The organism is Pseudarthrobacter raffinosi (assembly GCF_023913735.1).
Classification (GTDB): Bacteria; Actinomycetota; Actinomycetes; order Actinomycetales; family Micrococcaceae; genus Arthrobacter; species Arthrobacter raffinosi.
In genome coordinates, this window is the sequence record NZ_JAMXBH010000015.1 from 1 (window position 1) to 111485 (window position 111485).

Below are 111485 nucleotides of genomic sequence, written 5' to 3' on the forward strand. Positions count from 1 at the left end.
GGGCGATTTTTCCGTTAAGGAAGAACGGTCTTTCAGTGGTGATTCCAAGGGTGTTGCAACTCCCGGTTTTCAGGGGGTGTTGCATCGATCACTGGAACTCGCCTCTTCGGGGAAAATTGGACTTGTTGAGAGTCAAAATCCCGCGAAAATCGGAGCACCTCGTAGATGAAAGTTTTCCATACCCGGGCGTCGGTTCCAGCGCGTTCGATGATCCGAATCTCGTGTCGTCGGCCGGGCTGGTCCCGGTCATGGGCCTGGCCGCAGATACCGGGCTCGGCGACCTGATCGACGAGCACGTGAAGGTGCCGGAGTATTGTCTCGGCCCTGGTCGCCGGGGTGTCCGCCGGCGCGGACTGCATCGACGACATGGGCATCCTGCGCCACGGCGCAACGGCGCAAACTGTTCAAAGGCACCTACACGCCCTCGACGCTGGGCTCGTTCCTGCGCAGGGTTCACCTTCGGACACGTCCGCCAGCTCGAGGCGCCCGCGGCCCGCTGGCTGATCAATCTCACAGGGCCACCCCGCTGGCCGCCGGGATCGATGATCTGGCTCTGGTCGATATCGACGACACGATCAAGGAGGTCTACGGCTATGAGAAACAGGGTTCCGGCTACGGCTACTCCGGCGTCCGCGGGATCAACGCCCTGATCGGCACCGTCACCACCAAAAAAGACGGCCCCGTTCATCGCCGCCGCGAGACTGCGCAAGGGCGCGGCAAACTCCGCCCGCGGTGCCGGTAAGTTCACCTCCGACCTGCTGGCCACCGTGGCCCGGCTGCGCTCCGCCGGTGCGACGGGCATGGTCCTGATGCGCTCCGATTCGGCGTTCTACGCCCATGCGGTGGCCGCTGCCGCCGCCCGGACCGGGCCGGGCCGGGGCGAAGATCCCCGGGACCGCGTGGGAGAAGATCGAATACTCCAACGCCATCTTCGACGAAGACAGCGGTAAATGGATCTCCGACGGCGAAGTCGCCGCAATCGGTTCACCGCGTTCACCTCGAAGAAGAAGGCCGAGCAGATCACCGGCCGCCCTCGTCGTCCGGCGGATCCCGGAACTGAACGCCAAGGCCGCCACCGGGCAGGACACCCCTGTTCGAGGCGCACCGGTTCCACGCGTTCTTCACCACCGTCGACCCATCCGTGCTGGACACGGTGGCCGCGGACAAGACCCACCGCGCGCACGCCGTAATTGAACAGGTCCACGCCGATCTGAAGAATTCCGCTTTGGGTTCGATGCCCTCGGGGAAATTCAACGCGAACGCCGCCTGGCTCGTCGCCGCGGTCATGGCGTTCAACCTCACCCGCGCCGCGGGGACCCTCGCCGGCGGGCGCTTCAGCAAAGCCGAAACCGCGACCATCCGGGACAAGCTCATCAACGTGCCCGCCCGCGTGGCGTCCTCGGCCCGGCGCGTGAGGCTCCACCTGCCCGAAGCCTGGCCCTGGCAAACACCATGGCAGCGACTTTTCGACCACGTCTACCCGCCGTCCCAAACCGCCTGAAACCCGTCAACCCAGCCGACACGGCGCAACCAGGACCAGCAGTGGAACTCCGAAGGGCAGAAAGGCCCGGCACCCAGCCCTGCCCTGCCCGCGTGCAGCAAAACCCGCCGAAACCGTTCAGGCTACCCGCCCCTGCGGGCCGGTGGATTCAGGCTAAGCTGTAGTCTCAGCCGGTGGGTCACCGGGCTCGATAAAAGTGCCGTTAATGCCGAACCAACGTCAGGCATGAGCGTTGGCTTGAACCTTCCATCGACCGCTACTACTCGGTAGCGTTTACCATGGCTGACCTCAGCGCGAAAGGCCGCGTCTGCGCAGCCGCAGACCAGATCAGTGCCAAGCAGAGCCCCACCGCCTCCACGGTGCGCGAGCTGGCCGGTAAGTAAGCTCCCGTTCACGTGCCTATCTGGCAGGCCCGGCGCGGCGACCTGCTGGTCTGGGGCTCGGCCCCGGGCCTCTATCACGTGGCCATCTACCTGGGCAACGGCCAGGTAGTGCAGGCGCTGAACCCGGACGAGGGCATCGGCTTGACCCAGTTGAGCCGGATGGCCGGGATGCAGCTCCACCCTTACGCTGCCCGCTACTGACCGGCCCTAGGCACCCGGCCCACGGGTCCACGGGTCCACGGGTTCAGGCTCAGGACAGAACGTCCTTGGTGACGAACCGGCCATAGGCGAGCGCCCCGAACACGGCGATGTAGCCCGCCTGCAGCAGCGCGTTGCTGGTAAAAGAGTCCCACAGCACCGGTTGGCGCAGGACGTCCGCGAAGCCGAACCAGTAATGCGTAAACAGCCAAGGGTGCAGCCATTCCAACTGCGGCAATTGGTCCAGGACCTGCGAGACCACTGACAGCACCACAGTGGCGGCCATGGCGCCCACCGGGACCACCGTCAAGGTGGACAGGAACAGGCCGATCGCCGAGAGTCCTGCCAGGGACACCGCAAGGTAGGCAGCAATCAGGACCAGCCGCAGCGCGGCCTCAGGGGGCTGGACGACGTCGCCGGACAGGAGCGTCACCGGCCCAACAGGGAACAGCGAAGCTCCGATCGCTGCCCCGGCCAGCGCAACGGTGACGGGAGCGGCCAGGCAGAACGCCAGCGCTCCCGCGTACTTCACCAGCAGCAGGCGCACGCGCCCGGCGGGCGCCACCAACAGGTACCGCAGCGTGCCCAGGCTGGCCTCGCCGGCGATGGTATCGCCCGCCACGACGCCAATGGTCAAGGGCAGGAACAGCGGCACCGAGACCAGCATCGCCGCGACCGCGACAAAAAGCCCGTTCTGGCTGATCCGGTCCAAGAAGGCAGGTCCCCTTCCGGGAGGAACGGATGACGAGAGCCGGACGGCGACGGCGATCAGCACCGGTATCGCGGCAAGCGCCAGCAGCATGGCCGCGGTCCGGCGACGCCGGAACAGCGTCTTCAGCTCAGACGCCAGCAGGGACAGGCTCGACGGCGCACCTGGAGCGCTCCTGAGCCCAGAACCACTGCTGGTTTCGGAACCAGTACTGGCATCAGGAACGCTGCTGGCTGAAGGGAAACTACCGGCGTCGGAAGCACTATTGGGCAATGTCGAACCCCTCCCCCGTCAGCGCCACAAAGCGCTCCTCCAGGCTTTCCCGCTCAACGGAAAAGCCCCGCACGCGCACCCCGGCCGCCACGAGCTCCGCCACAATGTCCTCCGGGGCCGCCAGCCGGGACGCAGCCGCGGCGGCGGTCAGCACGTCCCCGTCCGGTTCAGGTGTTCCGGCCTCAAGGCTTCTCTCCGGGGACATGCCCAACCGCAGCAGGACCTCACTGGCCGTCCCGGCGTCGGGCGTTAACAGGCGGATCCGGGTCTCACCGGCCTGGCGGAGCTCCGTCAGCGGGCCCTGGGCCACCAGCCGCCCGGCGCTCATGATGGCCGCGTGCGTGCAGATCTGTTCCACTTCTGCCAGGAGGTGGCTGGAGACGAAGACGGTGGCGCCGTCGGCGGCCAGCGACCGGACCAGGCTCCGCACTTCCCGCGTTCCCTGCGGGTCCAGCCCGTTGGTGGGCTCATCGAGCACCAGCAGTTCCCGCGGCGACAGCAGCGCGTTGGCGATCCCCAGCCGCTGCTTCATACCCAGGGAGTAGGCGTGGACCCGCTTGCCGGCGGCGTGCGAGAGGCCCACCCGCTCAAGCGCGGCAGCAACGCGGGCGGTCCGGGTTGCGGGCGCCGCATGCCGGCTGGCAGCATCCAGGCGGTGCAGGTTGGCGGTGCCGGAAAGGAACGGATAAAACGCCGGCCCCTCCACCAGCGCACCGACGCGCGGCAGGACGTCGTGCAGGCGCTGCGGCATCTGCAGGCCCAGGACGCTGACGGTTCCGGCCGACGCCGCGGCAAGGCCCAACAGCATCCTGATGGTGGTGGTTTTGCCGGAACCGTTGGGGCCCAGGAACCCGAACACGGCGCCGTGGGGAACGGCGAGGTCCACGTTGTCGACCGCCAGTTGGTGGCCGAAACGCTTGGTCAGGCCTTGGGTCTCGATGGTCAGCCCGGCCGTCCCATTGCCTGCGGAAGTAGTCCTAGCTGCGGCTATCCCGGGGCCCGCTGTCCCCCCGGCCGCAGTCACGCCGCGCCGGCGGCGGCCTGCAGCCGCTCCGCCGGGACCATCCCCACAAAGATCCTGCCGTCGTCCGTCAGGAGGACGTTGACCAGTGCCGTGGACAGGAGCCGTCCGCCAGGAACGACGACGGCGGCCTGGGACAGGAGCGGATCGTTCAGCAAGGATTCAGTCCAGGCAGCCCCTTGCCCGCCGGGTGCCGCGGGGAACCAGATCACGGTTTCCCAGCCCTTGCCGGTCACTGTTGGCCGGGGTGCGTCACGGTGCCGCACGCTGTCGTCGCTGCCGGGAACCTTGTCCGGGACGGGGAGCTGTTCCGGCACGGCGGTGGGCTGGTCCAGCGGAACCGCGTCCGGAGGAACCTGGTCCGGCGCAGTGGGCTGGTCCGGCGCGGTGGGCTGGTCCGGCGCGGTGGGCTGGTCCGGGCCGCTGTCCGGAACCACGCCGGGCGGAATCCCACCGGGACTGGGCGGGAGGGCTGGCCGGCCGGGCATATACGGGACCGGCGGCACTGGCAGCTCTTTGACCGTCGCGCCCGGCGGGGCAACAAACGTAAACACGGAGTCGTCCGGGGCCGCCAGGGACAGGCTGGTGAAGCCGGCCTCAAAAGCCGGTTCCGCCTGGCCGCGTGCCATCACAGTTACGCGCAGCGGCATTCCTGTCTCGCCGTCGACGGCGATGGCAACTTTCTCAAGCAGTGTTCCCTGCGTCCTTGGCGCCAGTGCCAGGCTGTAGGCGGACCGGCCGGCGACTTCGACGTCCGGACCCACCGTCACCTCGGTGGAACTGTCCACGACGGCGAGGAACTTCCGGGCCAGATCCTCGGGCGTCGGCATTACGGGCGGGCCGGGCACGAACTCGCCGGGCAGGATGGGCAAGGGCAGGTCGGGCTTCGGAAGGTCCGGACCCGGCAGGTCGCCGGGCGGTGCGGGAGGTCCAGGCAGGGCGGGAACTCCGGGCGCAGGCAGCGGCAGGTCGCTGGCGAACGCCGGCAGGGCCAGGTGGGCGGCGCTGTTGTCCTTGGAGTTGTAGAACCACACGTCGTTGTCGCGCCGGATGACGTCGCGTTCAGCGAGCCGGTCCATCACTTGGACCCGCATCTTGGTTGGCCCGTCCATAAAGATCCGGGCGGTGTGTTCGCCGGTCAGGAACTCCAGGACCGACGCGGCCCCGCCGGCCGACACCGGTCCGGAGCTCGGACCGGCGGCCGGCAGTTCGGGCAGGCCCAGCTCGGCGGACTGCTGGACTGTTCCGGAGAATGACTTGGTGTTGTGCTGGCCCAGGAGGGTCAGGACCTCAGCCGGAGTCTTTTGTGGCAGCGGATCGCCGGCCCGCGCCGGAATGGATCCCACCAGCACACCGGCGGCGATCACTGCAGGTACAGCTGCGGCAGGCACCCAGCGCAGCCATGCGCGGTTCATGCCAGCCCCGCTTCATCCTTGGAGCCCATACTTCAGGTTACGCCTGGGGACCACCACCGCACACGTCCCCTTCTGGAAGTCATGCCGAAGGGCACTCCGGCTACGACGGCACCACGGTTCCGGCGCCGCCGTCGACCGTTATTTCCTGCCCGGTGAAGAGCCGGAGCGTGGCGTCCGGGACGCCCACCACCGCCGGGATGCCGTACTCCCGCGCCACCACGGCCCCGTGCGAATTTGGTCCGCCCATCTCCATCACCAGTCCGCCCGCGGTGAGGAACAACGGCGTCCAGCCGGGGTCCGTGGACGGCGCCACCAGGATTTCTCCCGGTTCCAGATGCGCACCCACCGGGTCGAGGATCACGCGGGCGGCCGCTGTGACAACACCGGCCGACGCCGGGCTCCCGCTCAGTGCCCCCGGCACCTTGGATGCCGTCACAGCGTCGCCGGATGGAATGGCTTCCGGCTCCGTGCCGTCCGACAGCAGGACCCGGGGTATGTGGCGCCGTTCAAGTTCCACGGCGTAGTCCGCGCGCCGCTGCGCCACCAGGTCCCGGAGGTCAGCAGCTCCCGAATCGAGGCCGGTCCGGGCTTCATCCAGGTCCAGGAAGAAGACGTCATCCGCGTCGGCTACCACCCCTGCCGCAGCCAGCGCCGCGCCGGCCAAGGCCAGTTGCTTCCGAACTTCGGCGAGGCCCACCACCAGCTGGTACTTGGGCAGCTCGCGCAGTCCGGCGAAAAGCCTAACCCGACGCAGTGCCGCCCGGACCACCGTCCCGCGCAGCCGGCCGCGGCTCCGCGCCTCCGCGACGAGGCGGTCAACGCAGGCGTCCGCTTCCTCAGCAGCGTTGCTGAACTGGACATCCGGCGCCAGCCCTGAATCCTCGAGCCGGAGATAGTTGGCCAGGACACCCAGGATGTGGGTGGGGTCATCAGACCAGCGCGGCATCCCGACATCGATCTCGGCCACCGCCCGGTGACCGTACTGGCCCATAAACCGCGCCAGCCCGGACTGCAGCACCGCGGGCAGCCGGCCCGCGCGGAAGTCTTCGGCCAGATCGGCGGGTTTTCGGTCCGTCACGGCGGCGCGGGAACCGCCGTCGTTCTTAATCACCTGGGCGAGGCGCCACAGCTCCAGGTCCATTTCCGTGGTGACGTTGTTGGGCAGCCCGCGGAGCACAACCTGCAGGTCATCCCACCGGCCGCCGCCCAGCAGTTTTCCGGCGAGCGCGAGGGCAGCGAACCCGAGAGCCGGAAGCGGCAGGATGGACGGCACTACCGAGAAGATGCGCGTGCCGAGTACGTGTTCGGCGTGGTCCAGGCGCTGCAGCGGGGTGAGGCCGGCGGGCGGTTCGAGGGAGTCGGCGAACTCGCGCGCCCGCCGGTTGGTCCTGCGGAGGGCCGCGTCCGGGCGGAAAACGGCCCGGAGCAGCGTCTCCGGCACCCTGGCATGCACCGCCGCCGGGACCACGTGCCGCAGCAAGCCCAGCGGCGTCCTGCGAGTCACGGAAAACCGTGGGTCCTCGAAAACCCTGCGCAGCACCGTGGCCGAGCGAGCTTCCATCACGTCAAAGACGCGGGGAACGATCCGTCGGCCGGTGGTGCTGCGGGCTACGGCGGTCAGATCAAAGTAGATCCGTTGGGCCGCCACTGCGTAAGGGGACGGACCCCTGCGCGGCTCGGGCACATCGAACTGCGCCGCGCGGGCCACCGAGGAGGCAATAAGCCGGAAGGCTGCCAGACCCATGGGCGTGATGGGGCGGGTCAGGCCCTGCGCCAGGCTGAAGCAAAGGTAAACGCGCGTGCCCGCCCCGCCGGCGGCCCGCTGCGGTACCGGGAACAGCGTGGTGATGGGCCGCGACTGGGTCAGCCAGAAATGACCATCGCCGGCAATGGCCCATTCAATGTCCTGCGGCGAGCCAAAGTGACCCTCCACCCGGTGGCCTAAGGCTGCAAGTTCGGCGGCCTGCTTGTCCGTCAGGCACGCCGCCGCCCCGCCGTTGCTGATAGCCAGGGTCCGTGTGCCGCCGCCGGGGATGGGCCGGACCGCGATGCGTTTGTCCCCAAGCCGGCGTTCCAGGACCCGCCCGGTGAGCGGGTCAACGACGAAATGGTCCGGGTTCACGGCCCCGGACACCACCGCTTCCCCCAAGCCCGGGCTGGCATCGATCACGGCCTGCCTCCGGCGGCCCGTCAGCGGGTTCGCGGTGAAAAGCACACCGGCGGCGGTGGCGTCCACCATCCGCTGGACCACCACGGCCAGCGCCACCGCGGCCGGGTCTATCCCCCTGCTTGCCCGGTAGCTGACCGCCCGGTCCGTCCAGAGCGAGGCCCAACAGTTGCGCACGGCTTCCACGACGGCGGCAGCGCCCACCACGTTCAGATAAGTGTCCTGCTGGCCGGCGAAACTCGCCGACGGAAGGTCCTCCGCAGTGGCTGAGGACCGGACGGCCACCGGAACGTTGTCCCCCAGGGCTGCATAGGCCTGTTCGACGGCGGCGGCCACCTCGGTGGGGACCGGGGCGTTTTGGATAATACCCCGGGCCCGGGACGCCAGCACAGCCAGGGCGGGGAGGTCGCCGTCGGGCGTTGCCTGAAGAGCAGTGTGGACGGCGGCGAGCAGGCCGTCCGTTCGATGCGCGTGGCCCGCGGCCGCCTCGCGGTAGGCCTCCGTGGTGAGGCAGAATCCGTCAGGCACGGGCAGCCCGGCGGCGAGCAGCTCCCCCAGGTTGGCCGCTTTGCCACCCACCAGGGGAATCATTGCTGCGGTGACCGCCTCCAATCCGAGGATGGGAGACGAACTGCCGGTGTCAGGCATTTTCATGCCTCCTGCTGCGAAGGTGATGGGTCAGGCTGCGCCGGGGATCGGTCCGAACTGCGCCCGGTCCGCCAGCCGCGGATCGTCGCGGTCCGGAACCACCAGGACCGGGCTCTTGGCGTGGTGGAGCACACCGCCGGACGTGGAGCCCAGGAGCATGCCGGTGAACCCGCCACGGCCCCGGGTGCCCACAACCACCAGTTCTACGTGCCGGCTGGCCTCAACGAGAACATCCACGGCCGAACCGTCCAGCAGTTCCGACTCCACGGAAAGGTTGGGGTAGTGGCTTTTTAGCCAGGCCATCCCGGCGTTAAGTTGGACCCGGATGTCATCGAAGAGGGCTTTGCGGTCCATGGGGGCCGGAACCCAGGCCAGGGAGCCGCTGAACTGCGGCACCGCACAGATCACGCGCAGGGTTGCCCCGAGCCGTTCAGCCTGGTCCGCAGCCTCCAGCACGGCGATGCGTGCCTGTTCGGACCCGTCCACGCCCACCACCACAACGTTCTCGACCTGCTTGTGTCCTGGCTTGGCCTGCTCGGCCCTGATGCGCTTGTCTTCGGTGGTTTCGCCCAGCCGGTCCGAACACACCAGCGGCACCGTGACCGTGGGGCACTTGGCGTGAGCCGGCAGGGCGCTGCTCACCGAGCCCAGCAGGCGTCCCACAAATCCGCCACGGCCGCGGGTGCCGAACACCAGCAGATCGGCTGTCTCGGACATTTCCAGGAGCACACCCGAGGCGTCGCCGTTCTCCACGGAGCCGTCAACTTCGATGTTGTAGCCGGAAACCTTGTCCAGCGCCTGTTTGACGATCGCTTCAGCGCCCTCGCGGATCACGGAATCATCCACGGTGGCGTACCCGCCGTCCAGCCCGGACGCCGCAAAGATCGGCACTGAATACGCGGTGACAATATGCAACGGCCGACGGCGGCGCTCGGCTTCCCGGGCAGCCCACACCAAAGCGCACTGGCCGTGGTCGGATCCATCCACCCCCACAACAATTCCCACCGGAGCAGCCGAATTTCCGGCCCGGTCCTGTTCCGGATCCGGATGCATCTCTTGTGCGCCCATCGGGCCGCCTCCTCGCGATACTGCCTTATGTTGCGGCTATTCTGCCAGAAGCGGCGCCCTCCGCCCGCACCGGCCGCGATGTGGGCCCCGACGGGCTGGAGAACCCTGCTTCCGCTTCTCACTATTCTCGGTCCGCAGACACTTAGCAAGCGGCTGCGGACCGCTGGATGGCGGGTTATTCACAGCCCATGGCAAACGGAGTGGCAACCGTATTCAACGATAAGAAGAATGTTTGTGTTTGGGCTATCCACGGCCCTGAATGTTCTGTAGTCTTCGAGGCACTGCCGGTCCGCCGACGCCCAATTCAGGTGCGTCCCGGGCCGGTGCTGCGGCCGAACTTTGGGGGTAACGGAACGCATGCGGGGCAACGCTGCCTGCATCCGAAAGCCTTTGAAGGAGGAAAACTGTAGTGTCAAGCATGCCTCTGAATGGCGGGACCGAACGGACCACCACGGTGATCATCGGCACGGGGCTCTCAGGCCTGGCTGTCGGCGCAGAATTGCGCCGCCGCGGTGTGGACGCGATTGTGGTGGACGGGCTCGACATCCTCGGCGCCGGACAACCGGCCAACACCGCTTCACTGCAACGCTGCGACGCAGCCGACTCCGACTCCCTCCGGGAGCGCAACGAGATCCTCCGCCACCTGCGCAACTACGCCGCCAGCCACCACATGGATGTCCGCAACACCACCCGGGCGGTTCAGCTGACCATGGTGGGCGGCGCACCAGGCGGAAATACTGCGGGAACAGCCGCGGGCTCCCCGTCCGGCAAGTGGGAAGTCCATACGCCCAACGGAATCCTGCTGGCTGACAACATTGTGCTGACCCGGTGCGCGCACAGCCAGCTGCGGCGCATGCTCAGCGACTTCGGCATCACGGTTGGCCGCAACCTGGTGGCAGCCATGCGGCAGATCGGCATCTACCTCGTGGGAGTGGGCGAGCTCATCACGCCCTCACCAAAGGAAGTCCTGCGTCAGGCGAAGACCGTGGGCCAGGCCATTTCAGCAACGGTCCAGGCCACGGTCCACCCGGAAAGCGCCGCCGCCGTCTAAGCTTGTTCGGTTTCGTCGTCGCTGCCTGCGTCGAGGCGGCGCTTCGCGAGGATACCGATGGCCACCAGCAGCCCGACGGCCACTGCGGCAAAGAGCACCAGGCTCCAGGGGAACGGTTCGGACGCGTCCTCGGCCGGGGCCGGAGCTGCCACGGTTCCCGGCTGCGCGGTTCCCATCGTGGGAACAGCGGCCGACGGCGCGGCTCCCGCCGACGATGTTCCCGAGGGCGCGGCTCCCGCCGCCGCGGCGGTCGCCGTGAAGCCGAATGTCCCCTCAATCGGGTGGGAATCCGAGCTGACCACCCGCCAGGCCACCGTGTACGCCCCCGCCGGAGCGCCGGCCTTGAGCTTTTGGGTGGCAGTGCTGTCCACGATCTCAACAGCGCCGTCCGCCCACTCAGCCCCGGCGGAATCCTTGACGGAGAACTGTGCGCCGATGCCCAGCGGGTTCTTGTTGAAGGTGACGGAGACGTGTTCCGGCGTTGTGGCCACCGTGGCGCCCTGTGCGGGGCTGCTTGACTCGGCCGCATCATGTGCCGTCGCCGGGGCGGAAAACCCCAGCAGCGCGGCGGCAAGAACGAAGGTCCCGAGCACAACGCTCAGCAACTGGCGGCGGATGGATCGCATGGGTGTACTGCTCCCTAGGGTTGGCGTCCTTCAAGCCTAGGCGAACTTCCCTTGGCAGCGGCAGCACACGCTTCCCGGGTACGTTTCCCGGGCACTCTTCCCGGGCACCGGCATTCAGCCGGCGACGTAAGCCGCGAGGTGCTTGCCGGTGAGCGTGGGCTTGGCGGCCACAAGCTCTGCAGGCGTGCCCTCGAAAACGACCTTGCCGCCGTCGTGCCCTGCGCCGGGACCGAGGTCGATGATCCAGTCGGCGTGCGCCATGACCGCCTGGTGGTGCTCGATGACGATGACCGATTTGCCGGACTCAACAAGCCGGTCAAGGAGGCCCAGCAGGTTCTCGACATCGGCGAGGTGGAGGCCGGTGGTCGGTTCGTCGAGGACGTAGACGTCGCCCTTCTCGGCCATCTGCGTGGCCAGCTTGACGCGCTGCCGCTCGCCGCCGGACAGGGTGGTGAGCGGCTGGCCGAGCGTCAGGTAACCGAGCCCGACGTCGACGAGCCGGTCCAGGATCTTGTGGGCGGCGGGCGTGCGGGCCTCCCCCTCGCTGAAAAACACTTCAGCCTCTGTCATGGACATGGCCAGCACTTCGGAGATGTTGCGGCCGCCCAGCGTGTATTCCAGCACCGACGCCTGGAACCGCCGGCCCTCGCAGTCCTCGCACGTGGACTCGACGGTGGCCATCACGCCGAGCTCGGTGAAGATGACGCCCGCGCCGTTGCAGGTGGGGCAGGCACCTTCGGAGTTGGAGCTGAACAGTGCCGGCTTCACGCCGTTGGCCTTCGCGAACGCCTTGCGGATCGGCTCGAGCAGGCCCGTGTACGTGGCGGGGTTGCTGCGGCGGGAGCCCTTGATGGCGCCCTGGTCGATCACCACAACGCCGTCACGTCCTGCCACGGAACCGTGGATCAGCGAGCTTTTGCCGGAACCGGCCACACCCGTCACCACGCAGAGCACGCCGAGCGGAACATCCACGTCCACGTTCTGCAGGTTGTGCGTGGAGGCGCCACGCACCTCAAGGACGCCGGACGGTTTGCGGACTGATTCCCTGACCTTGGCCCGGTCATCGAGATGGCGGCCGGTGATGGTGTCGCTCCCCCGCAGCCCCTCCACGCTGCCCTCGAAGCAAACGTTGCCACCCGCGGTGCCGGCGCCGGGACCGAGATCGACCACGTGGTCGGCGATGGCGATGGTCTCGGGCTTGTGCTCGACGACGAGCACGGTGTTGCCCTTGTCCCGCAGCTGAAGCAGCAACTGGTTCATCCGCTCGATGTCGTGCGGGTGCAGGCCGATGGTGGGTTCGTCGAAGACGTAGGTGACGTCCGTGAGGGACGACCCCAGGTGCCGGATCATCTTGGTGCGCTGGGCCTCTCCTCCGGAGAGGGTGCCGGCCGGGCGGTCGAGGGAGAGGTAACCCAGCCCGATCTCGGCGAACGAGTCAAGGAGGTGCCGCAGGCCTTTGAGGAGCGGCGCAACCGACGGCTCGTCGAATTCGCGGACCCACTCGGCCAGGTCGCTGATCTGCATCTCGCAGAGGTCGGCGATGTTCTTGCCCTGGATCCTTGAGGACCTGGCCTCGGGGCTGAGCCGCGTGCCCTCGCACTCGGGGCAGGCCTGGAAAGTGATGGCGCTCTCCACGAAGCGCCGCACGTGCGGCTGCATCGCCTCGACGTCCTTGGACAGCATGGACTTCTGGATCTTCGGGATGATGCCCTCGAACGTGAGGTTGATGCCCTCAACCTTGATCTTGGTGGGCTCGGAGTACAGCATCGTCTCAAGCTGCTTCTTCGTGAACGTGGCAATCGGTTTGTCCATCGGGAGTCCCATGCCCTCGAACAGCCGGCCGTACCAGCCGTCCATGCTGTAGCCGGGGACGGTCAGTGCACCGTCGCCGAGCGACTTGCTGTCGTCGTACAAGGCCGTGAGGTCGAAGTCGGAGACCGAGCCCATGCCCTCGCAGCGCGCACACATGCCGCCCAGATAGACAACGTTCTGCACCACGGCCTTCTCCACCCGGCCTCCGGCCTTCTCGGTGCTCATCACACCGCTGGCCTTCCGCGTCGGGACGTTGAAGGAGAATGCCGTGGGCGGCCCGACGTACGGCGTGCCCAGCCGACTGAAGAGAATCCGGAGCATGGCGTTGGCGTCCGTGGCAGTGCCCACCGTGGAGCGGGGGTTCGCGCCCATCCGCTCCTGGTCAACGATGATCGCCGTGGTCAGCCCGTCGAGGTGGTCCACGTCGGGCCGCGCCAAGTTAGGCATGAACCCCTGCACAAAGGCGCTGTAGGTCTCGTTGATCATGCGCTGGGACTCCGCGGCGATCGTCGCGAACACCAGTGAGCTCTTGCCCGATCCGGACACCCCGGTGAACACCGTCAGGCGCCGCTTGGGGATCTCGATGCTGATGTCCTTGAGATTGTTCTCCCGGGCGCCCTGCACACTGATCAGATCGTGGCTGTCGGCAACGTGGATCGCGGGGAGCTGCCGGACTGTCGACGTGTCAGTAGTCATGGTGTCTCCAACATTGCTCGGCATTGTGAGGTTCCTGACAGACATTCTAGGCACGCACACTAGGCGCGGTCCCCGCCCTCTAGGATCGAGTAACCCCAACAACACATCCCGGAGGACTAATGCTTAAGCAGGGCTCTGCCTTGGACCGGTACTTCAAGATATCCGAGCGGGGGTCCAACCTCTCCCGCGAGATCCGCGGCGGCTTTGCCACGTTCTTCGCCATGAGCTACATCGTGGTGCTTAACCCCCTGATCCTCTCCGGCCCGGATTCCAGCGGCAACACACTTGGTTTTGCCGCCGTGGCTGCTGTGACGGCGTTTGTGGCGGGCATCCTCACCATCCTGATGGGCGCCTGGGGCAGGCACCCCTTCGCGCTGGCCGCGGGGCTGGGCGTGAACGCCTTTGTGGCCGTCACCGTGGCCACTAACCCGGGCCTGACGTGGCCGGACATGATGGGCCTGGTGGTCCTGTCCGGCGTGACCATGATGATCCTGGTCCTCACCGGCTTCCGGACCGCCGTCTTCAAGGCCGTCCCGGACGGGCTCAAGACCGCCATTGTGGTGGGCATCGGACTGTTCATCGCCCTGATCGGGCTGGTGAACGCCGGCTTTGTCCGCCGCATCCCCGACGCTGCCGGTACCACTGTTCCGGTGGGCCTAGGCTTCGACGGCAAGCTGCTGGGCTGGCCCACGGCCGTCTTTGTGTTCGGCCTGATCCTCACCATCGCCCTGGTGGTCCGCAAGGTCAAGGGCGCCATCCTGATCGGCATCATCGCCTCCACCATCATTTCCGTGATCCTGGAAATGACCCTCCACATCGGCCCCAGCTTTGACGGCACTACCGCCAACCCGCAGGGCTGGTCCCTCGTGGCACCGTCCTTTACGGGGTGGAGCGCCCCGGACCTGTCGCTGATCGGCAAGGCCAACCCGTTCGGCGCTTTTGAACACCTGGGCTTCGTGGCCGCCACCCTGCTGGCATTCGTGATCCTGCTCAGCATCTTCTTCGATGCCATGGGCACCATGGTGGGCCTGGCCAACGAGGCCGGCACGGTGGACAAGGACGGCAACATCCCGGACGTGGACCGTGTGCTCCAGGTGGACGCGCTCGGCGCGATCGTGGGTGGCGGCGCCTCCGTCTCCTCGAACCAGATCTATGTTGAGGCCGGCGCCGGGATCGGCGAGGGTGCTCGGACGGGCGTGGCGTCCATCGTCACCGGCCTGCTGTTCCTGGTGGCTATGTTCTTCACCCCGCTGATCAACCTCGTTCCGTTCGAGGCGGTGGCCCCGGCCCTGGTGGTGGTGGGCTTCATGATGGTCTCCCAGGTGGGCAAGATCGACTGGCAGGACTGGGGAATCGCCATCCCGGCTTTCCTGACCATGACCCTGATGCCGTTCACGTACTCCATCGCCAACGGTCTCGGCGCAGGCTTCATCGCCTATGTCCTGATCCGGTCGTTCCAGGGCCGCATCAAGGACGTCCACCCGCTGATGTGGGCGGTGGCCGGCGCGTTCCTGCTGTTCTTCGCCGTCGGTCCCATCGAGGCCGCACTGGGCATGCCCTAGCCCTTCAGCACATACCGCCGCTCGGGCCTGCCCACGCCGTACTTAAGCCGGACCTCCAGCACGCCTTCGTCGTGGAGGTACTCCAGATACCGGCGCGCACTGACCCTGGACGTGCCCAACTGGACCGCCACTTCGGCGGCGGAGAGGTCGCCGTCGGCCTCCTTCAGGGCAGCTTCCACGAGCTTCAGCGTTTCGATGCTGCAGCCCTTCGGCAGCGGCCGATCGGTCCGGTCCAGCCCGAACACCCGGTTCACGTCCGACTGCTCCGCCACATCCTTGGCCGAGTCGAGGCCCTGGTAGGCGCTGCGGTAGTGCTCCAGCCGTTCCTGCAGGTCAGTCTGCGAGAAGGGCTTGATGAGGTAGTGCACAATCCCGCCGCGGAGGGCCTTGCGCACCGTGTCCACTTCACGGGCGGCGCTGATCACCAGGACATCCAGTTCCGGGGCCACTTCGCGCAGTTTGTGCATCAGGTCCAGGCCGTTGATGTCCGGCAGGTGGATATCGAGCAGCACCAGGTCCGGTTGCAGCCGCCCCGTTTCGATGACCGCCTGGGCGCCGGTATGGGCCACCCCGACGACGGCGAACCCGGGAGTGCGCTGAATGAACCCTGCGTGGACCTTGGCCACCATAAAGTCGTCATCGACGATCAGGACTTTGATCATTGCTGCATTCTCCGTGTTCGTTCCAGCCGGGCGGTGAAGACCGCCCCGTTGTTGTTGGTTACCGTGAGGTCGCCGCCGCTGCGCCGGCAGACCACCCGGGACAGCGCCAGGCCGAAGCCCCTGCTGCCGCCGGGGCCCGGGTCCTTGGTGGTGAAACCCTGCTGGAAGATCTCCCCCGGATCCCCGGCGACGCCGGGGCCGGAATCGCGGACGGTGACCGTCACGCCGTCGGCTGTGTCCTCCACGAGCACCCTGACCTCTGCCTCCGGAAGCCCGGTGACGGCGTCGAACGCGTTGTCCACCAGGTTCCCGACGACCGTGGTCAGGTCGCGGGACAGCTCATCATCAACGCGCTTCAGCCCGGATTCCGGGTCTAGCTGCAAGCTAACCCCGCGTTCGGTGGCGAGGCTCGACTTGGCGATCAGGAGCGCGGCGAGCGCCGGGTCCTGGATGCGGCTGGTGACCTCGTCGTTGAGCCGGGTCCTGTCCAGCGTGGCACCGTTGACGAACTGGACCACGGAATCGTATTCCCCGATCTGGATGAGGCCGGAAATCACGTGCAGCTGGTTGGCGAATTCGTGGGCCTGCGCGCGCAACGTGTCAGTGGCCGTCCGGGTGGCGCCCAGTTCACGTTCCAAGGAAGACATCTCAGTTCGGTCGCGCAAGGTGGTGACCGCGCCAATATCCCGGCCCCGGGACTGGATCGGCACACGGTTAAGCACCACAAGCCGCTCCCCCACCAGCACCAGCCGGTCCGGGTCCACCTGCTCCTGGGTGAGAACGTCCTTCAGCGCCGGGTCCACCGCGAGCGCCGCCAGGTCCTTGCCCACACAGTCAGCGGGCAGCCCGAGCAGTTCGCGGGCGCTGTCATTAGCCACAGTTACGCGTTGGTACGGATCGAGGGCAACCACGCCTTCCTTTAACCCACGAAGCATGGCCTCCCGGTTTTCCACCAGCCCGGTGATTTCGCTGGGCTCCATGCCGAGCGTCTGCCGCTTGACCCGGCGGGCCAGCAGCAGCGAGCCGGCTACTCCCAGCACGCTGGCGATACCCAGGTAGGTCAGCAGGTTGGGGGCAGCGTCGCCGAGCCTCTCCAAAACGGACGGATAGTGCCGGCTGATGGAGGCGATCCCGATCATCGTGCCGCTGTCATCAAGGACCGGAACGTGCGCTGAGAGCGACTGCGAACCGGATCCGCCCACCGCGCCGGTCCACGAGCGGCCTTCCATGACCCGGCTGTCACCCAGTTCCAACGGTTGGCCCAACAGACTTGGATCTGAGGAGGCCACCACCGTGCGGTCAATCTTGGCAATAGCCACGTGCGAGGACCCAGAGACCGTCCGCACTGACTCGGCCACCGTGGGGAGGGCTGACCCGGCCCTGGGTTCGGCGGCCGGAAGGAGCGCCCGCACTGTAGGGTTGGCGCCCAGCGCTTCGGCGGCGGAGAGTGCCCGGCGGCCCTCAATCCGTTCAAAGGTCGCGGCCGACTGCGTCAGCGAGATCGCAGCCACGGCCACCAGCACGGCGAGGACGATCAGCAACTGCAGCACCAGGTACTGCCCAGCGAGGGACATTCCTCTACGTCGAGACACTGTGGTTCTTTCCTCTGGGCGGCGGGGGGACCCGCGGGGTCCCGGAACTATACCCCCACCGTACGCGGATCAACGGGGCCGGTGGGCTGCCGGAAACGTGAACGCAATGAACTTAACGTTCTCTGCGTACACAAGAGTGATGCCCATCACTTACCGGCCTAGCATCGGAACTACAAGTCAGCCCTGCTGATCAATTTTGATTGAAAGAGGAACACCATGCGCCAAATCCGCGCAATGCGAATCGCCGCCGTCGCCGCCGGCATCGCCCTGATGGCCACCGGCTGCGGTGCCACCGGAACCAGCTCCACCAGCACTGCCACCTCCGGCGCTGCTGCCGGCCCGGTGACGGGACTCCAGATCATGGTACCCAACACCCCGGGCGGCGGCTACGACACAACTGCCCGTGCCGCAGCGAAAGTCCTCGACGACGAGAAGGTCGCCACCAATACCGAGGTCTTTAACCTTGCCGGAGCCGGCGGAACCGTGGGCCTGGCCCGCATTGTCAACGAAAAGGGCAATGGGGACCTGACCATGCTCATGGGACTCGGGGTGGTGGGCGCCAGCTACACCAACAAGTCCGAGTCCAAACTGACAGCCACAACCCCGCTGGCTAAGCTCATTGAAGAGCCTGGTGCCATCATGGTCAGCAAGGATTCACCCTACAAGACCATCGACGATCTGGTGAAGGCCTGGAAGGCTGACCCGGGCTCTATCGCCGTAGGCGGCGGTTCCTCCCCCGGCGGCCCGGACCACCTGCTGCCCATGCAGCTCGCGGGTGCGGTTGGCATCGACGCCACCAAGGTCAACTTCGTGTCCTACGACGGCGGCGGGGACCTCCTCCCAGCCATCCTGGGCAACAAGGTGGGCTTCGCAGCTTCGGGCGCCGGCGAGTACCTCCAGCAGATCCAGTCCGGCGAGGTCCGCGTCCTGGCGACTAGCGGTGCCGAACGGCTCAAAGCCGTCGACGCTCCCACCCTAAAGGAATCTGGCATCGACCTGGTATTCACCAACTGGCGCGGCATCGTGGCCCCTCCGGGAATCTCCGAGGATGACAAAGCCAAGCTGATTGCCGCCCTCGAAAAGATGCACGGCACCGCTGCCTGGAAGGAAACCCTTGTGAAGCACAGCTGGACGGACGCCTTCATCACCGGGGACGAATTCAAAACCTTCCTGACCGAGCAGGACAAGCGGGTGGCGGACGTCCTCACGAAGCTTGGCCTGGCGTGAGTTCGTCACAAACTTTGACTTCCAGGCTCAAAGGCCGCTCCGAGCTGGGGGTTGCCCTCCTGCTCGGAGTGGCGGGCGTCCTCGTCCTGGTGGATGCATTAGCCCTGGTAACTCCGTATTCTCAATCGGATCCCGTGGGACCAAAGACGCTGCCGTACATAGTGGCCGGCCTGCTCTTCGTCTGCGCGATCATGCTGGCAGTCAACGTGCTGCGCGGCGGACAGGGCGAAGCCGAAGGCGGTGAGGATGTGGATCTCTCACACCCCGCGGACTGGAAGACCGTCCTGCCGCTGGTGGGAGCCTTTGTCGCCAACATCCTGTTGATCGACTGGGCAGGCTGGGTCATCTCCGGGACCGTGCTGTTCTGGGGCAGTGCGTGGGCCTTGGGCAGCCGGCACTACGCACGTGACGGCATCATCGCGGTACTCCTGTCCGTGCTCACCTTTTACGGTTTCTACTTGGGCCTCGGCATACCGCTGCCCGCCGGCCTCCTGGAAGGGATTCTCTGATGGATGTCTTCTCCTCCCTCATGGACGGCTTTGCCACAGCACTGACCCCCATGAATTTCCTTTACGCTGTCATCGGTGTGCTCCTGGGCACTGCCGTCGGAGTGCTCCCAGGCCTGGGCCCGGCTATGACCGTTGCTTTGCTGCTCCCGGTTACGTATGTCCTGGAACCCACCAGCGCCTTCATTATGTTCGCTGGCATCTACTACGGCGGCATGTACGGCGGATCCACTACCTCCATCCTGCTCAACACCCCGGGTGAATCGTCGTCTGTGGTGACGGCCATTGAAGGCAACAAGATGGCCAAAGCCGGCAGGGCCGCCCAAGCCCTGGCGACGGCGGCTATCGGCTCGTTTGTGGCGGGCACTATAGGCACCGCTTTGCTGGCTGTCTGCGCACCGATTGTGGTGGAGTTCGCCGTCAGCCTTGGAGCCCCAAGCTACTTTGCCATCATGGTCCTGGCGCTCCTGGCAGTAACCGCCGTCCTTGGCTCATCCCGCCTGCGGGGCTTTGCCTCTCTGGGCCTCGGCCTGGCGATCGGTCTGATTGGCATGGATTCAGTCACCGGCCAGCGCCGTCTCACCTTCGGCCAGCCCTTGCTGGCTGACGGCCTGGACATCGTGGTGGTGGCAGTGGCCATCTTCGCCGTGGGCGAGGCACTGTGGGTTGCCGCACACTTGCGGCGCAACCCGCTGCAAATCATCCCCGTAGGACGTCCGTGGATGGGCAAGGAGGACTGGAAGCGCTCCTGGAAGCCCTGGCTCCGTGGAACGGCGTACGGTTTCCCGTTTGGTGCACTTCCGGCCGGCGGGGCCGAGATCCCCACGTTCCTGTCCTATGTCACCGAGAAACGCCTCAGCAAGCACCCCGAGGAGTTCGGCAAGGGCGCCATCGAGGGGGTTGCCGGGCCGGAAGCAGCCAACAATGCGGCCGCCGCCGGCACCATGACCCCCCTGCTGGCCCTGGGCCTGCCCACCAACGCGACCGCAGCCGTGATGCTGGCAGCCTTTGCTTCATACGGCATCCAGCCGGGACCCCTGCTGTTCGCCAACGAAGGACCGCTGGTCTGGGCGCTGATCGCGAGCCTCTTCATTGGCAACTTCCTGCTCCTGGTCATCAACCTGCCCCTGGCTCCCATGTGGGCAAAAATCCTACAGTTACCGCGGCCATATCTGTATGCGGGGATCCTGTTCTTCGCCACGCTGGGCGCCTATTCGGTGAACCTGCAGGTGTTCGATCTGGTGCTCCTGCTGGCCCTCGGTGCGCTCGGATTCATGATGCGCCGCTTCGGACTCCCTGTACTGCCGCTCATCCTCGGCGTGATCCTGGGGCCGCGGATCGAAGGGCAGCTTCGCAGGACGCTGCAGCTCAGCGCGGGCGACCCCGCCGGACTCTTTGGTGAACCGATTGCCATCGGCGTTTATGTCATCATTGCGATCATCCTCATATGGCCGCTGCTGTTCAAGCTGTGGCGCCGCAACCGTCCGGCCACCAGCCTCCCGTCCCCAAACGCCACTCGCGGATCCGAACCGACAGACGTGGCCCGCGGCTCCGTCAGCCATGGCAGCCACCGGGCCGACGGAAATTCCGACGGCGACGGCTAGTAAGTCCACGCCTTCCCCTCCACCGCCGGCGGCAGAAAACCACAAAGTACAGACCAGACCGCAGACCACAAGGAGCAACCATGACGATCGTGGTGGGATACGTCCCCACACCAGAGGGCGAAGCGGCGCTGACTCAGGCCATCGCCGAAGCCCGGAAGAACAACACCACCCTGTTGGTGATCAACTCCTCCAAGGGCGATGCCCTGGTGGACAACCGGTACGCCCAGGAGCCCGAAGTGCAGAGCATCGAGGCGCGCCTGGCCACCCACGGGATCGACCACGTGATCAAGCAGCCGGTCCGTGGCCATGACGCGGCAGCGGAGGTCCTCGATGCCGCGGAGGAGCACAACGCCGACCTCATCGTGATCGGGATTCGCCGCCGCACCCCGGTGGGCAAACTGATCATGGGCAGCACCTCGCAGCGGATCCTGCTCGAGGCTGATTGTCCAGTTCTGGCCGTCAAAGCGGGCATGGCGGGCTGAGCGGGCGTTACCTTCGATCCGAAGCTTGTTCGTGAGACCACACCTTAACGGTGCGGTTCAGCGAACAAGCTTCGGATTTTCGGCGTCTGGGCGTTCGAGATAGCAGTCATCTGACATCTAGGTTCATCACCGGTATACTTGAAGCTATGACTATAGCTACATTGGAACGCCCCCTGGCCGCCGTTACGGCCGACGAGGCCTCAGATGCCCGGTCCATCGACCTGCAGTTTTCCACTGCCGACGAGATGCATGAAGGCCTGGACAACGCCGTTGCCACGCTGATCGAGCCGGCAAAAGACGCGGCCTGCGGCATCCTTGTGACGCGCCTGCGCCCGGGACGCTTCACCGTGGCCCTGGACGAGTCGGTCCCCTTTGGTGAAACGTACGAAAGCATTGCAGCCTGAGCTGATTCGGCCCTGGATCCGGGCTTCGATCGATGCTTCGATCCCGCCCGCGATCCACGCAAAGAGTCCCCGACTTCCGTTACCGGAAGTCGGGGACTCTTTGCTATTTGGTCTTGTGTTCCTAACTCCTGCGGACCTCTACACCGTCGGATTTAAGGAAAAGTTCTTTTTCTGACGGAGTGGCCGGCACGAGCCACAGCACGTTCCCGCTCTGCGATACTTCTTCCACTTCGCCCGCCGCAATGACGTGCGCCTGTTTGATGATTTCCACCCGGTCCCCGGCTTTGAGCGTTCCCCACTCCGAGATGGTGGCCGAGTGGACATTGCGCCTCGACAGGACAGCCCCACGTGCTTTCATTTGAACTACTACCCCTTTGTATACGTCCTGCGCCACAGCCTCTTTGATGTGACTTTTACTACACCTTCAGTTCTACTACACTTCCCGGCGTCGAATTGTTCGTGTTGCACCATATTTCGACATTGGACGAATTTCTCGGCAGGACCGAAGGATATTCCCGCTCAGGCAAGAATTCCGACGGCGGATTCGGCGGCTGCCCGGACTCTTCCTGAGGCAACCAGACGGTCAGCTGCCTCCAGCTCCGGTGACAGGAACCGGTCGGTTCCCGGGCCTTCGACGACGGACCGCAGCACCCCGATCACTGCAGCGCCTGCCGGGCCGGGGAGGAGCTCGCCGTCGGACAGCTGCGTCCGCATGTCGATGGCGCGGGCACTCGTCACCAGTTCGATGGCCAGGACGCGGCGAAGGTTCTCCACGGCCTTGCGGAGCTTTCGGGCCGCGTGCCAGCCCATGGACACGTGGTCCTCCTGCATGGCGGAGCTGGGAATGGAATCCACCGACGCCGGGACGGCCAGGCGCTTGTTCTCCGAGACCAGCCCGGCCTGCGTGTACTGGGCGATCATCAGGCCCGAGTCGACACCCGGATCCGCGGCCAGGAACGCCGGCAGCCCGTGCGAACGCGCCGGGTCCAGCATCCGGTCCGTCCGGCGCTCAGCGATGGAGCTGAGGTCCGCAACGGCAATGGCCAGGAAGTCCAGGACGTAGGCCACTGGTGCGCCGTGGAAGTTGCCGTTGGAGCTGACGCGCCCGTCCGGCAGGACCACCGGGTTGTCGATGGCCGCGGCGAGCTCGCGGGATGCCACCATGGCGGCGTAGTCCACCGTGTCCCGCGCGGCCCCGGCCACCTGGGGCGCGCAGCGCAGCGAGTAGGCGTCCTGGACTTTGGAATCCCCCACCCGGTGCGAGGCCACGATCGGCGAGTTCGACAACACACGCAGCATGTTGTCCGCGCTGGCGGCCTGGCCGGGGTGCGGACGCAAGGCCGCATGCAGCTCCGGCACAAAGACCTGGTCCGTACCCAGCAGCGCCTCGACACTGAGCGCGGCGGTGATGTCCGCCGTCGTCAGCAGTTGGCGAAGGTCCGCGATGGCCATCAGGAGCATGCCCAGCATTCCCTCGGTGCCGTTTACCAGCGCCAGGCCTTCCTTCTCGGCGAGGGTGACCGGTTCGATACCGTGCCCGGCGAGCAGCTCGGCGACAGGCGCCTCACCCCGCCCGCCGTACGTCACGCCGTCGGGCCCTTCCGCTTCACCCTCTCCCATCAGCACCAGGGCGCAGTGGGACAGCGGGGCGAGGTCGCCAGAGCAGCCAAGCGAGCCGAATTCGCGGACCACCGGTGTGATGCCGGCGTTGAGCACGTCCACCATGGTCTGCAGGACGACGGGGCGGACGCCGGTGCGGCCGGATGCGAGGGTTTTGGCGCGCAGGAACATAATGCCGCGGACCACCTCGCGTTCCACGGCCGGGCCCATGCCGGCGGCGTGGCTGCGGATCAGCGATTTCTGCAGCTGGGTGCGCAGCTCGCTGGGGATGTGCCGGTTGGCCAGCGCGCCGAAGCCGGTGGAAATGCCATAGGCGGGGGTCTCGCTGTGCGCGAGTTCGTCGATGTGCGCGCGGACCTTCGCCACCGTGTCCAGCGCCTCCTGGGCGATGGTCACCTGGGCGTTGTGACGGGCGACGGCGACAAGGTCCTCGGGCGTGACGCCGCTGGAGCCGAGGGTGACGGTGAGCGGTGAGTGGGTGGTGACGGTCACTTTGTGATTCCTTCTTGCATCGGGATGCGGACGCCGCGCTCTTTGGCGACGTCGAGTGCGCGGTCGTAGCCGGCGTCGGCGTGGCGGATGACGCCCATGCCGGGGTCGTTGGTGAGGAGGCGTTCGAGTTTCTGGGCGGCGAGGTCGGTGCCGTCGGCGACGGAGACCTGGCCGGCGTGGATGGAGCGGCCGATGCCGACGCCGCCGCCGTGGTGGATCGAGACCCAGGTGGCGCCGGAGGCGGTGTTGAGCAGGGCGTTGAGCAGCGGCCAGTCCGCGATGGCGTCGGAGCCGTCGGCCATGGCCTCGGTCTCCCGGTACGGGGAGGCGACGGAGCCGGAGTCGAGGTGGTCGCGGCCGATCACGATGGGCGCCTTGACCTTGCCTTCCTTGACGAGCTGGTTGAACAGCAGGCCGGCCTTGGCGCGGTCGCCGTAGCCGAGCCAGCAGATCCGGGCCGGCAGGCCCTCGAACTCGACCCGTTCCTGGGCCGCGTCGATCCAGCGGCGCAGGTGCTTGTTCTCGGGGAAGAGTTCCTTGATGGCCTCATCCGTGACCGCGATGTCCTCGGGGTCACCGGAGAGCGCCACCCAGCGGAACGGGCCCAGACCCTCGCAGAAGAGCGGGCGGATGTAGGCCGGGACGAAGCCGGGGAATTCGAAGGCACGGGTGTAGCCGCCCTTGCGGGCCTCGTCGCGGATGGAGTTGCCGTAGTCGAAGACCTCGGCACCGGCGTCCTGGAACTCGACCATGGCCTGGACGTGCTTGGCCATGGAGGCCTGGGCCTTCTTGGTGAAGCCTTCGGGATCGGCGGCGGCCTCGGTATGCCATTCCTGGACCGTGATGCCTTCGGGCAGGTAGGACAGCGGGTCGTGGGCGGAGGTCTGGTCCGTGACGATGTCGACCGTGAGTTCGCCCGCACGGTGGCGGCGCAGGATCTCGGGGAAGACCTCGGCGGCGTTCCCGACATAGCCCACGGACCAGCCGCGGCGCTCCTCCTTGGCCGCCAGGACCTTGGCGATGGCGGTGTCGAGGTCGGTTTCGACCTCGTCGAGGTAGCGTTTGCCGGCGCGGCGGCGGAGGTGGCTTTCGTCGACGTCGACGATCAGGCAGGCGCCCTCGTTCAGGGTGACGGCGAGCGGCTGGGCACCGCCCATGCCGCCGCAGCCGCCGGTGAGGGTCAGGGTCCCGGCGAGGGTGCCGTCCTCGTCTCCGGTGAGTTTGCGGGCGATCGCGGCGAAGGTCTCGAAGGTGCCCTGCAGGATGCCCTGGGTGCCGATGTAGATCCAGGACCCGGCGGTCATCTGGCCGTACATCATCAGGCCCTCGGCCTCGAGCCGGCGGAACTCGGGCCAGGTGGCCCAGTCGCCCACGAGGTTGGAGTTCGCCAGGAGTACCCGCGGCGCCCATTCGTTGGTCCGGAACACACCGACCGGCTTGCCGGACTGGACCAGCAGCGTCTCGTCGTTCTCCATGGTTTCGAGGGTGCGGGTGATCGCATCGAACGCCGCCCAGGACCGGACGGCACGGCCGGTCCCGCCGTAAACCACCAGATCATCCGGGCGCTCCGCGACCTCAGGGTCCAGGTTGTTCATCAGCATCCGCAGCGGGGCTTCGGTCTGCCAGCTCTTGGCGGTGAGCTCGGTGCCGCGGGCAGCTTTGATCGGGCGGGCACCGGTAGTGAAATCGGCGGGTGCCATGAGGGGCTCCTTTGTGTTCTGGGCGAGTACGAGGTTCGCGGTGTTGGGTAGAGGTTCTGTATCAACTAAAGCCGTTCCGGGCCGGGCCGGACAGGGCTTTCGAAGGGGTGGTGTCCGGGATTCCAGACTGCTGCGGGGTTTCTGTCGGACCGTCGGCGAGGCAGAGCCAGCCGACGGGGGGCAGCACTACTTGGCAGGGCGGCCGTGGATGCGGACGGAGAGTTCGTCCGCTACTTTCTGGACCCGCGCGGCGAGCGCCGGCCATTGGTCCGCCGGCAATTTGTCCTCGAGGAACGTGACGGCGACTGCCGCCGTCGGCCATCCCACGTGGTCCGTGACAGCGGCGGCGATCGAGCCGAAGCCGGGCGTCACCTCGCCATGTTCGGTGGCGTAGCCGCGCTGCCTCACTTGGTCCAGGTGCGAGGACAGCGCGGAGTACTTCATGATGGCGCCCTCCACCTCATGCCGGGCGGTGAAGGCCTCGGCATTCGGGTAAAGCGCCCGGACCTGCGACTTGGGCAGTGCGGCGAGAATGGCGCGGCCGCTGGCGGTGAGGTGGCTGGGAAGCCGGACGCCGACGTCGGTCACCAGGGACGGGCGGTTCTTGGCCCGTTCCTCCACGATGTACAGCACGTCGCGGCCGTGGAGCACCGCCAGGTGTGCGCTCTCACCGATGACGTCCACCAGCGACGCCAGCAGCGGCCGGCCCAGGCGGGACAGCGGTTCCTGCCGCGAATACGCCGAACTCAGCTCGAAGGCACTGATGCCCAGCCCGTAGCGCTGCTCCTCGTGCAGATGGAGGACAAAGCCGTTCGCCTCCATCACGCCCAGGAGGTGGTAGACGCTGGAGCGCGGCAATCCCAAGGACGTGGCAATGCTCGACGCCGCCACCGGCCCCCGCTTGGAGGCCAGCAGCTTGAGGATACGCAGGGTGTTCTCGGCGGCGGGGACTTTGGACGTCGCCCTTGGTTCACTGCCCGCCTCTGGCCTGGCTTCCGTGCTCGACACCACTGCACTCGACTCCACTGTGCCCTCCGTCATTTCTCGCGGGGCTTCCGGCCATGTCCGGGATCCCGTACTTAACCTTGCGCCCACGACCGGTCCCCTCATGGCCATCAAAACACGGCCGGTGTCCGGGATGCCAGACATAGCCAGTCGTGCGCCCCCTTCCCGCCTACTGGGCCTGGGTTGTCCTCCCGGCCCCGCTCGGGTCCGCTCGGGTCTGGTCGTAGGCTGAAGCGTATGGCCTCAACCACCGATGTCCTCGCCGCGTACGATTCCCAGCTCCGCCGGCTGGTTCCCCCAGCCGTTCCGGCAGGCCACGAATATCAGCTGCTGGGACCCCTGCTACGCGTGACCGAACAGCGGCGGGGCTTCATCGAATCGGCTCGTGACCTCGGTGTGGAGGGAGGGATGCTCGACAGGATGATCGTCGAACAGCGTGAGTACTTTGCCGGCCGGGGGGAGGCCATCGAATGGAAGACCCGGGCGCATGACTTCCCAGCTGATCTTGAGTCCCGCCTCCGCGCAGCAGGCTTCGTGCCGGAAGACCGCGAGACCGTCCTGGTGGGTGAGACGGCCGCGATGGCCGGTGAACCTGTGGTCCCGGAGGGTATCCAGGTGAGGCTTGCCCGCGAACTCCCTGACCTGGAGCGCATCGCGGCGATGAAGTCTGAAGTGTGGGCCGCCGATTACAGCTGGGTGGCCGCGGACCTGTCTGAGCGGCTGGCCTCGGACCCGGAAAACCTGGTGGTCTTCCTGGCCGAGGCCTCGGGGGAAGTGGTTTCGGCGGCCTGGCTCGAGATCAATCCGGGGACGGACTTCGCTGGCTTATGGGGCGGCTCAACGTTGCCTGCATGGCGCGGGCGGGGGATCTACAAGGCTCTGGTTTTCGCACGCGCCCAGGTGGCGGCCGCCCGGGGAGTGAAGTACCTGCAGGTGGACGCGTCCGCTGACAGTGAGCCGATCCTGAGAAGGTTGGGGTTCAGGGCAGTCACCACCACCACGCCGTTTGTGTGGACTCCTCCTGCGAGGGGCGATAGCACTGGAGCAGCTGGATAGAGCCCGCCCCCGCGAGGACGAAATGTGATGCTGCACCACCAACTGCGCTCCCGTGACTCAAACCAGCGCCCAATCTGGGAACGTAGCTTCTTTCAGTGATGGTCCTGCAGCTGGCCATTGGGCAGGGATGAGTGGTCGGGCAGATCCTGAGAAACCGCGCCAACGTGTTGAAGTCTGAGCTCTTCGAGAAGCTCCGGCGGCCAGGTCGGTGGTTCCCAGTCGGGGTGTTCGCTTTGGTAGTGCCGTCCGGTGGGTGAGGTCCAGCCGGGTGGTTCATTCTTGGTGGCGGTGGTGGGTTTCCAACCGGTGATGTGTCTGAGTCTGTGGTGTTTGTGGCAGGGTTGGCCGAGATTTGGGATGCCGGTGGTGCCGCCGTGGGCCCAGGCGAGGAGGTGGTCCGCTTCGTTGTCGAGGGACTGGTTGCTGCAGCCTGGGAACGGGCATTTTCCGTCCCGTAGTCGTAGCCATTGGCGTTGGGCTTTGGTGAGCCGGTAGCTGGTCCGGCCGATTTCCAGGGGTGCGCCGTCGCGGGGATCGATCAGGACGCGGTGGAAGGATTCGGCACCGTCGGCGATCAGGTGGCGGGCCATGGATGGCGGGATCGGCCCGTATCCGTCGAGCATGGCGGGTTCGTCGGTCTGGCCCAGCAGCGCCATGACCGGGACCGTGATCAACACCTGCGCCCGCGGGGATGGAACACCGCCGCTTACGGCGATGCCCCCGGTCTCTTCGTGGCTCGTTTCGCCGGTCGCGCCGCCGCTCTTTTCCCTACCTTCATCACCGGTTCCGCTGCCTGCACTGTTGTTGGTCAGAAGCCAGGTGGCGGCGATGTCTGCTCGGAGCTGGCTGAGGTTCCGGTCCTCATGAGGCCCCTGCAACGCCCTGGCCACTGTGGTGGTGCGGTTCCAGATCCCGGCGGCGGTGTCCGCAGGGAGGTAGGCGGAGAGCCAGGCCATGCCGTCGCGGTCCGGGGCATATTCCAGGCGTCGGTCGGCTGCGCTCTTGATATGGCGTTTTTCGATGCTGACCGGGTGGTGGCGTTCCCGCCAGGTGCGGGCCTTGTGCCGGAACCTTCCGGGGATGAGCTCACCGGCGCGGCCACGTGCCGGATTCACCACGTGAGGGTCCAGGAAATGTGCCTCCAACGCCGCCGCGCCCGGCCTGTCGAGGTTGGTGGTTTCGTCGACCATGATCCGGGCGTGCTGCCACGAGATCGTCCCTGCCTGCAGCGCGGAGAATGTCAGCGGCAGGGCCGTGGTCAGGGCGTGGGCTTCGGCGAGGAGGGCCCCGGCAGTGCGTTCACTGACCGTCAGGGCACACGCGACCTCCGCGACGACGGCCATCTCCTGCCCGGTATGGTCCTCGGGCGACGTTGCAGGGCCCGCCAAAGCCTCGGCGGCGGCGGTGTAACCGGCAGCCAGCCAGGCCTTCAGTGCGGCACTTTTCGCGTCCAGCCGTGAGATCTCGGCCAGCCCGTCCAGGAATTCATCTGCCCGCCGACGCATAGGATCAGCGTCCCCGGAACTGTTGGAATCAGTCCCGTCCCGGAGCGCCACAGCCAGCTCAGCGAAGGACACCGCAAGGGACTCCGCCGTCGCCACAGCTGCTCTGCTATCCATACCCAAATCATCCCGCGCGGGTCTGACAATAACGGCGAGGCTGAACGGCTATGTGCATAACCCTGCTGACGTCATTGTCGAAGTGTCGGCGGAGCTGGGCGGGGCTTAAGTGTCCCTTCGCGCTGGGCGCTTATGTGTCCCCTCGCGCCGGGGAGCTCCAGTGTCCCTTCGCGCGGGGGGCTCAAGTGCCCCTCGCACGGGGGCCTCAACTGTCCCCTCGCGCCTGGTAATTGGGGACGGTGAGGAGCGTCAGATGCTGACAACAACCTTGCCGCGGACGCGCCCTTCGTGCATGTATTCGACGGCGGCCGGCGCCTCAACGAGCGCGTAGACCTTGTCCACGGCAGGCTTCACACTGCCGGCTTCAATGAGCATGGTCAGCGCCTCGAGATCGCGATAGTTTTCCGTCGAAACAAGCCCCTTGAATTTCTGCCCGGAGAACAGTGACACCAGCGGCGCACCCATCGAACGCTCAAACCCGCCGGTCAGGTTCCCACCGCCCTCGCCGCCGACGATCACCAGCGTGCCCCGCGGGGTCAGCACGCGCCGCAGGACTGCGAGCGGCCGGTTGCCGGCGGTATCCAGGATGACGTCGTAACGCATTCCGGTGCGGGAAAAATCGTCCCGGGTGTAGTCGATGACGTGATCAGCGCCGAGGGACCGGACCAGCTCCACTTTTCCGGTGCTGCAGACTCCTGTGACCTCTGCCCCGAACGCTTTCGCCACCTGCACCGCAAAGGACCCTACTCCCCCACCAGCACCGATGATCAGCACCTTCCGGCCAGTCGTCACCTGTCCGGCATCGCGGACAGCCTGCAACGCGGTTACACCCGAAATGGGTGCCACCGCAGCTTCCTCGAACGTTAGGTTCGCGGGCTTCGTGGCCACACAATCCTCCCTGGCGCAGACAAATTCCGCGAAGGACCCCTCACACGTACCGAACACTTCGTCGCCAAGCTGGAAGCGTGTGACGCCAGCATCCACGGCCTCCACGACGCCGGCAACCTCACGGCCGCGGACCGGAATCTTGGGCTTCTTCAGCCCGAAGCCGAAGAGGCGGAGCAGGTACGGCCGCCCGGTCATAAGGTGCCACACACCCTGGTCGACGCCGGCCGCGCGGACCCTGATCAGTACTTCCCCATCACCCGGCAGAGGCAGCGGGATATCCCTTAGTTGGAGCACGTCGGCATTCCCGTAAACGTCCTGCACGATAGCTTTCATGATGCGTCTCCTTGATGATTCGGGTACTGGAACACGTCCTCGAGCGGCACGCTGAGCACATGGGCGATCTGGAACGCCATCTCCAGGGACGGCGAGTACCGGCCCTGTTCTATGGCGATGACGGTCTGGCGGGTGACGCCCACACGTTCGGCGAGTTCGGCCTGCGTCATCTCGCCCCGTTCGAACCGCAGGCGGCGGATTGAATTGGTCACCCGCGTTGGCTTCACCACGGCTGGAACCCCCGGCGGTAGGCGACGATCTTGGCTACGGAGCCCAGGATCGCGGACAACACAAACGTCAGGTAGATGACGTTTGCGATCCAGAAGTGGCCCACCGCGGCCATCGCCAGGAGCAGTGCCGCGACGCCGCCGATGACCACAAACGACTGCCCGATGTACTCGCCGAAACGGTAGATCTCCCTGTCGCGCTGGTCCTTCTTCCCGGCCTCCTTCGGCGAAAAAATGCCCAAGAGTATGTGCAGGGCGATGGACGCAGCAATGGATGCCCCGATGGTCCACAGCAGTGGAGCCACGTACGGAACCTCGGCAACGGGCATTGTGCCGGCCATGCCCAGGACGATGGCCAGATACACGCCATAAGAGCCCGTGGCCACCACCCCCATGATCCAGGCGCTCTTCTCTTCGAAGGACATTTCCGCTCCCGCCATTCCCATCGGATGTAAAACAAAGCTGACATCTCAAAAGTAAAGAAAACCAGACATTATGTCAATAGTTTTGGACTAGACGCCATAGGAAGTTCAAATGCCGGCCCCAAGTCTGAGATGGAAGACACGAACCGCCCGTGAGTCTCATCACGTAAGGCGCCAAAGTGATCTGCTGGTTGGCGATCCCCCTCCCAATGACGAGAAGGTATTTGTATGCAGCACGCCGCCACCAGGCAAGACACAGCCGCCCAAGACGCAAGCCCGGCCGAAAAGCCCAGTCCGGGATCCGGCGTCGCGCAGGTCCTGAACCGGGGACTGAACGTCCGGCACATCCGCTTCATGGCCCTCGGTTCGGCGATCGGAACCGGCCTGTTCTACGGCTCGGCCTCCGCCATCCAGAAGGCGGGCCCGGCCGTCCTGCTCGCCTACATCATCGGCGGCGCGGCGGTGTTTATGGTCATGCGGGCCCTCGGCGAGATGGCCGTCCGCCACCCTGTCTCAGGCTCGTTCGGCCAGTACGCCAGCCGCTACCTCGGGCCGCTGGCAGGGTTTGTGACCGGCTGGACGTATGTCTTTGAGATGGCGATTGTGGCCATCGCGGACGTCACCGCATTCAGCATTTACATGGGCTTCTGGTTTCCGCAGGTGGACCGCTGGATCTGGATCCTGGCCATCATCTGCTTCCTGGCCGCACTGAACCTGCTCAGCGTAAAGGTCTTTGGCGAGCTCGAGTTCTGGTTCTCGCTGATCAAGGTGGTGGCGATCATCGCCATGATCGTCGGCGGCGCCGCCATTATCGCGTTCGGTTTCCAGGCCGGCGGGTCCACCGTGGCGCCGGGACTCGGGAACCTCGTGGAGCACGGCGGGCTGTTCCCGAACGGCTTCGAGGGGCTCCTGGCCTCGTTCGCCGTCGTGATGTTCGCGTTCGGCGGGATCGAGACGCTTGGCATCACCGCCGGCGAGGCCGCGGACCCCAAGAAGGTCATTCCCAAGGCGGTGAACACGGTGCCGGTCCGCGTCCTGCTGTTTTACGTCCTGACCCTCGGCGTGCTGATGAGCCTCTTCCCGTGGAACGAAATCGGCAGCAACGGCAGCCCGTTCGTCCAGATCTTCAGCGGCCTGGGCGTCCCGGCCGCACCGCACATCCTCAACGCCGTGGTGATCACCGCCGCACTCTCCGCCATCAACAGCGACATCTTCGGCGCCGGCCGCATCCTGTTCGGGCTGTCCGGGCAAGGCCACGCGCCGGCAGTTTTCGGTAAGGTCTCGCGCCATGGCGTGCCGTGGATGACGGTAGTGATGATGGCCGGCATCCTCCTGGTGGGCGTGGTTCTGAACGCGGTCATTCCCGAGGACGTCTTTATCCTGATCGCCTCGATTGCCACGTTCGCCACCGTCTGGGTGTGGGTCATGATCCTGGCTTCCCATGTCGCGATGAAGCGGGAGATCGCGCGGAAGGGTCTGCCGGCGTCGGAATTCCCCTCCCCGTGGTGGCCCGCGGCCTCCATCCTGACCATCGCGTTTATGGCGCTGGTCATCGCCGTCCTGGGCGCCTTCGAGGACACCCGCGTGGCGCTGTACGTGGGCGCGGCGTGGCTGGGGTTGCTGGTCCTCGCCTACCGCCTGTGGGTCAGAGGTAACGGACGACGCCGGGCCGAGCTTGTGGACGAAACCTCACCGCTCCCGGTGGTCGCCTCAGCCCGCCGGAGCTAAGATCAGGCATGGTTCCGCTCTCAAACCTGCTGGCGTTTGCGCTGGCGTCCGTGGTGCTGATCGCCGTCCCCGGACCCAGCGTGCTGTTTGTGATCGGCCGTTCCCTGGCGGTCGGCCGGAAGGGCGGTGTCCTGACGGTACTGGGCAACGCGACCGGGCAACTGGTGCAGGTGGCTGCCGTCGCGCTCGGCCTGGGCATTATTGTGGCGCAGTCCGTGGTCCTCTTCAGCGTGGTGAAGCTGGCCGGCGCCGCCTACCTGGTCTATCTGGGCATCAAGGCCATCCGGAACCGTCGGCACAACTCCTTCAGCGATCGTCAGCCAGCGGCCTCCTCGCCACGGCGGCTGGTGGCGGAAGGCCTCGTGGTGGGTGTCACCAACCCGAAATCAGTGGTGTTCTCGTAGCAGTGCTGCCGCAGTTTGTTGACTATCCTTCCGGGGCCATTCCGTTCCAGCTGGCGCTGCTGGGGGCGGTGTTCCTGCTGATCGCCGTAGTTTCAGATAGCCTCTGGGCCGTCGCCGCAGGTTCAGCCCGCCAATGGTTTGCCCGTTCGCCCAGCCGGGTTTCAACGGTGGAGGCAACAGGCGGGGCTTTGATGATCGGTCTCGGTGGGACGTTGGCCCTAACAGGCAGCAAGTCCTAGGGACCCCCCACGCTCTCTCACTTTTGGGCGATTTGGCGCAACGCTCTCTCGTATGAGGTGAGAGAGCGTTTGCCCAAAACGTGCATTAAGTGAGAGAGCGTCCGGGAGTTGCGCTCGTGCTCAGACGGCGGCGAGCGCCGAGCGCCGAGCGGACTGCAACCGGCATCGGCGTTGTGGGCCGGCCGATCAGGGTGCGGAGGTCCGAGCCGCTGACCAGGAGGTCGCCGCGGGCAATGCCGAGGTCCGAGTCCGCCAGGATGTCGGCGAAGAGCTCCGGCACGCCGAATCCGGCGAGGAGTCCTGCGTAGTCGCTGGCTGGAAGGTCCTGGTACACCACGGGCTTGTTGGCCGCGGCGCTGATTTCCTGGGCCAGTTCGGTGAGCGTGAACGCGTGATCTCCGCCGAGCTCGTAGATCTTGCCGGCCTGGTTTTCGGCAACCAGCACGGCTGCCGCTGCCTCGGCGTAGTCCACCCGGGCCGCGGCACTGACCTTGCCTTCACCGGCGCTGCCGGCAAGCGCGCCCTGGGCAAGGGTGCCCTGCAGCTGGTCGGTGTAGTTCTCGAGGTACCAGCCGTTGCGGAGAATGGCGAATGGAGCCCCTGAGTCCTTCAGGATGGTCTCGGTTGCCTGGTGCTCAGCGGCCAGCTTCATGCCAGTGGTGTCAGCGTTGGCCACACTTGTGTAGGCCAGCAGCTCCACGCCTTCAGACCTGGCTGCCTCAATCACCGTGCGGTGCTGGTCCACGCGCTGGCCAACCTCGCTGCCGGAAATCAGGAGAACCTTGCTGGCGCCCTGCAGGGCCAGCGCCACGGACGTGGCGTCTGTGTAGTCCATTGCCCTGACCTGGACGCCGCGCGCTGCGAAGTCGGCAAGCTTTTCAATGGACCGGCCGGCGGCCACAATCTCTGCCGCCGGAACGTTGCGCTCCAGGAGGGCCTCGACGACGTGGCGGCCAAGCTGTCCGGTTGCTCCGGTGATGACGATGCTCATGGGTTGGTTCCTTTCACCATTTCTTGGGGGGGTCACCTTCCACAACCAGCCGCACCGCCAATTACTTCCTGAAATACAGTACGCACTTTTAGGTAAGGTACTCACCTTTTGGTAAGTTATGGGTATGGAAGCGACTGCATGGCCCACCAACCTGCCGGAAGATCTCCGGGCACACCTGCCGGAAGGATTGGCCGACGGCGTGTTCCCGGCTGGGTGCCCCAGCCGCACCGTCCTGGACCACATCACCAGCAAATGGGGAGTGCTGATCCTCCTGGCGCTCTCCGAAGGTGAGCAGCGCTGGAGCGAACTCCGGCGCCGGGCCGAGGGAATCAGCGAAAAAATGCTGGCGCAGACCCTCAAGACCCTGGAGCGCGACGGCCTGGTCCTGCGGAAGGCGCAGCCGGTCATCCCGCCCCGCGTGGACTACAGCCTGACCGAACGCGGCTATGAGCTGTCCGGCCTGCTCGTCCCGCTCGTCACCTGGGCCTACAACAACGCTGACGACATCCTCAACGGCCAGCGCTGATTCCGGCCAGCGCCGACCCCTGAATCCCCTAAGTAGTACTCGTCCGCGAAGTCGAGTACATGTTACTGGTGTGACTGGTGTGAATAGCGCATAGCGTAAATGTAAGGTGCCAGCCAGGAATTGGAGGACCATCCTCTGCTGGGAGCGTTCCGGCAACCGCGCCGACAGTGAGCGGCGGACGAGCGCCGCGCTGAAGGAGTTTTTCCGATGGTCAACGCTGCCCGCAATCCGTCCCAACACGAACCTCAACATGACCGCCATGACCGCCTCCGCAGAGACGAATCCGACGCGAGACAACCGCGCCTCATGGCAAGGGCCTGGAACCGCGTCCGCGCGGTGCCAGGCCCAGCAAGCCCCTACAAAGTCGGGGACGCCGTGGTGGGTGACGATCCCTTCAACGGCCGGCACGAGGGTGTGGTGGTCTCACGGAACACCGGCTCTGTCGGCATCGGAGCCGCAGAGGGCGTTGTCTACTACGATCCCCGCCAGGTCAGACGGCAGGAGTAGGCAACCGGCCCCGGCTACCGCGCCGACCAGCCGCCGTCCATTGCGTAGCTGGCCCCGGTGACCATGCCGGCGTGATCGGACGCCAGCCAGGCCACCAGGGAGGCAACTTCCTCCGGTTCCACCAGGCGTTTCACGGCGGACTCGGTGAGCATCACCTTGGCCAGGACCTCGGACGCGGGGATACCGTGCACCTTGGCCTGGTCCGCGATCTGCTTCTCGACCAGCGGGGTCCGGACGTAGCCAGGGTTGATGCAGTTGGACGTGACTCCGTGCCCCCCGCCCTCAAGTGCCGTCACCTTGCTCAGCCCTTCCAGGCCGTGCTTGGCGGAAACGTACGCGCTTTTGAACGGGGAGGCCCGGATTCCGTGCACGGATGACACGTTGATGACGCGGCCGAAGCCGTTGGCATACATGTGCGGCAGCGCGGCCCGGATCAGCAGGAACGGGGCCTCGAGCATCAGCGCGATGATCCGGCGGAAGTCCGCCGGATCGAACGCTTCGATGGGGCTGATGCTCTGGATCCCGGCGTTGTTCACCAGGATGTCGCAGTCCAGGCTCAGGGTGGCGAGCGCGTCAACGTCCAGCAGGTCAACGGCCCAGGCGGTGCCGCCCACTTCGTCGGCGAGGGCGGCAGCGCCGGCGGAGTCGACGTCGGCCACCACCACTTTCGCCCCGCGGGCGGCCAGTTCCCGGACACAGGCAGCCCCGATCCCGCTGGCGCCGCCGGTCACCACGGCCTTGCTGCCGTTCAGTGTGTTTTCCATTGCAGATCTGTTTCCCATCGTGTGCGCTCAATTTCCCTGCGGTGAACTGCTCAGGCAGTTCAGCGTGCGTCCGCCGGGAGCAGTCCCTCGCGGGCGGCGTCGGCCTTGTCCACGTCCTCCAGCGCGATACCCTTGGTTTCCTTCAGGCTCAGCACCGCCACGGTAGTGATCGCGCAGGCAACCACGAGGTAGATGGCCGTGGGCAGCCAGGAACCGGTGTCCTTGAGCCACTGGGTGGCCAGCAGCGGGGCCAGCGAACCGGCGAAGATCGAGGTGACCTGCGAGCCCAGCGAAACGCCCGAGTAGCGCATCCGGGTGGGGAAGAGCTCGGCCATGATGGCGGGCTGGCCGGCATACATAAACGCGTGCAGGCAGAGGCCGATGGTCACGGCCAGGACAATCACCACGGCGTTGCGGGTATCGAACATGGGGAAGGCGAAGAACGGCCAGGCCGCACCGGAGATGGACCCGATCAGGTAGACGGGCTTGCGTCCCAGCTTGTCCACGAGCCGTCCCACCTGCGGGATGACCAGGAAGTGGATGACGTGGGCGATCAGGAGTGCGAGCAGGAGCGAGGACGTGTCGTACTTGTGCACGCTCTTGAGGTAGACAATGGCGAAGCTGACCACCAGGTAGTACATGATGTTCTCCGCGAAGCGCAGTCCCATTGCCTGCAGGATGCCCTTGGGGTACTTGCGCACTACCTCGAAGACGCCGTAGCTGACTGCCTGTTCCTTCTCCACGAGGGCCTTGGCCTCCAGGAAGATGGGCGCCTCGGTGACGTGGGTGCGGATGTAGTAGCCAACGAAGACGATCACGGCGGAGAGCCAGAAGGCCACGCGCCAGCCCCAGCTCAGGAAGGCCTCGGGGCTCAGGGTGGTGGACATGACGAACAGCACCAGCGTGGCGAGGAGGTTGCCCACCGGCACGGCTGCCTGCGGCCAGCTGGACCAGAAGCCGCGGGCGTTGTTGGGGCTGTGCTCGGCAACCAGCAGCACGGCGCCGCCCCATTCGCCGCCGAGCGCGAAGCCCTGGATGAAGCGCAGTGCCACCAGAAGTGTCGGTGCCAGGTAGCCGATTTCGGCGAAGCCCGGGAGGCAGCCCATCAGGAACGTGGCCACGCCGACGATCACGATGGTCAGCTGCAGGGTGGGCTTGCGGCCCAGCTTGTCGCCGATCTGGCCGAAGACGATGCCGCCGAGGGGGCGGGCCACAAAGCCCACCGCGTAGGTGATGAACGCCTGGATAATGCCGTCCAGCTCATTGCCGCTGGCGGGGAAGAAGTACTTCCCAAAGACCAGGGTGGCTGCTGTGGCGTAGAGGAAGAACTCGTACCATTCCACTACCGTGCCCACCATCGAGGCGGCCACAATCTTCTTAAGCCCGGATCCCTTGGGTGCGGATCCGGCGGCATTGTCTGCCGAGCGCTGCTCTACGCTCATGAGTTTCTCCTTAGTGTCCACTTTGACACGCACTGTGATCCACAGCACTAATGGCTCCACTGAGTATTACTGCACAAACTTGTGCCTTCAATGCCCAATCCAGCACCTGCTGTGTGCACAATTGCAGATATGAAGGCGAATCCCGATGACCTCTTGGTCTTGCTTGCGGTGTCCCGCTCAGCAAAATTTACGACGGCGGCGCAAGTGTTGGGGCTGAACCACACCACCGTCTCACGCCGGATAGCCGCCCTGGAGAAGGCGCTCGGCGGCCGCGTCCTGGCCCGGGCGGCCGGCGGCTGGGAACTGACCGAGCTAGGCACGGAGGCCGTCCGCGTCGCCGAACAGGTGGAGGCAGCCGTGAGTGCGCTGGGACCGGCAGGCCAGGCACCGGACCCGATTACCGGCGTCGTGCGCATGACGGCGACAGACGGCTTCAGCGCCTACATCGCCGCGCCCGCCGTGGCACGGCTGCGCCGGAAACACCCGGGACTGAGCGTGGAAGTGGTGACGATGACCCGGCGAGCGCTGCAGCAACGCTCCGGGCTGGACATCGAAGTGGTGGTGGGCGAACCACAGGTCCACCGGGCCGAAGCCGTCCAACTGGGCGAGTACATGCTGGGGATGTACGCCTCGCGTGCCTACCTCGCCGAGAACGGGACGCCGGCGAGCGTTGCTGAGCTGACGGAGCACCCGCTGGTGTACTTTGTGGATTCGATGCTGCAGGTGGACGACCTGGACGCCCCCCGGCGGCTGGTGCCGGCCATGCGCGAAGGGCTGACGTCCACGAACGTGTTTGTCCATGTGGAGGCCACCCGCGCCGGCGCCGGCATCGGATTCCTGCCGTGCTTCATGGGCAATCTGCACAGCGACCTGGTCCGGCTGCTCCCCGACGACTTCGCCGAATTGCTCCCTTACTGGATGGTGCTGCGACCCGATTCGATGCGCCGCCCTGCCGTGGCCGCTGTGGTGCAGGCATTGCGCGACCAGACGGCGGCGCACCGGGATGCCCTGCTGGGCCGAGGCAGGAACTCCGGTGGTTGAGCTTGTCGAAACCCCGGATTTCGACAAGCTCAACCACCGGAGGCGTTCACTGCCGGGTCGTGACGCACCGGGGAGTTCGCGGCGAAGGCCCGCACTTGGGCGTCGTTCCAGATGTGGGCCGGGACGGCTCCGCCCAGGAGCCGGCGGGCCAGCTGCGGATCTCCGTCCAGCGGGGTGTCGCTGCCGGCCATCACCATGTTGCCGTAGCGGCGGCCCTTCAGCATGGAGGGGTCGGCGATGATGACGGTGTGTGCGAACGCGGCCGCGATGGCGGCGGCGTCTTCCCTCGCATTCCTTAGATCCGGGGCGTCGCCTGAGTTCACCACATAGATGCCGCCCGGCGACAGGACCCGCTTGATGTGGTCATTGAACTCGGCGGTGGTGAGCGGCCGCGGCGTGAGTGAACCGGCAAACACGTCACGGATGATGAAGTCGCGACTGTCCGGCGTGAGCGTCTCGGTGACCTCGCGGGCCTCCCCCACGCGCAGCCGCAGGAGCGGCGCCTTGGGCAGGTCGAACCAGCCGCGGACGTACTCGGCCAGCTTGCCGTCGAGCTCCACCACCACCTGCCGGGCGTCCGGATAGGCGGTGTGGAAGTACCGGGCCAGGGAACAGGCCCCGCCGCCCAGGTGCAGCCCGCGCAGCCGCTCGGTCCCGCCCGCGGCGGGCGCGCCGGACTTGGCGCCGCCCTTTCCGGACCTAGGCGGCCAACGTGACTCAATCAGCGCCGCCATCCAGCGCATGTACTCAAAATCGAGGAAGAGCGGATCGGCGAGGTCGATGTGGGAGCTCATAACACCGTTGATCTTCAGGAGCCACCCGTTGGAGTTGTCCTGGTCCGCAACGAGCTCGCAGTCGCCGGTATCGATGTAGTAGACGCCCTCAACGGGGCCATCAGGACGGGTGCCCTTGGGCACCTCGATGACACCCGTCGTCGGACGCTGGCTGTTCCGGCCGGCTGACTTGCCGCGCTTTGCCATTACCCGTGTGCCGCTTCAGTCATGGATCAACCCTAATTGACTGCCCTGCGCCGGCCGTCCGGAACGGTCGCGGTCCCGGCGGCGGGAACACGGCCGGTTTGCGGGAACAGGGCTAGGTTGAGAGCGGCCGGTCCCGGTCGGTCCTCTCAGCCCGGTCTGCCCGGTCCCGGACACGCCGCAGTTCCTCCGCCCGCGTGGCGTCGGTGCCCGTGGCGTCGGTACGCGTGGCGTCGTCCGGATGCGCGTCGGGGTCCGACCCAAGCGTCTCCGTGCGGGTGGCGTCGGTGCGGGTGGAGTCGGTGCGCATCGTGTCGGTACGCGCGTCCCCGTCCTGATTTATGTCGGGGTCCAACGCGTCCGCCTTCTGCGTGCGCTCGGCCACGTCCTCCCGGAGCGACCTGGCGCTGTCGGTCTTCTGCTCAGCCTCCTGCTTCAGCCTCGCCGCGTCCACCTGCGCTTGCTCTGCGTCGGCGCGGGCGCGGGTGGCCCGGGCTTCGTTCTCACGCGCATCGAGCTCGATGTCCTCGGCTTTCCGGCGCATTTCGGCAGCCTTTTCGCGGTGCGATTCGTCCCGCTTCAGCTCCATGGCCCGACGGCGACGCCCGGTCACCAGCCACAGCACGATCAGGACCAGCACGACGACGGCAACAATCACCCAAACCCACGATGTTGTATCCACGACTACGCACCCTTTCCACTTCGTTGTGACGGGGTCCCTGCGATGCCGGGTCGGCAGGCGATACGGACCCCTTTTGAAATTCAGGTAGGAAGGGTACTTACCTTCCGTTAGTAACCATGCTTACTATTTTACGGCCAGTATCGCTGGTTCTTAATCAACAACCGGCCTTCTTTGGAAAGAGAGAGCGAAGATGACAGAGAACCAAAGGCCCGAGGACTCGGCTTACCCGGCTCCACAGGCCACCCCCGGAACCACAGGAGAACGCGCCCCCAGTACGTTCCCCGCAGCAGCGCCACAGACGCGCGACACCTTCGGGACGTCCCGCAAGGATGCTGTCAAGGAAGAGGCCGGGGACGTCGCGCGGACAGCGGCGGATTCCGCGCAAAGCGTCGCTGAAACCGCCAAGACGGAAGCGGGCAACGTCGCGTCAGAGGCGAAGGCGAATGCCAAGGATCTCCTCCACCAGGCCCGCTCCGATCTCACGGAGCAGGCAGGCGCCCAGCAGCAGAAGGTAGCCAATGGCCTCCGGTCAGTCTCGGACGAACTGCACGCCATGGCGCGTGCATCGGACCAGCCCGGAGTGGCCACGGACCTGGTCCGCCAGGCCGCGGAGCGTTCCTCGTCGGTAGCCTCCTGGCTGGACGGGCGGGACCCGGGCTCGCTCTTGGATGAAGTCAAGAGCTTCGCCCGGCAGCGCCCCGGGACGTTCCTGCTTCTCGCGGCCGGGGCTGGCGTCCTCGCTGGCCGGCTCGGCCGCAGCCTGAGCGCCGGCGCACCGGAGTCCGCAACGCACTACGCTGGCGCCCGCGGCCAGTACGGCGGTGGCCAGTACGGCGCCGGCGGTCAATACGACAGCGGCTACACGCCGTCGGCCGGTGGGACTGTCCCGCCCCCGCCGGTACAGCTGCCCGGCCCGGCCACCACCACGGCAGGGTACGACGGCGGCACGCCGGGGAGCAGTTACGGCGACCCTTCGCGTCCCGCCAGTCCTCTCGACAGCCCCCAACTCGCGGAACAGCCCTTCTCGACCAACCGCATTGCCGACGACCCGTTGGCCGACCGGGAGCTCGCCGACGATCCTATGGCCAACGACCCCCTGACCCGCGACCGCTCAGCGGACGGCCAGGCTGGCAGGCTGTGATGAGCAGCCAGATACCTGAACCTCCTCCGTCGGCGGCGCACGCGAAGGCGGACAACACCTCGTTGGGTGACCTGCTCGGTGAGGTGACCCGCGACCTGTCCACGTTGATGCGCCAGGAAGTGGAGCTTGCCAAAGCCGAACTCAAGGAATCCGCCAGCAAGGCAGGCAAGGGAGGTGGCATGCTGGCCGGCGCCGGCGTAGCTGGCCACTTCGTGCTGCTGTTCCTGTCGATCGCCCTCTGGATCGCGTTAGGCGAGCTGATGGGACTCGGCTGGTCCGCCGTCGTCGTCGCAGTCATCTGGGGCGTCATCGCCGCCGTCCTGGCCTCCATCGGCCGGAAGGAACTCAAGACTGTGAGGGGCATGCCCCAAACCGCTGAAACACTCCAGGAAATTCCCCCAACCCTAAAACCCGGTGAGGTAAGACGATGAGCGACAACCCGGACGATATCCGTTCAGATATTGAGGCAACGCGCGCCCGCCTGGGCACGAACGTGGACGCGGTGGCGGACAAAGTGACGCCGTCTAACATCGTCCACCGCCAGACAGACAAGGTGAAAGACGCCGTCTTCGGAGTGAAGGAGAGAGTCATGGGAACAGCCGACGACGTCACCAACCGCGTGCACAGCGGAGTCCACGCCCGGACTGACAGTGCAGGCGATGCACTCAGCGATGCAGGCGCCGCCATTGGTGACGCTCCGCACCAGGTGAAGGCCAAAACACAGGGCAATCCGATGGCTGCAGGCCTGATCGCGTTCGGGGCCGGCCTGCTCCTGTCCTCACTGATCCCTGCCAGCGAGAAGGAACGCGAAGCAGCGGATGCCCTCAAGTCCGCCGCCGAACCGTTGACCACCCAGCTGACCGAGGCCGCGAAGGACATGGCCGAAGGCCTGAAGGAACCGGCACGGGAAGCGATGGAAAACGTCAAAGCAACGGCAGCCGACGCCGCCGAGCATGTTAAGGCCGAAGGTCAGGTTGCGGCAGCGGACGTCAAGGACCGCACTGTCGACGCCAGGGATCACGTCCAGAACACGTAACGGCACCAGCACCGCCAGCAGCACAGACAGGCCGGTTCCGCCTCCCCCGGCGGAACCGGCCTTTCCCTTTCCAACCCCGAGAGGACACACCATGGCCGCTCACGATGCACCCGAAACCAGCACCGCCAAGGCGGGCAGCGCTCCCGCACCCGACGACTCCCGGAAACCGGACAGCCCCACCGACGTCACCAAACCGTCGTGGAAGTACATCGCCAAAAAGACGCTTCGGGAGTTTAACAAGGACCAGTGCCCGGACCTCGCGGCATCCCTGACCTACTACGCCGTGCTGTCCTTGTTTCCTGCAATGCTCGCGCTCGTTTCCCTGATCGGCCTCTTTGGGGACCCCGAAAAAACAACCACGGCCCTGCTCGAAATCGTGCGGGGCTTCGCCCCTGCTGAGACGGTGAATACCGTTAGCGGCCCGGTTGAGGAATTGGCGAACGCGCCGGCGGCAGGATTGACTCTGGTCATTGGCCTGGGAACAGCGCTGTGGTCCGCTTCGGGCTACGTTGGCGCCTTCGGTAGGGCGATGAACCGGATCTATGAAGTGGACGAGGGCCGTCCATTCGTCAAGCTGCGCGGAACCATGCTGGCTGTTACGCTCCTCGCCGTAGTCATCGTGGCACTCCTGGCAGGCATGCTGGTGCTCAGCGGACCTGTGGCAGAGGCAGTCGGCGACCTGATCGGGCTCGGTGGCGCGTTCCTCACTGTCTGGAACATCGCGAAATGGCCGGTAATGGTGGCACTCATCATTGTCATCATCGCGGTGCTCTACTACGCCACTCCCAACGTCAAGCAACCCAAGTTCAGATGGATGAGCCTTGGCTCCGGCATAGCCCTGTTTATTTTCCTGCTGGCCTCGCTCGGCTTCGCCTTCTATGTGGCCACCTTTGGCAATTACAACAAGACCTACGGCGCACTTGGCGGTGTGATCGTTATGCTGCTCTGGTTGTGGATCCTGAACATGTCTCTTTTGTTCGGGGCAGAATTTGACGCCGAGATGGAGCGGGGACGGCAACTCCAGGCGGGAATCGAGGCCGAAGAAACCATTCAGCTCCCGCCGCGGGACACCAAGAAGAGCGAGAAGATGCAGGAGCAGGAAGAGGACGACATCCGGCGCGGCCGCGAGCTGCGTGAGCGCCACGGGAACGGCCCGGATCAGGCTGGATCGGACGCCAGTACGGGACGAAACGGCGTCAAGCGGGTCTAGGCAGGGCCCGCCACTTGGAGGAAGATCAATATCAGCAGATTCCTTCAGTTTTCCCGGGCCTTTGACGTCCCGGGTGTCTGGCGGGGTCGGCGGCGAGGTGGCCTCTTCTGAGACCGAGGCCAGTCCCCCCAGTCGTCGTCGGCCCCCTCATTTTGTCCGTTTCTCAGCGTTCGAACGCCACGGCGGACTCCATACCAAGGGCCAGCAGATATGCGCCGAAGCCCTGCGGCGCCCGGGCCTCGGTCCGCCCTGAGGTCAGGACCCGCACCGTGTCCGTGGACGTTATACGGAACCCGTGGCGGCGCAGCCGTGCGGCCAGCGCCCGGTCCTCGTGCGAGCGCTGACGGGGAAAGCCACCAGCGCGAATGTAGGCCGAGGCCCGCACACCGAAGTTCGCACCATGCACATGGGGGTGTTCCTCCCTCAACGGATGCCGGGCGTGCCAGCGCCTCAGGAGTTCGCCGTCCATGCCCTCCGGATCCGGTTCCACCGTTCCCAAGACTGCATCGGCGCCGCCGTCAGCCAGTTCCACCTGGCGCAGGAGCCAGTTTTCCGGAACGCAGGAATCGGCGTCGGTATTTGCCAGCCATACCCGTCCGGCGGTCTGTGGTCGGTCCGCCCCCGCACTGTCCGGCAGGCGCCCTGTGAGGAGCAGGTTGATCCCTGCCCGCCGGCTCCTCCCCACGCTGCGGAACGCGACCGGCAGCAGGGTGATGCGGCGATCCGCCGCCGCAATATGCGCCGCCACGGCGCCCGAGCTGTCCGTGCAGGCGTCCAAGACCACCACGATGGCGACGTCTGTATCCGGCTGACTGTGCTGCAGGGCATCAGCTGCGGCACTGACCGCTGCCAGGGCACGTGCCAGGTGGGGTTCCTCGTTATGGACCGGAATAACCACGGCAACCTGCGCGATCCTGTCCATGTCAGGACACCGGAGGTCCGGGATCGCCGGCATCGCCGGCATCGCCGGGAGCCACGAGCGTTTCCAGCACAAAATCGCGTTCCTGGTACAGACCGCCGGTGGGCCACCGCAGCCGGTTCCGGGCCAGCGCGTGGACCGAGTCGCCGTCGAGCTCCCATCCGGAAACCGGGTGCCGCCAGTGGCACAGCAGCAGCGTGCCGTCCGGCGCCATCGATTCCTTGATCCGCTGCAACAGCAGATCAAACTCTGCAGCGGACAGGTAGTAGCCCACTTCGGAGACCACTACAAGGTCGAAGCTGCCCCCGGGCCAGTCACCGGGGAGCGTCAACTGCCGTGTGGAAACCCCGGGGAACGGCGCGAGCCGCCGGGCCGCAAGCTCAAGCGCGGTGTTGCTGGCATCCACGGCAAGCAGCCTGGTGCATCTGGTGGCCAATTCGGCGGTCAATGTTCCGATGGAGCAGCCGATTTCCAGGCCCGACAGGTAGTTCTCCTGGGGCAGCGCGGCGAGGGTGAGCGCGCGCTTGCGCCGCTCGTACCAGCTGGTGGTGTACTCCCAGGGGTCTTCGGACTTCGCGTGCACGGCGTCGAAGATCCGCTGCGCGTCCGCGCTGGTGTGGGGAAGGGATTGGACCGGGCGGGCCCCGGGCGGCGTCCAGGCGAATGTCTCAAAAGCGCGCCTGAAATGCTGCAGCAGCCCCTCGCCGAGGAGCACCTCGTCCCCGTCCAGCCCGGACAGCGGACGTATCTGGCTCGCGTGTGAGTCCATGGCGGACCTCTTCGCCGCCCGCTGATCAGCACCCAGCGGAACGCGCGCCCAGGACCGCCAGGCAGGGTCCTCCGGGGAGGCCCACAGCCAGTACCAGATGGGATACTCCAGCAGGGCGTGCCCACCTTCGCCGGCGACGTCGGCGGCCACCGCACCAAGGGCGTTGTGGTCCGCATGGCCGTCGTCTCGGTACGGGGCCACAATTGCCAGGTGCTGCGGTGGACCGGGGAGCCGGCCGACGGCCTCCCGCAGCCGGGCGGCGATTTCCGGCGTGAGTTCTTGCAGGCCCCGGTCCGGCAGCCCGAGGAAACGCCAGCGTCCGGCCAACCCCAGGACTCCCATCGCTGCCGCAAACTCCTCAAGCCGGACGGCGGCGAGCTGTTCAGGCGTGGTTGTCGCCGAGTCCGGGTGCGAGCCCTCCCCCGCCGTGCACAGCAGCACCTCGACGTCGGCGCCCAGCGAGTGCAGCAGCGCCAGCAGGCCCCCGGCGCCCAGGGTCTCGTCGTCGGGGTGTGCCGCCAGCACGACGAACCGCATGGCAGCCAATTCCTGCTGCCCCAAGGGCAACTCCGCCATAGCCGCGAGCCCGCTCGCCGCCCAACGGGCCTCATCAGTCCCCTGGTCCGTGTGCGAGAAGGTCACCACAGATGCTCCCCCTTCAACGTCAGCTTTCCCAGCTGTGCATCGTCCCGCATGGCATGGTGCTGGCGCACGTACAGCGCCAGGTCCGCCATGCGCTTGGCATACGGTTCGTCGAACGCCAGTGGCGCCGGTCCCCGGTTCCGGCTGACAAGGGACAGGACACGCTCGACGGCGGCAGCTACGGTTCCGCGCACGCGTAACGCTTCGCTCCACGCGCTCCGGTCCGCCGCCGGGTGTGCCCCTGGCTCCTGTCTGTCTTCCCTGACTTCCGGGCTTCCGCCTCCGGTCTCCCGTGTATCTTCCCCGGCGGACAGGCTGCCGTCGTTGGACAGCTGGCCGTCGTCGATGAGGGCCGCCGTTCGCGCCAGGTACTGGAGTGCGGCGGTTAGGATCCTGTCTGTCTCGCCCAGGGCAGCCAGCGCGATCTGGTCAGGTTCGCGGCCGGACTGAGCTGCGGCGACCAAGGAGTTCTTGTAGTCCCGCGCCACGCCCACGGCGCCCCCGAGCCAGCAGGCTGCTACCCCCATGCCACCCCAGGCGAAACCGGGCCGGCTGAAATACCAGCTATCGATGCCCAACTGCTGTGCGGGCACCTGGCTGAAATGGACAGTCCCGCTGGGAATCTCGCGCAACCCGCGCGCCACCCACGCCGACTCCTCACACGTCACTCCCGGATGCCGGAGGTCCACCGCAAAGGCGGCTCTTCCGCCGGTTTCGGTGTAGGCAGTGATGACGGCCCGGTCCAGGAGCGGCGCCAGTGAACACCACGGCTTGGACCCGCTCAGCAGAATTCCGGCGTCGCCGGTCTTGGCCTCGAGGCGGAGTCCCGGGCCCTCCGCGGCAAACACTCCCCAAGCGCCCGCGCAGTCGGCCGGAACAGCGCCCGCCCGATGGTTCCCCGTCTGGGCAAGAATCGCTTGGGCATCCATATGCGGTTCAAAAACGCGGCCTGCGGCAATATCCACCGCCGCGACGGAAGCGAGCAGTTCCCAGAGGCGGGCAGTTTGTCCGTCCCCTGGCTGAGGCCAATGGCTTCCCGAGTCCCGGGCCAGTGCCAGAAGTGCGGGAACATCGCCAGATGCGGCCGCCACGGACTCGAGCAGGGGAACCGTCCAGGCCAGTTCCGTTTGAGTTGAAACCAGCCGGACGGGCTGGTGGGATGATGCAGTCACGCTGACGCCTCTCTGCACTGCCTACTTAGCCGCCGGTTCGGTGACGGCCGCGGACGGAGTCATGGTTTCCGCGTTGACCATCCACGCGAGCCGTTCCAGGCGTTCGATGGCGGCATGCAGCAGGTCCGCGCTGGTGGGATCCTCTTCATCCACGTCATCGTGGACATCCCGCATTGTCTGCACTGTCCGTTCGAGCCTGGCAGTGATCAGTTTGACGGCGTCCTTCGTGGAAATCAGGCCGCCGGTGAGCTCAGCAAGACGCGTGTCTGCGGCTACGGTGTGGCTCCGTCCGTCGGGCAGGGCGTGCAGGGCCCGCATCCGCTCCGCCGTCTGGTCCGCAAACAGCCGGACACTGGCGATGATCTCGTCGAGCTGCAGGTGAAGGTCGCGGAAGTTGGTGCCCACTATGTTCCAGTGGGCCTGCTTGGACTGGAGATGCAGCTCAATCAGGTCCGTAAGGACCATCTGAAGATTGCTGGCAAGGGTGGGTGACGCTTTCATCGTGTTCCTCCACTGCAGGCGGTTCCGGACAGGCATCGGCCGGACAGTCATTCTAAGCATACTTAGCAATATTCTGGATGAACGGATGCAGTCTGCGCCCAGAAGTCAGCCGCTCGGGGTCACTGGCTTGCGGTTAAATGCTTGCGGTCAGCACTTAGCGGACGCGTGCCAGAGCGAACCCGTCCCAGCCTTTGGACCCGACCGTCTGGATCACGGTGGCATCGAGCTGCGGATGCCGGCCCAGCAGTTCCAGGGCGCTGATGATCCCGGGGGCATTGATCTGGTCCATGGAAGGATCCAGCACCGCGCCCTCCCAGACGGCGTTGTCCAGGACCACCACGGTTCCCGGCCTGCCCATGCGCACGGCCCACTCAAGGTACGCGGCGTCGTTTTCCTTGTCCGCATCGATGAACACAAAATCGAACGGCTCCTGGCCCTCCGACTGCAGCGCGGCCAAGGTGTCCAGGGCGGCGCCCACCCGGATCTCAACTTTGTCCCCCAAGCCGGCAGCCTCCACATTCGCCCTGGCGATGTCCGCATGTTTGGCGAGGTATTCGCACGTCACCAGCCGGCCGCCGTCGGGCAGTCCCTGCGCCATCCAGATGGTGCTGAACCCTGCGAGCGTGCCGATCTCCAGCACCCGGCGGGCGCCGGACAGCTGGACCAGGAGCTTGAGCAGCTTGCCGGCGTTGGGCGTAACTTCAATGGGCGGCATCCCTGCGTCGACGGCGGAGCGCACCGCCTGCTTAAGTGCAGAGTCTGGGTGCACCACCGTGGTTGTGAGGAAGTCTTCCACTGCCACCCACCCAGGCTGGGTCTTGTGCTCAAACATGGCCACAGTCTGGCACGCAGGCACGCGACGGTCTAGGACTCGGCGTAGGCACCAGTCTAGGAGCCGTCCGAGAGTGCCCCTTCAAGGCGGTCCACCTTGGCGCTGAGCTCGCCCTTATAACCGGGCCGGATGTCTGCCTTGATGACCAGTGAGACACGGCTGCCAAACTTTCCCACGGCTTCGGTGGCGCGCTTTACGACGTCGAACACCTCGTCCCATTCGCCCTCGATGGTGGTGAACATTGAGTCCGTCTGGTTGGGCAGGCCCGACTCCCGGACGATCCGCACGGCGGCCGCAACGGCGTCGTGCACTGATGCGTCGGTGGGACGCGATCCCCCTGCAGGCGTACCGGACGGGGCGACTGAAAATGCAAGCAACATAGGGCAAGTCTGCCATGTGGCCCAACCCGAAACGGGTCTGGTGAGGCCGGCGAAGCGTCACATACGTTGCTACCCTCCGGTAACCGTGAAGGCTGCCTGCGGCATTGCTAACCTGAACGAATGAGCATTGCTGTCGTCCGCAAGCCACTACGCGCAGACGCTGCCCGGAACGTGGACAAGATCATCCTGGCCGCGCGCCAGTGCTTCCGCGAGCAAGGTCCCGAGGTTCCCCTCCAGACCATCGCACTGACGGCAGGTGTTGGCCCGGCCACCCTGTTCCGGAACTTCGCCGACAAGGAGGAGCTGGTCCTGGCCGCCCTCAACCGGCAGCTCCGCGAGACCGTGGACCCCGTTATGGCGGACGCGCTGGCGGACATCGACGCAACTGCGGGACTGCTGCGCGTCCTCGAAGCCATCATGGCCGCGGCCAGCGCTGATGCCAACCTGCTGGGCGCCGTTGCGGGCCGCCGCGAACTCCTCACCGGCATCACCGGCTCGCTGATGGATTCCATGAGCGTCCTGCTTGGCCGCGGCCAGGGTCAAGGCACCCTGCGTTCCGATATTTCCATGACCGACATGTTCCGCCTGCTCGCCATGCTGATCGGCGTCGTGGACACCATGGAGCCCGGTTCCGACGCCTGGCGCCGCCCGCTGGCACTGATCGAGGACGCCATCCGCACTGAACGGCCCCACCGCCCGTTGCCCGCGCATGTGCCGCTGCCCGCCCCACAGCTACAGGGTCCACAGTTCACCTGACACCCGCGCCCTCCCGCCGGACCACCACCACGGGCGCCCCATTGTTGGTGTCCAAACGTTGGATTAGACTCAGGTAAGGTTACGCAGCCAGCCTCTGAATCTTCTGAGGGAGCATGAGTGAAACACCTCCAGCGCAGCCAGTCCAACGCCATCGTCCGCCGATGAACCAGACACACTTGTCCCAGATTATCCACGACCCCCGCGGCCCCGAGGAGATCCTGCCGTCGCTGGCGGCGGAGGACCTGGCCAATCTGCTGGACGCCCTCTACCAAAACCTCGACACTCCCACCCCGGTATTCGGTGCGCAGGCGTGGTATGAGCTGGCCGTCGAGGAAAGCGCCCGCCGGACCGGGTCGCCAGAGGATGAGCAAACCGCCTGACCGGCCTACGGCCCGGACCACGAGGGTGGCGGTGCCGTGCTGACGATGAGCCCAATCAGCTGGCGTCGCCCCCGGGGTTCTTTTGTTGATGTTTGGTTTCTTCGGGCGTGTTCTCCTGCGGCCCGGCGCTGCCTTTCCCCTCCGCCGGGGGAGGCTCCTGGCCGTGCTTGTGAGGCTCATGATCGTAGTGATGGGGCACGTGCTCCTTGGCCTCCAACAGGTGCTGCTGCAGCTTCTCCTCCGCATCGCGGCGGCGCCGGGAAGTATCCCGCAGTTCCCGCGTCGATTCGGAGACAGTGGTGTCATAGACCGGCCGCGGCTTCGGGTCTGCAGCCTGGGGGTTGTCGGTTCCGCTATCCGGATCCGGGGTGTTGGGCTCTGGCTGTTCGTTCATCTTGACTGACTCCTTTAGGCCGTAGCGACAGCCTCACGCCGATACACCGGCCGGCCATCAATCGTCAGGTTCCGTTTCCCGGTTTCGGAGTTCGGCCCGTACGGCCGCGTGCAGGGCGGTGATGTTTGCTTCCTGACTGACGTCCAGAGCCAGTCTCATCCGCTCGGAGAGTACAACCAGGTCCTCCGGCGGCAGGTCTGCCAGAGACCGGAACCGGGTAAAGAAGCGCTTGACCGGAAGCCCGGCGCGCCATCCATCACGTGCTGGACGGCGGGTTTTGCCGGGTCTCGCACCGGCTGGGTGCAGCCTTATTTCCATGGTCAGCGCTCTCACGAGAGTCCACGGCCAACTGCATAGCCAGGCCCATGCTATAACGCATATGAGCCGCACCACCAGTGCTTCGGAGTCGGTTTCACCTGGCGGTCAGTTCCATCCGATGAGCCGCAGCAGGGCTGCGGCACCGGCTCCCACCACCACCACCAGCAGGAAGGGCGCCCGGAAAGCCAACACGACGGCTGCGGCGGCGAGGGCTCCCAGCCGCGCGTCGGCGGCCAACGTCTGGCCGGACGCCACAGTGTTGACAATGGTCAGGGATGCCAGAAGTCCGATGGTCATGGTGCCGGCGATACGCGACATCCGGGGGTCCTTCAGCAGCTTCGCCGGGACGAAATAGCCCACCAGCTTCCACGCGTAGGCAAGGAAGCACGCCAGCAACAACCAGATCCAGAGATTCATGCGCCCGCCTGCCCCGTCTGCCCGTGGCTGTCCCCGTGGCTGTCCCTCTGATTGTCCAGGTGCGCGTCCCGGTTTTTGTCCCGACGCCCATGGTGCTCGTCGTAGGGATCCACGTCCGGCTCCAGGCCTTCATCACTGCGTCCGTGGCTGAACCAGCCGATCAGTGCAGCCACCACGGCGGCGATCAGGATGGGCACGCCTGCGGGAACGAACGGCACGGCTACAACCGTGGCGAGTGCGCACACCACGGCAATCGCCGCCGGTTCCCGCCCCTTGAGCCGCGGCCACAGCAGGGCCAGGAATGCGGCCACTGCCGCACCGTCCAGGCCCCACTGTTTGGGATCACCCAATCCGCTTCCTGCGAGGGCCCCCACGGCGGTGAAAAGGTTCCAGAGTACGTAGATGCCGATGCCGGCCGTCCAGAAACCGCGGCGTTGCTCGTCGGGGTCGGTCTGCCCGCTGCTGGTGGCGGTCGACTCGTCAATGGTGACTTGTGCGGCAACATACTTCCGCCAGCCCGTCGGATGCAGGAGGGCGTTGAGCTGCATGCCGTAGATGCCGTTCCGCATGCCCAGCAACGTGGCTGCGCTCATGGCGGCAATTCCGGAGCCTCCACCCGCCACCACACCGATGAACGCGAACTGGGAACCGCCGCTGAAAAGCAGCAGGCTGAGCGCCATGGTCTGCCAGAAATCAAGACCTGAGGTGACGGACAGGGCGCCGAAGGACACTCCGTAGAGGCCGGTGGCGATGCTGATCGAGATTCCCACCCGCACGGCGGGCGAGGCGAGCAACTTCACCGCCGTCGTCCCGGGTTCCGCAAGCTCCAAGCCCACAGGATGAGCGGCAGCTGAAGCGGAAACCGGACGGTTTGTACCTTGCGCTGCGTCGGGGATCCGGCGGAGCCATAGGCGCGGCGAAGTGCGTCCACGTGGCCGGCCAGGAATACCGTGAACATTGCAGTCACGGCGGTGGCTGTTGCCCGCCGTGACACCGGGATCAGGAGGCCGACGGCGGCACCCGCTTCCAGCAGTCCGCTCACCGCAATCCATTCCTCCCGTGACATCACCGCCAGGGGCCGCCTGCCGCCGTCGGGCGCTGGCACTTCGTGCCCCTCCGGCGACTCGCCGCCGGCACCTGGAGTCTCGCGGCACAGATAATCCGGGACCACCTGTTCGAAGAACCGTGGCTCGCGGAAGTGCTTCATGGCGCTGGTCATCAGCAGCGCGCTCATGGCCGCCGCGGACACTGTTTGGGTGGCCCGGGCGGACCAGCGAAAAGGCATGGGTCCACTCAATCACAGCGCCGCCCCGGGGGCTAAACAGCAGCGGCTGAACGGCAACGACTGAACAGCAACGACTCAGGACGGAAGCTGGACCTGTTGCCCGCTCGATTGCAGCTGCGCCAATACCCTGGCTGGTTTGTTCGTGGTGATCTCGTGGATTCCCAGCCCTTGGCAGAGCGCCACATCCCGTTCCGAATCAACGGTCCACACGCGGAAGCGGCGACCGGACTCCAGCCAGCGCTGCACGGTCCGGGCGTGCTCGCGGACGTACATGATTCCGGGCCCCGCGAGTCCCACGTCGCACTCGTCCAGGATGCGTTCGCCTTCCAGCTGCGCCGCCTTCATCAGGTTGGCGATGGCGCCGCCAGCCAGGGGGCCGAGGCTGAGTTCGTCGCGGAGTTCGTCGACGTCGATGTCGTCCACCAGTTGGCAGATGAATTCGGCCGGCACACTCCGGAGCAGGTGCTTTACGGAATCCGGGCTGAAGCTCATGAACGTCACCTGGATGTTGTCCACCGAGGAAGTTCCGTCGTCCCAGCCTTCGCCCCGGAGCACGTCCAGCACACGGTCTTCCAGTTTCAGCTGGTAAGGACTGGGGTGCTTGAGCTCGATTGCCAGGCCGATCGGCCGGCCAGCGCCGCGCAGGATGTCCAGGAGTTGAGGGAGCGTGAGGAGCTGCTCTGACTTTGCGCCGTATTCCTCCGGGATCCGGGCGCCTTTCCAGGACGAGAAGTCCAGCAGCCGCAACTCCGCCAGTGTTCGGTCAGCAACAGGTCCGGTTCCGTCCGAGGTCCGGTCCAGGTTGGCGTCATGGAGCAGCACGGCGTGCTGGTCCCGCGTCAAGTGGACGTCGCACTCCACCCCGTCCGCGCCGTCGGCAATGGCCTGGAGGTAGGCGGCGCGCGTGTGTTCGGCAAATGCAGCGCTGGCGCCCCGGTGGGCAAACACCAGCGGCCGTTCCGGCTCAGGCTCCTCGAATGTCATGAGGACACGCTAGCGGACGCCGCCCAGTGGCTCGGCGCTAGGCTGGGCACATGCAGGTGAACTCTGAGCCAACTACCCGCCAGGACCCGTCCCGGCCCACAGGTCCGGCGCCGCGGCCCCCCAAGGGGGGCGCCGCCGTCGTCGGTCATCAACTCAGTGCCGGGGACGCCGAAAAGGCGGCAGCGCTGCGGAAAATGAAGCTTGTGGCGCTGGGACTCCTCATTGCCATGGCCGTCATTTTTGTGTTCGCGTTCGCGCTGCAGAAGGAGTATCCGTGGCTGCAGTACGTCCGCGCCGCGGCCGAAGGCGGCATGGTGGGCGCGCTGGCCGACTGGTTCGCCGTGACCGCGCTGTTCAAGTACCCCATGGGCATCAAGATCCCGCACACCGCCATTATCCCGCGCCGCAAGGACCAGATCGGGGCGTCGCTGGGCGAGTTTGTGGAGACCAACTTCCTGTCCGAGCAGGTGGTTCAGGAGAAGCTCGCTTCGGTGGACGTAGCGCGGAAGGCCGGCCAATGGCTCGCCGGTCCGGGTGGCGCCGAGCGCGTGGCGAAGGAGGGTGCCGCCGTCATCCGCGGCGTGTTCAAGGTGTTGAACGACGACGACGTCCAGGCGGTCATCGAGGGAATGGTGCGTAAGCACTTGCTGGCTCCGCCGTGGGGACCGCCGGTGGGCAGGATGGCGGAACGGATTTTTGCCGACGGGCACCACCATAAGCTCGTGGACCTGCTGGTGGACCGCGCCGCGGACTGGGTGGACGACAATCACGAAACCGTCAGCCGGCTGGTCTCGGACCGGTCCCCCACCTGGGTCCCGCAGTTCGTGGACGGGCTGGTGGGCGACAAGGTTTACGTGGAGATCCTCAAGTTCACGCGCGCCGTCCAGTCCGATCCGAACCACCAGGTCCGGCAGCAGATCGACAAGTACCTGAACGACCTCGCGCAGGACCTTCAGCATGATCCCGCGATGATCGCCCGGGCCGAGGACATCAAGGCACAAGTTCTGGGAGATCCAGAGGTCCGCGAACTGGCCTCCCGCACCTGGGGAACCGTGAAGAGCGCCCTGTTGTCTGCGGTGGACGATCCGGACAGTGAACTGACGGTTCGGTTCAAGGCGGCGGTGCGCGATTTCGGCTCACGCCTGGTGAACGACGCCGAACTGGCCGGCAAGGTCAATGCTTGGATCGGCGACGCCGCCGGTTACTTGGTGCGGACCTACCGCTCCGACATCGCCGGCGTGATCACCGATACCGTGGCCCGCTGGGATGCCGAGGAAACGTCGCAGAAGATCGAACTCCAGGTGGGCAAGGACCTGCAGTTCATCCGGATCAACGGCACCGTAGTGGGCTCACTGGCCGGGCTGGTCATCTTCAGCGCGGCGCACCTGGTGTTCGGCTGACCTGGCCCTTCTAAGGCAACGCGGGGCGGTTACGCGAAGGACTCCAGCTGCACGCCGGCCGCTTCGAGCCCGGTACGAACACCGGCGGCCATTTCCACGGCCCCGGGGGTGTCGCCATGGATGCACAGGGAGTCGGGCCGGACCTGAACCACCGTTCCGTCCACGGCCACAACTTCGCCCTTCGTCGCGAGGCGCACTGCGCGCTCAACGATCGAGTCGACGTCGTGGAGGACAGCACCAGCCTGGGAGCGCGGCACCAAGGTCCCGTCCGCCTGGTAGGCGCGGTCCACAAAAGCCTCAATAAAAACCGGGTGGCCGGCTTCCTTGGCCTGGATCAGCAGCTGCGAGCCCGGCAGGCCGAGGATCGGCAGGCCGGGGTCGTAGGCCTGGATGGCGGCAACCACGGCGGAGGCCTGCTCGGCGTCGTGGACTAGGCGGTTGTACAGGGCGCCATGCGGCTTGACGTAGTCAACGGAGGCCCCGACGGCGTGCGCCACGCCGTCGAGCGCGCCCAGCTGGTAGAGGACGTCACCGAACAGTTCGTCGAAGGACATGTCCAGCGACCGGCGGCCGAAGCCGGCCAGGTCCCGGTACCCCACGTGCGCACCAACGGTGACGTCGAGCTCGAAGGCGGCGCGGCAGCTGTCCAGCATGGTGACGGGATCCCCCGCGTGGAAGCCGCAGGCCACGTTCGCGCTGGTCACCAGCCGGAACATGGCGGCGTCGTCCCCCATGTTCCACGAGCCGAACGATTCGCCGAGGTCAGCGTTAAGATCCAAGGTTGTTGCCTTCCAAAGTAAGTTTTTCCGGTTCCGCCGCCACGGCCTTGAGCTCCCCCGGGATGGTGTCCGGCATCGGACCAAAGGCTTCCTTGGCGTTGGCCACCACGGCACGGCCCATTATGAGGTTACCGGCACCGCCCACCACCGCGCCGATGCCGAACGGAAGCGCCCGGCCAAGCAGCGCCGTGCCCTGGCGTTTGAGCAGGTTCTTGAGGAAGGCCTTCTGGATCTTGTTCCGAATGGCACCGAAGCCCGATGGCATGGACTTGGTCAGCACGTTGCCCCATGCCTGGGTGGCGCTGGCTCCCTTGCCCATGGCCTGGCCGCTCAGCGTTCCCAGCAGTGAAGCCCCCTCCTCGCCCAGCATGATGGCCATGACCATGGTGCTGGCCTTTTCCGGGTTCGTCAGCCGGATGCCATGAAGTTCCGCCAGCGAGGTGGCATAAAGTGCCGTGGCTTCGAGGAAGCCAACGGTAGCCACGGCGGAGAGGCCCAGGGAGGCCACGGTTCCGACGCCGGGCACAACGGCGGTTGCCCCGACGATCGCACCGCCGCCGGTCACCGCCCGCAGGTAGTCGCGTTCGAGGATCTCCGCGAGCCTGGCGGCGCTGGCGCGCGGGTGTTTGCGTTGCAGCCGCCGGACGTAGGCGAGCACCAGCGGCCGCTGGATTTCGACTGCCCGGAGGAGCATGTTGTGGACTCCGGGTTTCGGCTTGCCGTCGGCGTCGAACACCGCGTTGTGGGCGGTCTCCTGTGCGATACGTACTGCGGGATTGCTGCGCTTGGCCATGGTCACCTCTGCTTCGGTATTGCTTGTGTCCGCCGGCAGTTTTTGGCTGCGGCCCTGCCTTAACACTAAGGGTGCTTAAGAGTAAGCGGTCCCGGCGCCGGGCCCCGGCGTTGAGTTCCGCCAAAATCCAGCCCAGCCTAGACTTGCCCTATGCCCACACTCCAAGCGCTGCGGCCCTTTGCGCACCGCGAGTACCGGGTCCTCATCGCGGCGCTGGCCATCTCCATTTTCGGATCGGGAATGTGGGCTGTCGCCATGGTCTACCAGGTGATCCACCTCGGCGGCGGCCCGCTGGAGCTGTCCCTGGTGGCCACTGCCGGCAGCATCGGCCTGGTGGCCTTCGTGCTCGCGGGCGGGATCGCCGCTGACCGCGTGCCGCAGCGGCTCCTGATCATTGCCGTTGAAGGCGCCAACCTCGCCGTTATCGCGGCGATCAGCGGGCTGGCCATGGCAGGGTGGCTGCAGCTGTGGCATCTCGCCGTGGGCAGCTTTGTGCTGGGCGTGGGCGCCGCGTTCTTCTTCCCTGCCTACTCCGCGATCCTGCCGCGCATCCTGCCGCCCGAGGACCTGCTGGCCGCGAACGGCATGGAGGGGACCATGCGGCCCATCCTCCAGCAGGCGGCCGGACCCGCCGTCGCGGGCGTGGTGGTGGCGGCGCTCTCGCCGTCGCACGCCGTGACCGGAGTGGCCACCTGCCATCTGCTGGCGTTCATCGTCCTGAACTTCCTGGGGCGCCATGCCCTGGACGCGCCCCACAACGGGGCCGACGGCGGGGCTCACGGCAGGAGCACCGGGGCCGGGGAAGACGCCGGGGCAACGGGCCACGCGAAAACGTCCTTCTTCCACGACCTCCGCGAGGGCATCAGCTACACCATCCGCACACCGTGGCTGCTGTGGACCTTGCTGTGGGCCTGCGTTTCCGTGCTCTTCCTGATCGGTCCCATCGAAGTGCTGATGCCGTTTGTGGTCCGCGACCAGCTCGGCGGCGACTCGAGAATGTTCGGCTTCCTGCTGGCCGTGATGGGCGTGGGCGGGGCCGTCGGCTCGCTGGTCACCGCATCCCTGAAACTGCCGCGCCGCTATCTCACGGTGATGATGGTGTCCTGGGGTGCGGGCAGCCTGCCGCTCGCCGCCGTCGGCTTTCTGGACAGCTTCTGGACCGTGGCCGCCGCAATGTTCGTCTGGGGCGCCACCGGCAGCGTGGGCATGGTCATCTGGGGCACGCTGCTGCAGCGACGCGTGCCCAGCCACCTGCTGGGACGGGTCTCCAGCCTGGACTTCTTTGTGTCCCTCGCGCTGATGCCCATCTCCATGGCACTGGCCGGACCGGCAGCCGAGGTCTTCCCCATCTGGGCAATTTTCCTGGCCGCCGGCGTCGTCTGCCCCGCCCTGGCGGTGATCGCCATGATCGCCGCCCGGATGCCCGCCGACGAACTGGCCCACCCGCTGGACAGGCAGGTTGAAGTGGAACGCACGACGGCGGCAGGAGACTGACGCACCCCGTCACCTGAGGCGCGCAATCACCTCAGGCGCGCAATCACGTCAGGCGCGCAATCACGTCAGGCGCGGAACCCCACAATGGGGAGGCTCGCCGTCGGGGGTCCGCTGGGGAAGACAGTGCGCTCCGGAACCTCAACAGGCTCCAGGGCAATCCGGACCGGTTCCGCGCCGATGCTGAGCACCTGGCCGCGGACATCCACGTCGAGCGGTCCGCCGCTGCGGACGCTCAGTGTCAGTGCACCGGCGTCGAGCTCCACCAGCAGCAACCGGCCCTGGATCTTCAGGTGGAAGGACAATGCCTCCCACCCGGCCGGGAGCCGCGGATCGAAGAACGGCAGGTGGCCCTGGTCCCGGAGCCCGGCGAAGCCGGAGACCAGCGAGCTCCAGACACCCCCGGCGGAGGCGATATGCACGCCGTCGATCGTGTTGCCGTGGGTGTCGTCCAGGTCGATGAAAACGGCGTTCGTGAAGTGCTCCAGGGCGGCCTCAGGGTGCCCCACCTCGGCAGCCATGATCCCCTGCACGCAGGCGGACAGGGTGGAATCGCCGGTGGTGATGGGATCGTAAAAATCGAACGCGCGGCGCTTCTCCTCGGCGGAGAAGTCCTGCCACTGCAGGAACATGGCCAGCACTGTGTCTGCCTGCTTCAGCACCTGGTGCCGGTAGATCACCAGCGGGTGGAAGTTCAGCAGCAGCGGGTACTTGGACCGGGGGGTGGTCCAGTCCCACGGCTCCAGGGTCATGAAGTCGTTGTCCTGCGAGTAGACCTGCAGGTCTTCGTCGAAGGGCAGGTGGATGCGGGCCGCGGCCTGCTCCCACAGCTCGCGTTCGGCGTCGTCGATCTCCGGGTGGTCCAGCGCCGCAGCAGCGCGCAGGTTAAAGCGGGCCATCACGTTGGTGTAGAGGTTGTCGTTGACAACCGCCGTGTACTCATCAGGGCCGGTAACGCCGTGGATGTGGAAGGCCCCGTCCTTGCCGAAGAAGCCCAAGGCGGCCCACATGCGGGCGGTTTCGATCAGGAGTTCGGCACCCATACCCTCGCGGAAGGTTTCGTCGCCGCTGGCCCACAGGTAGCGGTTGGTGGCGAAGGCGATGGCCGCTGCGATGTGGAACTGCGCCGTGCCGGCGGCGTAATAGGCGCTGGCTTCCAGGCCGTTGATGGTGCGCCACGGGAACAGTGCGCCCTCCACGCTGAGCTCCTTGGCCCGGATTTTGGCGGCTGGCAGCATGTCGTGCCGGAACTCCAGGACCTGACGGGCGCCGTCGGGGTTCGTGTAGGTGAGGTAGGGCAGGAGGTAGACCTCCTGGTCCCAGAAGTAGTGCCCCTCGTAACCCGATCCGGTGACCCCCTTTGCGGGGATGCCGGCGATGTCCGCCCGCGCGGTGGCCTGGGCCAGCTGGAACAGGTTCCACCGGATGGCCTGCTGGAGCTCGGGCTGGCCGCCCACCACGATGTCCGAGGTGTCCCAGTACGCGCGGTAATGCTCGCGGCTCTCGGTGAAGATGTCCTCCACAGACCGGAGCCCGGCTTCGGCGGCCTCCGCCGCGTCCCGGTCCGAGTCCTGGACGCCGCGGCCGGCGGCATAGCTGACGCTCTTTTCGAGCCGGAACGGCTCGTCGGCGCGGACGGCAAGGACGTACCGGACGTTGCTGTCGTCTTCGCCTGCAACGGTCTCAAAGGGCTGGTGGCCGGCGGAAGTCCAGTGGTCCACGGCGATTCCCACGCGCTGCCCGGATTCCGCCGCTTCCCAGGAGAGACGGAGCGAGCCGTCGCCGCCGTCGGTCCTTACCGGCAGGAGAACCCGGCCTGCGTGCCGGCCTGCCCGGCGCGGGTCATGCGCCGAGTGGTCCTCCACAGGCTGGTCCTGGCGGTTGATGACGGAGGACGTCACGTCGGCGGAAACCTCGCGGTCCGCGGCGACTTCGAGCGAGATGCCCAGGCTGCCGCGTGAGGCGAAGCCCACGGCGCGGCGTTCTGTGGTGGTCACCGTGGCGCCGGACCGGCACAGCCACGTGATCCGGCATTCGTAGATGCCGGTGGCGAAGTCGACGGAGCGGCGGTAGTCCAGCACGGCTGATTCGGCGAGGGTCAGGCTCTCGCCGTCGATGATCACCGTGAAGTTGTTCGCGTCAGGGATGTAGATGATCCGCTGTCCGGTCCGGGCGAAGCCGAACGCGTTCTCCGCATGCTTGATGTCCCAGATCTCATGGAGGCCGTTGATGAAGCTGCCCGGAAGGTCTGCGTCCGAGGCCGCCCAGTGCGCACCGCGGATACCCAGATGGCCGTTGCCCAGGGCAAAGAGCGTCTCAAGGGTGCCCGCGCTGCCCGGCTGGTGCTGTGTTTCCACAAGCTGCCAGGAGGTGTTGGGGAACCGTTCACGGTCCGCGGTGATAAGAGCCATGGTGTTGGGGTCCTTTGGCGTTGTGCGTTGCGGGGAAGTGCTTCGTGCCTGAGGCCGGGGGAGCGTCAGGCGGCGATGGCTGTTAGAGCAGTTCGTCGAGGTCGTTGACCACGCTTGTGGCTCCGGCGTCGAGCAGGGTCTGCCGGCCGGCGCCGCGGTCCACGCCGATCACCGAGTGGAACTGCCCCGCGTGTCCGGCCTGGACACCCGAGACGGCGTCCTCAACCACCACGCATTCTTCGCTGGGCAGGCCCAGCAGTTCCGCGGCGTACTGGTACGTGGCGGGGCTCGGTTTGCCGGGCAGGCCCTGGGCCGCAGCCACCACACCGTCAACCACTATTTCGAAGTACCCGTTCAGGCCGGCGGCTTTAAGCACAGCCGGGGCGTTCCGGGATGAGGAGACGACGGAGACCTTGAGTCCGCGGTCCACGGCGGCTTCCAGGAAGCGCACCGAGCCTTCAAACGGCTCGACGCCGGCGCTGACGATGTCGTTGAAAACCTTGTTCTTCCGGTTGCCCAGTCCCTGGACGGTGGCGTCCTGCCCGGGGATCTCGGCGGAATCTTGACCGGTGGTGCCGTCACTGGGCTCGCCTTCGGGCAGCACGATGCCGCGGGACGCCAGGAAGTCCCGGACGCCGTCGAACCTGGGCTTGCCGTCGATGTGATCGAAGTAATCGTCCTCGCGGTAGCCGGGCACATCCGGACGGGACGCCAGGAAGCCCTCGAAGAGTTCCTTCCACGCCTGTTCGTGGACAGTGGCTGTGGGGGTCAGCACGCCGTCGAGGTCGAACAGGATGGCGGAGGCAGTGGTCCAGCTGGTGCTTTGGGTTTTCAGAACGTCAGTCATGCGCGGTGTCCTTTCAGACGGCGGGCAACAGGCGGGATGTCACGGGCGGGATGTCACTGGGCGGAAAGTAGTGGGGCTATGTAAGCGGGGGCTGTGCATACAGGCGGAACGTGGAAGGGCTGGCAGAAAAGCGGCGGGCAGCAAGGAGGGGTCCAAGCAAGGAGCGGAGAGGGGCGGCCACGATGCCGCCGGGGTCAGCAGAGGCGGCTAAGGGCCACGGTAAAACCACAGCGGGCCGATGGGCTGCTGTTTAACGTCTTCTTCCATCATGAGCGCCTTGGCACGGCCTGACAACTTGGCGGAGCAGGCATCGCGGCGCAAGGCGGGCAGGAGGCCTGGATAGAGGCCTGGCACATGGCATCTGTCCGGCTGCCCTTTCCGACGGTTTCCAATGGCCCGCAAAGAGCCGGCCACCGACGAGTGTAAGCGCTTACAAATTTCGCGCGCAACTGTTTTTTCTCATATTGCGATACGGGGCACACGCCCGGGCGGGCACAGGGTTCAACCGATCACGCGCTTGGACCGATGACGCAGTTCAGCCGGGCACGTAGTGGCGCAGGAACGCGCTGACGTCCACCATCTCCGACTTGCTCATGGCGTGGCCCATGCCCGGATACGTCCTGGCGGTCAACCGGGTGTTTTCGTTCAGCCATTGTCCGGTGTAGGCCGTGGCGTCCTCATTGATCACCAGGTCCGCCTTGTCCCGCCCCCAGAAAAAGGGCGGCGGGGCCGTGAAGGATTCGGTCAGGGACAACAGCTCGTTTTCCAGCACAAAACCGGAAAGCCCAACCGTGGCCTTGTAATCCGCGGGATGGAGCCGGAGCAGCGTGCTGGCCATGGCCATCCCCTGCGAGTAACCCAACAGACTCACGCTGCTGTGCTGGCCCCTGACGGAGTTAATCCACGCCTGGACGGTGTTGGTGGCCGCGATGACATCCGCGAAATCGTTGGCCAGGAAGTAGTCCAGCAGGAACCAGCCGTAGTGGTCGCCGATCACCATGGGTGCGCGCAGGGCAACACAAGTGAACTCGGCCGGCAGGTATTCGAACAGCCGCACCATCCGCGACTCATCGGTGCCGTAGCCATGCATCATGACCAGCAGCGGCGTGCCGTCCCGTTCGCTTTCCGGCTTGGACCACGTAACTGTTTCCATCGGATCAGCGTAGCCAGTCCAGCGGGCCAGCGGCTCGCATCGACTCCTGCCGCGAATGTGCCGGAAAAGCCGCCCGCCGTGCTTGGCTCTCTATTCTGCCCCGGACCCGAGGTGCCCGGCCGCATCCTTCTGGACCGCAGCAGCCTTGGATGAGAAGTCGGCGATGGTCCGCAACTGCTCGTCGCTGTAGCCCTCCAGCAGGGCCGCCAGCCCGCCCATGAATCCAGGAAATAGGGCGCCGCGGCAGAGGCCTGGTCACCCACCAGTTCGATCAGCACCTTGCGCCTGTCCTCCTGATGCCGGACGCGCCGGGCCACACCCTTGGCCTCAAGCCGCCGCATCAGGCCGGTCACGGATGCGGGGGCCAAGCCCGGCCGCTCGCCGAACTCCCCCGCCGTCAGGGGGCCGAAGCGCATCAGAATGTCGATCGCCTTGCCCTCGGTGGCCGAGAGTCCCCGCAGTTCGGAGAACGAAATAAATCAGAAGGAGAACAGCCATGTTGAACTGCCTCATCATCGGGTCCGGCGTCGCAGGGCTGGCGACGGCCCTGTCACTGCAAAAGGCGGGGCACACGCCCGTTGTCTTCGAAGCGTACGGCGGCCCGTCGGACGGCGTCGGAGGCTTCCTTACCGTCGCCGTCAACGGCTTCGACGCCCTGGACACCCTTGGGCTGAAGCACGCCGCGGCAGGGCTGGGGTTCAGCACGCCGCGGATGTCCATGTACCTGGGCTCGACGGGACGCCACCTGATCGACTTCAAGTACGGCGGCGCCCTGCCGGACGGGACCACCGCCCGCACACTGACGCGCTCCGAGCTATACGGACTGCTCCGCACGGAAGCGACGCGTCGGGGCATCCGCATCCTGTACGGAAAGGGGCTCAGCTCCGTGACCGAAACCCCCGACGGCGTGACCGCAGGATTCGACGACGGCACGTCCGCCGAAGGCCACCTGCTGATAGGCGCGGACGGGCTGCGGTCCACCGTCCGGACTGGGTCTACCGTCACCACATCGACTGGGGAGCCGGGCACGACTCGGGATTTGAGGCCAGCGTTCCGCCCAACACCGGACACGTAAGGTAGCCTGACGCTGGAAAGCATGCTTAGCAAGTGCGGCGCACAGGATGCTGCCGCGCGTAGTACCGCCCCTCCAAGATCAGCGGACAACAAGGAGCAAGTCATGAGAATCGGTTCCTCCATCTTCCTTATTGCACTCGGCGCCATCCTGGCCTGGGCCGTCGCCCCGGGACTCATCCCCTTCATAGACCAGGTCATGGTTGGCTACATCCTGATGGCTGTTGGCGTGATCGGGCTGATCGCCTCCCTCATCCTGGCCTCACCGGGCCGCAGCCGCCGGGTCAGCGAAACCCGTTCGGTGGTTGATCCCAACACCGGCGAGCGCATCACCCGCAACGAAAGCCGCGACGGCGGTATCTAGGCTCCACAACCACCCGGACGCCGGGCCGGACCACACAGGCCCGGCCCGGCTTTTCCGTTCCGCGCGAAGACCCGGCCTGCGGACTTTGTTTCTTGTGGGTTTCCATTGACAAACCAACATAAGCGAAGATAAAGTCAAGTAATTCAACATCATGTGATGCCAATCACTGGACGTCACAGCCGCTGGGATTCAGCACTTTACGCAATGGAGGGTACGTGTTCGCCGAGGAGCGCCAGCAGAAGATTGCCGAGCTAGTCGCGGGCACGGGCCGGGTCAGCGTGACCATGCTGGCGGAGCGCTTCCGCATCACCACCGAAACCGTCCGCCGCGACCTCGCCACGCTCGAAACCACCGGCACCGTGCGGCGGGTCCACGGCGGAGCAGTTGCGGCCGACCGCTTCAGCACCACCGAGGAAAGCATCAACGAACGGACCATCCAGCGCCCGGACCAGAAGATGCGCATCGCGCAGACTGCACTGGCCCTGATCCCCCAGGCCTCGTCCGGCAGCATCCTGCTCGACGCCGGTTCCACCACCGAAGCGTTGGCCGACCTCCTCTCCCGCCGCGCCGCCGTCGAACCTTCCGCCGGCGAAACTGGAGCCGAACTGGTGGTCATCACCCACGCCGTTCCCATCGCAGCCAAACTGTCCAGCGCTCCCGGAATCGCCCTCCAGATCCTGGGCGGCCGCGTGCGCGGCCTCACCCAGGCCGCCGTGGGACAGTCAACAGTGGAGGCCGCGCAGCGGATGCGCCCGGACATCGCCTTCATCGGCACCAATGGCATCCACCCCACCTTTGGCCTCAGCACGCCCGATCCTGAAGAAGCCGCCGTCAAGGCAGCCTTCGTCCATTCGGCACGCCGCATCGTGGTGCTGGCCGATTCCTCCAAGCTGGACGCAGAAACCCTAGTCCAGTTCGCCTCCCTGAAAGATCTGGACACCTTGATTACAGACAGCGAGCCCAGCCCCGAACTGGCGGCAGCCCTGACCGAGGCCGGCGTCGACGTGGTGATCGCGTGATCGTCACCTTCACGGCCAACCCCAGCCTGGACCGCACGGTGGCCCTGCCCGGACCCCTGGAACGCGGCGAAGTCCAGCGCGCCGTCTCGGTCAGCCAGGAATCCGGCGGCAAGGGCGTCAACGTCTCCCGCGCCCTGGTTGCCTCCGGCCTGGAGACCATCGCGGTGCTCCCGGGCGCCGCGAGTGATCCCGTCCTCGCCGGGCTGCTCCACGATGGCGTGCCGTTCGCGGCCCTTCCCATCGACGAGCCGCTGCGAACCAACGTGGCGCTGACCGAGCCGGGTGGCGTGACCACCAAGATCAACGAGCCCGGCCCGCGGCTGAGCGAGGACCAGCAGGAAGCCCTGATCGGCCTGCTGCTGGAACGCGCCCGCGGCGCCAGCTGGGTGGTCCTGGCCGGTTCCCTGCCTCCCGGCTTCCCGGCCGACTTCTACGCCACCGTCACGCGGCGATTGCGGGCGGCAGCCAACGGCGGCGCCCCGCTGATCGCCGTCGACTCCTCCGGCGGCCCGCTCGTCGCCGCCGTCTCCGGCATCTCGCCGGACGGCACGGCACAGCATGGCACGTCACAGGACGGTGTGTCCGGGAAACCGGACCTCCTCAAACCCAACGCCGAGGAACTGGCGGAACTGGCTGCTGCAGCCGGCTTCGCCACGGCGTTTACCGCAGACGAACTTGAAGCGGATCCGGAATCTGCTGCAGCGGCCGCCGCCGCCGTCGTGCGTTCCGGTGTGGGTGCTGTGCTGGCAACTCTCGGATCCAAGGGAGCTGTCCTAGTAACGGCCGACGGCGCGTGGCTGGCCACGCATCCGCCGGTCGCCGCGGTCAGTACTGTCGGCGCGGGCGATTCATCGCTGGCTGGCTATCTGCTCGCACACGGCCAGGGCGCCGCCCCGGCCGATTGCCTCCGTCAGGCAGTGGCACACGGTGCCGCCGCCGCCTCCCTGCCGGGTTCCACTGTCCCGGCAGTCCACCAAACCACCCCGGATGCCGTAACCATCACGGCCCTTCGAAAGGATTGACAGTGACTCAGCTCATCACCACCGAACTGGTCGAGCTCGACCAGAACCTGGGCACCTCGCCCGAGGACGTGATCCGGCACCTGGCCAGCAAAGTAGCTGCCACCGGCCGCGCGTCCGAAGTTGAAGGACTCTTCGCCGACGCCTTCGCCCGCGAACAGAAGACCGCCACCGGCATCCCCGGCGGCATCGCCATCCCGCACTGCCGCTCTGCTGCGGTCATCGAACCCACGCTGGCCATGGCCCGGCTCAACCCCAAGGTTGACTTCGGCGCCAAGGACGGCCCCGCGGACCTGATCTTCTTCATCGCCGCCCCCGACGGCGCGGACCAGGAGCACCTGAAGCTGCTGTCCAAGCTGGCCCGGTCCCTGATCAAAAAGGACTTCACTGCCGCGTTGCGTGCAGCGTCTTCCCGCGAGGAAATCGTGGAACTGGTGGACGGCGCCCTGGCGGACAAGCCGGCGTCGCACGCTGCCGCTCCTGCGTCCGGTGCCGCTCCTGCTGAGGCAGCCGCCGGCGCGGGCGCCGCTGCTTCCGCTGCCGGGTCTGCGGCCCGGCCGAAGCGCCTGGTGGCTGTGACCGCGTGCCCCACCGGCATCGCCCACACCTACATGGCAGCGGACTCACTCGTCGCCGCGGCCAAGGAAGTCGGCGTGGACCTGCAGGTGGAGACCCAGGGTTCCTCAGGCGCCAAGCCACTGGACCCCTCCGTCATCGCCGCCGCCGACGCCGTGATTTTCGCGGTGGACGTGGATGTCCGGGGCAAGGAACGCTTCGCCGGCAAGCCCGTCATCAACGCGCCGGTCAAACGCGGCATCGACGAGCCGGACAAGATGGTCCAAGAGGCTCTCGCCGCGGCTGACAACCCGAACGCACGCCGGGTTCCGCACTTCGGTGCCGAGGAACAGGCTGATAATGCGGCCATGGAAAAGGGCGAGCACATCGGCCAGAAGCTGAAGAAGGCCCTGCTCACGGGCGTCAGCTACATGATCCCGTTCGTCGCCGGTGGCGGCCTGCTGATCGCCCTGGGCTTCCTGATGGGTGGCTATCTGATCACTGATTTCGCCGATGCAATCGTGGTGGACAACAGCATCTTCAACCTGCCCACCGAATACCCTGACAACGCGTGGGGCCCGCTGGGCGCCTACCTCGGTGCCGTGCTCTTCAAGATCGGCGCCCTGTCCATGGGCTTCCTGGTGCCCGCCCTTGCGGGCTACATCGCCTACGCAATCGCTGACAGGCCCGGGATCGCCCCAGGCTTCGTCGCCGGCGCCGTAGCTGGATTCATGGGTGCAGGCTTCCTCGGCGGCATCGTCGGCGGCTTGCTCGCCGGCTACGTCGCCCATGTGATTGGAACCTGGGCCGTACCGCGCTGGCTCCGCGGCCTGATGCCGGTGGTAATCATCCCGCTGCTCGCCTCTTTGGTTGCGTCGGGCCTGATGTTCCTAATCCTGGGTGGCCCGATCGTCGCCCTCACAGCGGGACTGAACACGTGGCTGTCCGGCCTTACCGGCGCCAGCGCCATCGCCCTGGGCATCATCCTGGGTCTCATGATGTGCTTCGACCTCGGCGGCCCGGTCAACAAGGTCGCCTACGCCTTCGCCGTCGCCGGCCTTGGTGCCGCAACGCTGGACAACCAGGCTCCGTGGCAGATCATGGCCGCCGTCATGGCTTCAGGCATGGTGCCGCCGCTGGCCATGGCGCTGGCATCAACCGTCCTGGACAAAAAGCGCTTCAGCCTCGCCGAGCGTGAAAACGGAAAGGCTGCGTGGCTCCTGGGAGCTTCCTTCATCTCCGAAGGCGCCATCCCGTTCGCCGCCGCCGACCCGCTCCGCGTTATCCCCGCCAGCATGCTGGGTGGAGCAGTCACCGGCGCCATCTCCATGGCGGCAGCCGTAGGATCCAAGGCCCCTCACGGAGGAATCTTCGTGTTCTTCGCCATCGACAACTTCCTGATGTTCGTTGTCGCGATCGCGGCTGGAACCATCGTCACCGCCCTGGCAGTGATCGGTCTCAAGCGCTGGGCCGTCCGCGAACCCGCTGCTACCGTGGAGTCCGTTCCCGCAACCGTCTGACCCGGCCGTACACACCACAGATTCACGGCGCTGAACCAACAGGCGCCGAAAGAAAAAGGAGCAAGAATGTCAGAACGCACCGCAACCGTCGCCAGCCGAGTAGGCCTGCACGCCCGCCCCGCCGCCATCTTTGCGGAGGCCGCCGGCGAGTTCGACCTGGACATCACCATCGCCCGCCAAGGCGAGCCGGTCGATGAGGCAATGGACGCCGCGAGCATCCTGTCCCTCATGAGCCTGGGTGCCGCCCACGGCGACGTTGTGGTGCTCCGCGCCGAAGGTACCGGCGCGGATGACGCCCTGGCGCGTCTGGTTCAGATCCTGGAAACGGATCACGACGCCGAGTAGCGGCTTCACGCCGGCGGCCGCCGTTGCGCCTGTCCCCTCTTTGGGGAAGGTACGACGGCGGCCGCTGGTTCTTAAGCGTCTGGCCCAACTAGGTAGCAGCAAGTGTCGTTACGGACGCGCTTAACGACAGTTACTGCTACCCAGTTGGGCTACTTACCCGCGTTCGGCGATCTTCTTGACGTCCGCCACGAGCATGTCCCACATGCTCTTGGAGTGCTCCGCCGCGTCTTCGTTGGCGTTGTTGTCCTGTGAGAGCGTGAGCGTTGTTGCACCGTCCTGGTCCTCGAGGGTCCAGGTGAGCGTGTGGTAATTTTCCGGCTTGTCCTCTTCGCCGCCCAGCGGACTGAAGTGCGTGTGGACCAGCTTGCGGCCGGGATCTACCTCGAGGATCTTGCCCTTATCTTCGTAGGGCTTGCCTTCCCACTCGCCGCGCCACGCGATGGGGCTACCTTCCGTCCAGTCGGTTTCCAGGTCCGCGCCGAACATAAATTCCTTCACGGCGGCCGGATCGGTGATTACCTTCCAGACGCGCTCCGCCGGAGCATCAATGGTGATGGTGGATGTGGCCACGAGGTTCACGGGCACTACCGGGCCTCCTTGGCGGTCAACAGCAGATATTCCCAGTCCATTTGCCATACGGCATCACCGTGGGCCTCCCCAAACGAATCAGCCAGTTCGGTCAGGGCTTTGTCCAGGGCCTGTGCCTTGTCCTGGTCGTCGCCGATGAACTTGTAGACCGAAATGGTGGGACCGTAGTGGGACTTGAAGTACCGCAGGAAGTCCTCCGGCTGGTGGAAACTGCGGATGGCCAGCGTGCGCTTTTTCGCCTGGATATCGGTGATCCTGTCGCCGAAGAGTTCCCGCACGTGGTCTTCGCTGCCCCACAGCGGGGGCGGCTGGGCTCCGGGCGGGGGCGGCGGCGCGAACGGCTTCATGGTGGCAAACATCCTTCCAATGAAGCCTTCGGGCGTCCAGCTGAGCAGGCCGATGGTGCCGCCGGGTTTGCACACCCGCACAATTTCGTCCGCGCCGGCCTGATGGTGCGGAGCGAACATCACGCCCAGGCAGGACGTGACCACGTCAAATGAATCGTCCTCGAACGGCAGCGCCTCAGCGTCACCTTCCACCCATTCAAGCCCGACGCCGCGATCGGCAGCCTGCCGGCGCCCGGCGTCGAACAACTCCGGGGTGAGGTCGCTGGCCACCACATGGGCACCCATCATGGCCGCAGGGATGGCCGCGTTGCCGGCGCCGGCAGCCACGTCCAAAACGTGCTGTTTCGGCTTGATTCCGCAGGCATCAACCAGAATGGCCCCGAGATCCTGCACCAGCTCACTAGCCAGTGCCGGGTAGTCCCCCGAGGCCCACATGGCCCGGTGCTTTTGCTTCAGAGCCCGGTCTGCCTCGTCTACGTCCACTTTGTCATTCATGCTGGCGCCCCTCTCCTTTGACAGGCTTTTTCCTTGACAGGCTTCGAGTGACAGCACGCTGTTGCACAGGGCTGCAATGCGACCCATTGTGGCCGCAGCGGGGCGCGCTGTAAAGCGTCTGGGGCTAGGACTCGGCGCGGAAGCAAGCAAACTTAGGGTTTCCTTGTGTTTCCCCAACCCCGGAATTAGCGTGGAAGCCTGACCAGCCATTACGGCGCTTCGGCGTCCAGGATTTCCCGGTCCCGGTGAAGGAGGACGACATGCCCGGCAAAAAGAACCCGAGCCTGAAAGATCCTGAACTCTACGAGGAACTGCGCGAGGACGGCGCGTCCAAGCAGAAAGCCGCCCGTATCTCGAACGCGGCCGCCAAGAAAGGCCGCTCCGCGGTGGGCCGCAAGGGCGGGAAATCCGGCGACTACGACGACTGGACCGTCCCGCAACTCAAGGCCAAAGCCAAGGAAATAGGCCTCACCGGCTACTCAGCCAAAAAGAAGAGCGAGCTTATCTCCGCCCTGCGGAACTCCTAGGCGGCGGCCATCCCCACCAACACAGCACGCTTGCGGTCTACGCATTCCCGGTCCGCTTTTTCGCGGACCGCCTCAAGCACCCTTTCGCGCCCGCGTGGTAGTGGCCTTCGCCGCAGGCTTCGCGGCGGCGGTTTTGGTTTCGGAGGACTTCGCCGCAGCCGTCGTGGCGCTCGTTGTCCTCGTCCCAGCAGTCTTGGCACCGGCTTTGGCGGGAGCCTTCCCGCCGGGACTGTCGGCACTTTCTCCTGTGCCGGCGTCGTCCGCGTCCGCATCCTCAGAGGCGGCAGGCTTCCCGCCGCCGCGCTTCCGCTCCAGGCTGCGCTTCAGCGCCTCCATCAGGTCGATGACCTCGCCGTTGCCGCCCTCACCCGCTTCGGCGCCGAACGTTTCGTCGGTATCGAGCGAATCGCCCTTCTCCAGCTTGGCGTCGATGAGCTTCCGGAGCTGCACCTGGTAGTCATCGGTGAAGTGCTCGGGTTCGAAATCCGCGGCCATGGACTCCACGAGGGCGGCGGACATTTCGCGTTCCTGGGCGGAAATCCGGATGGACGTGTCCAGCGCAGGGAAGCTGGCGTCCCGGACCTCGTCGGGCCACAGCAGGGACTGCAGCACCAGCACCTCGTCCTTGATGCGCAGCGCCCCCAGCCGTGTCTTCTCGCGCAGGGCGAACTGGACGATGGCCACACGATCCGTATCCTCGAGCGCCCGGCGCAGCAGGACATAGGCCTTGGGCGACTTGGAATCCGGTTCCAGGTAATAGCTCTTCTCGAACATCATCGGTTCCAGCTGCTCCGACGGAACAAACTGGACCACCTCGATCTCGTGGCTGTTCTCTGCCGGGATGGATTTGAGCTCATCCTTGGACAGGACCACCGTCCGGCCCTCGTCCTCAAACGCCTTGTCGATGTCCGAATAGTCGATGATTTTGCTGCACACCTCGCAGCGGCGCTGATACCGGATCCGGCCGCCGTCGGCATTGTGGACCTGGTGGAGGCTGATGTCGTGGTCCTCGGTGGCGCTGTAGACCTTCACGGGCACGTTGACGAGGCCAAACGCGATGGCACCTTTCCAGATGGCTCTCATCCCTCAAGTGAACATCACGCGGGGCCGGAGGTGAAGACCCATGGCCGGCCCTAAAGAGCGCGTCAGGGTCGCGGGGCGGGAACTGACCCTCACCAACCTGGACAAACTCATCTACCCGGAAACCGGGACCACCAAGGCCGATGTCCTGGCCTATTACGCCGCCGTGGCCCACGTGCTGATTCCCGCCGCGGCCAACCGGCCCGCCACCCGCAAGCGGTGGGTCAACGGGGTGGGCACCGCCGGGCATCCCGGCGAGGTGTTTTTCCAGAAGAACCTGGAGGATTCAGCGCCGGGCTGGCTCCCCCGCGCCGCCATCACGCACAAGGACCGGACCATCTATTACCCGATGGTGAACGATCCCGCCACGCTCACCTGGTTCGGACAGATCAATTCGCTGGAAATCCATGTCCCCCAGTGGCAGGTGGACTCCCACGGCAAGCAGCTCAATCCAGACCGCCTGGTCCTGGACCTCGATCCCGGCGACGGCGCAGGCTTGGAGGAATGCGCCGAGGTTGCCAGGCTGGCACGGGCCATCCTGCAGGACGTAGGCCTGGAACCGGTGCCGGTGACCAGCGGCAGCAAGGGCATCCACCTCTACGCGGGCCTTGACGGAACGCAGACCTCCGATCAGATCTCAGACTTTGCGCACGAGCTGGCCCGCGCGCTGGAAGCCGACCACCCGGATCTCGCCGTCAGCGACATGAAAAAGACGCTGCGCGCAGGCAAGGTCCTGGTGGACTGGAGCCAGAACAGCGCCGCCAAAACCACCATCGTGCCGTACTCCCTGCGCGGCCGCCTCACGCCCACGGTGGCCGCCCCGCGGACCTGGCAGGAGATCGGGTCTCCCAAGCTCGAGCACCTCGACTACAAAGCCGTGCTGCGCCGGGTCAAGGCGGGCAAGGACCCGTTCGCCGCCGTCGCCCGCGGTGCCGGTCACCCGGATTCCCTGGACGGGGAGACGGACGACGGCGGCGCCCACGTCCGCCTGGAGCGGTACCGGTCGATGCGGGACCCGGACGCGACGCCGGAACCGTTCTCCGGCGCCTCCGGAAATGGCGACACCTTTGTGATCCAGGAGCACCACGCGAGCAGGCTGCACTTCGATTTCCGGCTGGAGCACGAGGGGGTGCTGGTGTCGTGGGCCCTGCCGAAGGGCGTCCCGGAATCCGGCGAAAAGAACCACCTGGCCGTCCAGACCGAGGACCACCCCTTGGACTACGCCACGTTTGAGGGCACCATTCCCAAAGGCCAGTACGGCGCCGGGGAAGTCAGCATCTGGGACCACGGCACGTATGAACTGGAGAAATGGATCAACGGCCGGGAGGTCATCGCCACGCTGACCGGCACCGAGGGCGGCGGCCTGGGCGGCACCAAGAAGTTCGCCCTCATCCACACCGGTAGGGGGCAGGGCAGGGACGCCGAAGGGCAATGGCTCATCCACCTGATGGACAAGGACCACCAGACTTTCCATCCGCGGCGGGCTCCGGCGGAGGATGAACCGGCGGAGGACGCGGCGGATAATTCGGCGGCGGACGCTTCCGGGACTGAGCCTGCCGCGGACGTTTCCCCGGCCGCGGCCGCGCCTTCCCCACTGCGTGCTGAAGATTTCAGTCCCATGATGGCAACGTCCGGTACCGCCGCCGACCTTCACGGCAGCGACTGGCAGTTCGAGCTGAAGTGGGACGGCGTGCGTGCCCTGTTGGTCGCCGACGAAGAGAAGGTCCGTGTCTTCAGCCGCAATGGCATAGACGTCACCGCAACCTACCCCGAGCTGAAGGACCGGGCCTGCTGGCCGGCGGGCCCGTTCGTCGCCGACGGTGAGATTATCGCCGTCGGGCCTTCCGGCAGACCCGATTTCGGGCTGCTCCAGGGACGCATGAAACTGTCCCGGCCGGCCGACGTCGCCAAGGCCCGCGCAGCAATCCCTGTCCGGCTGATGCTTTTTGACCTGCTGTCCGACGGCAGCGAGGACCTTCGCCGGCTGCCTTTCGTGAAGCGGCGGCTGCGGCTGGAGGAGTTCCATCACCCGTCGGAGTGTCCCGTGGAGCTGTCCGCCGTCCTGGACGAGAGGATCGAGCACATCCTGGAGAGTGCGCAGGAGTTGGGGCTCGAGGGCGTGATGGCCAAGCGGACCGACAGCCGCTACGTCAGCGGGCAGCGGACCCGGACGTGGATCAAGATCAAGCTGGAGCAGACCCAGGAAGTGGTGGTGGGCGGTTGGCGGCCGGGCAAAGGCGGGCGGCAGGGTTCGGTAGGTTCGCTGCTGTTGGGCATCCCCGACGGCAACAAGCTGCGGTATGTGGGCCGGGTGGGCAGCGGGTTCAGCATGCGCGAACTGCACGAACTCCGCCAGAAAGTGGACGATCTGGCGCGCAAGACGTCACCGTTCGACGACGTTCCCCGCGTGGATGCCTCGGACGCCCACTGGGTGACGCCACGGCTGGTCGGTGAGGTGACTTTCGGGGAATGGACGGGCAGCGGCAAGCTCAGGCATCCGGTGTGGCGGGGCTGGCGGCTGGACAAGAACGCCGACGAAGTGGTGCCGGAGGGTTAGCGACGCTGCGTTGGCGACGCGCAAATTTTCCTGGGACACGCAAAAGGTCTGGCGACACCCGAATTCGGGTGTCGCCAGACCGTTTGTGTGTCGTCAGGTCGGATGCGCGTCGTCAGCGAGGGTGTTCCTAGGACGAGTGCGGCATCTGCGGGCGGCCGGTACGGTGCACGGCCGTGACTGCAGCCTCATGGCCCGCCCGGCCATGGTCTGAACCCTGCTCCTTGGGGTGCCGGTGCTTGCCGTTGCCGTCCGGCCAGTGGTGTTCGCCGGCCATCGCCGCAGTCACCGCAAGGGTGGCCGGGTCCGGCATGGACGGGGTGTCCATGGCTGCCGCGAGATGGTCCGCGACCTCCGGTTCGATCCTTGCTTCAGCATGTTTTTCAGCCATTTTTTCTTCCTTCCGCAATGAAATGAAGTGTTTACCAATGGTAGGTCTGGCGTGCTGTCCGGGCGCTGGATTTACCAGCGGACCTTCTTCTCTGCCGGGCCCTGCTTGCCGCTGACATGGGTGGGCTTGTGGTTCTTGCCGACGCTCTGCAGCCCGGCGTCGCCGCCCCTGGATTTGCTGGCCAGCATGGCCCGCTGCGCTTCGGTCAGCCCGGCCCGGATGCCCTTGGCTTCGGCATCGTCCTGCGCGGATTCGGGCTGGCTGGGAGTGTTTTCAGTCATTTGGTGGAACCTTTCTGAGGAGAATCAGTGTGTCTGACGAGATCAGCATGGACGGGGCCGGTGGTACCAGGCCGCAGGCGTCCGCCTACTCAAAAATCAGTGTTCCCATGAATCAACAATAGGCAGTTTCAGGCTCGGTTGTGAACCCCCGGTTTCCGGCCTGTACATGGGGCCGAGTGGCGGCCGGGAACTGGTGCCCGAACGGCCGTGGCGGCTGTCACTTTTCCCCGGGTTTCAGGGGAAAATGGCGCAAAAAAGGGGTCGTGAACAAAAAGATTCCGTAACGATGGGCCCCAACCGCCCGAATCCCAATGATGACGGGGCGAGAGCAGCCAAAAGAAATCCCTGAAAACCGGTGGAAACCCTCTCTAAGGAAGGCACTTTACGGTATAAAACTCTCATTTGCCATGGAATCCGCGTAAAATTGAAAGCCTGCCCAGAGCGGGGCAGCTACAAGTCGCAAGCAAATGACCTCCATAGGAGTCGCCCAAATGCCCACAGACCGAAGCACGACCGACTCTTCAGCAGGCGTGAACAACGCCAGCCGACCCAACGATGCAGTACCAAATAGCGCACTGCCAAGTGCGCGTAAACCGAAGATCCTTGCGCGTCGCCGGCTCAAAGAGTCCGACGTGAATGTTGTAAACCAGCCCATGCTGAAAAAAGCGCTCGGCGGAACCATCGTGGGTAACACCATGGAGTGGTTCGACGTCGGCGTATTCGGCTACCTGATCACCACCATGGGACCTGTCTTCCTTCCCGAGGCCGACAAGTCCGTCCAGACGCTGTTCCTGCTTGGAACGTTCGCTGCCACCTTCATTGCCCGTCCACTCGGCGGTGTTGTGTTCGGCTGGCTCGGCGACAAGATCGGGCGGCAAAAGGTCCTCGCCGCAACACTGATGATTATGGCTGCCAGTACGTTCGCCGTCGGGCTGTTGCCCGGGTACGCCCAGATCGGCATCTGGGCCGCTGCGCTGCTGGTAATCCTGAAGCTTGTACAGGGCTTCTCCACCGGCGGTGAATACGCAGGCGCCACCACGTTCGTGAGCGAATACGCCCCGGATAAGCGCCGTGGATTCTTTGCAAGCTTCCTGGACATGGGCAGCTACCTCGGCTTTGCCCTGGGTGCGGCGCTGGTTTCTGTCCTGCAGCTGACCCTTGGCCAGACAGCCATGGAGGAATGGGGCTGGCGCATACCCTTCCTCATTGCAGGCCCGCTGGGCCTCATCGCCATCTACTTCCGGAACAAGATCGAGGAATCCCCTCAGTTTCAGGCCACCCTGGATGCCCAGGAATCCATCGGGCAGGCCGCCGCAGCAGCTGACGTGGACGCCGCCAAGAGTCCGGTCGGAATCGTTAAGGCCTATTGGCGCTCGCTCATCGTGGCCATGATCCTTGTGGCCGCTGCCAACACCGCCGGGTACGCCTTGACGTCCTACATGCCGACGTACCTCACGGAGTCCAAGGGCTACGATCCCGTCCACGGCACACTGCTGACCATCCCCGTGCTGGTCATCATGGCCTTGTGCATCCCGCTGACGGGCAAGCTGTCCGATCGCATCGGCCGCCGGCCGGTCCTCTGGATCGGCGCCATCAGCACCGTGGTGCTGGCTACGCCGGCGTTCCTGCTGATCGGCGTCGGTGACGTCTGGTCCACGCTGGCAGGCCTCTCGCTGATCGCGTTCCCAGTCACGTTCTATGTTGCGAACCTCGCCTCGGCATTGCCCGCACAGTTCCCGACAGCCAACAGGTACAGCGCCATGGGTATCGCCTACAACTTCGCAGTTGCCATCTTCGGCGGCACCACGCCGTTCATCGTGGCCGCGCTGATCACGGCGACCGGCGATGACATGATGCCGGCCTACTACCTCATGGCGACCTCAGCCTTCGGGGTTGTGGCCATCTACTTCCTGAAGGAATCAGCCAAGCGTCCGCTGCCCGGCTCCATGCCCAGCGTGGACACCCAGGCAGAGGCCAAGGAACTCGTGGCCACCCAGGATGAGAACCCGCTGATCGACCTGGCCGACATGCCGTTCGAATCCCAGGACGTCACCGATGCCGCGGCCATTAAGGTTCCGGCCGGAGTCTAGGCACCACAGTCTAAGCACCGCAACAACAAACCGGCCTGACCGGGCCGTCTTGTAGCCCGCGCTCAAAGGCCCGTCCCGCGCGCTTTCCTTGGGGGAAGCACGCAGGGCGGGCCTTAGCCGTGCCCGGCGCCGCCCTTCCGGCCATACCAACGCGACGCCCTGTGACCCAGCTAATGGCCAGCATTCCGGGCTTCTGCTAATTTTCGAACAAGGGCTTGAAGAATAGGTGGTGTTGGCTGTGCGCAGAGTCATGGCCCATGCCCGCACGCTGCACGCCCTGGGCCCGGCGAACAACGACCGGCTCTCGGCCGTTCGGGTTGCCCTCAGCGTGGCAGTGCCCTCCCTGGTACTCCTGGCCATCGGCCGTCCCGAGCTGACGATGTACGCAGTGTTCGGTGCCCTGACCGGCATGTACGGACGCTCGGAATCCCACCAGCTTCGACTCAAGCACCAGGCGCAGGCGGCAGTGGTCCTGATCAGCGGCATCACGGTGGGCGTGTTCCTGTCCGTCAACCACCTCCACTCCTGGTGGCTGGTGCTCGTGGAGGCCGTGCTGGCCGGTGCCGGTTCCCTTTTCTCCGACAAAGTGCGGCTCAGGCCGAATGGACCGTTCTTCGGCATCCTGGCACTCGGGGCCTGCGCCTCGGTCCCGACGAGCGTGCCGTTCCTGACGGCCGTGCTGATCGGTGCGGCCTCGGCCGCGTTCTCGATCGTGGTGGGCTTCGCAGGCTGGCTGCGGGTCCGGGCCTGGGAGGCGGGCGCCGTGCGTGATGTTCCGCGTCCCAGCAGTGAACTCCGGCAGGCCGCGCTGGTCCACGCCGCCCGCTATGTCCTGGCCGTCGGTGCCGCCGGAACCTGCGGCGTCCTGAGCGGCAGCGGCCACCCGCACTGGGCCATGGCCGCGGCCGCCGTCCCGCTCGCGGGGGCCGACCTGCCCAGCCGCGTCCACCGCGGGATCCACCGCATCGTGGGGACGTTCGTCGGTTTGGCGTTGGTCGCCGTCGTACTCTTTCCTGGGCCGTTGTCCCCGCTGCAGTATTTCCCCGGCCACACTGCCGCCGTGCTGGCGCTGCTGGTGGTCGCATTCCAGTTCCCCACCGAACTCTTCATGGCGCGGCACTACGGCTGGGCCATGGTCTTCTTCACGCCGGTGATCCTGCTCATGACGCAGCTTGCCGCGCCCGTGGACCCGGGTCTCCTGGTCACCGAACGCGCGGTGGAGACTTTTGTGGGCGCCGTGATCGGCATCGCCGTGGTGGTCGCCATCCGCGCACCGCGGAGGGCTACTGCTTCGGACGCCGCGGCGGTCCGGACGTAAACCGCGCCGGCAGCACACGCGAGATGGCGGCCACCAGTTTGTAGCGTTTGGTGGGGATCGAAACGCCCTTGCCGCGGGCGTTGTCAGCCAGGCCGTCCCGGACCACCCAGTCCGCCCGCAGCCACATCCAGTGCGGGGCGACCGACTTTTCCATGCCCATGCGGTCATGGAATTCGGTGTGCGTGAATCCCGGGCACAGTGCCGTGACGTGCACGCCTCTCGGTCCGTAGGCCAGGTTGGCCCAGCGGCTGAAGATGACCTGCCAGGCTTTCGCAGCCGAGTAGCTGCCGCGGTTGGCGAAAGCCGACACGCTGGCCACGTTGATGATCCTGCCGGAGCGCCGCTCCAGCATCCCCTGCAGCGCAGCATGGCAGAGCTCCATGGGGGTCTGCACGTGCAGGCGAAGGTGTCTTTTCTCGTCCTCCAGGGAATTTTTTTCGAACGAGTGCAGCAGCCCGATCCCCGCATTGTTCACCAGGACCTCAACCGGCCGCGCCGCGTCCGTGAGGCGCCCGACGACGGCGGCCACACCGGCGTCGTCCGTCAGGTCGGCGGGCAGCACCTCAGTGGAAACGCTGTAATCACGCTCGAGTTCGTCAGCGATCTGCTGGAGCCGGGCGGCGTCGCGGGCCACGAGCACCATGTGGTGGCCTTCCTGCGCGAGCTGGCGGGCGAACTCCGCTCCCAGCCCTGCGGTTGCCCCTGTTACGAGCGCGGTGGTGGGTGTCTCCATGCGCCCAGACTAGCCGTGTTACGGCGCCGGCGGCTGGTGCAGGCCGAAGGTTGAGCCCTGATCGTCCTTGCAGAGCTTGAATCTTCCGTACTCCGCCGGGTCCTCGTCACCCAGTTCCGCGCTGTCCGCCGAGCCGCCAAGTTCACGCACCCGGGCCAGGGCGGCATCCATGTCGTCCACCCGGAAGAACAGGTAGGGCACCGCGCCCTTGTCGCCGCCGTGCAGCCCGCCGGGGATGCCGGGGGTGCCGGGGGTGCCGGGGGTGCCGGGGGTGCCGATTATGGACCCGCCCTCATCGGACGGTCCAGGGCTGAAGTCCCAGCCGAAGAGCGCGCCGTAGAACGCCCTGCCCCGTTCGGGATCTTCGACTCCGATTTCAAAGAACGCTGGTTCGCCGGCCATGGCTTCTCCTTTTCAGGTGGAGTCAGATGGGTCGAGTGGGGTCCATCGGACGAAACCACCGTAAACCCGCACAGCACCCCGGTCGAGAGTCAGCGGGCCCGCTCAGGAACTTGGAAAAAAGGTCTTTGGTTTGTGTCGATCCGGCCTCGCGCCGTTCGACCTATGGATGAGAAGGTCGAAGGGCGACCTTCCACAACCAAGGAGAAGATTGAGATGGCCAAGTACATGCTGATCATGCGGGAAACCGACGAGTCCCTCGCGAAGTTCACGGACGTCGACTTCGACGAGGCGATGAACGCCATGGGCAAGTTCAATGACGAACTGATCCGCGCCGGCGTCCTGCTGGCGGCCGAGGGCCTGGAGGATCCGAAGGAGGGCGTTGTGGTCGACTTCACCGGCGAAACACCGGTGGTCACAGACGGCCCCTACGGAGAAACCAAGGAACTGTTCGGCGGCTTCTACATCCTCGATGTGGCCTCGAAGCAGGAAGCCATCGAGTGGGCGAAGCGGGCGCCGCTCACGGCCGGCCGCAAGACCGAAATCCGCCGCGTGCCCACCATCGACGAGTTCCCGCAGGACAACGAATGGATCCAGAAGGAACGCGCCTGGCGCGAGCAGACCGGGCAGCTGTGACCGGGCAGCTCTGACCGACACATCTGACCGTTTATGAGCGGTGCTGAGGCGCGGGGCGCCGTCGAGGCGGTGTGGCGGATGGAGTCTGCCCGCATCGTCGGCGCCCTGGCCCGCTATACAGGCGACTTCCCGCTGGCCGAGGATCTCGCCCAGGAGGCACTCGCCGAAGCACTCGTCTCCTGGTCCGTCAACGGGATACCCGCCGAACCCGCCGGCTGGCTCCTCACCACAGGCCGCCGTCGTGCGATTGATACGTTCCGCCGGCGGGCGGCACGGGACGAAAAGTACGCCCTGCTGGCCAGCGACCTCGCGGCGGAGGAGCCAGGAGCGGACACCTTGTTCGACCCCGATGCGATCGACGACGACGTGCTCGCCCTGATGTTCATCTCCTGCCATCCGGTGCTGGCCAAGGAAGCCCGGATCGCGTTGACGCTACGCGTAGTGGGCGGCCTGGGCAGCGACGAGATTGCCAAGGCTTTCCTGGTCCCGGTGGCGACGATCCAGGCACGCATCACCCGTGCCAAGAAGACGCTGGCCGCCGCGCAGGTGCCTTTCGCGGTGCCTGAGCCGCACGAGCGGGCTGAACGTCTTAGCTCGGTGCTCAACGTCATCTACCTGATCTTCACGGAGGGCTCGTTTGCCTCGGGCGGCGCGGAATGGATCCGCACGGACCTGGCCGGCGAAGCCCGCCGACTGGCCCGTGTACTGGTGCGCATCTCGCCGGAGCCCGAGGTGTTCGGGCTGATTGCGCTGATGGAACTCACCGCCGCGCGGTTCCCGGCCCGGCTCGATGCGTCGGGCCGCCCGGTGCTTCTGGAAGACCAGGACCGACGGCGGTGGGACCAGGCCGCGATCCTGCGCGGACGTGCGGCGCTGGCCCGGGCCACGGGATCCGGACGCGGGTTGGGTGCGTACGGTCTCCAGGCTTCCATCGCTGAGTGCCACGCCGTGGCTCATTCGGTTGCCGAGACGGACTGGCAGCGGATCGTCATCCTCTACGAAGCCCTCGGCCGGCTGGCCCCTTCCCCCGTCGTCGAACTCAACCGTGCGGTCGCCGTCGCGATGGCCTCCGGCCCGGCGGACGGACTGGAGCTGGTGGAGGCCATGGCCGCACGGGGAGAACTGGCGGGCTCGCACCTGCTTCCCGCGGTCCGTGGCGAGATGCTCACCCGGCTCGGCAGGTGTGACGACGCACGGTCCGCACTCCTGCAGGCCATGGCGCTGTGCGGAAACGCCGCCGAGCGCGCGGTGCTGCAGCGCAAGGTGGACGAGCTCAGCTGACCCCGGGGTGGGCCGCGGTCCAGCACCGAGCGCGAACGGACACTTAAGCCTCCGCCCGCCCCGCCGCCGGATTCTGCTCCATCATTCCTGCAAGCCCCGGGACCGGGCCCGGAATCACCGGCCCACCTGGCCGAAGCCTGCGAATGATAGAGCAGAATCCGACGCTACGCGAACCTGGCGAGCGGGTTGGCGAGCCGGCCGGCCATCTGCAACCCGCCTGACGGGTCGGTGAGGTCAAGCATCTGCTGGTTGTTCCGCAGCTGCAGCCGGTTAAGGCACGACAGTTCAAAGTCAGGGGCGAACAGGTCGTGGCGGGCGAACTGGTCCGCGAGCTCCGGGTGTTCAGCCTGGTACTCCTGGATGACCCGCGCGGCCGTGCACCAGAACTCCTCCTCGCTGAGTTTCCCGTCCTCCACCAGCAGGGCACCGAGGAAGCGGAAGATGCAGTCGAACACATCCGTAAAGATGGCCAGCACCTTTTCGCCGTCAGGGATATCAACCTGGATCCTCGATACCTCCTCGGGCAGGTCCAGCCGGCGCCCCATCACCACGATTTCCTCGGCGATGTCCTTCATCACCGCACGGACGGGCACACCGTTATCCAGCACCAGGATCACGTTCTCGCCATGCGGCATAAAGGCGAGTTCGTACCGGTAGAGGCAGTGGACCAACGGGACGAGGTAGGCCTCGAAGTAGCGGCGCAGCCATTCGGCAGGCTCCAGTCCGGAGCGCTCAATCAGGGCAGACACCATCGGTTTGCCGGTCGAATCGACGTGCAGCAGGGACGCCATGGTGGCAAGCTGCTGGCCGTCCTCCAGCAGCGGGAGCGGACTTTCCCTCCACAGCGCGGACAGCATCTTCTGGTACGGCGAGCCCTTGGCGGACGCGGCCTCGTAGTAGCCGTTGTGGTAGCCGATGGCCGCGATCTCGCTGATCATGGCCAGGCCGCGTTTCTGCAGGGCTTCGTCTGATCGGATCAGGTCCTGCAGCCAGTCGTTGATGGCGGGGGTTGCCTTCATGTACTGCGGCGAGAGTCCCCGCATAAAGCCCATGTTCAGGACGGACATCGCCGTCTTGACGTAGCTCTTGGCGGGCGCGGCCGTGTTGAAGAACGTGCGGATGGACTGCTGGGCCTGGTAACTGTTGGCACCGGTCCCCAGATGGATGATGTGCTGCTGGGCGATTTCGGCAGCGAACGTGACGGTGAGCTTGTTCTCCCACTGCCACGGATGCACCGGCATCAGGAAGTACTGGGCGGGGTCCACGCCCTGCGCCGCGAAGTCGCTGTCAAAGGACTGCAGCGCGGCGGCGCCGAGCTCGGCCTCCAGGTGGGCGCGGTAGTCCAGTCCGGCGCTGGCGGTGAAGACAGCCTTGCTGCGGTGCACCCCGATCCATTCCAGGCGGACGGAGGCTCCGGTCTCCGGCGCGAACGCCCGGTAGTCACTGATGCCAAACCCCAGCCTGCCGTTGTTGGCCACGAAACACGGGTGGCCCTCCGTCATGCTGCGTTCGATGGCCTGGAAGTCGGCGGCGGGGTCCGTGCCGCCGGTGACTCCTGCCGCGAGTTCCTCGGCGGACGGCTGTCCCAGCCACTGCTTGTAGGAGTGGCCGGCCAGGGTGCTGCTGATCTCTTCAAGGTAGACCGGGAGCATCTCCTCGCGGATGCCCAGGGTGTCCCTGAACTCGGTGATGAAACGCAGGGCGTCCGGTGCGGCGTCCTCGCCGCTGCGTGTGCAGTGGATCGAAGCGGCGTCCACCGACCAGTGCTCCAGCTCAAGCACGCGGGCCGTGAACGAGTACGCCGTGAGGCCGTCGTCGCTGCGGACCACGTACACCGCGGGCTCCTCCGGACCCGTGGCACCGCTGCCGGAGCCCAGGCGCTGCGGCTCCAGGATGCGTTCGTGCAGGAATTCCGCGAGCGCCTTGCGGACCAGGTGGCGGTTGGCCGCCGCCCAGCGTTCGGGTGCGAGGTGGGGAACAGTGTTGGCGGTGCTGTCCGATATTTCGACGACGGCGGGGTCCAGCTCGATGATGGTCACAGTGATTCTCCCTGATGGATCGGGACGGAAAGGTCATGGGAAGGGACTCGGGGGTGGCCCAGCGCTGCGCGGGCGGCGAGGTGGTCCTGGCGTGTGCAGAAGCTGAGCAGCGCTTCCTTGTCCGGCAGGGTGACAACCTCCGCCGGCTGGAAGCCCAGCCGCTCGTTGAGCACATGGATCTTGGAGTTCTTGGCGTCTGGTTCAACCACCACGCGTTCCACTCCCGGTTTTTCGAACAACCGCTCCAGCACGGCATCCATCACCGCGGCGGTGTACCCCGGTTGGGGGTCTCCCGACGGCGGCGCCACCAGCAGGTGCATGCCAATGTCGCCCTCCTGCACGGCATAGATCGCGGCCAGCGGCGAGGCGGCCGGCAGGTATTCCTCCATCAGGAAGGCGGGGACGCCGTCGTCGTTGATCCCCAGCAAGGCGTGGTGATGCCCCGTTGCCTGGATTCTCGAGTATTCCTCCACAACCCCGTCAACTGTGGCGGACAGCATCCCCCAGAACGACGCGTACGGCTGTGTGACCCAGCTGTGGAGGAGTGGTGCATCGGTAGCGGCGTCAACACAGCGGAACGAGAAGCTCATGCCGACACCCATGCTTTTCCTGTTGAGAGCGCTTCGGCAGGTTCGGGCAGGCCATTCGGCGCGCCGAACTGCTGGAACGCGATGCTGCGCTCCACCGGGTAGACCTCGCGGCCGGTGATCTCGCGCAGGATGCACGAGTTGCGGTAGGCGGCCATGCCGAGGTCCGGGGTGACAAAGCCGTGCGTGTGCAGCTCGGCGTTCTGGACGAAAATTTCGCCGGGTTCGACGCCGGTGCTGTAGTTGCGTGCCACGGCGAACCGGCCGGCGGAGTCCCTGGCAATCCGGTCCTGGATTCCGGCCAGGAAGTCCGGCTCCCGGTAGGTGTAGCCGGTGGCCAGGACCACGGCTTCGCTGTCCAGCACATAGTCCGAGCCCTGCTCCTCGTGCCGGAGCTGCAGGGTGTGGGAACCGGTGGCCTGATCCCAGGCGGCGCCGGTGAGCGACGAATGGGTGAGGAGCTGGGTGTCCACCATGCCGGAGAGGCTCTTGGCGTACAGGAGGTCGTAGATGGCGTCGATCAGCTCGGAGTTGATGCCTTTGTACAGGTTCTTCTGGCTCTTGATGAGGCCGTCGCGCTGGTCCTGCGGCAGCCCGTGGAAGTAGTCCACGTACTCCGGCGAGGTCATCTCCAGGGTGAGCTTGGTGTACTCCAGCGGGAAGAACCGCCCGGACCGGGTGACCCAGTTCAGCTGGTAGCCATAGGTGTCGATGTCCTGCAGGAGCTCGTAATAGATTTCCGCGGCGCTCTGGCCGCTGCCCACGATGGTGATGCTCCGCTTGGCCTGCAGCTCACTCTTCCGCGACAGGTAATCGGCGTTGTGGAGGACAAGTCCCCCGCCGCCATCAGCGGCCGCGTCGACTATTCCGTCACAGGACGCCGGCACGTACGGCGAGGTGCCCGTGCCCAGCACCAGCCGCCGCGCCAGCAGCACCTCAGGCCCGTCCGGACCTTCCATTGAAAGGCGGTATACGCCGGCGTCGTACGTTAGATCCAGCACAGCCGTGCTAAAACGGACGGACCGCAGCTGGCCGGCCACCCACTGGCAGTACTGGTTGTACTCGGCGCGCAGCGGATAGAAGTTTTCGCGGATATAGAAGCGGTAGAGGCGCCCGGTCTGCTTGAGGAAATTCAGGAACGAATACGGCGACGTGGGGTCGGCCAGCGACACCAGGTCCGCCATGAACGGCACCTGCAGGTGGGCCGGCTCCAGCATCATGCCCGGGTGCCAGTCGAAGGATTCCCGTTGCTCCAGGAAGACGCCATCCAGCCCGTCCACCGGCTCGCTGAGGGCGGCGAGGCCAAGATTGAAGGGCCCGACGCCGATGCCGGCGAATTCGAAAATGCGCGGTTCGGTGGAGGTGCTCATGCGGACACCTCGCTGGTGCTGTTGTTGGTGTTGGCGCCGGACAGCAGCTGCACGCCGGTGCTGCGCAGCAGCTCGATGATCTCGCTGATGTCCTCCAGGGTTGCTTCGGCGTTGAGGAGGGTGAACTTCAGGTAGTGCCGGCCGGCCACCTTGGTGCCAGCTACGACGGCCTGCCCGGACGCGAAAACGGCCGCACGGATGGCCGGGTTGAGGGTGTCGGCCGCATCCTCGGAAAGCCGGCCGTGAGCGTCGGTGAGGCCGACATCGGCAAAACCGGCGCCGGTAAGGGCAGCAGCGCCGGACAAAGCACCGGAAACCCGGGGCCGGTACCGGAAGACCAGCGTGCTGAGCTGCGGAGCGGCGGCGAGCTCAAAGTCGTCGTCGGCGGCCAGCACTGATCCCACCCGGGCTGCGAGATCGATTGCTTCATCAAACAGGGCGCCGATCGCATCCGCGCCCATGATGCGCAGGGTCAGCCACAGCTTGAGCGCGTCAAAGCGCCGGGTGGTCTGGATGCTTTTGTCCACCTGGTTGGGGATCTCGGCCAGGGCGGCGCTTTCCGGGTTCAGGTAGTCCGCGTAGTAGGTGACGTGCTGGAGCATGGCGCGGTCGCGGACCAGCAGGGCGCTGGAGCTAACGGGCTGGAAGAACGTTTTGTGGAAGTCCACGGTGACGGAGTCGGCCAGGCGGGTCCCGTCCAGCAGGTGGCGGTAGCGGTTCGAAACCATCAGCCCGCCGCCGTAAGCCGCGTCAATGTGGAACCAGGCACCGTAGGCGCGGGCCAGGGCCGCGAGGTCGGCGAGCGGGTCCACCGCACCGAAGTCGGTGGTCCCGGCGGTGGCCACAACCGCCATCGGCACCAGCCCGGCGTCGTGCACTTCCGCCATGGCCTCGGCGAGCGCGGCCGGGTCCATCTTGTGGTCCGCGGCGCATGGGACGGAGATGACGGCGTCGAAGCCCATGCCCAGCATGGACGCGGACTTCTGGATGCTGAAGTGGCTGGCTGCTGAGGTGAAAATCCGGAGCTTTTCCAGCAGCGCGGGCAGCCGGAGTCCGGCGTTGGCCGGCTCCTGCCGCAGCCCGGCGACGGCGTGGTTGCGCGCGATCAGCAGCGCCTGCAGGTTGGACTGGCTGCCGCCGGAGGTGAACACGCCGTCGGCTGCCGCCCCCAGCTGCAGCCGTTCGGCGGTCCAGTCGATGAGCCGGCGTTCGATCATGGTGGCCCCGGCGCTCTGGTCCCAGGTGTCCATCGAGGAGTTCACCGCGGACAGGATGGCCTCCCCCACCAGCGCCGGGATCACCACCGGGCAGTTCAGGTGGGCCGCGTACTTCGCATCGTGGAAGTAGATGGCGTCCCGGAGGTACACGGTCTCCAGCTCTTCCAGGGCCGCGGCGGTGTCCGGGAGCGGCTGGTCCAGGTCAACGGCGCCGATACGCGCCTTCATTTCGGCGGGCCCGACGCCGGTAAAAGGCCGGGTGGTGCGGTCGATTTTGGTGGCCACGGCGTTGACTCCCTGCAGCACCTGCGCCACGTACCGGGTGGAGTTCCTGGTGTTGAACAGATGGTTGGTGGCAGCGAGGGCCAGCTCCACGCGGGAGCCGAAATCCTGCCCCTGCAGGGTTTCGCCCTCCCGATTTTCATCCACGTACATCTCATCAACACGGGGCAGCAGCGGCACAGTGGTCATCCTTAGTTCGACGTTGGGGTTGTCTTTAGCAAGGTAAGCCTTACTTAGGTGAACCTTTTCGTCAAACTTTAGTGACTTATTTATCTTAAGCCGCGGGATACGGGCGTTCTTCAGGTCGCGGGCGCTTCATTGACTGGCCCCGATCGCGAATCGGGTGCAAAATACTCCGCGCGAACGGACACTTGAGGCCCTCCGGAGGGAGTTTCCGGGGGCTTAAATGACCGTTCGCGCTGGTTCGAGGGGCTTAAATGACCGTTCGCGCTGGTTCGAGGGGCTTAAATGACCGTTCGCGCTAGTTGTCCGGCCAGTCGATGTGCTGTTCGTAGCCCCCCTCATGGGCGCGGAGGTAGCTGGAAATGAACGGGCAATGCGGGATGATGCGCTTACCCGAAGCCACCACGTCGTCGAGCGCGAAGTGAGCCAAGACCTTGCCCAGTCCCTGGCCCTTGAAATCCTCAGCGGTGTCGGTGTGGAGGAAATCCACGTGTCCGGGCAGGTCCCGGAAGAAGGACTGGACGGCGATCTTTCCGCCCACCCGCAGCTCGTAGCGGTGGTGCACGTCATCCCTGGACAGCGAGACGTCGGGGCTGAACTTGTCCTCTGTGGAAATCATGTTCTCAGTCATGGTTCGACATTGGCACTACTTGGCCCCGCTGGCAATGGCCCGTCACTCTGGCTGCCGGCGTGGTCCACCCGTTCGGCACCGACATCGCCGGGGACACGTTCGGGCATCCGGCCCAGCAGCAGGACGGCCAACACAAAGCATGCTGCACCGCCTCCGAGCAGGCCCAGCGTCAGGCCGTTGAGGGCAGCGTCCGCCACCGGAATGAAGACGACGACGGCGGCCGTCACCACCGCGGCGGCGGGCCGGCCGCGGGTGTGGACGGACGCCGTCGGACGTTCCTCAAGGTGGCCGAACGCGGCCAGTACCGGGAGCAGCAGGGCGACAACCCCCAGGAGGACGAGCGGCCGCGCCCACCACCATTCGGCGGTGCCTGCCGCGGGCTTGGGGAAGTCGGTGAGGAGCAGGAGCCCGGACATGGCCGCGAGCAACGGCAGGTGCCACAGGTACACGGTCATGGAGCGGCGGCCGGCAACCATGACCACCGCGCGGATCCAGCGCACGCCGGAAACCCAGCCGAGCCCCGGCCGGAAGAGCTGGAGCGCGGCAGCCTGGGACACGCCCAGGAGCAGCAGGCAGAGGTTGGGCGGGTTGAGGTTGACCAGCATGTTTCCGGAGTAGAGACCCAGGCCAGTGACCAGCCCGAGCACCAGGTTGGCTGCCAGGATGAGCCCCACCAGGCCGGAGCGCGTGAGCCTGGCGAAGTGCCCGTCGGCCACCAGGAAACCAAGCTGCTGCACGGCGCACCACAGGAAAACAAGATTTGCGTAGGCGAGGATGGGCAGGGCTCCGCGGAAGCAGTCGATGGCCACCACGAGGGCCGCCAGGACCGCAACGGTCAGCCAGGGCGCGCGCTCATGGAACCGGGCCAGGAGCGGGATGTTGAGCTGGGCGGCCAGGTATGCGGCCAGGAACCACAGGGGCATGCCGGCCCCGGTGGCCATCAACTGAACCACCTGGGGGTCCACGCCGAGCAGGAGCGCCGCCGAAAAGCCCAGGAACATCACCGCCAGGAGTGCCGCCGCCGGGCGGACCAGCCGCAGCAGCCGGGCCTGGGCAAACTCGACGCCCGTACCGCCGCGGGCTCTCAGCCGCTGCCAGGACTGGAGGCCGGTGGTGCCGCCGGTCACGAAGAACAGCGGCATCACCATGAAAATCCAGATCACGGGCTCGAACCACGGCTGATCGCCCAGCGTATTTTTGGAGGTCACGGTGCCGTCCCCTTGCAGGACGGGGCTGACCATCATGCAGTGGCCCACCACCACCAGGGCCAGGCAGACGAACCGGACAAGGTCGATCACGAGGTCGCGCCGGACCGCCTGGTCACTGTGCGGGGCTGGCCCCTTCACACCACTCACGTGCAGTCCCTACAAGCGCCGATGCTGTTGTTGACTCAATTGTCCGCCCGCGATGCGCTCCCGGCCAGAACGGGTGCTCCCGGCCAGAAACGGGCACAACGTCGCCTCAGCAGTGGTCGCCTCAGAAGCGTCAGTCAGCCAGCAACGGCCAGCAACCCCAGCACGACGGCGAGCAACGGCGTCGTGCCCTGCAGAACCGCGGCGAGCAGCATGGAGCCGCAGCAGCTGAAGATCAGCGTCCAGCCCACCACGTGCTGCGCGGAAGCGTCGGGGCCAAGCGCCACGCAGCCCACCCCGATGATCGCGCCGATGGCCAGGAACAGGTTGTAGAAGCCCTGGTTGTAGGCGAGGGGTTTGGTGGTCTCGGCGTCGGCCTGGGAGGCGAGGCCGAAGCGCTTCCACGTGGCCGGCGTGGTCCAGGTGAAGGATTCCATGGTGAAGATGTACACATGGAGCGCCGCGGCGAGGAAGGCAAAAAGCAGGGAGGCCAGGATCATGTGCTGATCCTAGCCTCCCCACAACTCAGACGAGCGTCAGCGGGTGAGCATGCCCAACGCCGACGTGGCGAATTCCCTGGCCGAGGTGTTCCAGCGGCCCAGCAAGCCCTGGAGGTTCTCGCCGTCGGCCCGGTGCGCCGGCAGCTGTTCCTGGAGCGCGGACAGCACGCCGGTGCGGAGCTCGGTATTGAAGTTCACTTTGCCCACGTTCATCGCGGCGGCCTTGACCAGCTCCCCCACCGGAATGCCGGACGCGCCGTGGAGCACCAGCGGGATGTGGGTCCGCACGGCAATGTCCTGCAGGACGTCCCAGCGCAGCTGCGGCTCGCCCTTGTACTTGCCGTGGACGTTGCCCACCGCAACAGCCAGGAGTTCCGCGCCGGTCCGGGCCACAAAGTCCTCCACCTGGGCAGAGTCCGTCAGGCCGGCCACTGCCACACCGGCTTCGTCGGCACCGAAGGCGCGGTCCTCGTCGCCGGCCAGGCCGCCGAGTTCCGCTTCAAGCACGACGCCGGCTCCCAGCACAGAGCGTGCCTCACGGACCAGCGCAATGTTGTCCTCATACGGAAGGGACGAGCCGTCCGCGAGGACCGAATCCGCCCCCGCGGCGACGGCGTCGGCCATCACTTTGAGGTCCGTCGCGTGGTCCAGCTGGACCACCACCGGAACGGATGCGGCGTCTGCCAGCCCGCGGAGCGCGGCGATCAGCCGGAGGCCGTTGGACGTGCCAGCCGTTTTGGGGGCCACCAGCAGGATGACCCCGCGGCCCGCGTCCTCGGCAGCGCCCACAACAGCCAGCGCTGTGGTGAAGTCGTAGCAGGTGAAGGCGGGAACGGCCGAGCCCTGCTGGAGGGCGGCGGTGACCAGGTGGTCGAGTCGGGTGCGCATCAGACGCTCAGGCCTCCCACGAGGATCCAGGCCACGTAGGTCAGGATGAAGCCGGCCACGCCGAGGACGGTGGTGAGGACGGTCCAGGTCTTGAGGCCGTCCGAGACGGTGAGGCCGTAGTAGCGCACCACGGTCCAGAAGCCGGCGTCGGTCACGTGGGACAGGCCCAGCGAGCCGAAGCCGATGGCGATGACGATGACGGCGATCTGGGCCGGCGAGTAGCCGCCTTCCATCACGGCGGAGGTCAGCAGGCCGGTGGTGGTGACGATGGCGACGGTTGCCGAACCCTGGGCTGCACGCAGGGCCAGGGAGATCACGAAGCCGAGCACAATGACCGGCAGGCCCAGGTGGTCCAGCGTCTGGGACAGTGCGGCACCGATGCCGGAGGTCCGCAGGACCTCACCGAACACGCCGCCGGCCGCGACAACCATCAGGATGGACGCGATGGGAGGCAGGGCGCCTTCGAAGATCTCGCCGGTTTCCTTCAGGGACCAGTTGCGGCGGACCGCCAGCAGGAAGAAGGACAGGGCAACGGCCACCAGGAGGGCGAAGAATGGGTTGCCGATGAAGGCAGCCAGGCCGTACCAGGAGTTGTCCTTGGGGATGGTGAGTGTGCCCAGGGTGCCGATGAGGATCTGCACGATCGGCGCGGCGATGAGGAAGATGATCAGGGCCGGACGCGGCGGGGCGATGCCTACGGCGCCCGGGCCTTGGTGGCCGACCTTGACCAGGGAGTCGGAACCGAATTCGTCCACCTGGGCCTTGACGCCGGGGAGGAGCTCGTACTCCTTGCGGTTCATGATGCTGGCAACCCAATAGGACAGGAATCCGAGAGGGACGCAGATGAGCAGCGAGATCAGCGTGATGAGCCCGATGTCGGCGCCGAACACTCCGGCGCCTGCCACGATGCCCGGGTGCGGCGGCACGGCGACGTGGATGGAGAGCATAATGCCGGCCATCGGCAGGCCGAACTTGACCGGGTGCACGTTGGCGATCTTCGCAAAGGCGTAGACGATCGGGACGAGCACAATGATGCCCACCTCGAAGAACACGGGGATGGCCACCAGGAAGCCGACGGCGGTGAGCGCCACCGCTACGCGCTTGGCGCCAAGCTTCCCGGTGAAGTGCGCGGCCAGCGACTGGACGCCGCCGGAAACCTCGATCATCCGGCCCAGGACGGCGCCGAGCGCGATCAGCAGGGCCACCTTGCCCATGGTTCCGCCCACACCGGTGGCGACGACGGTGAAGACGTCCTTCAGCGGGATCTGCGAGGCCACGGCCACGGCCACGCTTACGGTCAGCAGGGCCACAAAGGCCTGGATCTTGAATCGGATGATCATCACCAGCAGGACGGCGATGCCGATCGCCGCGATGGTGAGGAGCAGCGGAGTACCCAGCTCCACCGCGGGTTTGATGGCGGGGGCGTCGGCCGCCCGCACCATCAGCGAGTTAGTCAGGGGGTTCATTGCGGTGTCTCCTTCGACAAGCCAGTCTTCCAGAAGACGGGCTGGCGGGCGCTGTTTCTTGTGCTTTGTGAACGCTGGAAGATACGACGACGGCGGAGGGGGGACCGCCGTCGTCGTACGTTTTTTGGGGGCGCTTTAGCGGTGGTGAAGTGGTGGTGCCTAGGCGGTGCGCTTGGTGGGCGCGACAACCTTGATGACTGCGGAATCGTCGGCGGCGGCGAGGCCCTGGGCCTGGCCCAGGAGGTACAGCTGCTCGGCGGCGGCGGCAACGGGGGCTGCCAGGCCGGCGGCGCGGGTGGCCTTGCCCACGATGCCCATGTCCTTGACGAAGATGTCCAGGCGGGACAGAACCTCTGCGCCTTCCTCGGTGTAGGCCTCGAGGATGCGCGGGCCGCGGTTGGAAAGCATAAACGAACCTGCCGCGCCGGCTTCGAGGGCTGCGAGGGTCTTGGCCTGGTCCAGGCCGAGCGCGTCGGCGAGGGCCATGGCCTCGGCGGCGGCCGCGATATGGATGCCGCAGAGGAGCTGGTTGACGGTCTTGAGGGCCTGGCCGTCGCCGGGCTTGTCGCCCACCACGGTGAGCGTGGAGGCCAGCAGTTCGAGGGCAGGGCGGGCCTTCTCCTGGGCCTCGGGGGAAGCGCCGACGACGATCAGCAGGTCGCCTTCACCGGCGCGCTTGGGGCCGCCGGACAGCGGCGCGTCCACGAGCTCAACGCCGTATTCGGCGAGGCGTGCCACGGTGGCGGGGATGGCTTCGGTGCCCACCGTGCTGCCGAGGATGACGACGGCACCCGGCTCGAGTACGGAGGCCACGCCGTTCTCGCCGAAGAGGACGTCGTTGAGCTGCTCGCCGTTGCGGACCGCGAGGAGCAGTGCATCGGCGCCCTTGGAGGCTTCCCTGGCGGAGGCGAAGGTGCGGATGCCGGCTTCTTCGGCGAGCTTCAGGCGCGGCTCGGCGATGTCGAAGCCGTGAACGGTGAGCTCGCTGGCCAGCCGGGTGGCCATGGGCAGGCCCATGGCGCCGAGGCCCAGGACGGTGATGGTGTAGTTGCTGGTCATGGTGTTCTTCCTTGAATACTGGCGGGATTAGAAGGTGCTGCTGAGCTTGCGGGTGACGTCGGCGAGGGACTGGTCGTCGCCCACGTTGCCGGCGAACACGATGTACGGGATGCCCTTGGCGGGGCCGTCCACCGGCTCCCAGAGCGAGACGATGCCCGGCAGCATGGGACCGCGGACAATGGCGTGGCGGATTTCCAGGCCGTGGGCGGCGACGTCGGAGGACGTGATGCCGCCCTTGGCGATGACGAACCGCGGCGGGAAGGTTTTGAGGGTCCGGTTCACCACGGCGACGACGGCGGCGGACACCGTGCGCGCGATCCGCAGGCTCGCTGCGGCGTCGTCGGTCTTGATCAACAGGCGGCTGGTGTGGACGATGACGTCTCCCCCGTGGAGCGCCTCCACGACGGTGTCAACGGTCTGGTCGAGGTGTGCCGCCCCGGCGTCGCTGAGCAGCTTCTCGACGTCAATCTCCACAATGCGCGCTGCGCCGTGCTGTTCGGTGAGGGCCTTGAGCTGGCGGGTGGTGACGCCCACGTGGGAGCCCACCACGATCAGGCCGCCGGCCTCGGACGGGTTGTTGCCGGCGTAGGCTTCAGCGCCGGTGAGCGCGGTGCGGATCTCCTGGCCAATGCGGGCACGGACGAACGGCGGCCCCACGCGGTACAGGAGCTTCTTGCCGCGGCGTTCGGCTTCTTCCAGGCCCAGGGACAGGGCGCGGAGATCGTTTTCGGTGACAATGTCAGCGACGATCGGCGTGGAGTTGGTGGCAGGCTCGATGGCGTCGGCGATGGCCTCGGCGGTGATCTGCGGATCGGCAGAGGCGCGGATGATGTTCAGGTCCAGGACAATCACGGATTCGGCGGCGAAGCGGCCCTGTGACTTCTCTTCCACGTATTTGGTCATGTCCGAGTTGGCGAAGCCGAAGCTGGCGTCCTTGGCGAATTCGGTCTCGGCCACGGGGGTGAGCTTGCCGGCGTCGTCCCCGGTGCCGCGCATGTAGTGCACGCCGCCGATGGTCACGCGGCCGGCATCGGGGAATGCCGGAACCAGCACAACGCCGTCGGTGGCTTCTCCGCTGACGTCAGCAACAGTGGCCGCAATGACGTCGGGCTCCAGCGGGTAGTGGCCACGGAGGGTGGAGTCGCTGCGGCTCACGAACCCCAGCCGCAGGCTGGAACCGGCACTGGCATCTGCGGAACCGGCGGCGGCCAGTGCGTTGCGGACCACTTCCTCGTTGCGGGCTGCGGCTTCTGCGGGGTCCAGGCTGCGGGTGTTGGTCAGCACGTACACGGCGGGCTTCGCCTGGCCAAAGGCCCAGATGAAGTCCTCCACTTCCCAGCGGGTAAGCACGGGCAGATCCGCAACGGACTGCGTTCCGGTGGGGTCGTCGTCGAGCACTACGAGCATCCGGGGGGTCTCCGCGCTGGACGCGGCGACGGCGTCGGCAACCAGGCGGGCGGGAATCCGGACTTCGGCCGGGAAGGCGGCCAGGATGTCTGCTTCAAGCGTCACAGTGCACTCCGTTGTGTGGAAATCTAAGTATCGAGGTAACTGTAAGATGTCTGACATCTAACATTTCAAATAGTGTGGCACAGGACATAGAAACGCGCAAGTAGACTTGTCAGACATATCTGGCGACGCCGCAAGGGGGACATATGGCACGGAAATCACTGGTGGGCGTTGTTGCCGACGAACTCCTGGACCGGATCATTGCCGGGGACTTTCCACCCGGATCCAGCGTGCCCGGCGAGCTGGAACTCAGCGCCAGGCACGAGGTGAGCCGGATGACGGTGCGCGAGGCCATGAAAACCCTGGAAGCGCAGCGGATCCTCAGCGTGGAACGCGGCCGCGGCACGTTCGTTAACCCGTTGAACCGTTGGGCTTCGCTGGAAGCTGTCCTGCGCGCCGCGTCAGAGGGACAGAACGAAGCCGCCGCCTCCGTGCAGCTCATTGAACTGCGCCGAATGCTCGAAACCGGGGCGTGCGAACTCGCGGCGGCACGGATCAGCGACGCCGACATCCAGACGCTGTTCGGCCATGTGGCGGCGATGCGGGCCGCCCATGAGGTCAACGACATTGCCGCCTTCGTGGAGGCTGATCTGGCATTCCACGACCTGATCCTGCGCGCCTCGGAGAACGTTTTTGTGGCGGTCCTTTTCGCGCCGCTGCACCGGGTTCTGGAAAAGCGTCGGGCCGAAACATCGGCCGTGCCTACCATCCAGGAGCACGCCATCGGGCACCACCAGAACATTGCCGAGGCGCTGGAATCGCGCGATCCGAGCCGGTCGCGGGAAGCCATGGACCTGCACATGCAGCAGACCCTGGATGACCTCAAGACCCTGGTCCTCGAAGCTCCCTGACCAGCGTCCACTCCGTAGTATTGGGTCTGGCCACGCCTGAGAAGTGCCACTAGTGTTCAAGGACGGCCCGCAACCGGGAATCGAAGGCGATCACGAGGAGCGAAGTTGTCCAACCACACGTACAGCATTACTGAAATTGTCGGCACCTCCGAAGAAGGCGTGGACGCGGCCGTCCGGAACGGGATCACCGAGGCCGCAAAGACCCTGCGCAACCTTGACTGGTTCGAGGTCAAGGAAATCCGGGGCCACCTCGAAGACGGCAAGGTTGCCGACTGGCAGGTGCGGATCAAGCTCGGTTTCCGGCACGAAGGCTGACCCTTCCAAGGTCTGAACAGTGATGGCCGCGTCCTTTGGGCGCGGCCATCACTGTTCAGCCATTCGGCACGGCCCTGCCAGGCACTTCCTACAACGAAGGTAGGACTGCCGGTCCTAGGAAAAACAGGGACACGGTCAAGGACTGACTATCGGCGCGAAAGTGCATAGGCTCGTACCGGAGCAGTTCCCGAAAGCGGTTTCCTGCCGGACATCCCGAGCCAGGAACCATCCTTCAGCAGTACGAGGAGTACCCATGTCAGAAATCTCGCTGAACAACGGCGTCACTATCCCCCAGCTCGGCTTCGGCGTTTTCCAGGTTCCGCCGGAAGACACCCAGCGGATCGTTGAGGATGCCCTGGCAGCCGGCTACCGCCACATCGACACCGCGGCCGGATACCGCAACGAAGCAGGTGTGGGCGCTGCCATCGCAGCCTCGGGTATTCCGCGCGAGGAAATCTTCGTGACCACCAAGCTCCGCAACGGCGATCAGGGCCGGGCCTGGGACGCATTCCAGGACACCCGCGAGGCGCTGGGTCTTGACTTCGTGGACCTCTACCTCATCCACTGGCCGGTCCCGTCACAGGGCCTCTACGTCCAGGCTTGGAAGGAACTGGAGGCCCTGTATGCCGCCAAGGCGATCCGTGCCATCGGCGTCTCGAACTTCCTCTCCGACCACCTGGACACCCTGCTCGAGTCCGCGGACGTCGTACCCGCCGTGAACCAGATTGAACTGCACCCCAGCTACCAGCAGGTCAAACTAGCCGCCAAAAGCCGTGCCCTCGGGATTGCGGTGGAGGCCTACAGCCCGCTGGGCCAGGGTGGGGACCTCAACGGAAACGCCGTCACCGCCGTTGCGAAGGCACACGACGCCACCACGGCGCAGGTGGTCCTGGCCTGGCACCTGGCCGCCGGCACCATCGTCATCCCCAAGTCGGTTAACCCGTCCCGTATCCGCGAAAACTTCGCGGCCGCTTCCCTGACCTTGACCAACGACGAGCTCGCCTCCATCACCGCCCTTGAGCGGGGCGCGCGCATCGGTTCCGATCCCGCCGTCGCCGCTTTCACACAGCTGTAGCCAACGCTGACCGAGCCTGCCGGCACCGATTCCGGAAGGCTCGGTCACCGCGTTCCGCCACGTCCAACCACCAGCGAAGGATCCCTCCGTATGCAGTACACGCACCTGGGCCGTTCGGGCCTGAAAGTTTCCCGGCTTTGCCTGGGCACCATGAACTTCGGCCCGCACACCGACGAGGCTGACGCGCACCGCATCATGGATTCCGCCCTGGACGCCGGCATTAACTTCTTCGACACAGCCAACGTCTATGGCGGCAGCGGGCACCGGGGCTGGACCGAGGAAATCATTGGCCGCTGGTTCGCGAAGGGCGGCGAGCGGCGCGAACGGACCGTCCTGGCTACAAAGCTGTACGGCACCATGACTGACCGCCCCAACGAGTCCAAGCTGTCCGCGCTGAACATCCGGCGCGCCCTGGACGCCAGCCTGAAGCGCCTCCAGACGGACTACATCGACGTGTACCAGTTCCATCACATTGACAGGGACACGCCCTGGGACGAGATCTGGCAGGCCATCGAAGTGGCCGTCCAGCAGGGCAAGATCCTCTACTCGGGCAGCAGCAACTTCGCGGGCTGGCACATCGCCCAGGCACAGGAAGCCGCCCGCCGCCGGAACTACACCGGGCTGGTCAGCGAGCAGTCCATCTACAACCTGTTCCGCCGCGAGGTGGAGCTGGAGGTCATCCCCGCCGCACAGCAGTACGGCCTGGGCCTGATCCCGTGGTCGCCGCTCCAGGGCGGGCTGCTGGGCGGCGTCCTGAAGAAGGAACGCGCGGGCGTCCGGCGCACCGAAGGGCGCGCCGCAGAAACGCTCAAGCAGCACCGGGACCAGATCCAGCAGTTCGAGGATCTCGCGGACGGGCTGGGGCACGAACCCGGCGACATCGCGCTCGCGTGGCTGCTTCACCAGCCTGCTGTCACCGCACCGATCGTGGGGCCGCGCACGCAGGAACAGCTTGACGCCGGCATCCGGGCGTTGGAGGTCACGCTCGACGCCGACGCGCTCAAGCGGCTCGACGACATCTTCCCGGGCCACCGGCCGGCACCGGAAGACTACGCATGGTGAAGCCATTGGATTCCGCGGCCGACACCGTGGCACCACGGAGCATCCTCTTCCTGGGCGGCACCGGGGTAATCAGCGCCGCAGCGGCGGAACGCGCCGTCGTACTGGGACACCGGGTGACCATCCTCAACCGCGGCCAATCAGGCAAGCCGGTACCGGACGGCGCGGAGGTCCTGCACGCGGACATCCGCGACCAGGACGCTGTGCGGGCGGTGCTGCAGGGCAGGGAGTTCGACGCCGTTGCGGACTTTATTGCCTTCACTCCAGATCAGGCGCGCTCCGGCATGGAACTGTTCCGGGGCCGGACCGGCCAGTACGTGTTCATCAGCACCGCGTCGGCCTACCAGAAGCCGCCCACCCGGCTGCCGATCCTGGAATCCACTCCGCTGAAAAATCCGTTCTGGCAGTATTCACGAGACAAGATCGCGTGCGAGGACCTCTTGTTCGAGGCGTACCGGGCAGATGATTTTCCGGTCACCGTGGTGCGTCCCTCACATACGTACGACCGCACGAGGGTGGGCCTGGTGGGCGGCTGGACAGACATCCACCGGATGCGCACCGGTCAGCCCATCATGGTGCACGGCGATGGCACCTCGCTCTGGACCGTGACGCACGCCAGGGACTTCGCGAAAGCCTTCGTGGGACTGCTCGGCAGGCCGCAGGCGGTGGGCGAGAGCTACACCATCACGTCGGATGAGTACCTGCCCTGGAACCAGATCTACGGCCTGTTTGCGCGGGCGGCCGGGGTTGCCGAACCCGAGTTGGTCCACATATCTTCGGAAACCATCGCCGCGCACGGCGCCGGACATAGCCCCCATCTGGGTCCAAGCCTCCTGGGCGACCGCGCCCACTCGGTGGTGTTCGACAACGCCAAGATCAAAGCCCTGGTGCCTGGCTTTGCCGCTACCATCCCGTTCGCGGACGGGACCCGGGAGATCGTTGACTGGCATGACAGCCACCCGGAACTTCAGGTGGTGGACCAGTCGTTTATGGATCTGAGTGATCGGCTGATCAAGTGGGCGCGAAGGGCCGCGGACTGACGGCGCGGCCCCGGCCATGCCATTTACAACGTTCTAAATACTCGGGATTTTCGCCGGGCGCAAGGGTTGATTTGTGGCGCATATCCCCACTAGGTTACTGGGGAAGCGTTTTCCCAATCCAAAATTGAAAGGATTCACTGATGAATCCGAGCAGGATATCCGTGCGCCGTTTTCGGTGGCCACAGCTGCGGGCCTTGCCCTGACCGTGGGTTGCCTCACCACCCCGGCAGCCGCCGTCGGGCCTTCCGCGAAGCCCGCCAATGCGGGCATACAGCTGGATTACTTGGACCTCGGGGGGGTGCTGCCGGCACATCCGAGGGCGTCTTCCTGAGCTGGCGCCTCTTCGGCCACGAAGCAACCGGCTCGTCCGCCACAGGCCTCACCGGCACCGACTTCAATTTGTACCGCGACGGCCAGAAGCTCGCAACAGTCACAGACAGCACGAACTACCTTGACGCCGCCGGAACCGCGTCGTCGGCATATGACGTGCGTGCCGTCGTCGCGGCGTTGAACTGGACCGGAGCGCCACTGCCACCTCGTGGGGCGGCAACTCCAAGGACGTCTCCCAGGTCGACTACACGGGCAACACCTACGTGGACACCTACAAGGCCGACGGCACGCTGCTCCACCGGATCGACCTGGGCGTCAACATCCGGTCCGGCGCCCACTACACGCAGATGCTGGTGAACGATTTTCGACGGCGACGGACGTTCGCCAATGATGTTCAAGACAGCCCCGGGCACCAAGACCATCTCCTACAATCCGGACGGCTCCGTGGGCGCAGAGTCCTTCATCTCGCTGCTGCAGAAGGACCTCGACGCCGGCCATTCCAACTCCGACGATTACGGATGAGCGCCGCCGACTACTACCAGCACATGGTGGACACGTTCCTGGGCTGGCGCGACCACCCCGAGGTCAGGGCCGGCAACTGGCCCGCCACCCTGGAAGAAGCCTTCGGCATCGCCCCGCAGTACCAGTACCCGCTGTCCCGGCCAGATGCCGAAGCGGTGACGGGCTACTTCATGGATGTCTACGCGCCCGCCCGGAGTGCCCGGAACGTGTTGCGGGCCTTTGAGGGCTTCATCGTTTCCGGCCCCGAATCGAACCCGGCAACCGCGTAGACAGGTTCCTGGCCGGCGTCGCATATTTGGATGGCAAGAAGCCCGCCGCCGTGTTTGCCCGCGGCTATTACACGCGCAGCACACTTGCCGCCTACAACCTGGGACGGCGCCAACCTCTCCCCGGTGTGGAACGTGGACTCGGGCTGGGCGCCCATGACCAACCCCTTCAAGGACAGCCCGCACGGCCGGGACGGCACGGACCCCGAGTTCGGCACCCTCACCACGCAGGGCTTCCACTCCCTCAGCGCCTCCGACGTGGACGGTGACGGCAAGCAGGAAATTGTGTACGGCTCGGCCACCATCGACGACGACGGTTCGCTGCTGTACAGCTCGTCCGACACCATGCCGGCCGGCAGCGCCACCCCGGGAGAGGAGGCCCGGCTGGGCCACGGCGATGCCATGCACGTCACGGACATTGATCCGGCCCGCCCCGGCATCGAAAACTGGGCCATTGGCATGCAGTCGGCCGACGGAGACAAGCTCTCCGCGACCTCGCCGGGCACCAACATGAGCATCAGATGGGCTGCCGACATGACAACCCAGATCATCAACGGCTCCGGGGACCAGACCCCCACCATCGATGACTGGAAGCGCGGCCGGCCGCTCACCGCCACGGACACGCGCACCAACAACGGCACCAAGGGCACGCCGAGCCTCGTTGCAGACGTGGTGGGTGACTGTCGGGAGGAAATGCTGGTCCGGACGGCGGACAGCTCGGCGCTCCGGATGTACCTGAGCACCGAAGTGACCAACCACAAGCTCTACACGCTTATGCACGATCCGCAGTACCTCGCCGAGGTGGCCCGGCAGAACACCACGTACAACCAGCCCTCGTACACGGACTTCTATCTGGCCTCGGACATGCACTTCGGTGATGTGCCGCTGCGAGCGGCTTGGCTCCCGGGCAGCGTGAAGGCCATCCAGCAGGCATTGGAGGACCTGGTTGAGGCCGGCGATCTAGCGGGCCCGGTCGCGAAGCAGCTGGCAGCGAGTGTTCAGCAGGCGGCGAAGGCAGTGGACGACGGCGATGCCTCCCAGGCGGCACAGGCCATCCAGCGCTTTGTGAAGTTCCTGGACCAGCAAAAGAAGCCGGATCAGGTATCCGACGTAGCGCGAACAGTACTCGACCACCAGGCCGGAAATATTCTACGGGCGTTCGAAGGCTAGGAAGGCGAAAGCACGGCAGACTGTTGAAATGACTCTCTCACCGCTCATCACGCTCAATGACGGCCACGGCATCCCGCAGCTGGGGCTCGGCACCTGGCCGCTGGACGACGAACAGGTGACTGCCGCCGTCGTACATGCCCTGGAAGCCGGATACCGGCACATCGATACGGCAGTGAAGTACGGCAATGAGGAAGGTGTTGGGAACGGCATCCGCGCCAGCGGGGTGGACCGGGGCAAAATCTTCGTCACCACCAAGCTGGACGGCCAGTTTCAAGGCCAGGACCGCGCGGTGGCGGGGCTGGAGGGGTCGCTGATACGCATGGGGCTGGACTACGTGGACCTGCTGCTGATCCACTGGCCGCTCCCTGCGCGTGATGATTTCGTCTCGACGTGGAGGACGTTTGAGCGGCTGCAGGCGGAGGGCAAAGTCCGGTCCATCGGCGTCTCCAACTTCAAACCGGCCCACCTGGAACGGCTGCTGGCCGAAACCGGCGTGGTGCCGGCCGTGAACCAGATCCAGCTGAGCCCGGCGATCACCCGCGTGGCCGACCGCGAGTTCAATGCCCGGCACGGAATCGTCACCGAATCGTACAGTCCGCTGGGCGGCTCCGGAGCCAGACTCCTGGGTGCTCCACTTCTGGCCCAACTCGGAGAAAAGTACGATAAAACGCCCGCCCAACTGGTGCTGCGCTGGCATATTCAGCAAGGACTTGTAGTCATTCCAAAATCAGGCGATCCCGAGCGGATGCGGGAAAACCTGGACATCTTCGATTTCTCCCTGGATCGGCAGGATCTCGCGGAACTTGCCATCCTGGACGAGGGGCCCGGCGCCGGAAACGATTCGGACGCGACAGGCCACTGAGCGGGCCCGAACAGGCTTTCCATGGAGATTCGGAGTGGCGAAAATAAACTAAGCATGATTAGTATTGGGGCAGAGGGATTGAAGCGTACCCGGGATCCGGGGACCTCCCTGATGTAGGAAGAAGGAACGACAAAATGGGTTTCTTTGCATTTTTGATTCTTGGCCTTATTGCCGGCGCGATCGCTAAGGCGATCCTTCCGGGCAAGCAGGGTGGCGGCTGGATCATCACCCTCATTCTGGGCGTTGTCGGTGCGTTCCTCGGCGGCTGGCTCGGCGGAATGATTTTCGGTACCGGCCTGCAGGAGTTCTTCTCGCTGCAGACCTGGCTGCTCGCGATCGCAGGCTCGATCATCGTGCTGCTGGTTTACAGCATGGTCACGAAGCGGAGCGTCCGCAGCTAGCTTCGTCACCGGCATGAAAACCGGCCCTGGGACAACATCCTGGGGCCGGTTTTCATTCCCCCGGCCAAGCTGATCGGGGACTGACACCTTCTCAACGAGCAGGAGTTCACTATGAAATCAAAACTTCTTTTAGGTATTGGAATCGCGGCAGGTTACGTCCTGGGATCGCGGTCCGGCCGGGCAGCGTACGACAAGCTCAAGGCCAGGGCGGCGAGCATCTGGGACAGTAAGCCGGTCCAGGACAAGGTCAGTGCCGCCACTTCGGCCATCAAGGAGAAGGCTCCCGAGGTGGCGGACCAGCTCGGTGAGGCCGCGCGCCGGGCGGGCACAGTCATCGGCTCGGCCATCCACCCCGACGCCGCGTCCGGCACCAGCAAGTCCAAAACGTCCGACGCCGGCGCCTCGGTGGGTGCCCCCGGCACCGCTGCGGTTGGCAGTGCCGCTGTGGGCGATCACGTCCCCGCCCACAGCACGCACCCGGAAACGGTGAACCTGGGGACATCGGACGTTGAGTCAGACCCCGCGTTCAATGACAACCAGGGCCAGGACTGGTCCGGTGAAGGCGGCGCCACTGCTGCCGGCGCAGCCACGAACGTTGACCCCCGACGGGAATGATCGGGGATCGTTGCCGGGACGTTACGCAGGATTCGCCGTGTGACACGGAAGCCACGTTGAAATTGTGCTAAAAATGGTCGATGCTGGCCGCCGCGCTCCTTGGGGGACGCGGCGGCCAGCCACGCCTCAGGTTATTGCCAGATGCCGTCTCAGGTGACCAGCTCGGCAGCACCGAATGACACGCTGAACTGAACGCACCACAGGTCAACTGACGGGTACTTCGACAGGTCAACGTCGGCGGGAATCTGGTAAACCTGATTGCCCTGATTTCCCTTGATCAGGCCGCTGACCGATGCAACGGACCAGCCGTAACCGGGTTTGAAGTCTTTGGGGCGACGGCGGCAATACCGCCGCTGTTCTGGCTGCGGCGATGGCCTCGGTGAACGCTGCCGGCGCCGCAACCACCCGGCCATGGATCACCGCGCGAGCCAGACAAAGACGCTACTTCTCGCACTGCCTGACCACATCCGAATCGTTCAGGATCCCACTAGGTGTTTCCGGAAAGTCCCTGTTCTATGCCAACAAGCAGAGCGGGGACCATCGTCTGACTAAGGGCGTGATCGCATGCGACCCGAGCCTGAAGGGGGCACCAGCAGGGCCGGTTTCGCCACAGGTCGTGCAAGACTGAAGGCTTGGTGCACGGGGATGCAGCAGAAGCCGGAGCAGCGTTGGCTACGCCTGCACCTCCCACAGGGAGTCCAAGGCACAGTGCTGATCCCATAGCAATTTTTGAAGTTTTCTTGATCATTTTCAACATCCCCACATCTTGAATCGATCGGGAGGACTCGCATCCTGGGCGCGGGTGCCCTATTTGTGCTGGCCGCGGTAACTGGCGGCGGAAGCGTGGTGATTGCTGGATTCCTACTTACAGGCGCTCAGGTAGGCATCCTGGCGGGTATTGCCGGATCGTACGCTGCGGTCTTGGGGTACGTCTCAACCTACATCTGCTAGTCCCACGGTGGTCCAAAGCCAACAAGGCCAAGCCGGGCGCTCTGGACTCAGGTAAGTTCTTCGAGATCCGCAGGGGAAAATCAAAGTCCTAGGGTCCCGAGATTGAAAAGGGAGCTTGCTTTTTGAACTGCTCCCTTTCATCTTAAAAATGATCCTGGACTACTGCTACGAGCAGATTCGGTTCTCGCCGGACTTAACGGCAGTCATCCACCCACTACTAAAGTCGGGCCCGGCCGACTACAACGGTGCCGTCCAGTTCTTCCGAGCGGACGGTCCGGACCGCGAAGCCCGCACTCGCCAGGATCGACGCCGTCCCTGCGGCCTGCCGCTCGCTGGTTTCGATGATGAGATTCCCGCCGGGCCGCAGCCATTCGTTGGCCTCGGCAGCGATGCGGCGGTGGAATTCGAGTCCGTCAGCGCCGCCGTCGAGCGACCAAAACGGTTCATGCTCACGTGCTTCGTGGGGCATGGAATCTATTGCACCGGTGGGGACATAGGGTGCGTTGACAGCCAGAACACGGATCCGTCCCTTGATGGCGCGCGGTAGCGCATCGAACAGGTCGCCCTGGTGGACCTCGCCACCGACGCGGCCAATGTTCCGGCGGGCGCAGGCCACCGCGGCATGGTCAATGTCCGCCGCATGGAGTTCCAGCCCCCGAATCCAGAAGGCGATGGCGGCCCCCACCGCACCGGACCCGCAACACAGGTCCACAACAACGGCGGGCTCCGAACTCTCCCGGTGCTTCCGCTTCGGGTCCGCCGAGAGCAGGGCTGCGGCCTCACTCACCAAGAGCCCGGTGCGGCGGCGCGGAACAAAAACCCCAGCATCGAGCTCAATCCGGAGTCCGCAGAACGCGGCCCGGCCCAGGATGTGCTCCAGCGGGTACCCGGCAACGCGCCGGTCCACCGCCGCAGCGATTTCGGCCGGGCCGGACACCGCGGCGAGGAGAAGCCGGGCTTCCTCCTCCGCAAAGACGCACCCGGCCGAGCGAAGCCGCTCAGCGATCCCAGCAAGGGACTCAACATCCAATTCAGTGGCTGACATGGGTACACCTTCCGCAATCCGATGGGCGCCGAGCGCCGTCGCCCGCCTCTGAATGTACGCGAAGGTAGCCCTGGCCGCCTATCTAAAAAGACTGGATTTATTCAGTGCAAGCGCTTACAGTGTGCCGTGGTTCACCTGGCGATCGTTCCTCGACTGCCCTCGCGACCGCGTATCTGACCGCCAACTGATGCCGCCCCACTCGCAACTCCACAGCAGCCTGTACAGCAACGCCGCTACCAGGAAGGTCTCCTGACGTGAACACACGCACCCGCAGACAACGCCTCAACAACCCGCTGACAACATGGCTGGGACTGCTCGCCGCAGCCCTGGTCGCTTCCATTTCCGTCCTCCCGGCGCACGCGGCGCCGGGCCCGAAAGACCCGGGGTCGTCGTCGGCCCATCACTCCCTCCGAGCCCCGGTGACGGACGAGAATTTCTACTTTGTGATGGCCGACCGCTTCAGCAACGGTGACACAAGCAATGACTACGGCGGCCTGGGCAGCGACCCCATAGTGTCCGGCTTCAACCCGACGAAAAAGGGCTTCTACAACGGCGGCGACCTGGCCGGGCTGCTCGACAAGATCGACTACATCCAGGGCCTCGGCACCACGTCCATCTGGCTCACGCCCAGCTTCAAGAACAAGGCGGTGCAGCCCGAGGACAATTCGGCCGGCTATCACGGCTACTGGATCACCGACTTCACCCAGATCGACCCCCATCTGGGAACCAACGACGAGTTGAAGGCCCTCATCGACGAAGCCCACTCGCGTGGCATTAAGGTGTACTTCGACATCATCACCAACCACACCGCGGACGTGATCGGCTACGAAGAGGGCGCCCGCAAGACCTACGTTTCCAAGGACGCCGAGCCGTATAAGACCGCGGCGGGTGTGGCGTTCGACGACCGCGACTTCGCAGGGTCGAAGGATTTCCCGGAGCTTGATGCCAAGACTTCTCTGCACTTTGCAAGTGCCTACGCTCTGATCAGGCGGAGATTTCCTTCGCGTCACCGATCCGGGCCAGGGCTTTGCGAAGTCGCGCATCAGCGTCGTCCGCGACCTCCCGAACGGCGGGGCTGACGCTGAGCTCGACCATTGTCTGGGGGTCGATGGCTTCGATGGTGGTTACGCGTGCGTTCTTGCTTCGTCGGACAACGACGTTGCAGGGAAGCAGCGCACCGAGTTCCGGTTCGGCCGGGAGGGCGCGGCTGGCCAAGGCGGGGTTGCAGGCGCCAAGGATTACATAGTCACCGACGGCGTCGGCGGCGTCGGTTCCAAGCTTTGACTCAAAGGTGGCCCGGACGTCGATTTCCGTGAGTATGCCGAAGTCGTGTTCCCCGAGCGCCTCACGGGTGCGCTGGACAGCGTCCTCCCAGGACAGGGGGTCGAGGACCACCCCGCGGAAAAGTAGCGCTAAGGATCAATCCGACCGCAACGATTGCTAGCGTCGATCGTTGAGAGAGCATGGCTGGTGAATATTTAACGGCTGCCGAAGAGGCGGCGTACGGGCGGTATGCGCATGACGCTCCGGAACAGTCGGTGCTGGAGCGGTTTTTCTTCCTCGATGACTTGGACCGCGAGATGGTGGCGAAGCGGCGAGGCGACCACAACCGGCTCGGGTTCGGACTCCAGCTTGTGACCCGTAACGTCATCTGGGTGCCTTCCTGGATGATCCCGTGGATGTTCCAACCGCTTCTAACCGGGTAGAACGTTTACATAGGCGAGTACACGGCAAATATTACAAAATGAGCCCTGTGTTTCCGCGCCTTTTCAGACATGCCCTGGAGTGTCTTGCGAACGATCGTTTATGCCTCGAAAGGTTTCCACCGCCGACGCCGGGGTGGAATGCTACCGCGGCGGCGCGCCCGGCGGCGTTAGGGTGGGAGCATGGGAGTCGAACCAGCCGTAATAAAGCGAATGTCGAGAATGCGTCCTCAGGATCCGGCCAGCGTGCCCCGGGAGGTGGGGGGCGAACCGGATCTGGTGGTGGTGGACACGAGTTGGGGAGAGCTGCAGCCGCTGCAGTGCGCGCCCGGGGTGGTCACCCTCGGCGAGCTCGAACTCCTGGAGCAGATCAGCGGCGGCGCGGTCCTGATTGACGGCCGCGTGCCTGATTCCCGGGGCGGGGTCACGATTCCAGGCGCAGTCAACATCCCCCACGACCGGATCCTGGATTTCAGGGATCAACTCGACCTTTCGAGGCTGAGCGTGTTCTTCTGCAACGGCCCGCAGTGCCCGCAGTCCCCGGCGGCTGTCCGGGCGCTGGTGGAAACCGGGTATCCGGCCTCCGCTCTGGCGTATTACCGAGGCGGATTGCACGACTGGGTCACCCTGGCCATGCCCACGGAACGGGTCACGTGACCGCCTGTGCCTGTCACAGCACCGAGGTCAATGGCGACACCGCGCACGGGGTGCTACCGGGGTCAGAGCCTGAACCTTACTCGCGTCTGTGGCCGGTGTCGCCGTTGACCTCGGTGCTTGACGGGAGACCGGCAGCCCGTGTAACGGCGGTCGCAACGATGGCACCGGGCGGCCTTGTGGAGCATTCCGCGCATTTGACTCGGCCGGTGGACAAGGGGACTTTCCATGATTAACACCGTCATCTTCATCTTCATCATCCTTGAGGCATTCCTGGTCGCTATCGCTGCCCGGAGGGTACTCGGTGTGCCAATCGGATGGCCCCGTTCTGCGCTGATTGGCCTGTTGGTGATTCTGGGCCTGCGCTCCAACATCAGTTTCGTTCTGGACTATGCCGGACTTCCGCAGAATCAGGTATTGGCCTTTCCCTCGCCAATGGCCCTGTTGTTCATGGGCTTGGCGGCAGCATGGATATTCGCGCTGGGAGTTGCGGCCCTTGTCGTTCTGGAGCTCGCTGTTCCGACCGGCACGCTTCCCCGGATATCCGTGTGGCTGCGGGGCTGGAAGGCCAGGCGCCACCGGGCCAAACGGTACACGCAGGTGATTGGCATCGCGGCCAGGCACGGTTTGGGGGCATACATCCGGGGCCATCGCGGATCCGATCCGCACGCAGGGCACACCCGCGTTGCCCGGTCCCTCACTCTGGCGCTCACCGAGGCCGGCGTGACGTTTATCAAACTCGGGCAGATGCTGTCCGCACGCACCGATTTGATACCGGAGGAATTCGTCGTCGAATTGTCCGCGTTGCAGACACGGGCCGAACCCGAGCCGTGGCACGATATTGAGCCGGCCATCGCCGCGGGCCTGGCCCGGCCCGTTTCCGAGGTTTTCGAGCATATTGACCCAGTCCCTCTGGCTTCCGCGTCCATCGCCCAGGTGCATCTGGCAAGATTGCTCGACGGTGGCGACGTCGTGGTGAAGATCCAGCGCCCGGGGGCGAGGGCGCAGGTCGAATCGGACATCGAAATCATTCTCCGGCTGGCCCGCTGGCTGAACAAAGCGACGCCGTGGGGCCATTCACTGGGTGTCTATCGTTTAGCGGAGGCGTTTACCGTCGCGTTGGGGGAGGAACTCGACTACCGGGTGGAACTGGACAATATGCGCATCGTTGGCGCGATTATGGCCTCCTACGACGGCGGGAAGATTGCCGTCCCGTCCGCTTGCACGGACTATTCGACACCCCAGCTGCTGGTCATGAGCAGGCTGGCCGGCACGCCTGTCGGGGAAGCAGCAGAGATGCTGAACTCGTTGGGCAGCGACGTGCGCAGGAACGCTGCTGAAAAACTATTCAAGGCCGTGCTCCATCAGATCATGGTGGCCGGAGTGTTTCACGCCGATCTGCACCCGGGAAACATCGTTGTCGATGAACATGGCGGCCTGGGGATGCTGGACTTCGGTTCGATCGGCCGGCTGGACCAGACGACTCAACGGTCCTTGATGATGCTGTTGCATGCCGTCGACACCAACAACGCGGTCGCTGCCGCCGATGCCCTCCTTGACCTGATCGAGCGCCCGGAGGCGTTCAACGAACGCCGATTCGAGCGTGACGTCGGGCTCGTGATCATGCGGTACCGCACGGGCTTTGGAGGGGCCGGAAGCACCAGCATGTTCACAGCCCTGATCACCCTTATCACCGGTCACGGTGTGGCGGTCCCAGCACCGATCGCCGCCACCTTCCGTGCCATGGCGACCCTGGAGGGCACCCTGTCGCTAATCAGCCCCGACTTCGACATGGTCGCCAGCGCGCGGGCGGACAGCCGGGAAATTCTGGCGGCCGAATTCACGAAAGATTCGCTAAGGGAGAACCTGGAGAAACAGCTGCTCATGGTCTTGCCTGTGCTGCAACGACTCCCACGGCGAATCGACAGGATCACCGAGGATCTGGAACAGGGCCGATTTTCCGTGAACATCCGCACCGTTGCGAACAAGACTGACCGGGGCTTCTTCACTGAAATTGTAAAGCAGCTGAATACGACACTCCTGGCCGGCGCCGCGACCCTCGGAGCCATCCTGCTGATCACCAGCAGCACAGGACCCATGCTGACGCCCACGGTCCCGTTCTATGGCTTTTTGGGATTCGCCATGCTGTTTGCGGCGTTTGTACTGGCCCTGCGCGCATTAGTGCTGGTATTCAAAAGAAACCCCGGACCTCCTCTGGAATAGAGCCCTTCAGCGGATCCCGGTCCAACCACCTCCTCCCGGAGGAATCCAGATCCTTCAATGCCCCACGCAACCGGACGTCCGCGTCGGCGTCGAGCCGGCGAGGGCTTGTTGCGCGGCACCAAGCCGGGCAATCGACTGCGCCCACGGGCTGCCCTGTCAGTTACCAGGAAAGAGAAGGCCCCGTGGGGCACCCCTGCCCCGGGGCACCACGGGCGACCGGCGGAACCGGTGACATCGACGCACCGAAATGAACCAGGACATGACGGATCAGAGACTGTCGCCGCTCCCGGAGTCTCCATCCCAGCCGGCGCCGTTACCGGAATCGCCGCCGTGTCCGCCGCGCAGGATCGAATCGATCAGAATTCCGCCCAGCACGGCTCCCCCGAGGCCCCCGCCGCACCCACGGCTCCCGAACATGCCGCCGCCATAGCCGCGGTTGTCCAGGCCGCCGAAGCCCTGCACATCGGACCGCGCGAGCTCTGCCGCCCGGGATGCCAGAACCCCGGCCTGCTGCGCGTAGGTCAGGGAAGATCCAGGATTCCTCTGCTGGATGGAGAGCGCGGTGTCCAGATTGCGTTGCGCTTCGGCCAGGCGTGTCCTGGCCCCGGGTCCCACACCGCCGCGGCGGGCGGCAATGTAGTCCGAGGCAACCGAGATCCGGGCCTGTGCATTCATGATAGCCTGCTGGAGAGCCTGCCCGGCGCGCCGCGCCTGATCCTGCTGGTTCCGGACCCCGGAGAGGGCCTGATCCAGGCCTTGGCGCGCCGCTTCCATGCGCTGCAGCGCGGCGATCGGGTCGATCCTTCCTGACTGTAGCTGCTGTTGCACCTGGTTCAGGACCGCCTCGGCGCCTGCGACGGGGCCGGCGAGGTCGGTGTGCTGGCCGGCCGCCATGGTGGCCTTGGCCTGGGCGAGGTCCTGGGCGGCGTCCTGCACCGCGGGGTCGAGATTGGTCCGGGCGGAGTCCAGGTCGTGCGAGACCTTGCCGATGGCGTTAACCAGCACGTTGGTCTGGTGCAGGCCTTCTTCGGCAGCACGGACAGCGATAGCCGCGGCGCCCGGGTCAGCCTCCGTGAGCTTCTGCTGTGCGGTCTGCGCGGCGGTGTCCAGAAATTTCAACCGTTCCCGGGCCTGGGCTATGTTGTCCGAGACCGGGGCCACCGCCGCGTCGGAGTACCGTGCGCGCAGCCCGGTCATGGCATGCTCAGCGTCCGCTACCTTGGCCGCTGCCTCGGCCCGTCCGGCCCGGAGCAGTTCGAGTGCCTGTGGTGCGTTCTTTTCGAGCTCACGCAGGGAGTCGAAGGAGACTTTCTGTTCGGCCAGGGCATGGTTGGCCGACTCGCAGCGGCTGATGATCTCGGTATACGATGCCCACTGTTGCTCCTCGGTGGCCGGGATCGCGTCGTCCAGCTGCTGCTGGAGTTTGAAGGACTCGCTCAGGTCTGACTTGGCATTGGCGAGGGCCTTCGCATAGGGCGCAACGGAAACATCCCCGAACTGGGCCTGCGCGAATCCTGCTTCCTGCTGGCCGGAGCGCACGGCGTCGTCGGCTGCTATCAGCAGCGACACGGCCCGTTGTTTCAGCTCCGGAAGGCTCGGCGCCGCTGGCTGATCGCCCGGGCCGCCGTCGCGTGGATTTATCCCCGGTTTTTCCGGCTGTATCCCCGGGCCGGTAAGCAGCGCCAACCGGTCGCGGTATTGCTGCGTGTCCAGCTCGCCGCCGGCGTAGCGCTGATCGAGGATCCGACGTGCGTTGCTCCTGTCCGCGGCGTTACGGTTCTGCCCCGGTGCTGATCCCGTTCCTCTTCGGCGGGTGCCACCGGACAATGCCCGGGCCGCGAGAGCCGCCACTAGAACAGCGACCGCGACCGGGAGTAACCAGAATAGCCAGGACACGTCCATACCGGACCCGTACCCACCCATCATGGGGTGCCTCCTTCAACCGGCCCTACTCCGCAGCCGTCTGGTTCCAGACTACGCCAACATACCCCAGGGGGTGTATCACGAACTCTGGCCCCGGGCGGCGCCCTGTTCGGATCCGCGTGGAAATATGACTGCTGCGCCCGGCCGTGCCGCCGGACCCGAGGACGACTCCCGGCGGTATGATCAGGCCAGGGACGAGAGCAATAATCAGGGCATCCACACATCTGCCAGAGCGCGCTCAGAGACACTGGTGGTCCCGCAGCAGCCATGGGCCCGGGACGCGGAGCTTCCTGACCTGGCGCGGCCCCGCGTCCGGCGGGTACCCACGACCAGAAGATCGGCCCCGGAGGTGGCCTTCAGCAGTACCGCGGCGGGCAACCCCTGGGTCAGCTTGCCGGTGACTGTGTTTCGTCAAGTTAAAGTAGGCCATTTCAGCGCTAAGAATCAGGCCACCGCGGCAGGTTCTTAGACCATTTCAGCAGTTTGCTCATTTCATCAACGCAT

General features: G+C 65.9%; 108 protein-coding genes and 7 pseudogenes. 53 read left to right on the top strand and 62 right to left on the bottom strand.

Going from position 1 to position 111485, the window contains the following annotated elements; all coding sequences use genetic code 11:
• Positions 1–165: 165 nt before the first annotated feature.
• Both NG698_RS14510 and NG698_RS14515 read left to right on the top strand, forming a co-directional pair.
• Positions 166–1501 (top strand): annotated as a pseudogene (locus NG698_RS14510) (IS1380 family transposase).
• A 383-nt stretch (positions 1502–1884) separates the two neighbouring features.
• A pseudogene (locus NG698_RS14515) lies at positions 1885–2085 on the top strand (NlpC/P60 family protein); the annotation flags it as partial.
• 49 nt (positions 2086–2134) lie between these two features.
• Here NG698_RS14515 and NG698_RS14520 read toward each other — a convergent pair.
• The 5 genes from NG698_RS14520 to NG698_RS14540 form a co-directional block, all read right to left on the bottom strand.
• Positions 2135–2932 (bottom strand): ABC transporter permease, encoded by a 798-nt coding sequence (locus NG698_RS14520; protein WP_256471112.1) that lies wholly within the window; start codon positions 2930–2932, stop codon positions 2135–2137.
• A 121-nt stretch (positions 2933–3053) separates the two neighbouring features.
• The gene (locus NG698_RS14525; RefSeq protein ID WP_252600671.1) at positions 3054–4010 is read right to left on the bottom strand and encodes an ABC transporter ATP-binding protein; all 957 of its coding nucleotides are present in this window, start codon (positions 4008–4010) and stop codon (positions 3054–3056) included.
• Positions 4011–4084: 74 nt separating this feature from the next.
• On the bottom strand, positions 4085–5500 hold the full coding sequence (locus NG698_RS14530; protein WP_252610703.1) for a LolA family protein: 1416 nt from the start codon (positions 5498–5500) through the stop codon (positions 4085–4087).
• Positions 5501–5600: 100 nt separating this feature from the next.
• A complete protein-coding gene (locus NG698_RS14535) occupies positions 5601–8321 on the bottom strand; it encodes a PEP/pyruvate-binding domain-containing protein (protein WP_252610705.1) in 2721 nt (906 codons plus the stop codon).
• 24 nt (positions 8322–8345) lie between these two features.
• Positions 8346–9383: a universal stress protein gene (locus tag NG698_RS14540; RefSeq protein WP_104063147.1), complete on the bottom strand. Its 1038-nt coding sequence runs from the start codon at positions 9381–9383 to the stop codon at positions 8346–8348.
• 418 nt (positions 9384–9801) lie between these two features.
• Here NG698_RS14540 and NG698_RS14545 point away from each other — a divergent pair, with 418 nt between their 5' ends.
• Entirely contained in the window at positions 9802–10434 is a 633-nt protein-coding gene (locus NG698_RS14545; RefSeq protein WP_104063146.1) for an NAD(P)/FAD-dependent oxidoreductase, read from the top strand.
• Here NG698_RS14545 and NG698_RS14550 read toward each other — a convergent pair.
• Both NG698_RS14550 and NG698_RS14555 read right to left on the bottom strand, forming a co-directional pair.
• A complete protein-coding gene (locus NG698_RS14550) occupies positions 10431–11060 on the bottom strand; it encodes a copper resistance CopC family protein (RefSeq protein WP_252610707.1) in 630 nt (209 codons plus the stop codon). The two genes, NG698_RS14545 and NG698_RS14550, sit on opposite strands and share 4 nt — an antisense overlap.
• 114 nt (positions 11061–11174) lie before the next feature.
• Positions 11175–13568 (bottom strand): ATP-binding cassette domain-containing protein, encoded by a 2394-nt coding sequence (locus tag NG698_RS14555; RefSeq protein WP_252610709.1) that lies wholly within the window; start codon positions 13566–13568, stop codon positions 11175–11177.
• A 119-nt stretch (positions 13569–13687) separates the two neighbouring features.
• On the opposite strand from NG698_RS14555, the gene NG698_RS14560 reads away from it, so the two are divergent.
• Entirely contained in the window at positions 13688–15130 is a 1443-nt protein-coding gene (locus NG698_RS14560) for an NCS2 family permease (protein WP_252600540.1), read from the top strand.
• On the opposite strand, the gene NG698_RS14565 is transcribed toward NG698_RS14560, so the two are convergent.
• Both NG698_RS14565 and NG698_RS14570 read right to left on the bottom strand, forming a co-directional pair.
• Positions 15127–15792, bottom strand: coding sequence for a response regulator (locus NG698_RS14565; protein ID WP_058930259.1), 666 nt, complete (start codon positions 15790–15792; stop codon positions 15127–15129). The two genes, NG698_RS14560 and NG698_RS14565, sit on opposite strands and share 4 nt — an antisense overlap.
• Entirely contained in the window at positions 15789–17366 is a 1578-nt protein-coding gene (locus tag NG698_RS14570; RefSeq protein WP_252600541.1) for a sensor histidine kinase, read from the bottom strand. Before NG698_RS14570 ends, NG698_RS14565 begins: the two co-directional genes overlap by 4 nt.
• 234 nt (positions 17367–17600) lie before the next feature.
• Here NG698_RS14570 and NG698_RS14575 point away from each other — a divergent pair, with 234 nt between their 5' ends.
• From NG698_RS14575 to NG698_RS14595, 5 genes are all read left to right on the top strand, one after another.
• Positions 17601–18611, top strand: a complete 1011-nt coding sequence (locus NG698_RS14575; protein ID WP_252600543.1) for a Bug family tripartite tricarboxylate transporter substrate binding protein — start codon at positions 17601–17603, stop codon at positions 18609–18611.
• Positions 18608–19120, top strand: coding sequence for a tripartite tricarboxylate transporter TctB family protein (locus NG698_RS14580; protein ID WP_252600544.1), 513 nt, complete (start codon positions 18608–18610; stop codon positions 19118–19120). The genes NG698_RS14575 and NG698_RS14580 overlap by 4 nt, the downstream gene beginning before the upstream one ends.
• A complete protein-coding gene (locus NG698_RS14585; RefSeq protein WP_252600545.1) occupies positions 19120–20721 on the top strand; it encodes a tripartite tricarboxylate transporter permease in 1602 nt (533 codons plus the stop codon). Before NG698_RS14580 ends, NG698_RS14585 begins: the two co-directional genes overlap by 1 nt.
• An 80-nt stretch (positions 20722–20801) precedes the next feature.
• A complete protein-coding gene (locus tag NG698_RS14590; RefSeq protein ID WP_252600547.1) occupies positions 20802–21203 on the top strand; it encodes a universal stress protein in 402 nt (133 codons plus the stop codon).
• A 146-nt stretch (positions 21204–21349) separates the two neighbouring features.
• A complete protein-coding gene (locus tag NG698_RS14595) occupies positions 21350–21607 on the top strand; it encodes a hypothetical protein (RefSeq protein ID WP_252600549.1) in 258 nt (85 codons plus the stop codon).
• Positions 21608–21728: 121 nt separating this feature from the next.
• Here NG698_RS14595 and NG698_RS14600 read toward each other — a convergent pair whose 3' ends face one another.
• From NG698_RS14600 to NG698_RS14615, 4 genes are all read right to left on the bottom strand, one after another.
• Positions 21729–21965: a hypothetical protein gene (locus NG698_RS14600; protein WP_252610711.1), complete on the bottom strand. Its 237-nt coding sequence runs from the start codon at positions 21963–21965 to the stop codon at positions 21729–21731.
• Between the two features lie 161 nt (positions 21966–22126).
• A complete protein-coding gene (gene hutH / locus NG698_RS14605) occupies positions 22127–23719 on the bottom strand; it encodes a histidine ammonia-lyase (RefSeq protein ID WP_252600551.1) in 1593 nt (530 codons plus the stop codon).
• Positions 23716–25419: a urocanate hydratase gene (hutU, locus tag NG698_RS14610; RefSeq protein ID WP_252610713.1), complete on the bottom strand. Its 1704-nt coding sequence runs from the start codon at positions 25417–25419 to the stop codon at positions 23716–23718. The genes hutH and hutU overlap by 4 nt, the downstream gene beginning before the upstream one ends.
• 186 nt (positions 25420–25605) lie before the next feature.
• On the bottom strand, positions 25606–26427 hold the full coding sequence (locus tag NG698_RS14615; protein WP_374209935.1) for an IclR family transcriptional regulator: 822 nt from the start codon (positions 26425–26427) through the stop codon (positions 25606–25608).
• A gap of 234 nt (positions 26428–26661) precedes the next feature.
• Here NG698_RS14615 and NG698_RS14620 point away from each other — a divergent pair, with 234 nt between their 5' ends.
• On the top strand, positions 26662–27480 hold the full coding sequence (locus NG698_RS14620) for a GNAT family N-acetyltransferase (protein WP_252610715.1): 819 nt from the start codon (positions 26662–26664) through the stop codon (positions 27478–27480).
• A gap of 92 nt (positions 27481–27572) precedes the next feature.
• On the opposite strand, the gene NG698_RS14625 is transcribed toward NG698_RS14620, so the two are convergent.
• From NG698_RS14625 to NG698_RS14640, 4 genes are all read right to left on the bottom strand, one after another.
• The gene (locus NG698_RS14625; protein WP_252610717.1) at positions 27573–29099 is read right to left on the bottom strand and encodes an HNH endonuclease signature motif containing protein; all 1527 of its coding nucleotides are present in this window, start codon (positions 29097–29099) and stop codon (positions 27573–27575) included.
• Positions 29100–29348: 249 nt separating this feature from the next.
• Positions 29349–30320: an NAD(P)-dependent alcohol dehydrogenase gene (locus NG698_RS14630; RefSeq protein WP_252610719.1), complete on the bottom strand. Its 972-nt coding sequence runs from the start codon at positions 30318–30320 to the stop codon at positions 29349–29351.
• A complete protein-coding gene (locus tag NG698_RS14635; RefSeq protein ID WP_058930270.1) occupies positions 30317–30550 on the bottom strand; it encodes a helix-turn-helix transcriptional regulator in 234 nt (77 codons plus the stop codon). Before NG698_RS14635 ends, NG698_RS14630 begins: the two co-directional genes overlap by 4 nt.
• Positions 30544–30972, bottom strand: a complete 429-nt coding sequence (locus NG698_RS14640) for a hypothetical protein (protein WP_252600562.1) — start codon at positions 30970–30972, stop codon at positions 30544–30546. The genes NG698_RS14635 and NG698_RS14640 overlap by 7 nt, the downstream gene beginning before the upstream one ends.
• Positions 30973–31197: 225 nt before the next feature.
• Between NG698_RS14640 and NG698_RS14645 the strand changes: the two genes are divergently transcribed.
• Entirely contained in the window at positions 31198–32697 is a 1500-nt protein-coding gene (locus tag NG698_RS14645) for an amino acid permease (protein ID WP_252600564.1), read from the top strand.
• 8 nt (positions 32698–32705) lie between these two features.
• Positions 32706–33340, top strand: a pseudogene (locus tag NG698_RS14650) (LysE family translocator).
• An 85-nt stretch (positions 33341–33425) separates the two neighbouring features.
• Here the strand turns inward: NG698_RS14650 and NG698_RS14655 are convergent.
• Complete coding sequence (locus NG698_RS14655; RefSeq protein WP_252610721.1) at positions 33426–34331, bottom strand: SDR family oxidoreductase; 906 nt, start codon at positions 34329–34331, stop codon at positions 33426–33428.
• A 124-nt stretch (positions 34332–34455) separates the two neighbouring features.
• On the opposite strand from NG698_RS14655, the gene NG698_RS14660 reads away from it, so the two are divergent.
• Both NG698_RS14660 and NG698_RS14665 read left to right on the top strand, forming a co-directional pair.
• Positions 34456–34857: a winged helix-turn-helix transcriptional regulator gene (locus NG698_RS14660; RefSeq protein WP_252600568.1), complete on the top strand. Its 402-nt coding sequence runs from the start codon at positions 34456–34458 to the stop codon at positions 34855–34857.
• 306 nt (positions 34858–35163) lie between these two features.
• Positions 35164–35364, top strand: coding sequence for a hypothetical protein (locus NG698_RS14665; RefSeq protein ID WP_252600570.1), 201 nt, complete (start codon positions 35164–35166; stop codon positions 35362–35364).
• Positions 35365–35378: 14 nt separating this feature from the next.
• Here the strand turns inward: NG698_RS14665 and NG698_RS14670 are convergent, their stop codons facing one another.
• Positions 35379–36128 carry a 3-hydroxybutyrate dehydrogenase gene (locus NG698_RS14670; protein ID WP_252610723.1) on the bottom strand — a complete coding sequence of 250 codons (750 nt, stop codon included), beginning with the start codon at positions 36126–36128 and terminating at the stop codon, positions 35379–35381.
• 59 nt (positions 36129–36187) lie between these two features.
• Positions 36188–37570, bottom strand: coding sequence for an MFS transporter (locus NG698_RS14675; protein ID WP_252600574.1), 1383 nt, complete (start codon positions 37568–37570; stop codon positions 36188–36190).
• A 129-nt stretch (positions 37571–37699) separates the two neighbouring features.
• Here NG698_RS14675 and NG698_RS14680 point away from each other — a divergent pair, with 129 nt between their 5' ends.
• Positions 37700–38611 carry a LysR family transcriptional regulator gene (locus NG698_RS14680; protein WP_252600575.1) on the top strand — a complete coding sequence of 304 codons (912 nt, stop codon included), beginning with the start codon at positions 37700–37702 and terminating at the stop codon, positions 38609–38611.
• 29 nt (positions 38612–38640) lie between these two features.
• Here the strand turns inward: NG698_RS14680 and NG698_RS14685 are convergent, their stop codons facing one another.
• Both NG698_RS14685 and NG698_RS14690 read right to left on the bottom strand, forming a co-directional pair.
• Positions 38641–39591: a spermidine synthase gene (locus tag NG698_RS14685; RefSeq protein WP_252600577.1), complete on the bottom strand. Its 951-nt coding sequence runs from the start codon at positions 39589–39591 to the stop codon at positions 38641–38643.
• Positions 39592–39703: 112 nt separating this feature from the next.
• On the bottom strand, positions 39704–40270 hold the full coding sequence (locus tag NG698_RS14690; protein ID WP_252610725.1) for a hypothetical protein: 567 nt from the start codon (positions 40268–40270) through the stop codon (positions 39704–39706).
• A 190-nt stretch (positions 40271–40460) separates the two neighbouring features.
• On the opposite strand from NG698_RS14690, the gene NG698_RS14695 reads away from it, so the two are divergent.
• The 4 genes from NG698_RS14695 (at position 40461) to NG698_RS14710 (ending at position 43657) form a co-directional block, all read left to right on the top strand.
• Positions 40461–41411 carry a hypothetical protein gene (locus tag NG698_RS14695; RefSeq protein WP_252610727.1) on the top strand — a complete coding sequence of 317 codons (951 nt, stop codon included), beginning with the start codon at positions 40461–40463 and terminating at the stop codon, positions 41409–41411.
• Positions 41411–41842 (top strand): phage holin family protein, encoded by a 432-nt coding sequence (locus tag NG698_RS14700; RefSeq protein WP_252610729.1) that lies wholly within the window; start codon positions 41411–41413, stop codon positions 41840–41842. The genes NG698_RS14695 and NG698_RS14700 overlap by 1 nt, the downstream gene beginning before the upstream one ends.
• A complete protein-coding gene (locus NG698_RS14705) occupies positions 41839–42447 on the top strand; it encodes a DUF3618 domain-containing protein (protein WP_252610731.1) in 609 nt (202 codons plus the stop codon). Before NG698_RS14700 ends, NG698_RS14705 begins: the two co-directional genes overlap by 4 nt.
• A 91-nt stretch (positions 42448–42538) precedes the next feature.
• The gene (locus NG698_RS14710) at positions 42539–43657 is read left to right on the top strand and encodes a YihY/virulence factor BrkB family protein (protein WP_252610733.1); all 1119 of its coding nucleotides are present in this window, start codon (positions 42539–42541) and stop codon (positions 43655–43657) included.
• A 163-nt stretch (positions 43658–43820) separates the two neighbouring features.
• Here NG698_RS14710 and NG698_RS14715 read toward each other — a convergent pair whose 3' ends face one another.
• The 6 genes from NG698_RS14715 to NG698_RS14740 form a co-directional block, all read right to left on the bottom strand.
• Positions 43821–44579 (bottom strand): glycosyltransferase family 2 protein, encoded by a 759-nt coding sequence (locus NG698_RS14715; protein WP_252600588.1) that lies wholly within the window; start codon positions 44577–44579, stop codon positions 43821–43823.
• A 1-nt stretch (position 44580) separates the two neighbouring features.
• The gene (locus NG698_RS14720; protein ID WP_252610735.1) at positions 44581–45990 is read right to left on the bottom strand and encodes a bifunctional PIG-L family deacetylase/class I SAM-dependent methyltransferase; all 1410 of its coding nucleotides are present in this window, start codon (positions 45988–45990) and stop codon (positions 44581–44583) included.
• On the bottom strand, positions 45984–47159 hold the full coding sequence (locus tag NG698_RS14725) for an acyl-CoA dehydrogenase family protein (RefSeq protein WP_252600592.1): 1176 nt from the start codon (positions 47157–47159) through the stop codon (positions 45984–45986). The genes NG698_RS14720 and NG698_RS14725 overlap by 7 nt, the downstream gene beginning before the upstream one ends.
• Positions 47160–47180: 21 nt before the next feature.
• Positions 47181–47660 (bottom strand): Dps family protein, encoded by a 480-nt coding sequence (locus tag NG698_RS14730; RefSeq protein ID WP_252600594.1) that lies wholly within the window; start codon positions 47658–47660, stop codon positions 47181–47183.
• Between the two features lie 154 nt (positions 47661–47814).
• Positions 47815–48492 carry an O-methyltransferase gene (locus NG698_RS14735; protein ID WP_252600596.1) on the bottom strand — a complete coding sequence of 226 codons (678 nt, stop codon included), beginning with the start codon at positions 48490–48492 and terminating at the stop codon, positions 47815–47817.
• 56 nt (positions 48493–48548) lie between these two features.
• Positions 48549–48872: a thiamine-binding protein gene (locus NG698_RS14740; protein WP_252600597.1), complete on the bottom strand. Its 324-nt coding sequence runs from the start codon at positions 48870–48872 to the stop codon at positions 48549–48551.
• Positions 48873–48992: 120 nt separating this feature from the next.
• On the opposite strand from NG698_RS14740, the gene NG698_RS14745 reads away from it, so the two are divergent.
• Both NG698_RS14745 and NG698_RS14750 read left to right on the top strand, forming a co-directional pair.
• Positions 48993–49628, top strand: a complete 636-nt coding sequence (locus NG698_RS14745) for a TetR/AcrR family transcriptional regulator (protein ID WP_252610738.1) — start codon at positions 48993–48995, stop codon at positions 49626–49628.
• Positions 49629–49789: 161 nt separating this feature from the next.
• Positions 49790–50008: a hypothetical protein gene (locus NG698_RS14750; protein ID WP_252600601.1), complete on the top strand. Its 219-nt coding sequence runs from the start codon at positions 49790–49792 to the stop codon at positions 50006–50008.
• A gap of 55 nt (positions 50009–50063) precedes the next feature.
• On the opposite strand, the gene NG698_RS14755 is transcribed toward NG698_RS14750, so the two are convergent.
• The 5 genes from NG698_RS14755 to NG698_RS14775 form a co-directional block, all read right to left on the bottom strand.
• On the bottom strand, positions 50064–50402 hold the full coding sequence (locus tag NG698_RS14755) for a hypothetical protein (protein ID WP_252600603.1): 339 nt from the start codon (positions 50400–50402) through the stop codon (positions 50064–50066).
• A gap of 423 nt (positions 50403–50825) precedes the next feature.
• Positions 50826–51137: an AzlD domain-containing protein gene (locus tag NG698_RS14760; protein WP_252600605.1), complete on the bottom strand. Its 312-nt coding sequence runs from the start codon at positions 51135–51137 to the stop codon at positions 50826–50828.
• Positions 51134–51937, bottom strand: a complete 804-nt coding sequence (locus tag NG698_RS14765; RefSeq protein WP_252600673.1) for an AzlC family ABC transporter permease — start codon at positions 51935–51937, stop codon at positions 51134–51136. Before NG698_RS14765 ends, NG698_RS14760 begins: the two co-directional genes overlap by 4 nt.
• The gene (locus NG698_RS14770) at positions 51934–52422 is read right to left on the bottom strand and encodes a DoxX family protein (RefSeq protein ID WP_252600607.1); all 489 of its coding nucleotides are present in this window, start codon (positions 52420–52422) and stop codon (positions 51934–51936) included. Before NG698_RS14770 ends, NG698_RS14765 begins: the two co-directional genes overlap by 4 nt.
• A 75-nt stretch (positions 52423–52497) precedes the next feature.
• Positions 52498–53406 (bottom strand): glycerophosphodiester phosphodiesterase, encoded by a 909-nt coding sequence (locus NG698_RS14775; RefSeq protein ID WP_252600609.1) that lies wholly within the window; start codon positions 53404–53406, stop codon positions 52498–52500.
• 50 nt (positions 53407–53456) lie between these two features.
• Here NG698_RS14775 and NG698_RS14780 point away from each other — a divergent pair, with 50 nt between their 5' ends.
• Positions 53457–54806 carry a DUF445 domain-containing protein gene (locus NG698_RS14780; protein ID WP_252600611.1) on the top strand — a complete coding sequence of 450 codons (1350 nt, stop codon included), beginning with the start codon at positions 53457–53459 and terminating at the stop codon, positions 54804–54806.
• A 29-nt stretch (positions 54807–54835) separates the two neighbouring features.
• On the opposite strand, the gene NG698_RS14785 is transcribed toward NG698_RS14780, so the two are convergent.
• A complete protein-coding gene (locus tag NG698_RS14785; RefSeq protein ID WP_252600613.1) occupies positions 54836–55585 on the bottom strand; it encodes a LamB/YcsF family protein in 750 nt (249 codons plus the stop codon).
• Complete coding sequence (locus NG698_RS14790; RefSeq protein ID WP_252600614.1) at positions 55575–56378, bottom strand: hypothetical protein; 804 nt, start codon at positions 56376–56378, stop codon at positions 55575–55577. Before NG698_RS14790 ends, NG698_RS14785 begins: the two co-directional genes overlap by 11 nt.
• A 150-nt stretch (positions 56379–56528) precedes the next feature.
• On the opposite strand from NG698_RS14790, the gene NG698_RS14795 reads away from it, so the two are divergent.
• Complete coding sequence (locus NG698_RS14795) at positions 56529–57872, top strand: MFS transporter (RefSeq protein WP_252600616.1); 1344 nt, start codon at positions 56529–56531, stop codon at positions 57870–57872.
• 65 nt (positions 57873–57937) lie between these two features.
• Here the strand turns inward: NG698_RS14795 and NG698_RS14800 are convergent, their stop codons facing one another.
• From NG698_RS14800 to NG698_RS21970, 5 genes and pseudogenes are all read right to left on the bottom strand, one after another.
• Complete coding sequence (locus tag NG698_RS14800) at positions 57938–60280, bottom strand: glycoside hydrolase family 65 protein (protein ID WP_252610739.1); 2343 nt, start codon at positions 60278–60280, stop codon at positions 57938–57940.
• 82 nt (positions 60281–60362) lie between these two features.
• A complete protein-coding gene (locus NG698_RS14805) occupies positions 60363–61127 on the bottom strand; it encodes an HAD family hydrolase (protein WP_252600619.1) in 765 nt (254 codons plus the stop codon).
• A gap of 535 nt (positions 61128–61662) precedes the next feature.
• Positions 61663–62280 carry an alpha/beta hydrolase gene (locus NG698_RS14810; RefSeq protein ID WP_252600621.1) on the bottom strand — a complete coding sequence of 206 codons (618 nt, stop codon included), beginning with the start codon at positions 62278–62280 and terminating at the stop codon, positions 61663–61665.
• A 90-nt stretch (positions 62281–62370) separates the two neighbouring features.
• Positions 62371–62499 (bottom strand): hypothetical protein, encoded by a 129-nt coding sequence (locus tag NG698_RS21685; RefSeq protein ID WP_256471108.1) that lies wholly within the window; start codon positions 62497–62499, stop codon positions 62371–62373.
• A gap of 68 nt (positions 62500–62567) precedes the next feature.
• A pseudogene (locus NG698_RS21970) lies at positions 62568–62756 on the bottom strand (MarR family transcriptional regulator); the annotation flags it as partial.
• Between the two features lie 20 nt (positions 62757–62776).
• On the opposite strand from NG698_RS21970, the gene NG698_RS14815 reads away from it, so the two are divergent.
• The 6 genes from NG698_RS14815 (at position 62777) to NG698_RS14840 (ending at position 68173) form a co-directional block, all read left to right on the top strand.
• Positions 62777–63355, top strand: coding sequence for an FAD-dependent oxidoreductase (locus tag NG698_RS14815; RefSeq protein ID WP_252600623.1), 579 nt, complete (start codon positions 62777–62779; stop codon positions 63353–63355).
• 102 nt (positions 63356–63457) lie between these two features.
• The gene (locus NG698_RS14820) at positions 63458–63715 is read left to right on the top strand and encodes a DUF6458 family protein (protein WP_056348963.1); all 258 of its coding nucleotides are present in this window, start codon (positions 63458–63460) and stop codon (positions 63713–63715) included.
• A gap of 215 nt (positions 63716–63930) precedes the next feature.
• On the top strand, positions 63931–64734 hold the full coding sequence (locus NG698_RS14825; RefSeq protein WP_252600625.1) for a DeoR/GlpR family DNA-binding transcription regulator: 804 nt from the start codon (positions 63931–63933) through the stop codon (positions 64732–64734).
• Positions 64731–65756 carry a 1-phosphofructokinase family hexose kinase gene (locus NG698_RS14830; protein ID WP_252600626.1) on the top strand — a complete coding sequence of 342 codons (1026 nt, stop codon included), beginning with the start codon at positions 64731–64733 and terminating at the stop codon, positions 65754–65756. Before NG698_RS14825 ends, NG698_RS14830 begins: the two co-directional genes overlap by 4 nt.
• A gap of 2 nt (positions 65757–65758) precedes the next feature.
• Positions 65759–67828 (top strand): PTS fructose transporter subunit IIABC, encoded by a 2070-nt coding sequence (locus NG698_RS14835; protein ID WP_252610741.1) that lies wholly within the window; start codon positions 65759–65761, stop codon positions 67826–67828.
• A gap of 66 nt (positions 67829–67894) precedes the next feature.
• On the top strand, positions 67895–68173 hold the full coding sequence (locus tag NG698_RS14840) for an HPr family phosphocarrier protein (RefSeq protein ID WP_056348975.1): 279 nt from the start codon (positions 67895–67897) through the stop codon (positions 68171–68173).
• A gap of 153 nt (positions 68174–68326) precedes the next feature.
• Here the strand turns inward: NG698_RS14840 and NG698_RS14845 are convergent, their stop codons facing one another.
• Both NG698_RS14845 and NG698_RS14850 read right to left on the bottom strand, forming a co-directional pair.
• Positions 68327–68758: an SRPBCC domain-containing protein gene (locus NG698_RS14845; protein ID WP_252600630.1), complete on the bottom strand. Its 432-nt coding sequence runs from the start codon at positions 68756–68758 to the stop codon at positions 68327–68329.
• On the bottom strand, positions 68758–69603 hold the full coding sequence (locus NG698_RS14850; protein ID WP_252600632.1) for a class I SAM-dependent methyltransferase: 846 nt from the start codon (positions 69601–69603) through the stop codon (positions 68758–68760). The genes NG698_RS14845 and NG698_RS14850 overlap by 1 nt, the downstream gene beginning before the upstream one ends.
• A 260-nt stretch (positions 69604–69863) precedes the next feature.
• On the opposite strand from NG698_RS14850, the gene NG698_RS14855 reads away from it, so the two are divergent.
• Entirely contained in the window at positions 69864–70130 is a 267-nt protein-coding gene (locus NG698_RS14855; protein ID WP_056348983.1) for a DUF7218 family protein, read from the top strand.
• A 72-nt stretch (positions 70131–70202) separates the two neighbouring features.
• Here NG698_RS14855 and ku read toward each other — a convergent pair whose 3' ends face one another.
• The gene (ku, locus tag NG698_RS14860) at positions 70203–71213 is read right to left on the bottom strand and encodes a non-homologous end joining protein Ku (RefSeq protein ID WP_252610743.1); all 1011 of its coding nucleotides are present in this window, start codon (positions 71211–71213) and stop codon (positions 70203–70205) included.
• 40 nt (positions 71214–71253) lie between these two features.
• On the opposite strand from ku, the gene NG698_RS14865 reads away from it, so the two are divergent.
• Entirely contained in the window at positions 71254–73767 is a 2514-nt protein-coding gene (locus tag NG698_RS14865) for an ATP-dependent DNA ligase (protein WP_252610745.1), read from the top strand.
• A gap of 127 nt (positions 73768–73894) precedes the next feature.
• On the opposite strand, the gene NG698_RS14870 is transcribed toward NG698_RS14865, so the two are convergent.
• Both NG698_RS14870 and NG698_RS14875 read right to left on the bottom strand, forming a co-directional pair.
• Positions 73895–74155 (bottom strand): hypothetical protein, encoded by a 261-nt coding sequence (locus NG698_RS14870; protein ID WP_252610747.1) that lies wholly within the window; start codon positions 74153–74155, stop codon positions 73895–73897.
• Positions 74156–74226: 71 nt separating this feature from the next.
• Positions 74227–74436 (bottom strand): hypothetical protein, encoded by a 210-nt coding sequence (locus NG698_RS14875; protein WP_252600642.1) that lies wholly within the window; start codon positions 74434–74436, stop codon positions 74227–74229.
• Positions 74437–74927: 491 nt separating this feature from the next.
• Between NG698_RS14875 and NG698_RS14880 the strand changes: the two genes are divergently transcribed.
• Entirely contained in the window at positions 74928–76526 is a 1599-nt protein-coding gene (locus NG698_RS14880) for an MFS transporter (RefSeq protein WP_252600644.1), read from the top strand.
• Between the two features lie 250 nt (positions 76527–76776).
• On the top strand, positions 76777–77844 hold the full coding sequence (locus NG698_RS14885) for an FUSC family protein (protein ID WP_252610786.1): 1068 nt from the start codon (positions 76777–76779) through the stop codon (positions 77842–77844).
• Here the strand turns inward: NG698_RS14885 and NG698_RS14890 are convergent.
• Positions 77810–78577, bottom strand: a complete 768-nt coding sequence (locus tag NG698_RS14890) for an SDR family NAD(P)-dependent oxidoreductase (protein ID WP_252610749.1) — start codon at positions 78575–78577, stop codon at positions 77810–77812. The genes NG698_RS14885 and NG698_RS14890 overlap by 35 nt on opposite strands.
• Positions 78578–78595: 18 nt before the next feature.
• Positions 78596–78979, bottom strand: a complete 384-nt coding sequence (locus NG698_RS14895) for a VOC family protein (protein ID WP_252610751.1) — start codon at positions 78977–78979, stop codon at positions 78596–78598.
• Positions 78980–79192: 213 nt separating this feature from the next.
• Between NG698_RS14895 and NG698_RS14900 the strand changes: the two genes are divergently transcribed.
• Positions 79193–79612 carry a YciI family protein gene (locus tag NG698_RS14900; protein ID WP_056347932.1) on the top strand — a complete coding sequence of 140 codons (420 nt, stop codon included), beginning with the start codon at positions 79193–79195 and terminating at the stop codon, positions 79610–79612.
• Positions 79613–79645: 33 nt separating this feature from the next.
• Entirely contained in the window at positions 79646–80893 is a 1248-nt protein-coding gene (locus NG698_RS14905; RefSeq protein ID WP_252610753.1) for an RNA polymerase sigma factor, read from the top strand.
• A gap of 164 nt (positions 80894–81057) precedes the next feature.
• On the opposite strand, the gene NG698_RS14910 is transcribed toward NG698_RS14905, so the two are convergent.
• The 11 genes from NG698_RS14910 to NG698_RS14960 all read right to left on the bottom strand — a co-directional run bounded on the left by NG698_RS14910 (position 81058) and on the right by NG698_RS14960 (position 93979).
• Entirely contained in the window at positions 81058–82932 is a 1875-nt protein-coding gene (locus tag NG698_RS14910; protein WP_374210096.1) for an IucA/IucC family protein, read from the bottom strand.
• Complete coding sequence (locus tag NG698_RS14915; protein ID WP_252600651.1) at positions 82929–83522, bottom strand: GNAT family N-acetyltransferase; 594 nt, start codon at positions 83520–83522, stop codon at positions 82929–82931. The genes NG698_RS14910 and NG698_RS14915 overlap by 4 nt, the downstream gene beginning before the upstream one ends.
• Positions 83519–84889 carry a lysine N(6)-hydroxylase/L-ornithine N(5)-oxygenase family protein gene (locus NG698_RS14920; protein ID WP_252610755.1) on the bottom strand — a complete coding sequence of 457 codons (1371 nt, stop codon included), beginning with the start codon at positions 84887–84889 and terminating at the stop codon, positions 83519–83521. The genes NG698_RS14915 and NG698_RS14920 overlap by 4 nt, the downstream gene beginning before the upstream one ends.
• Positions 84886–86541 carry a pyridoxal phosphate-dependent decarboxylase family protein gene (locus tag NG698_RS14925; RefSeq protein WP_252610790.1) on the bottom strand — a complete coding sequence of 552 codons (1656 nt, stop codon included), beginning with the start codon at positions 86539–86541 and terminating at the stop codon, positions 84886–84888. Before NG698_RS14925 ends, NG698_RS14920 begins: the two co-directional genes overlap by 4 nt.
• A 328-nt stretch (positions 86542–86869) precedes the next feature.
• On the bottom strand, positions 86870–87202 hold the full coding sequence (locus tag NG698_RS14930; RefSeq protein ID WP_252600653.1) for a GNAT family N-acetyltransferase: 333 nt from the start codon (positions 87200–87202) through the stop codon (positions 86870–86872).
• Positions 87199–88557, bottom strand: coding sequence for an acyltransferase family protein (locus NG698_RS14935; protein WP_252600654.1), 1359 nt, complete (start codon positions 88555–88557; stop codon positions 87199–87201). The genes NG698_RS14930 and NG698_RS14935 overlap by 4 nt, the downstream gene beginning before the upstream one ends.
• Positions 88558–88691: 134 nt before the next feature.
• Positions 88692–89054: a DUF1304 domain-containing protein gene (locus NG698_RS14940; RefSeq protein ID WP_252610757.1), complete on the bottom strand. Its 363-nt coding sequence runs from the start codon at positions 89052–89054 to the stop codon at positions 88692–88694.
• 36 nt (positions 89055–89090) lie between these two features.
• Positions 89091–89942: a class II fructose-bisphosphate aldolase gene (locus tag NG698_RS14945; protein ID WP_252610759.1), complete on the bottom strand. Its 852-nt coding sequence runs from the start codon at positions 89940–89942 to the stop codon at positions 89091–89093.
• Entirely contained in the window at positions 89942–91408 is a 1467-nt protein-coding gene (locus NG698_RS14950) for a GntP family transporter (protein ID WP_252610761.1), read from the bottom strand. Before NG698_RS14950 ends, NG698_RS14945 begins: the two co-directional genes overlap by 1 nt.
• Before the next feature lie 159 nt (positions 91409–91567).
• Complete coding sequence (locus NG698_RS14955; RefSeq protein ID WP_248763110.1) at positions 91568–92467, bottom strand: NAD(P)-dependent oxidoreductase; 900 nt, start codon at positions 92465–92467, stop codon at positions 91568–91570.
• A gap of 27 nt (positions 92468–92494) precedes the next feature.
• The gene (locus NG698_RS14960; RefSeq protein WP_252610763.1) at positions 92495–93979 is read right to left on the bottom strand and encodes a four-carbon acid sugar kinase family protein; all 1485 of its coding nucleotides are present in this window, start codon (positions 93977–93979) and stop codon (positions 92495–92497) included.
• A gap of 143 nt (positions 93980–94122) precedes the next feature.
• On the opposite strand from NG698_RS14960, the gene NG698_RS14965 reads away from it, so the two are divergent.
• The 14 genes and pseudogenes from NG698_RS14965 (at position 94123) to NG698_RS15005 (ending at position 102482) form a co-directional block, all read left to right on the top strand.
• The gene (locus NG698_RS14965; RefSeq protein ID WP_252610765.1) at positions 94123–94827 is read left to right on the top strand and encodes a FadR/GntR family transcriptional regulator; all 705 of its coding nucleotides are present in this window, start codon (positions 94123–94125) and stop codon (positions 94825–94827) included.
• A 105-nt stretch (positions 94828–94932) separates the two neighbouring features.
• Complete coding sequence (locus tag NG698_RS14970) at positions 94933–95142, top strand: dodecin (protein ID WP_252600661.1); 210 nt, start codon at positions 94933–94935, stop codon at positions 95140–95142.
• Positions 95143–95395: 253 nt separating this feature from the next.
• On the top strand, positions 95396–96217 hold the full coding sequence (locus NG698_RS14975; RefSeq protein ID WP_252600662.1) for an aldo/keto reductase: 822 nt from the start codon (positions 95396–95398) through the stop codon (positions 96215–96217).
• A 90-nt stretch (positions 96218–96307) separates the two neighbouring features.
• On the top strand, positions 96308–97279 hold the full coding sequence (locus NG698_RS14980) for an aldo/keto reductase (RefSeq protein ID WP_252610767.1): 972 nt from the start codon (positions 96308–96310) through the stop codon (positions 97277–97279).
• A complete protein-coding gene (locus tag NG698_RS14985; RefSeq protein WP_252610769.1) occupies positions 97273–98316 on the top strand; it encodes an SDR family oxidoreductase in 1044 nt (347 codons plus the stop codon). Before NG698_RS14980 ends, NG698_RS14985 begins: the two co-directional genes overlap by 7 nt.
• Before the next feature lie 124 nt (positions 98317–98440).
• Complete coding sequence (locus NG698_RS22025; protein WP_445260438.1) at positions 98441–98647, top strand: hypothetical protein; 207 nt, start codon at positions 98441–98443, stop codon at positions 98645–98647.
• Positions 98644–98760: pseudogene (locus tag NG698_RS22030) on the top strand (rhamnogalacturonan endolyase family protein); the annotation flags it as partial. The gene NG698_RS22025 and the pseudogene NG698_RS22030, both read left to right, overlap by 4 nt.
• 149 nt (positions 98761–98909) lie before the next feature.
• A pseudogene (locus tag NG698_RS22035) lies at positions 98910–98954 on the top strand (hypothetical protein); the annotation flags it as partial.
• Between the two features lie 79 nt (positions 98955–99033).
• Positions 99034–99168, top strand: a complete 135-nt coding sequence (locus NG698_RS22040) for a hypothetical protein (RefSeq protein WP_374209936.1) — start codon at positions 99034–99036, stop codon at positions 99166–99168.
• Positions 99165–99437 carry a hypothetical protein gene (locus NG698_RS22045; RefSeq protein WP_445260439.1) on the top strand — a complete coding sequence of 91 codons (273 nt, stop codon included), beginning with the start codon at positions 99165–99167 and terminating at the stop codon, positions 99435–99437. Before NG698_RS22040 ends, NG698_RS22045 begins: the two co-directional genes overlap by 4 nt.
• Before the next feature lie 84 nt (positions 99438–99521).
• Positions 99522–100604, top strand: coding sequence for a rhamnogalacturonan lyase family protein (locus NG698_RS22050; RefSeq protein WP_374209934.1), 1083 nt, complete (start codon positions 99522–99524; stop codon positions 100602–100604).
• A gap of 28 nt (positions 100605–100632) precedes the next feature.
• Positions 100633–101466 carry an aldo/keto reductase gene (locus NG698_RS14995; protein WP_252610772.1) on the top strand — a complete coding sequence of 278 codons (834 nt, stop codon included), beginning with the start codon at positions 100633–100635 and terminating at the stop codon, positions 101464–101466.
• Between the two features lie 134 nt (positions 101467–101600).
• Complete coding sequence (locus NG698_RS15000; protein ID WP_252600666.1) at positions 101601–101867, top strand: GlsB/YeaQ/YmgE family stress response membrane protein; 267 nt, start codon at positions 101601–101603, stop codon at positions 101865–101867.
• Between the two features lie 111 nt (positions 101868–101978).
• Entirely contained in the window at positions 101979–102482 is a 504-nt protein-coding gene (locus NG698_RS15005) for a hypothetical protein (protein ID WP_252600667.1), read from the top strand.
• Between the two features lie 149 nt (positions 102483–102631).
• Here the strand turns inward: NG698_RS15005 and NG698_RS15010 are convergent, their stop codons facing one another.
• Positions 102632–102895, bottom strand: coding sequence for a DM13 domain-containing protein (locus NG698_RS15010; RefSeq protein ID WP_252600668.1), 264 nt, complete (start codon positions 102893–102895; stop codon positions 102632–102634).
• A gap of 755 nt (positions 102896–103650) precedes the next feature.
• A complete protein-coding gene (locus NG698_RS15015; RefSeq protein WP_252610774.1) occupies positions 103651–104478 on the bottom strand; it encodes a putative protein N(5)-glutamine methyltransferase in 828 nt (275 codons plus the stop codon).
• Positions 104479–104771: 293 nt separating this feature from the next.
• On the opposite strand from NG698_RS15015, the pseudogene NG698_RS15020 reads away from it, so the two are divergent.
• Positions 104772–105443 (top strand): annotated as a pseudogene (locus tag NG698_RS15020) (alpha-amylase family glycosyl hydrolase); the annotation flags it as partial.
• A 19-nt stretch (positions 105444–105462) separates the two neighbouring features.
• Here NG698_RS15020 and NG698_RS15025 read toward each other — a convergent pair.
• On the bottom strand, positions 105463–105873 hold the full coding sequence (locus NG698_RS15025) for a DUF302 domain-containing protein (RefSeq protein ID WP_252610776.1): 411 nt from the start codon (positions 105871–105873) through the stop codon (positions 105463–105465).
• A 68-nt stretch (positions 105874–105941) separates the two neighbouring features.
• Here NG698_RS15025 and NG698_RS15030 point away from each other — a divergent pair, with 68 nt between their 5' ends.
• The 3 genes from NG698_RS15030 (at position 105942) to NG698_RS15040 (ending at position 109058) form a co-directional block, all read left to right on the top strand.
• Positions 105942–106184, top strand: coding sequence for a DUF4158 domain-containing protein (locus tag NG698_RS15030; RefSeq protein ID WP_252610778.1), 243 nt, complete (start codon positions 105942–105944; stop codon positions 106182–106184).
• A 219-nt stretch (positions 106185–106403) separates the two neighbouring features.
• Positions 106404–106838: a rhodanese-like domain-containing protein gene (locus tag NG698_RS15035; RefSeq protein ID WP_252610780.1), complete on the top strand. Its 435-nt coding sequence runs from the start codon at positions 106404–106406 to the stop codon at positions 106836–106838.
• A gap of 225 nt (positions 106839–107063) precedes the next feature.
• Positions 107064–109058, top strand: coding sequence for an ABC1 kinase family protein (locus NG698_RS15040; RefSeq protein ID WP_252610782.1), 1995 nt, complete (start codon positions 107064–107066; stop codon positions 109056–109058).
• A gap of 267 nt (positions 109059–109325) precedes the next feature.
• Here the strand turns inward: NG698_RS15040 and NG698_RS15045 are convergent, their stop codons facing one another.
• Positions 109326–110984: an SHOCT domain-containing protein gene (locus tag NG698_RS15045; RefSeq protein WP_252610784.1), complete on the bottom strand. Its 1659-nt coding sequence runs from the start codon at positions 110982–110984 to the stop codon at positions 109326–109328.
• Positions 110985–111485 lie beyond the last annotated feature (501 nt).

Excerpts from the sequence above, each read along its gene's own strand:
- NG698_RS14530 (WP_252610703.1), bottom strand. The coding sequence starts at position 5,500 with ATGAACCGCGCATGGCTGCGCTGGGTGCCTGCCGCAGCTGTACCTGCA.
- NG698_RS14535 (WP_252610705.1), bottom strand. The coding sequence starts at position 8,321 with ATGAAAATGCCTGACACCGGCAGTTCGTCTCCCATCCTCGGATTGGAG.
- NG698_RS14540 (WP_104063147.1), bottom strand. The coding sequence starts at position 9,383 with ATGGGCGCACAAGAGATGCATCCGGATCCGGAACAGGACCGGGCCGGA.
- NG698_RS14545 (WP_104063146.1), top strand. The coding sequence starts at position 9,802 with ATGCCTCTGAATGGCGGGACCGAACGGACCACCACGGTGATCATCGGC.
- NG698_RS14550 (WP_252610707.1), bottom strand. The coding sequence starts at position 11,060 with ATGCGATCCATCCGCCGCCAGTTGCTGAGCGTTGTGCTCGGGACCTTC.
- NG698_RS14555 (WP_252610709.1), bottom strand. The coding sequence starts at position 13,568 with ATGACTACTGACACGTCGACAGTCCGGCAGCTCCCCGCGATCCACGTT.
- NG698_RS14560 (WP_252600540.1), top strand. The coding sequence starts at position 13,688 with ATGCTTAAGCAGGGCTCTGCCTTGGACCGGTACTTCAAGATATCCGAG.
- NG698_RS14565 (WP_058930259.1), bottom strand. The coding sequence starts at position 15,792 with ATGATCAAAGTCCTGATCGTCGATGACGACTTTATGGTGGCCAAGGTC.
- NG698_RS14570 (WP_252600541.1), bottom strand. The coding sequence starts at position 17,366 with ATGTCCCTCGCTGGGCAGTACCTGGTGCTGCAGTTGCTGATCGTCCTC.
- NG698_RS14575 (WP_252600543.1), top strand. The coding sequence starts at position 17,601 with ATGCGCCAAATCCGCGCAATGCGAATCGCCGCCGTCGCCGCCGGCATC.
- NG698_RS14585 (WP_252600545.1), top strand. The coding sequence starts at position 19,120 with ATGGATGTCTTCTCCTCCCTCATGGACGGCTTTGCCACAGCACTGACC.
- NG698_RS14590 (WP_252600547.1), top strand. The coding sequence starts at position 20,802 with ATGACGATCGTGGTGGGATACGTCCCCACACCAGAGGGCGAAGCGGCG.
- NG698_RS14595 (WP_252600549.1), top strand. The coding sequence starts at position 21,350 with ATGACTATAGCTACATTGGAACGCCCCCTGGCCGCCGTTACGGCCGAC.
- NG698_RS14600 (WP_252610711.1), bottom strand. The coding sequence starts at position 21,965 with ATGAAAGCACGTGGGGCTGTCCTGTCGAGGCGCAATGTCCACTCGGCC.
- hutU (WP_252610713.1), bottom strand. The coding sequence starts at position 25,419 with ATGGCACCCGCCGATTTCACTACCGGTGCCCGCCCGATCAAAGCTGCC.
- NG698_RS14620 (WP_252610715.1), top strand. The coding sequence starts at position 26,662 with ATGGCCTCAACCACCGATGTCCTCGCCGCGTACGATTCCCAGCTCCGC.
- NG698_RS14625 (WP_252610717.1), bottom strand. The coding sequence starts at position 29,099 with ATGGATAGCAGAGCAGCTGTGGCGACGGCGGAGTCCCTTGCGGTGTCC.
- NG698_RS14630 (WP_252610719.1), bottom strand. The coding sequence starts at position 30,320 with ATGAAAGCTATCGTGCAGGACGTTTACGGGAATGCCGACGTGCTCCAA.
- NG698_RS14640 (WP_252600562.1), bottom strand. The coding sequence starts at position 30,972 with ATGTCCTTCGAAGAGAAGAGCGCCTGGATCATGGGGGTGGTGGCCACG.
- NG698_RS14645 (WP_252600564.1), top strand. The coding sequence starts at position 31,198 with ATGCAGCACGCCGCCACCAGGCAAGACACAGCCGCCCAAGACGCAAGC.
- NG698_RS14655 (WP_252610721.1), bottom strand. The coding sequence starts at position 34,331 with ATGAGCATCGTCATCACCGGAGCAACCGGACAGCTTGGCCGCCACGTC.
- NG698_RS14660 (WP_252600568.1), top strand. The coding sequence starts at position 34,456 with ATGGAAGCGACTGCATGGCCCACCAACCTGCCGGAAGATCTCCGGGCA.
- NG698_RS14665 (WP_252600570.1), top strand. The coding sequence starts at position 35,164 with ATGGCAAGGGCCTGGAACCGCGTCCGCGCGGTGCCAGGCCCAGCAAGC.
- NG698_RS14670 (WP_252610723.1), bottom strand. The coding sequence starts at position 36,128 with ATGGAAAACACACTGAACGGCAGCAAGGCCGTGGTGACCGGCGGCGCC.
- NG698_RS14675 (WP_252600574.1), bottom strand. The coding sequence starts at position 37,570 with ATGAGCGTAGAGCAGCGCTCGGCAGACAATGCCGCCGGATCCGCACCC.
- NG698_RS14680 (WP_252600575.1), top strand. The coding sequence starts at position 37,700 with ATGAAGGCGAATCCCGATGACCTCTTGGTCTTGCTTGCGGTGTCCCGC.
- NG698_RS14685 (WP_252600577.1), bottom strand. The coding sequence starts at position 39,591 with ATGGCAAAGCGCGGCAAGTCAGCCGGCCGGAACAGCCAGCGTCCGACG.
- NG698_RS14695 (WP_252610727.1), top strand. The coding sequence starts at position 40,461 with ATGACAGAGAACCAAAGGCCCGAGGACTCGGCTTACCCGGCTCCACAG.
- NG698_RS14700 (WP_252610729.1), top strand. The coding sequence starts at position 41,411 with ATGAGCAGCCAGATACCTGAACCTCCTCCGTCGGCGGCGCACGCGAAG.
- NG698_RS14705 (WP_252610731.1), top strand. The coding sequence starts at position 41,839 with ATGAGCGACAACCCGGACGATATCCGTTCAGATATTGAGGCAACGCGC.
- NG698_RS14710 (WP_252610733.1), top strand. The coding sequence starts at position 42,539 with ATGGCCGCTCACGATGCACCCGAAACCAGCACCGCCAAGGCGGGCAGC.
- NG698_RS14715 (WP_252600588.1), bottom strand. The coding sequence starts at position 44,579 with ATGGACAGGATCGCGCAGGTTGCCGTGGTTATTCCGGTCCATAACGAG.
- NG698_RS14730 (WP_252600594.1), bottom strand. The coding sequence starts at position 47,660 with ATGAAAGCGTCACCCACCCTTGCCAGCAATCTTCAGATGGTCCTTACG.
- NG698_RS14735 (WP_252600596.1), bottom strand. The coding sequence starts at position 48,492 with ATGTTTGAGCACAAGACCCAGCCTGGGTGGGTGGCAGTGGAAGACTTC.
- NG698_RS14740 (WP_252600597.1), bottom strand. The coding sequence starts at position 48,872 with ATGTTGCTTGCATTTTCAGTCGCCCCGTCCGGTACGCCTGCAGGGGGA.
- NG698_RS14745 (WP_252610738.1), top strand. The coding sequence starts at position 48,993 with ATGAGCATTGCTGTCGTCCGCAAGCCACTACGCGCAGACGCTGCCCGG.
- NG698_RS14750 (WP_252600601.1), top strand. The coding sequence starts at position 49,790 with ATGAACCAGACACACTTGTCCCAGATTATCCACGACCCCCGCGGCCCC.
- NG698_RS14755 (WP_252600603.1), bottom strand. The coding sequence starts at position 50,402 with ATGAACGAACAGCCAGAGCCCAACACCCCGGATCCGGATAGCGGAACC.
- NG698_RS14760 (WP_252600605.1), bottom strand. The coding sequence starts at position 51,137 with ATGAATCTCTGGATCTGGTTGTTGCTGGCGTGCTTCCTTGCCTACGCG.
- NG698_RS14770 (WP_252600607.1), bottom strand. The coding sequence starts at position 52,422 with ATGCCTTTTCGCTGGTCCGCCCGGGCCACCCAAACAGTGTCCGCGGCG.
- NG698_RS14775 (WP_252600609.1), bottom strand. The coding sequence starts at position 53,406 with ATGACATTCGAGGAGCCTGAGCCGGAACGGCCGCTGGTGTTTGCCCAC.
- NG698_RS14780 (WP_252600611.1), top strand. The coding sequence starts at position 53,457 with ATGCAGGTGAACTCTGAGCCAACTACCCGCCAGGACCCGTCCCGGCCC.
- NG698_RS14790 (WP_252600614.1), bottom strand. The coding sequence starts at position 56,378 with ATGGCCAAGCGCAGCAATCCCGCAGTACGTATCGCACAGGAGACCGCC.
- NG698_RS14795 (WP_252600616.1), top strand. The coding sequence starts at position 56,529 with ATGCCCACACTCCAAGCGCTGCGGCCCTTTGCGCACCGCGAGTACCGG.
- NG698_RS14800 (WP_252610739.1), bottom strand. The coding sequence starts at position 60,280 with ATGGCTCTTATCACCGCGGACCGTGAACGGTTCCCCAACACCTCCTGG.
- NG698_RS14805 (WP_252600619.1), bottom strand. The coding sequence starts at position 61,127 with ATGACTGACGTTCTGAAAACCCAAAGCACCAGCTGGACCACTGCCTCC.
- NG698_RS14810 (WP_252600621.1), bottom strand. The coding sequence starts at position 62,280 with ATGGAAACAGTTACGTGGTCCAAGCCGGAAAGCGAACGGGACGGCACG.
- NG698_RS21685 (WP_256471108.1), bottom strand. The coding sequence starts at position 62,499 with ATGGGCGGGCTGGCGGCCCTGCTGGAGGGCTACAGCGACGAGCAGTTG.
- NG698_RS14815 (WP_252600623.1), top strand. The coding sequence starts at position 62,777 with ATGTTGAACTGCCTCATCATCGGGTCCGGCGTCGCAGGGCTGGCGACG.
- NG698_RS14820 (WP_056348963.1), top strand. The coding sequence starts at position 63,458 with ATGAGAATCGGTTCCTCCATCTTCCTTATTGCACTCGGCGCCATCCTG.
- NG698_RS14840 (WP_056348975.1), top strand. The coding sequence starts at position 67,895 with ATGTCAGAACGCACCGCAACCGTCGCCAGCCGAGTAGGCCTGCACGCC.
- NG698_RS14850 (WP_252600632.1), bottom strand. The coding sequence starts at position 69,603 with ATGAATGACAAAGTGGACGTAGACGAGGCAGACCGGGCTCTGAAGCAA.
- NG698_RS14855 (WP_056348983.1), top strand. The coding sequence starts at position 69,864 with ATGCCCGGCAAAAAGAACCCGAGCCTGAAAGATCCTGAACTCTACGAG.
- ku (WP_252610743.1), bottom strand. The coding sequence starts at position 71,213 with ATGAGAGCCATCTGGAAAGGTGCCATCGCGTTTGGCCTCGTCAACGTG.
- NG698_RS14865 (WP_252610745.1), top strand. The coding sequence starts at position 71,254 with ATGGCCGGCCCTAAAGAGCGCGTCAGGGTCGCGGGGCGGGAACTGACC.
- NG698_RS14870 (WP_252610747.1), bottom strand. The coding sequence starts at position 74,155 with ATGGCTGAAAAACATGCTGAAGCAAGGATCGAACCGGAGGTCGCGGAC.
- NG698_RS14875 (WP_252600642.1), bottom strand. The coding sequence starts at position 74,436 with ATGACTGAAAACACTCCCAGCCAGCCCGAATCCGCGCAGGACGATGCC.
- NG698_RS14880 (WP_252600644.1), top strand. The coding sequence starts at position 74,928 with ATGCCCACAGACCGAAGCACGACCGACTCTTCAGCAGGCGTGAACAAC.
- NG698_RS14885 (WP_252610786.1), top strand. The coding sequence starts at position 76,777 with ATGGCCCATGCCCGCACGCTGCACGCCCTGGGCCCGGCGAACAACGAC.
- NG698_RS14890 (WP_252610749.1), bottom strand. The coding sequence starts at position 78,577 with ATGGAGACACCCACCACCGCGCTCGTAACAGGGGCAACCGCAGGGCTG.
- NG698_RS14895 (WP_252610751.1), bottom strand. The coding sequence starts at position 78,979 with ATGGCCGGCGAACCAGCGTTCTTTGAAATCGGAGTCGAAGATCCCGAA.
- NG698_RS14900 (WP_056347932.1), top strand. The coding sequence starts at position 79,193 with ATGGCCAAGTACATGCTGATCATGCGGGAAACCGACGAGTCCCTCGCG.
- NG698_RS14905 (WP_252610753.1), top strand. The coding sequence starts at position 79,646 with ATGAGCGGTGCTGAGGCGCGGGGCGCCGTCGAGGCGGTGTGGCGGATG.
- NG698_RS14915 (WP_252600651.1), bottom strand. The coding sequence starts at position 83,522 with ATGAGCTTCTCGTTCCGCTGTGTTGACGCCGCTACCGATGCACCACTC.
- NG698_RS14920 (WP_252610755.1), bottom strand. The coding sequence starts at position 84,889 with ATGAGCACCTCCACCGAACCGCGCATTTTCGAATTCGCCGGCATCGGC.
- NG698_RS14925 (WP_252610790.1), bottom strand. The coding sequence starts at position 86,541 with ATGTACGTGGATGAAAATCGGGAGGGCGAAACCCTGCAGGGGCAGGAT.
- NG698_RS14930 (WP_252600653.1), bottom strand. The coding sequence starts at position 87,202 with ATGACTGAGAACATGATTTCCACAGAGGACAAGTTCAGCCCCGACGTC.
- NG698_RS14940 (WP_252610757.1), bottom strand. The coding sequence starts at position 89,054 with ATGATCCTGGCCTCCCTGCTTTTTGCCTTCCTCGCCGCGGCGCTCCAT.
- NG698_RS14945 (WP_252610759.1), bottom strand. The coding sequence starts at position 89,942 with ATGCGCACCCGACTCGACCACCTGGTCACCGCCGCCCTCCAGCAGGGC.
- NG698_RS14950 (WP_252610761.1), bottom strand. The coding sequence starts at position 91,408 with ATGAACCCCCTGACTAACTCGCTGATGGTGCGGGCGGCCGACGCCCCC.
- NG698_RS14955 (WP_248763110.1), bottom strand. The coding sequence starts at position 92,467 with ATGACCAGCAACTACACCATCACCGTCCTGGGCCTCGGCGCCATGGGC.
- NG698_RS14965 (WP_252610765.1), top strand. The coding sequence starts at position 94,123 with ATGGCACGGAAATCACTGGTGGGCGTTGTTGCCGACGAACTCCTGGAC.
- NG698_RS14975 (WP_252600662.1), top strand. The coding sequence starts at position 95,396 with ATGTCAGAAATCTCGCTGAACAACGGCGTCACTATCCCCCAGCTCGGC.
- NG698_RS14980 (WP_252610767.1), top strand. The coding sequence starts at position 96,308 with ATGCAGTACACGCACCTGGGCCGTTCGGGCCTGAAAGTTTCCCGGCTT.
- NG698_RS14985 (WP_252610769.1), top strand. The coding sequence starts at position 97,273 with ATGGTGAAGCCATTGGATTCCGCGGCCGACACCGTGGCACCACGGAGC.
- NG698_RS22040 (WP_374209936.1), top strand. The coding sequence starts at position 99,034 with ATGATGTTCAAGACAGCCCCGGGCACCAAGACCATCTCCTACAATCCG.
- NG698_RS22045 (WP_445260439.1), top strand. The coding sequence starts at position 99,165 with ATGAGCGCCGCCGACTACTACCAGCACATGGTGGACACGTTCCTGGGC.
- NG698_RS14995 (WP_252610772.1), top strand. The coding sequence starts at position 100,633 with ATGACTCTCTCACCGCTCATCACGCTCAATGACGGCCACGGCATCCCG.
- NG698_RS15000 (WP_252600666.1), top strand. The coding sequence starts at position 101,601 with ATGGGTTTCTTTGCATTTTTGATTCTTGGCCTTATTGCCGGCGCGATC.
- NG698_RS15005 (WP_252600667.1), top strand. The coding sequence starts at position 101,979 with ATGAAATCAAAACTTCTTTTAGGTATTGGAATCGCGGCAGGTTACGTC.
- NG698_RS15010 (WP_252600668.1), bottom strand. The coding sequence starts at position 102,895 with ATGGCCGGGTGGTTGCGGCGCCGGCAGCGTTCACCGAGGCCATCGCCG.
- NG698_RS15015 (WP_252610774.1), bottom strand. The coding sequence starts at position 104,478 with ATGTCAGCCACTGAATTGGATGTTGAGTCCCTTGCTGGGATCGCTGAG.
- NG698_RS15030 (WP_252610778.1), top strand. The coding sequence starts at position 105,942 with ATGGCTGGTGAATATTTAACGGCTGCCGAAGAGGCGGCGTACGGGCGG.
- NG698_RS15035 (WP_252610780.1), top strand. The coding sequence starts at position 106,404 with ATGCGTCCTCAGGATCCGGCCAGCGTGCCCCGGGAGGTGGGGGGCGAA.
- NG698_RS15040 (WP_252610782.1), top strand. The coding sequence starts at position 107,064 with ATGATTAACACCGTCATCTTCATCTTCATCATCCTTGAGGCATTCCTG.
- NG698_RS15045 (WP_252610784.1), bottom strand. The coding sequence starts at position 110,984 with ATGATGGGTGGGTACGGGTCCGGTATGGACGTGTCCTGGCTATTCTGG.